The following is a 113,923-nucleotide window of genomic DNA, read 5'->3' on the forward strand; positions in this document are numbered from 1 at the left end:
GAACTCGTAGAACAGGGAGTCTTGAACGACTTGCCGATCGCCCATCATCGACTTCACTCCTGCCGCCGTGACACGAGTGAATCAGTGATCGACGCTCGGCGCAACGCCTGAGTTTTTCAACAGAATCGGCGCAATGCGGTCGTTGAAGAGTTCCCACATGCGACGTACTTCGGCGACATGAGGGCGAGCACCGCTCGCACATTTCAAATACTCGAACCGGATCCCCGTCCTCGAAATCCCCCGGTCCCGCCCCTCACACCACCAGCGCCGCGATCACCACCAACACCGCCGCCTGCACCATCAGCGCCGTGCGATAGAGGCGGAGCGCGCGGCGGATGTCGCCGGGGCCGAGGTCGCGGCGGCCGTCGCCCATGTAGGCGCCGTCGTAGATCTCGCCGTGGTAGACGCGCGGCCCCGCCAGCGCGAGGCCGAGCGCGCCGGCCATCGCCGCTTCCGGCCAGCCGGCGTTGGGGGAGCGATGCGCCTTCGCGTCACGGCGGATCGCGGCGATCGCCGCGCGCGGCGAGGCGCCCGGCGTCAGCGCGGCGGCGGCGATCAGCCACAGCGCCGAGAGGCGCGAGGCCGGCAGATTGACGAGATCGTCGAACCGCGCCGCCGCCCAGCCGAAGGCCTCGTGGCGCGGAGTGCGATGGCCGATCATGCTGTCGGCGGTGTTGGCGGCCTTGTAGAGCGCCCCGCCCGGAAGCCCGCCGACGGCGGTCCAGAAGAGCGGCGCCACGATCCCGTCGGAGAAATTCTCGGCGAGGCTCTCGATCGCCGCGCGCGCGACGCCGCCCTCGTCGAGCACGCTCGGGTCGCGCCCGACGATCATCGACACCGCCCGTCGCCCCTCCTCGAGGCTCGCCGCGAGCCCGTCGGCGACGGCGCCGACATGGGTGTCGAGGCTGCGCTGCGCCGGCAGGCTCGCCGCCAGCGCTCCGACGGCCAGGACACCGAAGAGGCTCGGCAGCAGCGAGAGAAGCAGCGCCTGCACCCCCCAGGCGAGCCCGCCGACGACCCCGAGCAGGATCGCCAGCGCTCCGACGCCGGCGGCCTTCCGCCGCGCGAAGGGCTCGTCCTCGCGATTGAGGCGACGATCGAGCGCGCCGATCAGTCGACCGATCCAGGTGACGGGATGGCCGATGGCGGCGTAGAGAGGGGCGGGCCAACCGACCGCCGCCTCGATCGCCAGCGCGATCAGCGCCACCGCGAGCGACGAGCCGGGCGAGGGAACAAGCGACATGAGTGATCCGCAAGTGAGCGAAATGGGGACGGGGCCGAGGGGCGAGACGCCGGCCGGCGCGGCGAGCCCGGTCTATCACGGCGGCAACCTCGCGCAAGCGCGCGCCGCCCATCCCGGCGCCCCGACGCCTTGGATCGATCTCTCCACCGGCATCGACCCCGTCGCCTGGCCGGTGCCCGCGCTCCCCCCCGAGGCCTGGACGCGCCTGCCCGAACCGGCCGACGTCGCCGCGCTGGAGGCCGTCGCGGCGACGGCCTTCGGCCTGCACGATCCCGCCGATCTCGCCGCCGTGCCCGGGACCCAAGCCGCGATCCAGATGCTGCCGCGTCTCCTCTCGGGCGCCACCGTCGGCATCCTCGGCTTCACCTATCAGGAACACGCCCACGTCTGGCGCGCCGCCGGCCGGACCGTGACCGTGGTCGAACGGCTGGAGGATCTCGCCCGCTTCGACGTCGGCCTCCTGGTCAATCCCAACAATCCCGACGGCCGCCTCGTGCCGCCCGAACGGCTCGCCGCGCTGGCCCTCGACATGGGCGCGACCGGCCGCCGTCTCGTCGTCGACGAGGCCTTCGTCGACATCCTACCCGATGGCGCGAGCCTCGCGCCGCGCCTGCCGCTCGCCGGGGCGGTCGTGCTGCGCTCCTTCGGCAAGACCTGGGGCCTCGCCGGGCTCCGCCTCGGTTTCGTCGCCGCCGATGCCGCCTTCGCGGCGGCGATGCGGAACGCCTTCGGCCCCTGGGCTCTCTCGGGCCCGGCGCTGGCGATCGGCCGCGCCGCGCTCGCCGATCGCCTCTGGCTCGAGGCCGCCCGCGCCCGTACGGCCGTCGACGCCGCCCGCCTCGATGCCCTGCTCATGCGCGCCGGCCTGACCGTGATCGGCGGAACCCCGCTCTTTCGTCTCGCCCGTTCGGAAGATGCGGCGCGTCTCGCCGAAGGCTTGGCGCGGGCCGGTATTCACCTCCGCCGTTTCCCCCACGACCCGCGTCTCCTGCGCTTCGGCCTCCCCGGCGACGTGGCCGAATGGCGCCGTCTCGCCGAAGCCCTCGAAGATCTCGCGCGCCGAGACGCCGGGATCGCGGGATGAACCGCGCTCGCGCCGAAGTCGATATGTGACGTAGGGTAAATTCCAGTCGATCAATCTCTGATCGAAGCCGAGGTTACTCGAAGTCCGGAAGGTTGATGAAGTACAATATTCATCGATGATCGGGTTGTCGGCTCACGCTGCCTCTGATCGATGAAGACGCTGCCAGAAACATTTCAAAGCATGAAGTCGTGAATCATAAGGGAGGATGATGGACGCGACTGGGTGGCCACGGATACGCTCGAAGTTGCATCGCATACGGTTCAATACGAATATGACGTAGCGGAATCCGTTATCATTTTATTCATCGGCGATGGGCAGTCTCCGCGCAGTGAGAATGCGGCGGAGGGCCCCATGCAGTTTCCCTTCCTCGGTCCGAAGCGGGCGGTGTCCGGCGGTCCGGCCCGGCAGAAATTCGCCTCGACCGTTCATCCGTCCGGGGTCGAGCGCACCTTCTCCCCCGACGACGTGATCGTCTCGAAGACCGACGCCAAAGGCATCATCACCTACGCCAACGAAGTGTTCCTCGACCTCGCCGGCATGACCGAGCGACAGGCGATCGGTGCGCCCCATTCGGTGATCCGTCATCCCGACATGCCCCGCGCGGTCTTCAAGCTCCTGTGGGAGACGATCGCGGCGGGCGAGGAGATCTTCGCCTATGTCCTCAACATGTCCTCCAACGGCGATCACTATTGGGTCTTCGCCCATGTCACGCCGACCTTCACCCGCGACGGCGGCATCGCCGGATACCACTCCAACCGCCGTGTGCCCGAGGCCCGGGCGCTTCGCGTGATCCAGCCGCTCTATGCCGAGCTGAAGGCGATCGAGAGCCGCGCCGGCGATCGCGCCGCCGGTCTCTCCCGCAGTTTCGACCACTTGACCGATCACTTGCGTGCCGAGGGCGTGAGCTATGATGAATTCGTCTTCTCTCTCACGCGCTGAGTGGGCGCTGGGCGCGATCAGCGTCCTGCTGATGATCGGCACCGTCCTGCACACCGCCGTCGAGCTGCGTCCGCGCGACGCCGCCGCGATGGTGTTCCTGTGCACGCTCGCGGTGCTCGCCTTCGTCTTCGTGCGCCACGCTCGCCGCTCGATCGATCAGGTCTCCGGGGTGATGCGGGCGGCGGCCGCCGGCGATCTCGAGAGCCGCGTCGTCCTGCTCGCCGAGGGCGGCGAATTGGCGGTCCTCGCCCGCGACGCCAATCGCCTCCTCGACGTCTCCGACGCCTTCGTGCGCGAGGCGCGGGCGACGCTCGCCTGCGTCCGCGACGGCCGGCACCATCGCCGCATCGTCGAGCGCGGCATGGTCGGCACCTTCGGCCGCGCCTCGCAGGTGATGAACGAGGCGGTCACGACCATCGCCTCGCGTCTCGACGGCTTCTCCCGGGTGATGGGCGAGTTCGAGACGACCGTCGGTGGCGTCACCCTGTCGCTCGGCGAGGCGGTGGAGAGCCTCGCGCGCTCCGCCGGCACCATGCGCGACACCGCGACCGATACCGAGCACCGCTCCACCACCATCGGCGCCTCCGCCGAGGAGACCTCGGTGACCGTCGCCACCGTCGCCGCCGCGACCGAGGAACTGACCGCCTCGGTCGAGGACATCGCCCGCCAGTCGGAACTGGCGCTCACCATCTCGCGGCACGCCGGCCACCGGGTCGAGGAGAGCCGCGAGGCGATCGGCGACCTCTCCGGCGCCGTCGCCGACATCGTCGGCGTGGTCGATCTGATCCGCTCGGTCGCCGAACAGACCAAGCTCCTCGCCCTCAACGCCACCATCGAGGCGGCGCGCGCGGGCGAGGCCGGTCGCGGTTTCGGCGTCGTCGCGACCGAGGTCAAGGCGCTCGCCGGCCAGACCGCCTCGGCCACCGAGCAGATCGCCGAACGCATCCAGGCGGTCGAGGATCGCGCCCGCCGCTGCATGGCCTCGATCGACGGCATCACCGAGATCGTCGCCGAGATCGCCACCGCGGCGAACGCGATTTCCGCCGCCGTTCAGGAACAGACCACCGCCACCCAGGAGATCGCCCGCTCGATGCAGATGGCCTCCACCGCGACCGACGACGTCTCCGCCAACGTCGGCAACGTCGCCGCCGCTGCCGGCGCCACCGGCCGCGCCGCCGGGGAGGTGGCCCATGCCTCCGGCGATCTCGCCGACCAGACCGAACGGCTGCGCCATTCCGTCCGCGCCTTCCTCGATCGCGCCCGCGACGTCGCCGGCGGTCGGCGCGTCGCCGCCTGAGAGCGTCCGTTTCGGTCGAACGCCGCCTTCGGGCGGCGTTCGTGTTTCGCCCGGGCGGCGTTTACTTCGCCCCGACCCGTCGCTATGGTCCGCCCCCGACCCGCGAGGCGCGACCGTGCCTCGCCCCGAGATTCGTCGAGGACAATCCGATGAAGGCAGAGATCCAGTCCGTCGTGGACGAGATCGAGCAGGCGCTCAGCCTGCTGAGGAGGCATCTTTGACTGGGATGTCGCGCTCAAACGACTGGACGAGCTGAACGCGCTCTCCGAAAGCCCCGATCTGTGGAACGACCCGACCAACGCTCAGAAGCTGATGCGTGAACGCGATCAGCTGTCGAAGTCGGTCGACATCGTCCAGAGCATCCGCCGCGACCTCGACGACAACGTCGGTCTGCTCGAACTCGGCGAGATGGAGGACGACGAAACCGTCGTCGCCGAGGCCGAGGAGGCTCTGAAGCAGCTCGGCCACGACGTCGCCAAGCGGCAGGTCGAGGCTCTGCTCTCCGGCGAGGCCGACGGCAACGACACCTATCTGGAAATCCACGCCGGCGCCGGCGGCACCGAGTCCCAGGACTGGGCGCAGATGCTGGCGCGCATGTACGTGCGTTGGGCGGAGCGTCGCGGCTACAAGGTCGAGGCGGTGGAAGCCTCCGAGGGTGAAGAGGCGGGCCTCAAGTCCGTCACCTACATCATCAAGGGCCTCAACGCCTACGGCTGGCTCAAGACCGAATCCGGCGTGCATCGCCTCGTGCGCATCTCGCCCTTCGATTCGGCGGCGCGCCGCCACACGTCCTTCGCCTCGGCCTGGGTCTATCCGGTGGTCGACGACTCGATCAACATCGTCATCCCGGAATCGGACGTGCGCGTCGACACCTACCGCTCGTCGGGCGCCGGTGGTCAGCACGTCAACACGACCGACTCGGCCGTGCGCCTGACCCACATTCCGACCGGCATCGCGGTCGCCTGTCAGGCCGAGCGCTCGCAGCACAAGAACCGCGCCAAGGCGTGGGACATGCTGAAGTCGCGCCTCTACGAGGCCGAGCTGCAGAAGCGCGAGGAGAAGGCCAGCGCCGAGGCCGCCGCCAAGACGGAGATCGGCTGGGGCCACCAGATCCGCTCCTACGTCCTCCAGCCCTACCAGATGGTCAAGGATCTGCGCACCGGCGTGCAGACCACCGATCCGGCCAAGGTGCTGGACGGCGATCTCGACGCCTTCATGGAGGCCTCGCTCGCCGCCCGCGTCAAAGGCGCGGCGACCGCCGTCGTCGAGGACATCGACTGACGAGGAGAGGGGCGCCGCGAGCGCCCCTCTCGCGTCTGCCATCTTCTCATGCCGATGTCGCAGCGCAACGGGGCCGCCGTCAGGATGATGCGGCGAAGCCTCGCGAACCGCATCGCCCCGCCCGTCCGCACGTCGAGGACCCCGTCCGATGGATCTGATCTACCTCCTCAAGGCCGCTGTCCTCGGCGTCGTCGAAGGCCTGACCGAGTTTCTGCCGGTCTCCTCGACCGGCCATCTCATCCTCACCGACGATCTGCTGAACTTCGATTCGGGATCCGGCAAGGTGTTCGAGGTGGTGATCCAGCTCGGCGCGATCCTCGCGGTGTGCTGGCTCTATCGCGAGAAGATCCTGACGCTCATCGGTGGCGTTCTGCGGCGCGAGCGAGCGGCGCTGATGTTCGCCGGCGCGGTGATCGTGGCGTTCCTGCCCTCCGCCGTGATCGGCTTCGTGGCGCTCAAACTGATCAAGGCCTATCTCTTCAAGCCGGTGATCGTCGCGATCACGCTGATGGTCGGCGGCCTGATCATCCTCTGGGTCGAGGAACGCGAGCACACCGTCACCACCGAGGTCGCCGATCGCATCACCTGGAGACAGGCGCTCGCCGTCGGCGTCGCTCAGGTGGTTTCGATGATCCCGGGCATCTCGCGCTCCGGCGCCACCATCATCGGCGGCATGCTCGGCGGCATGTCGCGCTCGGCGGCGACCGAATTCTCGTTCTTCCTGGCGATCCCGACCATGCTCGGCGCCACGGTGCTCGATCTCGCCAAGAACGGCGCCCATCTCGACGCCCGGGAGATCGCGGCGATCGGCGTCGGCTTCGTCGTCGCCTTCGTCTCGGCGCTGATCGTGGTCAAGTTCCTGATCCGCTACGTGGCGCATCACACCTTGAGCGTCTTCGCCTGGTACCGGATCGGCTTCGGCGCGCTGCTCTTCGCCTGGTACGGCATCTGGCCGCTCGTCGCCTGACGCTTCAGAACCCGAGAGTCTTGCCGGCGTCGAGCCAGTCGTGCGGATCGACCGGCTCGCCCGCCACCCGCGTCTCGTAGTGGAGATGCGGCCCGGTCGAACGTCCGGTGGAGCCGGCGAGCCCGACCGTGTCGCCGGTCTTCAGCTTCTCGCCGACCGAGACCGAGAGGCTCGACATGTGGCCGTAGCGGGTGACGACCCCGTTGCCGTGATCGACGTCGACGCAGAGCCCGTAGCCGCCCTGGCGACCCGAGGCGATCACCGTGCCGGGGCCGGTCACGCGGACGGGATCGCCGGTCTCGGCGCGAAAGTCGAGCCCCGTATGCATGGCGCCGATGCCGAGGAACGGATCGGAGCGCACGCCGAATTCGGAGGTGATCACCCGCTCGCCGTCGAGCGGACGCGCCAGCGGCAGCCGGCGGGCGACCGCCCGGATCCCCGCGAGCCGCGCCAGCGCCGCGTCGGCGCGCGAGAGCGCGTCCAACGGCGCCGGCACGAAGGGGCCGCCGACCGCCTCGCCGCTCGGGCGAGGGGAGGGCAGGGGATGAGGATCGTTCACGCGGAAGCCGACCTTGGCGAGCGCCCGGGTCCACGACTTGCCGCGGCTCTCGGCGAGATCGGCGAGCCCGGCCAGCGCCGCCGCCTGCCGGTGCTCGAACTGATCGATCGAATGCTCCGCCGCCGCGATTCGTACCGCCGGATCGCCGTCGGTCTCCGCCGCCTGGGCGCGGCCGGTGAAGGGGATCAGCCAGGAACTGCGCAGCGGCGTCGCGAAACGGTCGGTGTCGAGCGGCGCCGGAGCGATCGGCGCCACGGCGGGCGCCATCGGCGTGCCGATCGGCGTGATCGCCGGTCCCTTGGTCGAGGGCAGCGGCAACCCCAGTTCGCCGACCTTGGCGACGAGACCGGAGAATTTGGCCTGGGCGGCGACCAGCTTCGCCTGCCGGTCCATCAGCGTGTCGACCTTGGCCTCGAAGGCGTCCTGATCGATCAGGCGGCGGCCGTTGATCCGGTCGATCTCGGCCCTGAGCGCCGCCACGCGGTCCTCGTAGACCCGCTCCATCCGGACCTGCCGGGTCAGAGAATCCGCCAGAATGTCGTCGCGGAAGAACAGGTAGCCGGTTGCCCCGAGATAGGCGAGGGCGAAGACCCCGACCACCGCGCCGACCGCGGCCAAGCGGCCGGTGTCGACGTGAAAGGCGCGCACCCGATCGCCGTGGACGATGGTGATGCGGTGGAGGTCGGAGCGGCGGCCGAAGCTGCGCGATCTGTCTTCCGAAGGGGTCATCTCGAACGGGCCTCGGCGGCTCTTGTGTCGAGACGATTACACTTCGTTAGGGTTAAGAATTGCTTCCCGAAGAGGCGTTCATCCCACGATCACATGGGGAAGAAAGCGCGATCGATCGGTGGTGATCGGCCCGGCGTCCTCGCGCAGGCCGATCCCGCAGGCGGCGTCGCCGACGATCCAGCTGCCGATCACCATGTGGTTGCCGTCGACGTTCGCGAGCGGCGCCAATTGCTGCACGACGCTGCCTTCCGCCCCGTAGCTGCCCTCGGAACGGGCGAGGAGGCGGCCCCGATCGACCAGCATCACGTTGCCGCCCTCGCGCGAGAACAGCGGCTTGATCGCATGGGAGGAGAGGCCGTCGCGGCGGGGATCGTCGTCGAAGAAGGTCGGCAACAGGTTGGGATGGCCGGGGGCGAGATCCCACAACATCGCCATCGCGCCCTTGTTCGCCAGGATCGCCTTCCACGCCGGCTCGACGAATCGCGTCCGCGCCATCGCCGGTGAGCGGCCGAAATCCTCCGCGAACAGCCATTCCCAGGGGTAGAGCTTGAACAGGGTTTCGATCGGCCGCTCGTCGAGGTCGACGAAGCGATCGTCGAGAAGCCCGATGTCGGCGACGTCGAGGATCTCCGCCTCGAGCCCGGCCGCCACGGCGCAGTCGGCGAGATAGGCGACCGTGCCGGTGTCCTCCGGCGAGACCGTCATCGCGGTCAGGTGGAGCCGCGAGCCCGCCGCGACCTCGGGGAGGCGGGCGATCAGCCGCTCGTGGATCGAGTTGAACTGGTCGGCGCCGGCCGGCAGCGTGCCGCGCGCGAGCCCGTCCTCGAGCCAGGTCCATTGCACGACCGCGCTCTCGAAGAGGCTCGTCGGCGTGTCGGCGTTGAATTCGAGCAGCTTCGCCGGCCCGTGCCCGTCCCAGGAGAGGTCGAACCGACCGTAGAGTGAGGGTTCGCCCGCCCGCCGGCTCGCGGCGATCCGGTCCCAGGCGTGCTCGGGGATCCTCAGCCGGGCGAGCCGCTTCTCGTCGGCGATCACCCGGTCGACCAGATCGAGGCAGAGCGCCCAGAGATCGGTGGTCGGATCCTCGATCCCGCCCTCGATCTCCCGAAGCGTGAACTCCCAATGGGCGGTCTCGTCCCAATAGGGCTCGCCGCCGATCTCGGCGAAACCGAAGCCGATCGCCGCATGGCGCTCGGCGGCGTCCGCCCGTGGGATGTCGCGGCGCCGGCGCATCACGAGCCTCCGAAGAGGTGGAACGACCCGATCGAGCCGAACCCGCCGCGCGTCGCCGTGCTCTTCACCGGGCCGGAGGCGACCGGCCCCGCCGTCGGCGCGGCGCGAAACGACGAGCCGCTCCAGCTCGACCCGCCGCCGCGCCAGAACCAATGCCCGAGCCACGGGTGGCCGCCGGAATGACGGCGCGTCGTCGCGCAGTCGCCGATCTTCGATTCGTCGACCGTCGGCGTCGTCGGATCGTCGACGCAAGTCCGCTTGCCGCTCTCTGCGAACCACAGGCCGGCGGCGGTCAGCGCCCCGGCGGTGGCGAGCGAGAGGCCGAGCGTGCGCTTGCGCGCCCGCGCCACCATGGCGGCGCCGTCGGGCAGGAGCGAGGAGGGCGGCTTCGGCCCCACGGCGCGCGGCTCTGGCGCCGCGCCGGGATCGGGCACCGTCCCACGTCGACCGAAGGGGCGTCGCTCGACCATCGCCTCACCCCGTCATGGCGGCGGCGGAGAGGAGGCCGGCGGTCAGCGACACCGCGCCGAGCCAGATCGCCGCCGAGAGCGCGTTCGCCTCGATCGCCTCGGAGAGGCCGGGGTGGGCGAAGCGGGCGAGCCCATAGGCGGCGAACTGCACGACGAAGGCGACGACGGCCCACACCACGAATTCGACGATCGAGACCGATTGCGCCATCGCCCGCGCCAGCGGCACGGCGAAGCCGAGGAGGCTCCCCCCGAGCGCCACCGCGGCGGCGGCGTTGCGCTCGCGCACGATCAGATCGAATTCGCGATGCGGCGTCAGCCGCGTGTAGACCGCCAGGAACAGCGCGGTGAACCCGGCCGCCGTCATCAGCCAACCGAGAAAGGCGAGAACGGCGGAAGCAAAGGGCGGCATCGGTCACTCCGCGTGGGGGACGAATCCCCGGATCTCCTCAGATTACGCGAAATCGCGTCCGCCGGCGCCGCCGATCAGGCGGGAAGCGCGTCGACGGCGGCGAGCACCGCCTCGGCATGACCGGCGACCTTCACCTTGCGCCAGATCGCGGCGATCTTGCCGTTCGCGTCGACGAGATGGGTGGCTCGTTCCACGCCCATGTACTTGCGGCCGTACATCGACTTCTCGACCCACACGCCATAGGCCTCGAGCACTGCCTTTTCCGGATCGGAGCCGAGTTCGACGCCGAGTTCGTGCTTGGCGCGGAACTTCGCGTGCGCGGTGACGCCGTCGGGCGAGATGCCGATCACCACGGCGTTGCGCTTCTCGAATTCGGGCAGCAGCTCGGTGAAGGCGATCGCCTCCCTGGTGCAGCCCGAGGTGTCGTCCTTCGGGTAGAAATAGACGACGACGGGCCGCCCGCGCAGCGCCGACAGGCGGATTTCGCCGCGATCGCCGGCCAGCGTGAAGTCGGGGGCGAGATCGCCGATGGAGAGGGCCATGTCTGCCTTCCTTTCGTCTCGAAGAGATGGTCTCGGAGGGGCGCGCGAGCGCGGGGTCGGGTTCGGGAGAGCGAGCCTAGACGCGACGCCCGCGCCCGCCAAGCGGTTCGCGTCGCCTCGGCGGCCGCCCGCGTTCGACCGGGAGCGCGAAAGCGTGTACCCCGGCGCGAACCGTGGCGTGTGATCCGGATCGATTCGTCGTGAAGGCGATCCGAATGATGAGAGACGTCGGCCTCGGGCCGACCGGAAGGGAAAGAACGGGACAGGTGCAGGATCGGGCCGACGACAATGCCGTGGCGTGCGCTCTCCCGCGTCGATCGGGTCGTCGCTTCCTGACCAGATGCGGCCTCTTCGCCGCCTGGAGCTGCGGCATCGGCACGCTCCTCGTCGTCCTCACCACGCTCGCCGCCCTCCTCGTTCTGGCGCGCGGCCCCTTCGAGACCGAGGCCGCCGCCCGCGCCGCCGAGCGCGCGCTGGCCGAACTCGGCGGCCCCGGCTCGACCGCCCGCGTCGCCGGCGCCGGGCTCGACTGGTCGTGGTCGGCCGGTCTCTCGGTGGCGCTCAGCGACATCGCCGTCGAGCGCGACACCGCGCTCCGGCTCGATCTGCCCCGCCTCGTGGTGCGCCTGCGCCTGTTGCCGTTGCTGATCGGCCGGGTCCAGCCCCGCGCCGTCGAGATCCAAGAGCCGCGCCTCTCCGTCGACACCGCCGAGTTGCGCGAGCGCGGCGAGGGCGGCGTGCCGACGCCGGCCGAACGCGTCGAGCCCGGCACGGCGCCCGCCACGGGCGCGCCGCCGGCCCCGGTGTCGACCCGTCTGGCGGAATCGGTCGACGCGGTGATCGAACGCGCCGTGGCGCTCGCCCACGATCAGGGTTTCGAGACCTTCCAGCTGCGCGGCGGGCGCATCGACGTGCATCACGTCGGCGCCACCGGCATCGAGCGGCAGGTCCATTTCGTCGAGATCGACGCCGACGGCGTCGTCGACGGCCCGGCCGGCGAATTCGATGCCGGCATCTCCGCGCGCGGCGACGTCGGGCGCTGGTCGATGCGGCTGACCCGCACCATCCGCGAGGACGGCGGCCGCCGTCTGCGCTTTTCCGCCGAGGACGTGACGCTCCCCGATCTGATCGGCCCCGGCGGTCCCGCCTTCGCGCTCGGGGTGCCGTTCTACCCACGCCTCGTGCTCGGCTTCGCGCCGGGCGGCCATTTCGACGGCGCCGACCTCGATCTGCGCCTCGGCGCCGGTCTCTTCCGCTTCGGTCAGATGCCGGAAGACCAGATCCTGCTCGACGAACTGACCGCGCGCGCCGCCTGGAACCCGAAGGAGCGGGTCTTCGCGCTGGAACAGCTCGCCGTCTCGGTCGGCGAGACCCACGGCGCGCTCCATGGGCGCATCATGCCGCCGCCGGTCGCGACCGGCCCCTGGGGCTTCGCCCTCGCCATCGACGAGGGCGCCCTGAAGCCGCGCGACGTCGCCGGGCCGGCGGTGCCGATCAAGGGCGGCGGCCTGACCGGCTCCTTCGATCCGACCACCTCCTTCCTCGACGTGACCCTCGGCGAGATCCGCTTCGGTGCCGCCGAACTGCGCTCGGCCGGCCGCCTCGATCTCTCCGGCGAGGAACCGAAGCTCACCTGGGATCTCCAGTTCTCGCCGATGACGACCGCCGAGGTGGCGCATGCCTGGCCGCATTGGGTCGCGCCCGACGCCCGCGCCTGGTTCGTGAAGAACGTCTCCGCCGGCAGACTGACCGAGACGCGGATCCAACTGGCGATGCCCCGCTTCGATCGGCCGGAGACCTGGCCGGGCGAGGCCATGCGCATCGGCGCGCGCTTCGACGGCCTGCGCTTCACGCCCCTCGGCAATCTGCCCGCCGTCACCGCCGCCGAGGGCCATCTCTCGGTGACCGATCGCCGTTTCGAGGCGGCGGTGGAGAAGGGGCGCGTCGCCACCAAGGGCCGCGAGCCCACCCTCGAGAGCCTCAAGTTCTCCGTCGCGGACATCTTCTTCAAGCCGCCGCGCGGCTCGATCCGCTTCCGTGTCGCGGGCGACGCCGCCGCGCTCGCCGAGATCGCCGACGCCGAGCCGCTCGCGGTGCTCTCCCAGGCCGGGATCGCCGCCACCGGCTTCTCCGGCACCGGCTCGGTCGGCGCCCAGATCGACGTCGTCTTCGACAAGGTGATCGACGCCAAGTCGATCGACTACAAGGTCGACGCCCAGCTCGACGGTTTCTCCGCCACTCAGCCGATCCAGGGGCGCCGCTTCCAGGACGGCAAGTTCAAGATCACCGCCGATCCGCGCGGCCTCGACGTCTCCGGCCGCGCCGTCGTCGACGGCGTGCCGACCGACGTCCACGTCTTCGATCCGCGCGGCGGCTCCAAGACGGCCGAGAAGCGCGACTTCAAGATGGAGGTCGACGATGCCGCGCGCCAGCGCCTCGGCATCGATCTCGGCGGCATCGTCGAGGGCGCGATCGGTCTCTCGGTGTCGCAGCCGGACCCCAATCAGACCCGCAGCCACGTCGAGGCCGATCTCGCCCCGAGCCGGCTCAATCTCGCCGTCCTCGGCTGGACCAAGGGCCCCGGCGTGCCGGCCAAGGCGTCCTTCGATCTCTGGGACGACGATCGCGGGCTCCATCTCGACAACGTCGTGCTGGAGAGCGAGGGCCTGACCATTCGCGGCAGTCTGCTGCTCGACAAGGACCGCAACCTCGTCGCTGCCGACTTCCCGAAATTCGCCCTGCGCAAGGGCGACGACGCCAAGATCAAGGTGACGCGCGGCGCCGACAAGGCGCTCACCATCGCCTTCGAGGGCGGCAAGTTCGACGTCCGCGGCCTGTTGCGCTTCAACCGCCGGCCGAACTCCGCCGGCGGCGACACGACGACGCCCGATCTCGTCCTGAAGCTGCGCGCCGGGGCGCTGCTCGGCTTCAACGACACCACGCTCTCCGACGTCTCGATCGACGGCCGCTGGCACGCCGGCGCCTTCCAGGCCCTGGAGCTGAAGGCCCGCACCCAGGCGCGCCGCCCGCTCTCGGTGTCGATCCGTCCGGAGGCGGGCCGGCGCCGGCTCACCGTCGCCTCCGAGGATGCCGGGGCGGCGCTGAGCTTCCTCGACCTGTTCGATCGCATCCAGGGCGGCACCCTGACGGTCTCCGCCCGTCTCGACGGACCCGGCACCTCGATCGGCACGCTGCGCCTTCTCGCCTTCCACCTCCTCGAGGAGCCCAAGGCCGGCCGCATCACCGCCTCCAAGGAGGGCGCCGACGGCATTCGACAAGTGCCGATCCGCCGCGCCGAGATCGATCGCTCGACCAATTTCGACCGCGCCTCGGTCCATTTCGCCATGCACGACGGCATCATCGACGTCACCGAGGGCGTCGCCAAGGGCGCGTCGGTGGGCGCCACCGCCACCGGCCAGATCGACGTCGCGGCTCAACGCCTGTCGCTCTCCGGCACCTATATTCCGGCCTACGGCCTCAACAATCTCGCCGGCCGCATTCCGATCCTCGGCGCGATCGCCGGTGCCGGCTCCAACGAGGGTCTCGTCGGCGTCACCTTCCGGGTCGTCGGCGCGATCGACGATCCGATCCTCCAGATCAATCCGCTCTCGGCGGTCGCCCCGGGTATCTTCCGCCGCATCTTCGAGTTCCAGAACGAGGAGATGCCGCAGGGCGGCGGCGACCCCAACGCCCCGACCCGGCTGATGCCCGGCGACGGCCCGACCAAGATCACCCCGTGAGCGGCGCTCCGGCCCCGCGCCTCATCCTTCCGCGGGCGCCGGGCAGGGGGGATGCTCCGCCTCGCCCTCGAGACAGGCCTCGCTCATCGGCGCGGCCGGCGTCGCGAGCCCGATCCAGGCGGCGACGAGATCCGTGTCGAAGCCGACCTCGCGCCGCCCGTCGGCTTCCATCAGCGGTCGGCGGATGAGGAGCGGATCGGCCAGCATCGCCGCCAGCGCCGCCGCCTCGTCCATCGCCTCCGGCACCACCTCGCCCGCCTTGACGCGCGGACTGGCGCGGTTGAACCACGCCGCCACCGGCCGATCGCCGAAGAACGAGCGCAGCCGCGCCGCCTCCCATGTCTCGGTGAGGAGGCTCCGCGCCTCCACCTCGTGTCCGGACGCCACCAGCAGGGCCTTCTGCCGGGAGTTGTTGCCGCACCCCGGCTTTTCCCAGAACGTCACCACCGTCATTGTCGGCTTTCCTTCACTGCGCACCATCGCGCCGGGGCCGAGCAAGACCGATGCCGCGCCGAGGGAACGTTCGGCACTTTCGTTCAAACGATCGATTGATTTACCGGCGGAACCGGGTATGCTGCCGCCATGACCGACGACATCCAGCCCTCCGCCGCCCCCTCCCTCGACCCGCCCCGCGCGCCGGAAGGCTCGGCCGCGGCCGGGGAGAAGACCCGCGCCTCGCTGATCCGGGTCGCTCTCGACCTGTTCGGCCGCAAGGGCTACGACGCCACCTCGACCCGCGACATCGCCGGCGCCGCCGGGGTCAACATCGCCGGCATCGCCTATCACTTCGGCGGCAAGGCCGGGCTGCACAAGGCCTGTGGCGAGCTGGTCGCCGGTTTCCTCGGCGAACGATTGGGGATCCTCACCCCCGGCGACCCCGCCACCGACGACGCCTTGTCGGCCGACGAGGCCGCCGCTCTGTTCGAAGCGTCGATCTCCGACTTCGCCCGGTTCATCCTGTCGCGTCCGGAGGCCGAGGCGATCGCCCGCTTCATGGTGCGCGAACAGATGGACCCGACCGCGACCTTCGAGATCCTCTACCACGGCCTGATCCGGCCCCGTCACGAGCGGCTCTGCCGCCTGTGGGGCCGCGCCACCGGCGAGGATCCGGCGAGCGAGGGGGTGATCATCACCGTCTCCGCGCTGTTCGGGCAGGTCCTGTTCTTCCGCGTCGGTCGCGCCACCGCGCTGCGTCGCCTCGGCTGGGCCGACATCGACGCGACCAACGTCGAGAAGATCGTCGAAACGGTCCGCGAGAGCACCCGCGCCATGCTGGCGTCGCGGCGCGCGGGGAGGGATCCGTCGTGATCGGTTGGCTCTGTTCCCTCGCGATCGTCGGCGGGCTTCTGCCCGGATGCGACCCCACGATCCGCGTCTACGGCTACGTCGAGGGCGAATACGTCGCCATGGCGCCGCTCGAGGCGGCCCGCATCGCCTCCGTCGAGGTGCGTCGCGGCGACCGGGTCGAACCCGGCGCCGTCGTCGCCCGCATGGAGACCGACGACGTCACGATCGCCGTGCGCGACGCGACCGCCCGCCTCGCCCAGGCCGAGAGCGACCTCGCCGATCTGAAACGCGGCCGCCGGCCCGAGGAGATCGACGTCATCGCCGCGACTCTCGCCTCGGCGCGCGCCCAAGAGATCGACGCCCTGCGCGCTCTCGATCGCCGCCGCGATCTCTTCCAGCGCAAGGTCGCCTCCCAGGCGGAACTCGATCAGGCCCAGACCACCCGCGACGTCGCCGCCGCGCGCGTCCGCGAACTCGAGGCCAATCTCGAGGTGGCCAAGCTCCCCGCCCGCGACGACGTCGCCCGATCCGCCGAGGCCCGTGTCGATCAGGCCCGCGCCGCGCTCGCCAACGCCAAATGGCGCCTCGAACAGCGCACCCTGACGGCGCGCGCGCCCGGCCGCATCGCCGATCTCGTCCGCCGCCCGGGCGAGGTCGCCGGCCCCCAGGCGCCGGTCGTCAGCTTCCTGCCCGACGGCGCGGTGAAACTGAAACTGTGGGTTCCGGAACCCGCCTTCTCGAAGATCGCGCTCGGCGGCGAATTGCCCGTCGCCTGCGACGGCTGCGGCCCGGGGTTGGTCGCGCGCGTCACCTATGTCTCGCCGGAGCCGGAATTCACGCCCCCTGTGATCTATTCGGTCGAGACCCGCGCCAAGCTCGTCCACCTCGTCGAGGCGCGTCCCGAGGCCGGTTCGCTCGGCCGGCTGCGGCCCGGCCAACTCGTCGACGTGACCCTCCCCGGATCGGCGCCATGAGCATCGTCTCGGTCCAGGGCCTCACCAAGCGCTTCGGCGACCACACCGTGGTCGATCACGTCTCGATGGAGATCGAGAAGGGCGAGATCGTCGGCTTTCTCGGCCCCAACGGCTCCGGCAAGACGACGACCATCCGCATGATCTGCGGCCTGCTCACCCCCGACGGCGGCTCCGGCACGGTGCTCGGCCACGACGTCCTGACCGAGAGCCGGTCGATCAAGCGCCGGGTCGGCTACATGACGCAGAGGTTCTCCTTCTACGAGGACCTGACGATCGCCGAGAACCTCGACTTCGTCGCCCGCCTCTACGAACTCTCCCCGCGCCGCGACACCGTCGACCGCACCCTCGAGAACCTCGGCCTGACCTCGCGCCGCGATCAGCTCGCCGGCACCCTCTCCGGCGGCTGGAAACAGCGCCTGGCGCTCGCCGCCTGCATCATGCACGAACCCGACCTGCTCCTGCTCGACGAGCCGACCGCCGGCGTCGACCCCAAGGCGCGGCGCGAGTTCTGGGACGAAATCCATCTCCTCGCCGCCGACGGTCTCACGGTCCTGGTCTCGACCCACTACATGGACGAGGCCGAGCGCTGCCACCGCATCAACTACATCTCCTACGGCAAGCTGCTCGCGCGCGGCACGGTCGAGGACGTGGTGGCGGGGGCCGGCCTCACCACCTTCGTCGCCCGCGACGCCCCGGCCGATCTCGCCCGCCGCCTGCACGGGCTCCCCGCCGTCGAACAGGTCGCCCCCTTCGGCGCGACGCTCCACGTCGTCGGCGCCGACGGCGAGCGCCTCGCCGCGACGCTCGCGGGGGTGACCGCCGAGACCGGGATCCGCTTCGAGCGCGGCGAAACGAGCCTCGAGGACGTCTTCATCCAATTCATGGCCCGCGCCGAGGACAACATGGCCGGAGCGGGGAAGGGGGCGTCGTCGTGATCGATCTCTCGGTCTCCCGGTCGCGCCTGTGGGCGGTGCTGGTCAAGGAGTTCATCCAGATGCGGCGCGACCGCATCACCTTCGCGATGATGCTCGGCGTGCCGATCATGCAGCTCCTGCTGTTCGGCTTCGCCATCAATTCCGATCCCAAGGGCCTTCCCACCGCGATCGTCGACATGGACGGCGGCCACTACGCCCGCGCCGTCACCACGGCGATGGAGACCTCCGGCTATTTCCGCTTCACCGATCGTCCGGCGACGCTGGCCGAGGGCGAGCACCTGATCGCCTCGGGCGAGGTGCTGTTTCTGGTGACCATTCCAGCCGATCTCGGCGCCCGCGTCGATCGCGGCGACGAGCCCCAGATCCTGGTCGATGCCGACGCCACCGATCCCGCCGCCGCCTCCGGGGCGCTCGGCGCGCTCGGCACCGTCGCGCAGCGCGCGCTGACCCGCGAGAAGGGCGAGGCGGCGGAGGTGGAGGCGCTGCAGAAGAAGCAGCTCTCGATCGTCGTCCACCGCCGCTACAATCCCGAGGGCGTGTCGCAATACAACATCGTCCCGGGTCTCCTCGGCGTCATCCTGCAGATGACCATGGTGATGATGACCGCCATGGGCCTGACGCGCGAGACCGAGCGCGGCACCATGGAGAACCTCCTCGCCATGCCCGCGACCCCGGTCGAGATCATGCTGGGCAAGATCCTGCCCTTCCTCGGCGTCGGCGCGGTCCAGGTGGTGGTGGTGCTGGTGGCGGCGAAGGTGCTCTTCGCCGTGCCCTTCGTCGGCTCGTTGACCCTGCTGATGGCCTCGGTGCTGACCTTCGTCCTGTCGCTGGTGCTGATGGGCTATTTCATCTCCACCTTCGCCCGCACTCAGATGCAGGCGATGCAGCTGACCTTCTTCTTCTTCCTGCCGTCGCTGATGCTGTCGGGCTTCATGTTCCCCTTCGACGGCATGCCCGGATGGGCACGGACGATCGGCGAGTGCTTCCCCCTCACGCATTTCCTGCGCATCGTCCGTGCGGTGATGCTGAAGGGCGCGGACCTTCAGGCGATCGCCTGGGAATGGTCGATGCTCGCCGTCTTCATCGGTCTCTATGCGGCGATCGCGTTGACACGCTTCCGTCAGACCCTCGATTGACCCGCCCGTTCACGCCCTTGCGGCGCGGCCGGCGGCGCGGGTGCGCGAGACCGAGCCCGACCAGCCCCGCGAGCGTCGTGTCCGCGGCCGCGCTCGCGTCGGGCGGCACCGGCAGCGTCACCGCGGACGCCTGGCGTCCGGTCCGCGCCAGCCAGGAATAGCGCACGATCATGCGATCCGGATCCCGCGCCGTCGTCACCCCGTCGAGACGGGTCAGCGGCAGCGCCCAGACGTGCAGCACGCCGTTGAAGAGGAGACCGCGTTCGCCGACGATCACCCGGCCGTCACGCATCCGCCAATGGTCCTGACGGACCCGTCCGCCGAGAAGATGGGCGAGCCCGGTCAGCGCGGCCACGACGACCGCGATCGCGATCATCGCCGGCGCCGCCTCCGGATCGTAGAGGGCGAAGCCGCCGAAGATCACCGCCAGGAAACCCCAGATCAGCAGCAGCGCCTGACGCTTGTCCGCGTTCTCCTCCGCGAGCGCGCCCGGGGCCGCCGCCGCGAGGGTGGCCGCGTCGACGCTCCAGGCGCCCAGCACCCGTCGCCCCTCGAGCAGTTCCCTGCGCACGGTCGCCATGCGCGCGAAGAACCCGGCGACGATCAGCGCGGCGATCACCAGGAAGATCGACAGGAAGGTGATCGCGTGCATGTCGAAACCGAACCGGGCGAACAGCGCGTCCGGATCGATCGCCAAGGCGAGGAACCAGAGACAACCGGCCAGCGCGACCGGCAATGCGGCGTAGACGACTTTCTTCGGATCGGTGAGCATGGCTTCTGCCTCCGCTCGGAGCGGGAGACCGACGTTCTTCGCGTAAGATGAATTGGTCCGTCCTCATCCCTCCCTCGAGTTGTGCCACGATCAGGCCGCCGCGACCTTGACCGAAGTCGGGTCGCCGGTGGCGCGAGGCTCGAGACGGAAGAAAAGGAGAGAGGGGAGGTCGAGAGAACCGGCCTCACCCGGCGATCCGCACCAGCGACACCAGCACCGCCGCGAAGATCGCCGAGGTGATGACGCCGGAGATGTTGGCCCCGAGCGCATGCGGCATGATGATCGAGTTGGGATTGCTCTTCGTCACCAGCTTCTGCGCCACCTTGGCGGTGGTCGGCACGCAGGAGACGGCCGCGATGCCGATCACCGGATTGTATTTGCCGCCCGACAGGAAATAGAGCACGTAGCCGCCGGCGAGCCCGCCGATCGCCGAGAAGGTCAGCGCCAGGATGCCGAGGATGAGCAGGATCAGGACCTTCGGGTCGAGGATGGTGCTGGCTTCGCAGAGCACGCCGAGCACCAGCCCGAGGAAGAAGGTCGCGCCGTAGAGCATCTGGTTGGAGAACAGCTCGTAGAAGTACTTCAAGCCGGATTCCCGCACCACCACGCCGAGGAACAGCGACAGGAACAGCGGCGCCGCGACCGGGAACAACAGCGACAGCACCACGCAGGTGATCACCGCGAACACCATCTTCTCGCCCGAGGAGATCTTGCGCACCGTCTCCGCCGGCATCTCGATGGCGCGGATCCGCTCCGGCACCAGCGCCTTCACGATGTAGGGATAGCCGCCGTAGGTGAGCCCCAGATAGAGGTAGCCGACCACCGTGATCGGCACGAAGATCTCCGGCGCCAGCACCAGCGAGGCGAACAGAACCATCGGTCCGTCGGCGCCGCCGATGGTCGCGGTCGCGGCGGCCTGATTGAGCGGCAGGCCCATCCACCAACCGAGCGGGAAGGTGATCAACGTGCCGATTTCGGCGCAGATCGCCAGGAACATCGAGCGGAACGGCCGCGCCATCACGAAGCCGACGTCGAGCAGCGTGCCGATGCCGAGAAACACCAGACAGGCGATCAGACCGTTGGAGAAGGTCAGTGAATAGATCGGCTGCAACCAGTCGATCTGCATCTGCGTCATCACCTGATCGTTGGTGGTGGCGAGCGGATCGAGGAACAGCGTGCCGACCTTGCCGCCGTTGAGGTGGAGCACGCCGGCGTTGACCGTCGCCATGCCGAGCCCCATCGGGATCATCAGGAGCGCCTCGAGGATCCCCTTGTAGCCGAGATAGATCAGCAGGAAGCCGAGCAACATCAGCCCGATCCGCCCGATCATGATGTGGGTGGGGGCGGCGGCCAGGGTCGCGATGCCCTGGAACATGTCGAGGAAGGAGAGGTCCGGCACGGGTGATCCTCCGCGAGATCCGAGGCGCCTCGACCATGGCCGGGAGGCGCGTTCGGCCCGTCGTGTCCGCGTTATTGATGGGGGTGATGCGATCCGTGATGGCGCTGGCGCACCTCTCCGGTCCAACCGCCCATCGGCTGCGTCTCGCCGATGTAGACGATGCGCCCGGCGCCGGAAACGGCCTGCACCGCCGCCGCGATCGCGGCGACGACGGCCGGGTCGAGACCTCGGGCCGCCTCGGGCGCGACCGTCGGCGGCCGCGCCGCCACCGGCGCGGGAACCGCCGCGGCGCCGACGCGACGACCCATCGCCGCCAATCCGGCGACGAGGGCGGCGACGAAGCCGGCGGTGGCCATCGCGATCACGGCCATCAGGCCGTAGGCGAAGAAAGACGTGGCGATCACGTCGCCGAGTCCTTGTGTGGGCATGATGCGGAACGCCCCCTCGCGTTCGTTTCATGGGGCGGTGGCGCGCCTCATGGTCCCCTGCGACTCGCTCGGGATCGTGAGGCGCCACCGTCACGATTTCGCCCCGAGCCTAACCGAGAGGACGCCGGTCACAAGTGGGAACTCTCCCGATGCCGCGCCGCACACCGCCGGCCCGCCGCTCCACGCCGTCGCCGCCGTGCGCGGAACGGCTGTAATTTCAATTGGAAAGCCGAGCGGCGCCGGACGCGTCCACCCGCCTCGGGGCTGTCACGATTGGCGCTACTACGAGGGCGAGCATCGCCGATCGCGGCCTTTTCGGCCGGAGCCCCCGTGGAGAACCCCCATCAGGGCTGACCCCAAGAGAAGCGCATCGGCGACGCGATTATTATTTCACCTCGAACGAACCGCGTCGCGCGGGGCTCGATCCCTCGAGGGAGCCTGCCCCGCGATCGCTTTCCGGGACAGGGGACCACGCCTCGAACGGGGGTTGAGGTCGGCCGGCGCGCGGGGGATGATCGCCGACGAGGAGGCGCGTGATCGATGACACTACCCGTTGAATTTCTGGACGACTTGAAACGGCGCCGCGATGCGGTATTCGCCGGGGGCGGCGCCGACAAGATCGAACAACGACACGCCAAGGGCATGCTGACGGCGCGCGAGCGCCTCGACACGCTGTTCCAGGAGGGGACCTTCCAGGAGATCGGCACCCACGCGCGTCACTCCGCCCGATTCTTCGGGATGGAGGGCAAGGATCTGCCGGCCGACGGCGTCGTCGTCGGCACCGGCTACGTCGGCGGCCGACTGGTGGCCTCCTTCAGCCAGGACTTCACCGTCGCCGCCGGCACGCTCGGCAAGATGCACGCCAAGAAGATCGTCGCCGTGATGGAAGCGGCGGTCAAACTCGGCGCGCCGATCGTCGCCTTCAAGGATTCCGGCGGCGCCCGCATCCAGGAGGGCGTCGACGCGCTCTCCGGCTACGGCAACGTCTTCTATCAGAACGTCCTTCTGTCCGGCGTGGTGCCACAGATCGCGGTGATCTGCGGGCCCTGCGCCGGTGGCGCGGCCTATTCGCCGGCGCTGATGGACTTCGTGATCATGACCCGGAAGAACGCCTACATGTTCATCACCGGGCCCGAGGTCATCAAGGCGGTGACCGGCAAGGCGGTCACGATGGAGGAGGTCGGCGGCGCCGACATGCACGCGGCCGTCTCCGGCAACGTCCATTTCCTCGCCGAGGACGACGCCGACGCCATCCGCATCGTCCAGCGGCTGCTCTCCTTCCTGCCCTCCAACAACACCGAGGATCCGCCGCACCATCCCGGCCCCGCCATCTCGCTCGCCGAGGACGAGGAGATGCGCCACCTGATCCCCGACGACGGCTCCAAGCCGATGGACGTGCGCGCCGTGATCGAACGTCTGGTCGACCCGGGCGAGTTCCTCGAGGTCCATCGCTCCTTCGCGGAGAACCTGATCGTCGGCCTCGGCCGGATCGAGGGCATGGTGGTCGGCATCGTCGCCAATCAGCCGGCGGTGCGCTCGGGCGCGCTCGACATGGACGCCTCCGACAAGGGCGCCCGCTTCATCCGGTTCTGCAACACCTTCAACATCCCGTTGGTGACGCTCGTCGACGTCCCCGGCTTCCTGCCGGGCATCGAGCAGGAACGCGGCGGCATCATCCGTCACGGCGCCAAGCTCCTCTTCGCCTATGCCTCGTCGACCGTGCCGAAGATCACCATGATCCTGCGCAAGGCCTATGGCGGCTCCTATCTCGCCATGTGCAGCCAGGAGATGGGCGCCGACTTCGTCTTCGCCTGGCCGACCGCCGAAATCGCCGTGATGGGCGCCGAGGGCGCGATCAAGATCCTCTACAATCGCGAACTGAAGGCGGCCGAGGATCCCAAGGCCATGGCCGCGGAACTGGCACGCAACTACCGCGCCGAATTCGCCTCGCCCTATCTCTCCGCCGGCGCCGGCTACATCACCGACGTCATCGATCCCGCGATCACCCGCTCGACCATCGCGTTGTCGCTGCGCAAGGCGGTGTCGAAGCGCGAATTCCGTCCGCCGAAGAAGCACGGCAACATTCCGCTGTGAGATCATTCGACCATCTGGAGCCGGGACGATCGCGCCTCGAGTGCGGGTCGTCCCGGTCGACCGACGAGGACCCTCCATGCACAAGCATTTCAAGATCAGCGTCGACGGACGCGCCTATGACGTGATCGTCGAGGAAATCGCCTCCGACGGCACCGCTCCCATGCCGGCCGCTCCGGTGGCCGCCGCCTCGGCGGTGGCCCGGGCCGAGGCCTTCGCCGCGCCCTCCGCGCCGACGCCCCCGATCGCCGCCGGCGCCGGCTCCCAGGTCGCGCCGCTCGGCGGCGTGATCGATTCGATCGCCGTCACGGTCGGCACCGTCGTCGCGGTCGGCGACCTCCTCGCCGTCATCGAGGCGATGAAGATGAAGACCGAGATCCTGGCGCGCGTCTCCGGCACGGTCGCCGCCATCCCCGTCCAGGTCGGTCAGGCGGTCGACGCCGGCGCCGTCCTGGTCGAGATCGCCTGAGGATCCCCCTCGGCATCGACGCCGGCGCGGCGGAAGGCATCCCGCCGGGGTGTCGTCCGGCTTCGGCGCGCCCGCCGGTCGCTCAATAGCCGCGGTCGCGCGGCACCGCTCCGAGCAGGGGCAGCCCCGCGACCAGACGGCGGGCATCCTCGGCGATCGAGCCGACGATGGTCTCGAACCCGGCCTCGGCGGCGTCGTGCGACGTCACCAACACTTTCGGGTGGGTCCAGAACGGATGATCGCTCGGCAGCGGCTCGACCGCGAAGACGTCGAGCGACGCCCCGCCGATCGGTCCGGTCTCCAGCGCCGCGAGCAGCGCCGCCTCGTCGAGATGGGCGCCGCGTCCAACCTGGATCAGCACCGCGCCTTGCGGCATCCGCGCGAACAGGTCGGCGGAGAGAAGCCCGCGCGTCTGCGCCGTCAGCGGCAGCAGATTGACCAGGAAATCGGCCTCGCCGACCACCCGTTCGAGACCCTCCGCGCCGGTCTCGAGCCGAACCCCGTCGATCGCGCCGGAGGTCGTGCGCGCCCAGCCGATCACCCGGAAGCCGAGCGCCAGCAGCGCCTCGGCGCTCGCCCGCCCCATCAGGCCGAAGCCGAGGATGCCGACCGTCACCGTCGAGGGCGCGTGATGGGAGAGCCGCTCCCAACGCCGCGCCGCCTGATGGGCGAGCCGCTCGCGGAACCGGCGATGCCACCACAACACGTTCCACACCACGTGCCCGGCCATGATCTTGGCCTGTTCGGGATCGCGCACCCGCGTCACCGGCACGTCCGGAAGGCTCGAGGCGGCGACGATCCCGTCGATGCCGGCGGCGATCGAGGCGACCATGCCGAGCGCGGGGTAGGGGAGGAAGGCGTCGTCGGCCGGCTCCCAGCAGACGGCGAACCGCACCGCGCCGGGATCCTCGATCCGATCGGGCGCGCGCAGGTCGAGATCGGGCGCGAGCCGGGCGAAGGTCTCGCCGAAGATCGCCTCGAGATCGATCGAACGCGACAGGTAGACGCCGGGAATGCGGGTCATGGAAATCCTCTCGTGACGGGATGACGCCAGTCTGGCGGAAGCGGGACTGGTCGGCAAATGCACGCGGCGCAACGCTCCCTTCTCCCGCGAGGGGAGAAGGGAGCGTTGCGGGAAAGCCGCTGCGCCGTCCTCAGCCGCGCGCCAGCGTGGCGTCGAAATCGAGCACGGCGTTCAGGAGCACCTGGGCTCCGGCGGCGCAGTCGGCCGGGGTCGCGTCCTCGAACTCGTTGTGGCTGACGCCGCCGGCGCAGGGCACGAAGATCATCGTCGTCGGCACCACCTTCGACAGATAGACCGCGTCGTGACCGGCGCCCGAGACCATGCGCCGCTTGGAATAGCCGGCCTTGTCGGCGGCCCGGTCGACACAGTCGACGAGACGCGGATCGAAACGCACGGCGGGCGAGTTCCAGAAGACGCTCTCGGTCCACTCGAGCCCGCGCGGCTCCAGGACCGAGGCGAGCAGGGCGCGGAATTCCGCCTCCATCTGGTCGATCACCGCCTCGTCCGGGTGACGCAGGTCGACGGTGAAGGTCACCTCGCCCGGCACCACGTTGCGCGACTGCGGCTTGACCTCGACCGTGCCGACGCTGGCGACGGCATCGGGCGCATGGGCGGCGGCGATCGCCTCGATCCCGGCGATCACCAGCGAGGCGCCGACCAGCGCGTCCTTGCGGAGCCGCATCGGCGTGGCGCCGGTGTGGGCGTCCTGGCCGGTCACCGTGACGTCGTACCAGCGCATGCCCTGGACCCCGGTCAGGACACCGATCGTCTCGCCCTCGGCCTCGAGGATCGGGCCCTGCTCGATGTGCAGCTCGAAATAGGCGGTGAGCGGATGGGCGCCCGGCGTCTCCTCGCCGAGATAGCCGATGCCGGCCAGCGCGTCCTTGTAGGCGATGCCGTCGCGATCCTTGGTCTCCCAGGCGGTCTCGCGCGTGAAGATCCCGGCGAAGACGCCCGAGGCCAGCATCGCCGGCGAGAAGCGCGCCCCCTCCTCGTTGGCCCAGTCGACCACCTCGATCGGCGCGTTGGTCTCGTAGCCGGCCTGATGGAGCGTGCGCAGTACCTCGAGCGCGCCGAGCACGCCGAGAATACCGTCGAACTTGCCCCCGGTCGGCTGGGTGTCGAGGTGCGAGCCGAGCGCGATCGGGGCGAGCGTCGGGTCGCGGCCCTCGCGCCGGGCGAAGAGATTGCCGACCGCGTCGACGGTGACGGTGCAGCCCATCGCCGTCGCCTGTTCCACGAACCAGTCGCGAACCTGCTTGTCCTCGGCCGAGAGCGTCAGCCGCTTGAGCCCGCCCTTCGGCGTCGCGCCGAACTTCGCGGTGTCCATCAGCGTGCCCCACAGGCGTTCGCCGTCGATCATCAGGTTGGGAATCATGCGTGGCGAGCCTCGTCGAAAGCGCCCAGGAAGGCGACGGCGTTGTCGGAGAGCGAGGGGCCGAGATAGCCCCCCTCCTGAACCAGTACGGTCGGAAGACCGAGGCGGGCGATCCGCCGCGCCCCTTCCGCGAACCCTTCGCCGGTCATGCCGACCAGCGACAGCGGATCGTCCTTCGACATGTCGAGCCCGAGCGAGATCACCAGCGCCTCGGCGCCGAAGCCCCGGATCAGATCGAGCGCCTCGTCGTAGCGGGCGAGGATGTCGTCGACGCTCGCCCCGACCGGCAGCACCAGATTGCGGGTCGCGCCGACTCCGTCGCCGGCCCCGGTCTCGTCGGCATAGCCGGTGAAGAACGGCGTATAGGCGCTCGGATCGGTGTGGATCGAGACGAAGAACACGTCGCCGCGCCGATAGAAGACATCCTCGGTGCCGTTGCCGCCGTGGGTGTCGACGTCGAGGATCGCCACCTTCGAGAAGGTCCCGCGCAGACGCTGCGCGGCGATCGCGGCGTTGTTGAAGAAGCAGAAGCCCATGGTCTGGTCGTGGGTGGCGTGATGTCCGGGCGGCCGACACAGCGCATAGGCATGGCTCTCCGCGCCGGAGGCGACACGGTCGGCGGTGTCGATCGCGGTCTGCGCCGACCAGTAGATCGCCTGCGCCGTGCCGGGCACGATCGGACAGGACGTGTCGGTCGAATACCACCCGAGCCGGCCGAGCACGCTGGCGGGAAGCCGGGTGTCGCGCCGCTGCGGATGGAAGGTCGGCACGATCGGATCCGGACCGAGTTCCGCCCCGAGCGCCTCCCAGGCGCCCATCAGGCAGGCGACGAAATCGGGATCGTGCACCGCACGGATCGGGTCGAGCCCGTGATCGGCGGGATGCGCCCGCTCATGGCCGGCGGCGAGAAGCGCGTCGCGCAGCAGGATCGCCCGTTGCGGCTGCTCGGGATGGCCGATCAGCGCGCCGCGACGGAAATAGAGCTCGGGATCGTGCGCCAGCTGGCGCTCGTCGAAGACGATCTTCATGGGAACCCTCGTGTCGTCAGGGGATCACGCGCCGGCGGCGCGCACCCGTCCGAGCGGTCCGCTCTCGGAGCGCCCGGGAATGGCGGCGATCAGCCGTCGGGTATAGTCGTGCTGCGGATCGCCGAAGACCTGGCCGACCGGCCCCATCTCGACGATCTCGCCGCGCTGCATCACCGCGACCTTGTCGCAGATCGTCGCCGCGACCCGGAGGTCGTGGGTGATGAAGATCAACGCCAGATCGAGCCGGGCCTTGAGGTCGGCGAGAAGCCGCAGCACCTGCGCCTGGATCGACACGTCGAGCGCGGAGACCGCCTCGTCGGCGATGATGATGCGCGGGTCGAGCGCCAACGCCCGGGCGATGCCGATGCGTTGCCTCTGACCGCCGGAGAACTCGTGCGGGAAGCGGTCGACCGCCGAGGCGTCGAGCCCGACCATCGCCAGGAGATCGGCGGCCTTGGCGATCGCCGTCTTGACCGGCACGCCGGCCGCGATCGGCCCCTCCGCGACGATCCGCCCGACCCGCGAACGCGGGTTGAGCGAGCCGTAGGGATCTTGGAACACCATCTGCATCCGCCGCCGCCACTGTCGCATCTGGCCGATCGACTGACCCATGGTTTCGGCGCCCTCGATCTTGATCGAGCCCGCCTCCGGCTCGATCAGCCGGACGAGACAGCGCCCGAGCGAGGACTTGCCCGAGCCGCTTTCGCCGACCACGCCCAGCGTCTCGCCGCGCGCCAGATCGAAGGAGACGGACTTGACTGCATGGACCACGCGCGCCGGCCGCATGAACCCGCCCGAGGTGGTGTAGGTCTTGGTCAGCCCCGCGACCTCGAGCACGATCTCGCGCGCGCGCGGCGTCGCCGGCGGGGCGACCTCGGGATGGCCGGTCGGGATCGCCGCGATCAACGCCTTGGTATAGTCGTGCTGCGGGTCGCCGAGCACGGCCGCCGCCGTCCCTGTCTCCACCACCTTGCCCTGACGCATCACCACGACGCGGTCGGCGATGTCGGCGACGACGCCGAAGTCATGGGTGATGAACATCACGGCGGTGCCGTGTTTCCTCTGCAGCTCCTTGATGAGCTTGAGGATCTGCGCCTGGGTGGTGACGTCGAGCGCGGTCGTCGGTTCGTCGGCGATGAGCAGCACCGGATCGAGCGCCAGCGCCATGGCGATCATCACGCGCTGACGCTGACCGCCGGAGAGCTGGAACGGATAGGCGTGGATGGCGCGTTCCGGTTCGGGAATGCCGACCTCGGTCAGGAGCGCCAGCGCCCGCGCCCGGCGCTCGGCCGGCGTCAGGAGCCCGTGCGCCTCGAACACCTCGGCGATCTGCTCGCCGACCCGCATCAGGGGGTCGAGCGCGGTCATCGGCTCCTGGAAGATCATGCCGATGCGCCGGCCCCGGATCGCCCGCATCCCCGCCTCGTCGAGGTGGAAGAGATCGACCCCGTCGAGTTTGGCGATGCCCTGGGCGACGCGGGTGCCGGGCGGCAAGAGGCCCATCACCGCGTTGGCCGACATCGACTTGCCCGAGCCGCTCTCACCGACGATCGCCAGCGTCTCGCCGGGACGGATCTCGAAGGAGACGCCCTCGACCGCGAACAGGCGGTCGGCGCCGGCCGGAAGCTCCACGGCGAGATTTTCGACGCTCAAGATCGCTTCTTCGCTCATCGTCCGCCTCCTCAGTGGTGATCGCGCGAGGAGCGCGGATCGAGAGCCTCGGCGAGACCTTCGCCGACCAGATTGATCGCGAGCACGGTGATCAGGATCGCCACGCCCGGGAAGAACGACAGCCACCACGCCTGCCGCACCACCGTGCGCGCCGCGCCGATCATGTAGCCCCACGACATCACGGAAGGATCGCCGAGCCCGAGGAAGGAGAGCGAGCTCTCGAGCAGGATGGCCGTCGCCACCATCAGCGAGGCCAGCACCACGATCGGCGAGACCACGTTGGGCAGGATCTGACGGGTGATGATGGTGAAGTTCGACTGTCCCGCCAGAATCGCCGCCTCGACATATTCGCGGCGCCGTTGGGCCAGCACCTCACCGCGCACCAGCCGCGCCACCGGCGGCCAGCCGACGACCCCGATCGCCGCGATCACCGAGGTGAGGCTCGGCTGGAAGATCGCCACCAGCACGATGGCGAGAGCGAAGCTCGGCACCGTCTGGAAGAACTCGGTGAAGCGCATCAGGACGTCGTCGACGATGCCCCCGAAATAGCCGGCGATCGCGCCGATCGGCACGCCGACGGCGAGCGCGACCAGGGTCGAGACGATGCCGATCAGGAGCGACACCTGCGCCCCGTGGGCGAGACCGCTCGCCACGTTGCGGCCGAGCGTGTCGGTGCCGAGCGGCACCAGGGCGTTGGCGAAGGGCGGCAGGAACGGCCGCTGCACCATCTTCCACGGCGACTGCGGGTAGAGATAGGGGGCGGCGATGGCGACCGCCACCACCAGGGCCACCACGATCAGACCGATCATGGCGATCCGTCGACGTCTAAAGCGGGACCAGAAGCCGGTCATCGGGCCACCTCGATGCGCGGATCGACCAGACGGTAGACCCAGTCGGTCAGGATGTTGAAGACGACCACCATGGCGGCGGAGACGAGGAAGACGCCGAGCAGCAGATTGTAGTCGCGCTGCAGGAGCGCCTCGTACATCAGCCGCCCGATGCCGGGCCAGGCGAACACGGTCTCGGTCATCACCGCGCCGCCGACCATCTGCCCGGCCTGGAGACCGGCCAGCGTGACGACCGGAAGCACGGCGTTGCGCAACACGTGGCGGCGCAGGATCACGCCCTCGGTGAGCCCCTTGGCGCGCGCCGTCTTGACGAAGTCCATCCGCGCCGTCTCGATCATCGAGGAGCGCGTCATGCGGACGTAGACGGCGGTGAAGAAGAGGCCGAGCGTCACGGCGGGCAGCACCAGATGGCGCGACACGTCGAGAACCCGCTCGAAGACGTTGTCGGTGTTGCCGACCTCCTCGAAGCCGAAGCCCGGCAACCAGTCGAGCCATACCGAGAACACCAACACCGACATCAACGCCATCCAGAACAAGGGCGTGGCGTAGAAGATCAGCGAGATCGTGGTGATCGCCCGGTCGAGCGGCCGGTCCTTGTTGGCGGCGGCCCAGGCACCGGCGGCGACGCCGATCACCAGCGAGAAGACGAAGGCCGCGCCGGTCAGGATCAGGGTCGCCGGCAGGCGGTCCATCACCAGATCGAGAACCGGCATCTGCTGGCGATAGGAATAGCCGAGGTCGAGCCGGACGACGCCCCAGAGATAGAGCCCGAGCTGGGTCATGAGCGGCTGATCGAGGCCGAACTTGACCCGGAGCTGCTGCAGGAAGATCTCGTCGGTGGCGCCGCTCTCGCCCGCCATCACGGCCGCCGGATCGCCCGGGGCGAAATGGATCAGGAAGAAGTCGAGCACCACGATCGCCAGCACCACCAGGATGCCTTTGACGAGGCGCGAGGAGAGAAACCAGAGCGTCTGCATCGATCGTCCTCGTTCGTGTGCGGCGCCGTGGCGGGAAGAGGGCGCGGGCCCCCTCATCCGCCCTTCGGGCACCTTCTCCCACGAGGGGAGAAGGAAGAGCCTCGCTTCGCTCGGGCGCGAGAGCGCAAATCGATCCGAGCACCGGCCGGAGGCCGGTCTTTCCACCTCCCCTCGCGGGAGAAGGCGCGCCCCTGAGGGGTGGACGAGGGGGCGCCACGCCGTGGCTCCGGCGCCCCGCTCTCTTTCATCAGCCGATCGCGGCGATCACTCGATCCACGCTTCCTTGAACCCGTCGTTCACGCCGATGCCGGTGGTGATCAGGTTCTTGACGTTGCAGTGGGTGATGGTCGGGAACTTCAGGTCGATCAGCCAGGCGTAGACCGCGTCCTCGGAGAGCTTCTTCTGGACGGCGGAATAGGCCTTCTGACGCGCGCTGTCGGGGAAGGCGGTCGCGCCTTCCGCGAAGAGCTTGTCGACTTCCGGGTTCGCGTAGCCGCCGACGTTGTTGAACGGCGAGCCCTTGGCGATGTTGGTCGAGACATAGGCGCGCGACACGCCCAGCGCCGGATCGCCGTACTGGTAGAGATAGGTGGTCGAGATGTCGAAGTCCCAATCGCCCATCTTCTTGTTCCAGCCGGCGACGTCGGTGGCGATCAGTTCGACCTTGATGCCGACGTCCTCGAGGTTCTGCTTGATCGCCTCGGCCCAGCGCTGCCAGGTCTCGCCATAGGGCATGTAGGGGAAGCGGATGACCTCGCCCTTGTAGCCCATCTCCTTGAGCAGAGCCTTGGCCTTGGCCGGATCGTAGTCGTACTTCACGAGAGCGGATTCGTCGCGGAAGGCGGTCGAGTCCGCGAAGGGTCCGGTCGAGACCTTGCCCATGCCGTTCCACAGCGCCTCGTGGGCGAACTTGCGATCGATCGCGTAGGAGACCGCCTTGCGGAAGCGTGCGTCGGCGGTGACGCCCTGACGGTGATTGAACCACAGCCACGCCTGCGGCGCGAAGAACTCCCAACCCTTGTCGGTGATGCAGGCGTTCTTGGTCTTGGCGAGGCGGGCGACGTCGAAGTTCTCGACCGAGCCGCCGGGCAGGATGTCGATCTTGCCGGTCTCGAAGGCGACCGAGCGGGCGGCCGCGTCGGGGATCACGTGCCAATAGATCTCGTCGAGATGGGGCAGGCCCTTCTCGTAATAGTCGGGGTTCTTGACCAGCCGGATGTGCGAGCCCTTGACCCATTCGGCGAACTTGAACGGGCCGGTGCCGATCGGGGTGTTGTTGGCGGGGTTGGTCTTGAAGTCGGTGCCTTCATAGATGTGCTTCGGCACCATCGGCAGCGTGCCGGCCTCGAACATGCGGATGAAGGGACCGAATGTCTCCTTGAGCTTGAACACCACGGTCAGATCGTCCGGGGCGGTAATGGTCTCGACATGAGCGAGCGAGGCGCGGGTGCGCGGGTTGGTCTCGCGCAGGAACTTGTCGGCGGAGAAGACGACGTCGGCCGAGGTGAAGGGCTTGCCGTCGTGCCACTTGACGCCCGGGTGGAGCTTGAACGTGTAGGTCAGGCCGTCCGGCGAGATCTCCCAGGAGGTGGCGAGCTGGGGATGGGGCTTCAGCTCGGTGTCGAAGCGCAGCAGGCTCTCGAAGATGTTGCCGCCGACCATCTGCGCGGGAGCGTTCTGGACGATGCCGGTCATGATCCCCGGCGGTTCCGGCTGGATCACGACGTTGGCGCGCCCGCCTTCCTTGGGGCCGGCGAGAGCCGGGACCGCGACGGACGCGGCCAGGACGAGGGAGGTGGCGAGGGTTCCCAGGAGTTTCGCTTTCATGACGGCCGGTTCCTCCGGATGGGGGTGGTCGAGGAGATGCGAGGGGTCGTTCGTGGTCCCGAGGCGCGGACGCCTCAGTGTTCGAAGTCGGGCGCCACCGCGCGGCCGAGCCGCAGGAAGGCGTCCCACTCGGGGTCGTCGAGACCGCTGTCGGCATGCAGCGCGTCCCAGGTCTCGTATTGGCGAGCCGTGATCTCGGCGATCTCGGCCGAGGGCAGGCGCAGCGCCCGCCCGGTCGAGAGCGCCGCGATCTGCGCCTGACAGGCCCGCTCGAGATTGTGCATCAGCACGAAGGCCTCGCCGACGGTGCGGCCGCAGGTCATCAGGCCGTGATTGCGCAGGATCATCGCCTTGGCGGTGCCGAGATCGGCGACGAGACGCTCGCGCTCGGCGAGATCGAGCGCCATGCCCTCGTAGGCGTGGTAGGCGATGCGCCCGTGGAACTGCAGCGACCACTGGTTCAGCGGCAGGAGCCCCTCCTCGAGACAGGAGACGGCGACGCCGGCGACCGTGTGGGTGTGCAGCACGCAGCCGACGTCGGGGCGCGCGCCGTGCACGGCGGAATGGATGGTGAAGCCGGCGGCGTTGATGCCGTGGCCGAGTGGATCGTCGACCACGGTCCCGTCGAGATCGACGGTCACCAGCTCGGACGCCTTCACCTCAGAGAAGCGCTGGCCGTAGGAATTGAGCAGGAACAGCTCACCCCCCGGCGCCTTGGCCGAGATGTGGGTGTAGATGCTGTCGTCCATCCCGAAATGCGCGATCAGGCGATAGGCCGCCGCCAGATCGGTGCGTTCCTTGGGAAGATTGCCGCCCATCGCGGTGGTGGTGATCGCGTTCATGCCGCTCGCCGTTCCTGGTTGGTCGTGCCCGGCGCCGTGCCGCCTCGGCCGGTCGGGCCGCGCCCCGATCCGAAGGACCGGAATGGGACGCAAGTCTCGTTTGACCGGCTAAGGGTAAACACATAGAATTCGAATTGTCGACAGTCGACACCGTCGAATTTTTGAGCAGTTCGATTTCCGAGCGAGGAGAGGGGCCCATGACCGACGCGAGCGCGGAAACCGCCGAGAAACGCCTCCCGTCCGTCGCCGTCGACGACCTCGTCAACCGCATCGCCGCGCGTCTGACCGAGGCGATCGTCGGCGGGCGTTTCGAGCCGGGCGCCCGTCTCAACGAGGTGCATCTGGCCAGCGAGCTCGGCGTGTCCAGGGCGCCGCTGCGCGAGGCGGCGCGTCTGCTCGAGAATCGCGGGCTGGTGGTTGCCCATCCCCGTCGCGGCTTCTTCGTGCGCGACCTCGACGCCAAGGGCCTCGACGAGATCTACGACCTGCGCATCTGCCTCGAGCGCCACGCCGGCCTCCGGGTGTGCGAGCGTCTGACCCCGGAGATGGCGGCGGCGCTGACGGCGCAGGCCGCCCGCATCGCCGCCTTCGTCCACGATCCCGGCCGTCAGGTGGAGGAGGATTTCGCCTTCCACCGGATGATTCAGGTCTTCGCCGACAATCAGCGGGCCTTGCGCGTCTACGACGAGCTGACCCACGAGATGCGCTTCGGCATCGCCGTGATCGGCCATCTCTATGCCGATCCGGCGGTGATCGCCCGCACCCACGATCCCGTGTTGGAGGCGCTGCTCGCGCGCGACGGCGCGCGCTGGCTGGCGGCGATCGACGTCCACGTCGGCGTGGCGCGCGACAACGTCGTCAGGCTCCTGGCCGCGCGCGAGGCGGGCGGCGAGGGCTGAGACGAGGCGCGTCGCCGGCCGGTTCATCGCGCCCGCCCTTTCCCCGTCGCCTCGAACGCGCAGGCCGCGGCGAGAACCCGGGCATCGGCGCCGCGCGCGCCGATGATCTGGAGCGAGGTCGGCAGCCCCGCGGCGGTCGGATCGGACGGGACCACCGCCGCCGGCTGCTGACCGAGGTTGATCGGGAAGGAGAAGCCGGCCCACAGGTGCCAGCGCGCCAGCCCGCTGCCCTCCGGCACCTCGAGCCCGGCGCCGAACGGCAGCACCGCCGCGCCGGGGGAGACGACGAAGTCGTAACGGTCGAGAAGGCGGTCCATGTCGGCGCCGAACCCGGCCCGCGCCACCTGCGCCGAGACCAGATCGACCGCGCTCATCGCCGCGCCCGCCGCCGCCACCTCGAGGAGACCGGGATCGATCTCGCCGCGCAGCGCCTCGGGAACCTGCGTCAGCCGATTGGCCGCGCCGGCGAACCAGTGCTTCTCGAAGATGTCGACGATCCGGTCCGCCATCGGCAGCTCGATCGGCTCGAGGATCGCGCCGAGCGCCTCGAGCCGCGCCAGCGCCGCCTGGAAGGCGATCGCCACCTCCGGATCGACCGTGCCGCAGGGCGGGGTCGCCCACACGCCGACCCGCGCGCCGGAGAAGATCGTCTCGGTGGCGACGTCGTCGAGCCCGTCGAGCGCGCCCACGCCCTGAGACCAGTCGGCGAGGTCGCGACCCGACATCGCCCGGAGCATCGGCGCGAGATCGGCCGCGTGGCGCGCCATCGGCCCGAGATGGGCGACGGTGCCGAAGGAGGAGGCGGGATAGGCAGGCACCCGGCCGAAGGTCGACTTCAGCCCGGCGATGCCGCAGAAGGCCGCCGGCACGCGGATCGATCCACCGCCGTCGGTGCCGAGATGCAGCACGCCGGCGCCGGTCGCCGCCGCCACCGCCGCGCCGCCGGAGGAGCCGCCCGAGGTGAGGGCCGGGTTCCAGGGATTGCGGGTGATGCCGTGGGCGCGGCTGTCGGTCACCGCCTTCCAGCCGAATTCCGGCGAGGTGGTGAGGCCGATGAAGACGGCGCCGGCGGCCCGCATCCGGGCGACGGCGGGCGCGTCCTCGCCGTAGGGCGTGGCCGAGGTGGTGCGGCTGCCGTAGCGCACCGACCAGCCCTTCACCCAGACGATGTCCTTGAGCGTCGTGGGGATGCCGTCGATCGGCGACAGCGGCCGTCCGGCCCGCCAGCGCGCCTCCGAGGCGGCGGCGGCGGCGAGCGCGCCGTCGCGGTCGATCGAGACGAAGGCGTCGAGCGCCGGGTCGATCGCCTCGGCCCGATCGAGCGCCGCGCGGGTCACTTCGACCGGCGATCGCTCGCCCGTGGCGAAGGCGCGGCCCAGCGCCGCCACCTGCGGGCCTTCATCGGGAGGAACGAACGATTGCGTCGACGTCATGCCAAGCCCCCTGCTCGAAAAAGCGGCGACCTATGTCGCTGCCCTATCCGGAGGCAATCATGAGGGGCTCGCGGGAAATCACAAAATGTATTATTTTGACGGCATTCAGCTATTTGATGGATGAATCAATGTCGCTCACGGTCCGCCAGGTCCGCTACGTCGTCGAGGTCGCCCGCCTCGGTTCGGTCCAGGCCGCGAGCCGGGATCTCGGGATCTCCCAGTCGTCGATCCTGGCGGCGATCGACATCGCCGAGGCCGACATCGGCGCGGAAATGTTCATCCGCCGCCCCTCCAAGGGGATGCAGACGACGCCGGCCGGCGAGCGCTTCGTCGCGGCCGCGCGCGCGCTGGTCGCCGCCGAGACCGAGTTCGTGCGGGAGATCGGCGCGCTCGCCGACGGCCCGCCGCGCACCATCCGCATCGGCTGTTTCGAGCCCTTCGGCCCGCTCTTCCTGCCCGAGGTCCTGAAGCGGCTGACCGCCCGCACGGGACCGATCGACATCAATCTGCTCGAGGCGGATCAACATCAGTTGCGCGAGTGGCTCGACACCGGCCATGTCGACGCCGTCGTCACCTACGAGATGGGCCCGCCCTTTTCCGGCGAGGTGACCCGGATCTGCCGGATGCCGGCCCATGTGCTGCTCAGGGTCGACGATCCCCTGGCCGCCCTCGACGCGGTGCCTCTGGCGGCGATCGCCGATCGGCCGATGATTCTCCTCGATCTCCCGCAGACCGGCGCCTATCTCTCCACCATCTTCGACATGTCCGGCCTCGGCCGGCGCATCGGTTTCCGCACCCGGTCCTACGAGACGGTGCGCGCGGCGGTCGCCGCCGGTTTCGGCATCGCGGTTCTCAACATGCGGCCGATCTCGCCGGTGATGGGCGACGCGCCCCATCTGGTGCGCCGCCCCATCGCCGACCCGCTGCCGCCGCCGGCCCTGATCGTCGTCGACCCCTACGGCGCCCGCAAACCGCGCTTCCTCTCCGATTTCATCGGGGAGATGAAGGGCTTCTTCCGCGACCTCGGCCCCTCCCGCTTCGCCGTCGCGACGCCCGAGACCGAGGCGAAGCTGTTCGACATCTGAACGGGAGGAGGGCCGGGCGGACCGGCCTCAGCGCTCGCCCTCCCACAGCTTCTGCGTCTCGAGGAACGCCTCGTCGAGCCGGCGGCCCGGCCGATAGGCGTCGAGGCTCGCCGCGCGCGGCGTGTCGGTGGCGCCGCGCGGGCAGGGTTCGGCGGCGCCGATCACCTGCGCGACCGGGATCACCGCGGCCCAGACCGGATGCCCGAGATCCTCCTCGTCGTCGGCGACGCCCTTGGCGCGGGTCTTCATCGCCGCCTCCTCGATGGTCATGGCGATCACCGAGGTCGCCTTCATTTCCTGCGCCGAGATCGGCCGCAGCATCGCCGCGCGGTCGGGATAGTAGCGGTCGATCAGCGCCTCGAGCGCCGCCGCCTTCTCCGCCGGATCCTCGACCAGCGCGGCCGTGCCGAAACACATCGCCGAGCGGTAATTGGCCGAGTGGTTGAAGCCCGTGCGCGCCAGCACCAGCCCGTCGAGATGCGACACGGTCAGGCACACCGGAACCCCGTGCGCCAGCGCCCGCAGCATCCGGCTCGCCGAGGAGCCGTGCCAATAGAGCCGGTCGCCGTCGCGCCAGTGGATCGTCGGGGTGCAATAGGGCTGGCCGTCGATGACATAGGCGACATGGCACAGCATCGCCGAATCGAGCACCGACCAGACCGAGGCGCGGTCGTATTTCGCGCGCTCGTGCAGACGCTTGACGCGGTTTCTCGAGCCGATGGGATAGGACGTTTCGGCGGCGGGGGCGGAGATCGGATCGGTCATGGCTTGCCTTTCGGGTGGCGATGGCCCACCGATAGCGCGACAGCATTGGCTCGAAGAAGATCCAATTCCATGACCAATGAACGAACCAATCTGCCCGACTGGTCCACCCTGATGCCGCTCCTGCCCGACCAGGGGCCGCGCCGCTGCGCGCTCTACGAGGCGCTGCGCCGGCTGATCGAGACGCGCACGCTGGCGCCGGGGGCCAAACTCCCGACCACCCGCGAATTGAGCACCCGCTTCGGCCTGTCGCGCGGCGCGGCGGTGGCGGCCTACGAGATGCTGATCGCCGACGGCTTCGCCGAGGCGCGGATCGGCGCCGGCACCTTCGTGGCGAGCGCCGTCCCCCATCTCGCCGAAATCGCGCCGCCGCGCGCGCGTCGGCCCGAGCCGGCGCCGGTGCTGCCCGGCGCCCTCGGCGTGGCGAGCCCCGACGCGCGCACCACCGTGATCTTTCGCCGGCTCATGTCGACCCGGCTCGCCCGCCCGACGCCGCGTGCCTACCATTACGGCGATCCGCGCGGCGCCCGCGTCCTGCGCGAGGAGATCGCCGCCTATTTGCGCGCCGCGCGCGGCGTGCGCTGCGATGCCGAGACCGTGGTCGTCACCACCGGCACCCAACAGGGGCTCGACCTCGTCGTCCGCGCCGCCTTGTCGCCGGGCGATCCCGTCTGGATCGAGGATCCCTGCTATCCGATGGCGCTCGCCGCCCTGCGCGGCGCGGGCCTGCGCGTCACCGGCGTCCCGGTCGATGCCGAGGGGCTCGATCCGGCCCTCGGCGAGACGCTCGCGCCCGGCGCCCGCGCGGTCTACGTCACGCCCTCGCATCAGTTTCCGATGGGCGTCGCCATGACCATGCGCCGCCGTCTGGCGCTGATCGAGTGGGCGCGACGGACCGGCGCCTGGATCGTCGAGGACGATTACGACAGCGAATTCCGCTATGCCGGCGCGCCGCTCACCGCCCTCCAGGGCATCGACGACGCCGAGCGCGTCGTCTATCTCGGCACCTTCTCCAAGGCGCTCCATCCGGGCCTCAGGATCGCCTATGCGGTGCTGCCGGAGGCCCTGCTCGGCCCGGTCCTCGCCTTGCGCGAGCGCACCGATCGCTTTCCCTCGACGCTCGCCGACGAGGCGCTCGCCGATCTTCTGCGCGAGGGCCATTTCGCCGCCCATGTCCGCCGTGCCCGCCGCCGTGCCGAGGTCGCCCGCGACGCCCTGGTCGAGGGGCTCGCCGCCGGCGGGTTGGCGGTGGCGGCCCCCGAACAGGGCCTGCATCTGATCGCGAACCTGCCCGAGGGCGTCGAGGACGCCGTCTGCCTGCCGCGTCTCCACGCCGCCGGGCTCGGGGCGCGGGCGCTCTCGTCGATGGCGGTCGGCGCGACGCGTCGCAACGGTCTGGTGATCGGCTTTTCCGGCTTTCCGCCCGATGTGCTGCGCGCGGCGGTGGCGCGCGCCGGCCCGCTGGTCGGCGCCGCGTCGCCGGGCTGAACCGCCTCACCCGAGCGCGGGGATCCGTCCGGCGAGATCCTCGGCGAAGCGCGCGACCGCCGTCTCCGGCATCAGGGCGCCGGGATGGCGCACCACCTCGGCCGCGACCCCATGGGCGAAGCGGCAGGCCTCGAGCGCCGGGAGGCCGCAGAGCCGCGCCGCGAGATACGCCCCGCCGAAGGCATCGCCGGCGCCGGTGGTGTCGCGCGCGTCGGCGACCGGCACCGACGCCACCTCGACCGCCGCGCCGTCCGACCACAGCATCGCCGCCGCCGCGCCGTTCTTGACGACGATCTCGCCGACGCCGAGCGCGGCGATCCGCGCCACCGTCTCGGCCGGCGTCGCGTCGCCCCAGAGCGCGGTCTCGTCGTCGAAACTCGGCAGCGCCACGTCGGCGAGGCGGAACGCCGCCGCCATCGCCGCCCGCAACGGCTCGACGTCGCGCCACAGCCGCCGGCGCACGTTCGGATCGAAGGAGACGATCGCCCCTCGTGCCCGCGCCTCTTCCAGCGCGGCGAAGAGACGGCGCCGCCCCGGCTCCTCGATCACCGCGAGTGTGATGCCGGAGACGTGGATCAGCGCCGCCCCGTCGAGCGCGGCGGCGAGGCGGACGGGATCGTCGGCGAGCCGTTTGGCGGCGGAATGGTCGCGCCAATAGCTGAACCGCCGCTCGGCGCCGTCGAGGTCGATCACGTAGAGCCCGACGGTGCGCTCGGGGTCGCGAAAGATCCGGGTGGTCGCGATGCCGGCGTCCTCGAGGAAGTCGACCATCGCCTGCGAGGCCGGATCGGTGCCGACGCCGGTCAGATAGCCGACCGTGTGCCGGGCGCCGAGCAGGCGGCGCAGATACCAGACCGTGTTGAACGTGTCGCCGGCGATGCCGCGCCGATAGAGCCCGCCCTCGACCGGGGCGAATTCCACCATCGCCTCGCCGACGCCGATCAGATCTCCGTCACGTCGCGCCAGGGTCACAGCACCGCTCCCACGTGCCAGGGGACGAATTCGTCGTCACCATAGCCGAAAGCCTCGCTCATGGTCTGCCGGCCCGAGGCGACCTCGAGGATCAGCTCGAAGATCTCCTCGCCGACCGCGTCGACCGAGACCCCGGCCGAGACGATCCGTCCGGCGTCGACGTCGATGTCCTCGGCCATCCGCGCCGCGAGATCGGAATTCGAGGCGACCTTGATCGAGGGCGTCGGCCGGCAGCCGAAACACGAGCCGCGTCCGGTGGTGAAGACCACCAGATTGGCCCCGCCCGCCACCTGTCCGGTCGCCGAGACCGGGTCGTAGCCGGGCGTGTCCATGAATACGAGGCCGTGCGCGGCGACCGGCGCGGCATAGTCGACCACGTCGACGAGCCGGCTCCGGCCGCCCTTGGCGACCGCCCCGAGCGACTTCTCGAGGATGGTGGTGAGCCCGCCGCGCTTGTTGCCGGGGGAGGGGTTGTTGTCGAGCGAGGCGCCGGTCGCTGCGACGTAACGCTCCCACCACGCGAGCCGCGCCGCGAGCTTGGCCGCGACCTCCGGCGTCGCGCGGGCGGTCAGGAGATGTTCCGCCCCCCAGATCTCCGGCGTCTCCGAGAGGATCGCCGTGCCCCCGGCCGCGACCAGCCGGTCCATGGCGGCGCCCAGCGCCGGATTGGCGGTCAGGCCGGAAAACCCGTCGGACCCGCCGCATTGCAGCCCGACCTTGAGCTCGGAGGCGTCGATCGGCACGCGCGTCGCCTTCGAGGCCTCCGCCGCGATGCCCTCGAGCAGCTCCAGCGCCCGCGTCACCGCCGCGCGCGAACCGCCGACGTCCTGGATGTTGAACGCGGTCACCGGCGCCTCGCGCCCCGCCGCCGCGTAGAGGACGATCTGGTTGACCTCGCAACCGAGCCCGATCAACAGGCTGCCGCCGAAATTCGGATGGCGCAGATAGCCGGCCAGCGTCCGCCGCAGGATCGCCGGACCGTCGCCCGCCGCCGTCGAGCCGCAGCCCTGGCCATGGACGATCGGCACGAACCCGTCGATGCCGGGAAAGCGCGGCAGGAGATCACGATTGGCGATCTCCGCGATCTTGCGGCAGACGGTGGTCGAGCAGTTCACGCTGGCGACCACGCCGACGTAGTTGCGGGTGCCGGCGCGACCGTCGGCGCGGGCGTAGCCCTGGAACGTGGCGCGGCGCGGCGCGACGGCGGGCGCGGGGGAGGGCGTCGCCGCCCGTCGTTCGTCCCCCGCGCCGAAGCCGAGCTCCTCCACGTGGACGTGCTCGCCCGGCGCGACGTCGCGCAGCGCCTCGCCGATCACCTGTCCGTATTTCACGACGGCCTGCCCGCGCGCGATCGGCCGGATCGCAACCTTGTGGCCGGCCGGGATCGCGGCGGCGGCGACGACGCCCTCGGCGATCGCCTCGCCGGGCACGAGCGCGCGCGTCGCCACCGCCACGTCGTCGTCGGGAGAGAGGATCACCACGGCGGCCGTCGTCATCGGCGTGCCTCCGCCACCATCGCCTCGACCGTCGCCTTGGCGCCGCGCCGCAAGAGCCGGTCGAGCGCCGATTCCACCGCCCCGGTGAAGCGCGGATCGCCCGGCAGATCGGCGCCGAAGACCTCGCCGACCGTCAGCAGCGCCGGCGCCAGCCGCTCCGCCACCGGCCCGGCCGCATCCGCCAGCGCCCGGAGCCGCGCCGCCATCGGATCGCGCACGTCGATCGGACGGCCCTGCTCGTCGATGCCGGTGACCCAGCGCATCCAGGCGGCGACACCGAGCGCCAGCCGGTCGATCGGCGCTCCCGCCGCGAGCCGGTCGCGGATCGTGCCGAGCAGGCGCTGCGGCAGCTTCTGCGATCCGTCCATGGCGATCTGCCACGTCCGGTGCCGGAGCGCCGGGTTGCGGAACCGGGCGATCAGCGAGGCGCAATAGGCGGGAACGTCGAAACCGGCGAGATCCGGCAGCGTCGGCGCGCTCTCGTGCGTCATCAGATCGGCGACGAGCCGGGCGAGCGCCGGTTCGGCCATGGCCTCGGCCACCGTCTCGTGACCCATGAAATGGCCGAGATAGGAGAGCGTCGAATGCGAGCCGTTGAGGAGGCGGAGCTTCATCAGCTCATAGGGCGCGACGTCGGCGACGAACTGCGCCCCGACCGTGTCCCAGGCCGGGCGCCCGAGCGAGAAGTCGTCCTCGATCACCCATTGCATGAAGGGCTCGGTGGCGATCGGCCAGGCGTCCTCGAGCCCGATCGCCGCCGAGATCGCGGCGCGATCGGCGTCGGTCGTCGCCGGCACGATCCGGTCGACCATGGTGGAGGGAAACCGCACCTCGCCCGCCACCCAGGCGCCGAAATCCGGATCGATCAACTCCGCGAACCGGGTGACGAGCCCCCGCAGGGTGCGGCCGTTGGCGGGGAGATTGTCGCAGGCGAGCACGGTGAAGGGGGCGAGGCGAGCGTCGCGGCGCCGCTTCAGCCCGGCGGCGATGGTGCCGATGGTCGAGCGCGGCCGTTCGAGATGGACGAGGTCGTGGCGGATGTCGGGATCGTCCTCGTTGAGCCGGCCCGTCGCCGGATCGTGGCTGTAGCCCTTCTCGGTGACGGTGGTCGAGACGATCCGGACCTCCGGCTGGGCGAGGCGGATCGAGAGCCCGGTCGGATCCTCGTGCGCCACCATCATCCCGGTCGAGGCGCCGACCACCCGGTGACGGGCGCCGTCCGCGTCGACGGTCGCGACGGTCCAGAGCCCGTCCTGGGGGGAGAGCGCGTCGCGGGTCTCGCCGGAGCGCAAGGACACCCCGAGGATGCCCCAACGCGGGTCCTCGCCGAGGATCCGGTCGGTGTAGACCGCCTGATGCGCCCGGTGAAAGGCGCCGATGCCGAGATGGACGATCCCGGTCGTCACCGCCTCGCGGTCGTAGGTCGGGCGCTCGACCTCGGCCGGCAGGCGATCGAGAGTGGCTTCGCAGAGGCGGTCCATGGCGGGTCTCGATGATGTCCGATGGGGAGCGCCGCCCGCCGTCGCGCGGGCGGCGACGGGGTCAGTGATCGCCGCGTTTGGCGCGCGCCACGATCTGGGTCGGGTTGACGAACCTCAGCGCGATGATCAGCCAGACGAGAGTCGTCACCATGTAGACGACCGCCATCGCGTCGATCGACTGCACCGCGCGCACGCCCGAGGCGAAGACCGCGTAGTAGAGCGCCACCACCAGCGTTTGCGATCCCGGTCCGGCGACCAGGAAGGTCAGTTCGAACATGGCGATGGTCCGCACCAGGACGAGCAACAGCGCCGCCAGCACCCCGGGCATCAGGATCGGCACCAGAACATAGACGAAGACCTGGAGGGTGCCGGCGCCGAAGACGCGGGCGGCGGCCTCGATGCGCGGATCGATCTGCTCGATGAAGGGGATCATCACCAGCACCACGAAGGGAACCGTCGGCACCAGATTGGCGAGGATCACGCCGGCGAGCGAGCCGCCGAGGCCGAACTTGTAGAGCACGGTGGCGAGCGGAATGCCGTAGGTGACAGACGGCACCAGGAGCGGCAGGAGGAGGAGCAGCATCACCGCGCGCTTGCCCCGGAACTCGCGCCGCGCCATCGCATAGGCGGCGGGAACGCCGAGGAGGCCGGAGAGCACCACCACCGCGCCGACCACCTCGAAGGTGATCCACAGGACGTCGCCGAGCTGGAACTCCTCCCAGGCGGCGAAATACCATTTGGTGGTGAAGCCGTGCGGGAACCACGTCCCGAGCCAGCGCGTGGCGAAGGACGAGGTGAGGACCGAGCCGATCAGGCCGATCAGATTGAGCACGAAGAAGCCGACGACGGTCCAAACGCCGGCGGCCCACAGCCGCGTCGAGAGCGTCGTCTTGCTGGCGGAAGTGTCGGCGGACATGGGCCTCTCCTCACCCTTTCGCCGCGGCGACGGGGCCGCGATAGAACAGGCCGCGCGCGCCGAGCACCACGGCGACGACGCCGAGCTGGACAGCGCCCATGATCATCGCGATCGCCGAGGCGAGCGAGTAGTCGTAGGCCTCGAAGGCCGCCTGATAGGCCGCGATCGAGATCACGCGGGTGGTGTTGGAGGGATCGCCCACCAGGATCGCCGACGGCAGCACCGAATAGGCCTGGACGAAGCTGAGGCAGAAGGTGATCGCCAATCCCGGCAGCAACAGCGGCAGGAACACCTCGCGGAACCGCGCCGCCGGGCTCGCCCCGAGCGTCGCCGCCGCCTGTTCGAGCGACGGATCGATGCCGGTCACGTAGGAGAGGATCAGGAGGAAGGTGAAGGGAAAGCCCGTGATCACCAGCGACAGGAACACGCCCCAATAACCGTGGGTGATCGAGAGCGGATGATCGAGCACGCCGAGCGCCATCAGCGATCGGGTGAACCAGCCCTGCGGTCCGAAGTAGAACAGCATGCCCTCCGCGACCAGCACCGTGCCGAGTGTGATCGGCAGCACCAGGATGGTCGTGAGCAACCGCTGGCGCCGCATCAGCCGCACCCGGAAGGCGATCGGCAGCGCCGCCAGAAGGTTGACCACCGTGACCGGGATCGCCAGCCGCAGCGTCGTCCAGATCGTGTCGTAGAGGAACGCGTCCGTGAAGAAATTGCGGTAATTGCCGAGAAACGTTCCATCTTTCGGTTCGAACGACAGGAACAGCCCATAGAAGAACGGGTAGACGAAGAGCGCCACCACCGCCGCCACGCAGGGCAGAACCAGGAGCGTCACCCCGTCGAGCCCGTTGGCGCGGAGCCGTTGGATCAGGGTCGGGCCGTCGTCGGTCATGCCGGTTCTCCCGGATAGACGAGGACCTTCTCCGGCGCCGCGCCGAGGCGGATGGTCTCGCCGAGCCCGACCGGCTTCAGCGAGCCGAAGTGCAGTTCCTGACCGTTCGGCGTCCGCGCCAGACCATGGTATTCGCGCCCTCGGAACTCGATCGCCTCGACCACGGCGGGGATGCCGTCGGCCGCCTCGGTCGGCTCGAGGTCGTCCGGCCGCGCCGCCGCCACTGCCCGGCCGCCCGCGACCCCGTCGCGGGCGAGGCCGATGATGTGGGCGCCGTCGCCGACGTCGAGGGTGACGCACTCGCCGTCGCGGGCGATCACGGTGCCGTCGATGCGGTTGCGGAAGCCCATGAAGTCGGCGACGTCGAGATGGGCCGGTGCCGAATAGAGTTCGGCCGGCGTGCCGACTTGACGGATCGCCCCGTCGCGGATGACGACGATGCGGTCGGCGAGCGACAGCGCCTCTTCCTGGTCGTGGGTGACGTAGATCGTCGTCGAGCCGAGCGAGCGGTGGATGCGGCGGATCTCGGCGCGCATCTCGAGCCGGAGCTTGGCGTCGAGGTTGGAGAGCGGCTCGTCCATCAGGACCAGCGGCGGCTCGATGACGATGGCGCGGGCGATGGCGACGCGCTGTTGCTGGCCGCCGGAGAGCTGGCCCGGCAGCTTGTCGGCCTGTGCCTCGAGCCGCACGGTGGCGAGCGCGGCGTCGACCCGCCGGTTCAGCTCGTCCTTCGGCACCCCGCGCATCTTCAGCCCGAAGCCGACGTTGCGGCGCACGCTCATGTGCGGGAACAACGCATAGTTCTGGAACACCATGCCGAAGCCGCGTTCCTCCGGCCGGAGCCGATCGACGCGGCGATCGTCGAGCATGATGCGCCCGCCGCTGACGTCGAGGAGACCCGCGATACAGTTGAGCGCGGTGGTCTTGCCGCAGCCCGAGGGGCCGAGCAGGGCGATGAATTCGCCGCGTTCGATGACGAGATCGAGGCCTCGAAGGGCGTTGAAGGCGCCGAAGGTGCGCTTCACCCCCTCCAGGCGCAATTGTTTGAACGTCGCGGGTCCGGCGGTCATGAAACGGCTCTCGCTCGAGGCACGAAGATACCGCCCCTCGCCGGCATCGCGGACGGGGAGCAGGGAGAGGGACGCCGGCGGCGTCCCGGGCGGAGCGGGGGACCGGCGGCGGCCGAGGTCGCCGCCGGCCCGGTCGCTCACTTACCGCGTGAGCCGATCTCCTCGTCCCAACGCCGGAAGGCGGCGACGAGCTTGTCGGCGGCGAGCGGCAGTTCGATCGGCGCGGAGGCGATCAGCTTCTCGTAGGAGGGACGGCCGAACTCGGCGATCGCGTCCTGGCTCTCCTTCGGCGCCATGGCGAGCGTCACGCCCTTCACCGCCGGGCCCGGATAGAAATAGCCCTCGTCAAAGGCATAGGCCTGTTGGGCGGGGGTGAGGAGATGGTTCATGAGGTCGAGCAGGACCGCCACCTTCTCCGCGCTCACCCCCTTGGGGATGCACATGTAATGTGCGTCGCAGACCCACTTGAAGCCTTCGAGCGCGAACACTTCCGCCGACTTCGGCACGACGCCGAGCACGCGCGGGTTGATGTCCCAGCCGGTGGTGGTGGCGATCATGTCGACCGAGCCCTCGCCCAGCGCCTTCATCGTCGGCGTGGTGCCGGACGGGTAGTTGTCGATGGTGGTGCCGAGTTCCTTGAGGAAAGCCCAGGTCTTGTCCCAGCCCTTGATCGGATCGGTCGGATCCTTGTCGCCGAGGAGATAGGGCATGCCCATCAGGAAGGTGCGGCCGGGACCGGAGTTGGCCGGACGGGCATACATGAAGCGCTTCGGATTGGCCTTGGCCCAGGCGAGCAGCTCGGCCGCCGTCTTCGGCACCGTCTTGACCCGCTCGGGCGCGTATTCGAAGAGCGGCCCGGAGGGATAATAGGTGACGACCACGCCCTGGCCCTGCGCCAGCGCCTGCATCCGCCACGCCGGCTCGAGGAAGATGTCCTGGAGCTTCGGCAGGTCGGCGGCATGGGCCGGAATCAGATCCTGCCAGAGCTTCTGTTCGACGCCGGCCGACAGCACGTCGGTGCCGGTCAGCACCATGTCGATGTCGACGCGGTTGGCGTCCTGCTGCGCCTTGAGCTTGCCGGGAAGCTCCGGCGCCGGCGCCTTGGAGAAGATGATGCGCGAGACCCAGTCGGGCTTGGCCTTGCGATAGTTCTCGATCGCCTTCTGCGTCAGCGCCAGATTGCCGGCGACGTCGACGATGTTGAGGGTGACGGGCGACGCCGGCTTGGCGAGCGCCGCGAACACCGGGGTTCCGCCGACCGCCAGACCGGCGATGCCGCCGGTGGCCTGCAGGAACATGCGGCGGGACATCGAACGAACGAACATGACTCTCTCCCTTCGGTCACTGTTTTCACACGCCGGTTTCTCCGCCCGGCGCGGTGAAGTGCGGCGCCCGGTGGACCGTCGAGGCCCGGGCGCCTTGCGTCACAGTCGATAGGCCGCCTTGGCGAGGCGGTAGGCGAGGTCGTGGGCGACCTCGCCGGCTTCGTCTTCGTCCAACCGATGGGTGACGACCAGATCGGCGAGGAAGGCACAGTCGATCCGCCGCGACACGTCGTGACGCGCCGGGATCGAGGGGAAGGCGCGGGTATCGTCGTTGAAGCCGACGGTGTTGTAGAAGCCGGCGGTCTCCGTCACCTGTTCGCGGTAGCGCCGCATGCCCTCGGGGCTGTCGTGGAACCACCACGCCGGCCCGAGCTTCAGCACCGGATAGTGCCCGGCGAGCGGCGCCAGTTCCCGCGCGTAGGTGGTCTCGTCGAGGGTGAAGAGGACGATGGTGAGGTCGCGCGAATTGCCGAAGCGATCGAGCAGCGGCTTCAAGGCCCGCACGTAGTCGGTGCGGGTCGGGATGTCCGCACCCTTGTCGGCGCCGAACCGCTCGAACACCTCCGCGTTGTGGTTGCGGAAGGCGCCGGGATGGATCTGCATCACGAGCCCGTCGTCGAGGCTCATCCGCGCCATCTCGGTCAGCATCTGCGCCCGGAAGGTCTCGGCCTGGGCGGGCGTCGCCGTGCCGCGCCGCACCTCGGCATAGAGCGCCTCGGCCTCGGCGGTGGAGAGATCGGCGGTGGCGGCGGTCGGATGACCATGGTCGGTCGAGGTCGCGCCCATCGACTTGAAGAACGCCCGTCGGCGACGATGCGCCTCGAGATAGCCCGCGAAGGTGCCGACGTCGACGTCGGCGATCTCGGCGAATTTCGCGAGATTGGCGAGGAAGCCGCGATGCTCGGGGTCGACCACCGGATCGGGCCGATAGGCGGTGATCACGCGGCCGGCCCAGCCGGAGGCGCGGATCGCGGCGTGGTGGCGGAGATCGTCGAGCGGGCTCTCGGTGGTGGCGAGCACCTCGATGTTCATCCGCTCATAGAGCGCGCGCGGGCGGTATTCGGGCCGCGCCAGCGCCTCGGCGATGGTGTCGTAGAGCCGGTCGGCATTGGCCGCGCTCGGCGCCTCGTCGATGCCGAACAGACCCTCGAAGGCATGCGACAGCCACATCCGCGACGGCGTGCCCCGGAAGAGGTGCCAATTGGCGCAGAAGAGCCGCCAGATCTTACGCCCGTCGGTTTCCACCGCGCCGCCGTCGCGCCGCGGCACGCCGAGATCCTCGAGCCGGAGGCCCTGGCTCATCAGCATGCGGAAGACATAGTGGTCGGGCACCACGAACAGCGAGGCGGGGTCGGCGAAGGGCTCGTTCTCGGCGAACCAGCGCGGATCCGTATGGCCGTGCGGCGACAGGATCGGCAGATCGCGAACCCGTCCGTAGAGGCGGCGCGCGACGTCGCGCGTGGCGGGGTCGGCCGGGAACAGCCGGTCGGGATGCAACATGGCGAAACGCCTCTCCTCCCAGGGGTCACGGCCTTCGAGGCACGCGGGGGACGGCCGCTTGGTCGAGCCGTCTCGTTGATTGAGAGGAAGGCTAGTATGGAAGTTAACGCTTCGCAAGTGGAAACTCGTATGGTAGTCTTCACCTCATGAATTCGATCGTCCCCCCCGAAATGGCCACCTCCGCCGAACCGATCGCTCGACGTCTCGTCGAATGGCTGCGCCATGCCATCGTCACCATGCGGATCAAGCCGGGGGAGAAGCTCTCCGAGCAGGACCTGGCGCGCCGATTCGGCGTGTCGCGCCAGCCGGTGCGCGAGGCCTTCATCAAACTCGCGGAAGCCGGCCTGGTGCGGGTGCTGCCCCAGCGCGGCACGATGGTGGTCAAGATCTCGTTCGAGGCGGTGGCCGACGCGCGTTTCGTCCGCGAGGCGATCGAATGCGCGGTCGCGCGCGAAGCGGCGCGGCGCGCCGATCGCCGGGCGCTCGCCGAAGTGCGCGCCTGTCTCGACGAGACCGCGCGGGCGATCGTCGCCGGCGACGGCGAGCGTCTCTTCGCCCTCGACGAGACCTTCCATCACCTCCTCGCCACCGCCGCCGGCCGGCCCAACGCCTGGCACGTGGTGGAGGAGCAGAAGGCGCAGATGGACCGTGTCCGTTATCTCGACATGTCCGACGCCATTCCGATGAAGACGGTGCTCGCCCAGCACCTCGACATCCTCGCGGCGGTCGAGGCCGGCGATCCCGCCGCCGCCGAGGCCGCCATGCGTACCCATCTCACCGAAATCCTGGTGTCGCTGCCCAAGCTCGCCGCTCGCTGGCCCGATCTCTTCGAGGCCCCCGACCGCGAGCCCGGGGAGGCCGCCACCGGACCGCTCGCGGACTGAGCCGAACACCAACGAGAAAGCCGCCCCAGGGAGAGACGACCATGAAGATCACCGCAGCCCGGGTCATCGTGACCTGCCCGGGACGGAATTTCGTGACCCTGAAGATCGAGACCGACGAGGGCCTGACCGGCCTCGGCGACGCCACCCTCAACGGGCGCGAACTCGCCGTCGCCTCCTATCTCACCGACCATGTGATCCCCTGCCTGATCGGCCGCGATCCCCATCAGGTCGAGGACATCTGGCAATATCTCTATCGCGGCGCCTATTGGCGGCGCGGCCCCGTCACCATGAGCGCCATCGCCGCCGTCGACACCGCGCTCTGGGACATCAAGGCCAAGGCGGCCGGCCTGCCGCTCTATCAGCTGCTCGGCGGCCGCTCGCGCGAGGGCGTGATGGTCTATGGCCATGCCAACGGCCGCGACCTCGCCGAGACCACCGATCAGGTCGGGAAATATCTGGAGATGGGCTACAAGGCCGTGCGCGCCCAGACCGGCATTCCCGGCATGAAGACCGCCTACGGCATCGGTCGCGGCACGCTCTTCTACGAGCCGGCCACCAAGGGCCTGCCCGAGGAGCAGATCTGGTCGACCGAGAAATATCTCGACTTCGTGCCGAAACTCTTCGAGGAACTTCGCAAGGTCTACGGCTTCGGCCCCCATCTCCTCCACGATGCCCACCACCGCCTGACCCCGATCGAGGCCGGTCGGCTCGGCAAGGCGCTGGAGCCCTACCGCCTGTTCTGGCTAGAGGACTGCACGCCTGCCGAAAACCAGGAAGCCTTCAAGCTGGTGCGCCAGCACACCGTCACGCCGCTGGCGGTGGGCGAGATCTTCAACTCGATCCACGACTGCCGCGAGCTGATCCAGAATCAGCTGATCGACTACATCCGCACCACCGTGGTCCATGCCGGCGGCATCACCCAGTTGCGCCGCATCGCCGATCTCGCCGCCCTCTACCAGATCAAGACCGGCTCGCACGGCGCCACCGACAATTCGCCGGTGTGCATGGGCGCGGCGCTCCATTTCGACATCTGGGTGCCGAACTTCGGCATCCAGGAATACATGCGCCACACCCCCGAGACCGACGCGGTCTTCCCCCACGCCTATACGTTCTCCGACGGCTACCTCCATCCCGGCGAGGCGCCCGGCCACGGTGTCGAGATCGACGAGGCGCTGGCGGCGAAATATCCCTACGACCCCGCCTATCTGCCGGTCTGCCGGCTGGAGGACGGGACCATGTGGAACTGGTGAGGCGTCCGGCGGTCCGCCCGGGTCACGCCCCGGCGGACCGCGTCGCCCGCCCGATGAAGGCGTCGACGTCGTCGAGCACCTCGGCGCGCCAGCGCAAGGGGCGGGCGAGCGCCGAGACGAGGCCGACATGGCCGATGCCGGCATATTCGATCGCCCGCGCCTCGCCGCCGGCCGCCACCAGCGCGGCGGTGAAGTCGCGCGTGTTCTGGAGCATGACGGTGCGATCGAGCCGGCCGTGCAGGAGCAGCGCCGGGATCGGCCGCCGCGCCCCGACGAAGGCGATCGGCCGCCCCCGGTCCGGCGCCTCGGCGGCCGGCGCGAAGATCGCGGCGGTCGACTTCCAGGTGGTCGGATCGAAGGCCGGATCGAAGGCATAGGGTCCGGCGAGGCCGATCAGCCCGGCCGGCCGCGCCGCGCCGGGGGCCCCGGCCGCGAGCCGGCGGTCGTCGACGGCCAGAAGCGCCGCGATGTGCGCCCCCGCCGAATGGCCCATCAGGAACACCGGCCGCGCGCTGGCGTCGCCCCGGGCGAGATGCCGATCGACCCAGCCGTAGGCGAGGGCGGCATCCTCGACGAAGGCGGGGTAGAGCACCTCCGGATGGAGACGATAATCGGCGATCACCGTGGTGATCCCGCGCGAGGCGAGGGCGGTTCCGACGAATTCGTAGGTGCCGCGATCGCCGCTCGTCCAGGCGCCGCCGTAGAGGAACAGCACGATCGGCCCGTCGGCGCGGGCGAGCGGGGTGAAGACGTCGAGCCGATGGCGCGAGAGCGGCCCATAGGCGATCGCGCCCTCGAAACGCACACCGTCCTCGCGAATCAGAAAGTCGAGCGCCGAGCGTCCCGAGGTCGAGGCGACCGATGCCGGGGCCGGCGCGGCGATCCCTGCGAGGCGGGAGAGGAGTTTCTTCATCGCCGTCCTCGATCGGGATCGTCGGTGGGTGCGGTCGCGGCCTCCGGCGCCGGAGGCCGCGACCGAGGAGAAGACCAGACCGTGCGCCCGGAGAAAACCGCGCCGCCGCATGCCTCCCATCGGCGACGGCGCGGGATCGGCGGCCGGCCGCGTCAGACCTTGGCGACGGCCTCGCGCGGCAGGCGTTTGCGCACCTCGCTCGAGGCGGTGACGACCGACCGTTCGACGAATTCCTCGTGATTGCGTTCGATGTCCTCGAGCACGTAGAGGTAGTTCACCATCAGCCCGTGCGATTGGGCGAGGCCCTGCGGTGAGCGATCGCCGAGGAAGTCGAGCCGTTCCAGCCGCGCGCCGTTGCCGAGATGGAAGCGGCCGACCGGATCGGGCAGGCGCCCGTCGACCCGCGCCACCAGGAAGTAGCGCGCGGCGGCGGCGAGCAGCGCCGGACGGATCGCCTCGCAGGCGGCCGGATCGCGATGCCACTCCGGATCGTCGAGCCGGTCGAGCGCCGTGCGTTCGCTCGCCCCGAGATGCGTCGAGGCCGCGTCGGCGCGCTCCTTGGCGAGCCATTTGGCGAAGCCCGGCACCGGCGACAGCGTCACGAAGGTGGTCAGGTTGGGCAGCGCGTGGCGCAGATCCTCCACCACCTGCTTGATCAGGAAGTTGCCGAAGGAGACACCGGCCAGGCCCTTCTGGGTGTTGGAGATCGAATAGAACACCGCCGTGGTCGCCTCTTCCGCCGCGATCGGATCGCGCGCGAGCACGAGCAGGGGGGCGATCGCGTCGGGGATCGCGCGGGTCAGTGCCACCTCGACGAAGATCAGCGGCTCGTCCGGCAGGCCCGGATGGAAGAAGGCGAAACAGCGCCGGTCGGGCGGGGCGAGCCGGCTGCGCAGGTCGTCCCAGCCCTCGATGACGTGGACCGCCTCGTAGCGGATGATCTTCTCGAGCACCGCCGCCGGCGTGTGCCAGTCGATCGGGCGCAGGGTGAGGAATCCGCGATTGAACCAGGACGCGAAGACCTGGGCGAAATCGTCGTCGAGCGGCTTGAGGCCGGGCTCCTCGCGCAGGCGCGCCAACACGTCCTCGCGCATCCGCACCAGCGCCGGCGTCCCCTCGGGCGCCAGATTGAGGCGCCGCAGCACCTCGCGCCGGCGCGGTTCGCTGGCGGCGTTGAGCCGCGCGGCCGCCTGCGGCGACGGGGCCACGTGGAAGGCCTCGATCGCGGCGGCGAGCGCCGTCTCGTCGGCGCCGAAGCTCTCGCACAGTGTGCGCAGGAACAGGGTCTTCTCCTCGGCGGAGGCGTCCTCATAGGCGTCGAGCACGAGCCGCGCCAGCATCACCCCGGAGGCCTCGCCGCGCCGCGACAGCAGCGCCTCGACGGTCTCCAGGAGCGCGTCGGCACCGACCGGCCCGCGCCCCTTGCCGGTCGACCACAACGAGATCGTCTCGAGCAGATCCCCGACCAGGGTGGCGACCTTCCGGCCGGAGAGATTGGTCAGCAACGTCTTCATGTCCGCTCCTCGTTCGAGGGGGTTTCGACGCGGCATCGCGGAACCACGACACCGGGCTCGAAACCGATGGGACCCGCTCGACGTGGCGGAAGCAAGACGCATCGCTCGAAGACGGACGAAAGGGGGAGGCTCAGCCGTCGACCACCCGCCCGTCGCGCAGGGTGAAGATATGATCGAAGCGATCGTAGATCTTCTCGTCGTGCGTGACCACGACCACGGTCGCATGCCGGTCGACCGCCACTTTCCGTAGGAGATCCATGACGATGCCGGCGCGCTGACCGTCGAGCGCCGCCGTCGGCTCGTCGGCGAGGATGATGCGCGGCCGATTGGCGAGCGCCCGGGCGATCGCCACGCGCTGCGCCTCGCCGCCCGAGAGGCTCGACGGCCGCGCCGTCTTGCGATGGCCGACCTCGAGATAGTCGAGCAACTCGTGCGCCCGCTCGATCGCGGGGCGGCGCGGAATGCCCGCCATGTCGAGCACCAGCGCCACGTTGTCGGTGACGTCGAGAAACGGCAGCAGATTGTGGAACTGGAAGATGAAGCCGATCTTCTCGAGCCGCAGCCGGCGCAGATCCGGCCGCAGCCAACGCCCGTCCCAGATCCGTTCGCCGTCGAGGAGGAGCGTCCCCCCACTCGGCTCGGCGATGCAGCCGATCAGGTTGAGGAGCGTCGTCTTGCCCGAGCCGGAGGGGCCGAGCAGGCCGACCACCTCGCCGGGCATCAGATCGAGATCGACGCCCTTCAGCGCGTCGACGCGGGCCGAGCCCTCGCCGTAGTGCTTGGCGAGGCCGCGCATCGAGACGAGCGGGGCGGGGGAGGTCTCGGTCATCGCGTCAGCTCCCGAGCGCCGTGGCCGGATCGACCTTCAAGGCGAGCCGCACGCCGAGCCCGCTCGCCAGCACGCAGACCACCACGACGATCACCCCGAGCGCCATCGCGTCCTCCGGCAGCATCACCACCCGGCGCGGGAAGTGATCCTTGACCAGGGTGATGAGGGTCGCGCCGGCCGAAAAGCCGATCAGCCCGAGCGCCAGCGCCTGTTGCAGGATCAGTCCGACGATGCGCCCGTCCGGCGCGCCGATCAGCTTCAGGGTGGCGATCTCCTTCAGCTTGTCCATGGTCATCGTGTAGATGATGAGGGCGATGATGACCGTCGAGACGGTCAGGAGCACGGTGGTGAAGAGGCCGATCTGCTGGCGCGCCTTCTCCACCACGGAGCGGGTCAGGATGGTCTCCTGCTCGTCCTGGGTCATGGCGGCGAGATGTTTCCAGCGCCGCGCCGCCTCGGTGACGCTCTCCACCGGCACGTTCGCGGCGACCCGGGCGACGACCGCGTTGACCGTGTCGGGCGCGCCGGTCGCGACCGGACCGCGCGCCGCCTCGCGCCGCGCCGGGGCCGGCGACAGGCGGAATTGCAGGACTTGGCTGTCGCGCAGCGACATCCACACCACCGGGTCGCCGCTCGAGGAGACCGCGCCCCGGGTCAGCCCGACGACGGTGAAGACGTCGCCGCCGAGCGCGATCCGCTCGCCGAGGACGAGCCCGGTCTTGACGTCGGCGATCAGCTCGAACCGGCCGCGCGCGAGGCCGCGCCCCTCGGTGATCACGGCCGGGCCGCCGAGCCGATCGGGCTCGTGGCCGACCACCTGGAGCCGCAGCTTGCGGCCGCGATGGAGCGCCTCGAGGCTCTGGAAGGTCATCGATCCGGCTTCCGTGACGCCGGCGAGCCGCGCCACCGCCTCGCGGGTGTCGCCGGGAATGCGCGACCCCTCCGCGAAGGGGCCGCGCGTACCCGTCTCCACCACCCAGAGATCGGCGCCGGGCCCGCGCACCAGGGAGAGGGCATCGGCGACGAGGCCGCGATAGATGCCGATCATCGACAGAACCACCCCGAGCAGCAGCCCGAGGCCGATCGAGGTCAGCAGGAACCGCCCGAGATTGTGGCGGATGTCGCGGATCGCCAGGTTCATCGCGCCGCCTCCGCCGCCGGTTCGACGATCCGCGCCGCCCGTCCCGCCATGAGCCCGCTCGCCGGCAGCGCCGCGACCACGCGCGCGCCCTCCGGCAGACCGCCGACGATGGCGACCCGGCCGTCGAGGAGACGCGCGCCGAGGCGCACGGTCCGCTCCTCGAGCCGGCCCCCTTCGACCGTCCACACCACGCCCTCGGCCGGCGCCGTCATCTGCACCGCCTTTTCCGCGACGACCAGCGCCTCGGCAAGCCGGCGGGTGGTGACGATCACCTCGGCCTGTTCGCCGAGATGGAAGTCGGCCGGGCAGTCGCGGCAATCGACATAGAGGCGGCGTTCCTCGCCGACACGGTCGTTCTCGAGGCCGACGCGCGCGACGGCCCCGGCGAAGACCTCGCCGGGACGCGAGCGCAGCCTGACCTCGGCCGGCTGGCCGACGGCGAGATCGCCGGCCCGCGCCTCGTCGACGAAGGCCTGGATCCACACCGTCGCCGGATCGACCAGCGTGAACAGCGCCTCGCCCGGGTTCATCACCGCGCCGAGTTCGCGGGTGCGGGCGATCACCACGCCGTCGAAGGGCGCGACCAGCCGGTGGCGCTCGAGCAGCACCTCGTCGAGCACCAACTGGGCGCGGGCGGTGTCGAGCCCGACGCGGGCGACCTCGACGTCGCGGGCGGCGATCGCCTGATCGGCGGTGGCGACGCGGGCGTCCATCTCGGCCTGTTCGGCCGCCTCCACCGACACGGTGCGCCGCTCGACCAGCGACTGGCGGCGCTCGTTGATCTGGGCCTTCTGGCGGGCGATCACCGTCGCCCGCTCGGCCAGCGCCTCGGCCTTGGCGAGGGCGGTCTCGGCGGCGCTCACCCCGGCGGCGGACTTGGCGACGCGGGCGCGCTGCTCGCCGTCCTGGAGCCGGGCGAGGAGCGTGCCCTTGGCGACCCGGTCGCCGTGGTCGGCGTTGAGCTCGACCAGCGCGGCGGCGGTCTCGAACCCGAGCCGCGAGGCGATGCGCGCCTCCTGGGTGCCGAGGCCGAACACCTGGACGGCGACGTCGGCGATCGGCGCGGCGACGGTGACGCTCACCGGCCGCGAGGCGGAAAAGCGAAAGGCCCCGAACCCGAGAGCGGCCACGGTCGCGGCGAGAAGGGCGAGTTTGACGGCGCGGTTCACGGGCGATCTCCGGTCTGGGACGAGGCCGGGCACAGGAGGCCGGCGAGCTGAAGGTCGAGGAGGCGCGTGCCCTCCGCGACGAGGTCGAAACCGCGTCCGGCGAGCGACCAGCGCAGCGCGAGGCCCTGGAGGAGGCCGAGGACGAGCAGCGCCGCATCTTGCGGCGAGGGCGTGAGCGCCGGCCCGAGGCGGGTGAAGAGGCGGACGAACTGCGCCGTGAGATCGGCCATCAGACCGCGAAACACCGCCGCCAGCGCCGCGTCGGCGACGCGCAGCTCGTGCGAGAACACGATCGCCAGGATCGACGGCTCGGCCGCGATCACCCCCATCTGCGCCAGCGCCAGCCGGCGCACATCGGCGAGCGGGGAGGGGCCCTCGACGGCGCTCGCCTCGGCCCAACGCGCCCGCATCCGCGCCGAGATCTCCTCGGCGACCCCGAGCCAGAGCGCCGTTCGGGTCGGAAAATGGCGGAAGATCGCCGGCTGGGTGAGCCCGACCGCATCGGCGACGGCCTGCGTCGTCAGCCGGTCCGGCCCGACCTCGACCGCCAGCCGCAACATCGCCTCGATGATCTCCTGCCGTCGTTCGCTCGCCCGTTTGCGCATGGGACTTCTTTAGTTAGTTATGACAAACTAACTTTGCCTGATCGGTCGCGGTTCCGCAAGGGGCGTCGCGGTCCTCGGTGGGACTCTCAGGGGTGGGGATGGCCGCCTCGGGCGATCGTCAGGTGGTGCTCCTGATGATGCATGCCGCGCGTCATCGCGCCGATGAAGCCGAGGCCCCGGAGTTTGGCGAGGTCCTGCGGCGGCACCCGGACGGTGAGCACCGCCCCGGCCTCCGTCCGCGCCGCCTCGAAGGTCCAGCCGCCGACCCCGTTCATGGTCGCGGCATGGGCGACGACCATCCGGCGGATCGAATCGGCGACCGGCCCGACGCCCGTCACCACGAATCGCATCCCGCCGTCGATCGCCTCGTTCTTCACCTCGGCCTCGAGAGTGACCCGGTTCATGTCGATCAGATGCCGCCGCAACGCCTCGAGGTCGACCTTCGACCAGTCGGTGGAAGGATCCGCCTCGAGGATCTCCTCGATCTCCTGGATCGCTGCGAAGGCCCCCTGACCCGGCTCTCTCGGCGCCGCGGCCGCGGCGGGCATCCCGTGCATCGCATGGCCGCTCATCGAATGCACGTGCCCCATCGGCGCCGGTTCCTCGGCGGAGGCGGCGAGCGGCAGGACGAGAGCCGGGAGAAGGACGACGAGGAATGGCCGCATGGGAATCCCGATCAGGAAGGCGGTGCGCATGACGCGCCCGGATGAGGCTACCATGGCGCGGGCCGATCGGCTCTGACGAGCACGTGAACGGGGAGGGCCTTCGCGCCGCGCGCCGTCGTGCTAACCTGAGGCGTTCTCGAGGATCGCCATGAGACGCGGGTTGCGCATCGTCTTTGCCGTCTGGGTCGCGCTGGCCCTGATCCTCGCGCCGTTCACGGCCGCGCGCGCGGCGCCCTGCGCGTCGGCGGCGACGCCGGTCGCGAGCGCCGAGGCCGGGCATCGGCACGCCGGCATGGATCACGCGACGCCCATCAAGGCCGATCCCCGCTCGACCCATTGCGGCGCGGCGCATGCCTGTTGCGTCTCCACCTGCGCGGCGCCGCTGATCGCGGCCGCCGGCTCCGACCCGGTGATCGCCGGGCGCTCGACCGTGCCGCGCCTCGCCGAGCAACGCCTGCCCGAGGGCATCCCCTCGCGTCCGCCCTTCGATCCGCCGAGGGCGACGATCTGACCGGAACGGCGCCCCTCGCGGCGTCGATCGTCGAGGCTCGGCCTCGCCCGATTCCCTTCCCGACCCCTGAGGGGTCGACCAGATCGTGAGACGGATCCATGAATCGTCGTGACTTCCTGCGCGCGAGCGTCGCCGTCGGCGCCGCTCCGCTCGCCTCGCTCCCCTTCGTTCGCTCGGGGCTCGCCCAGACGCCGGCCCCCCTCGCCGCGACCACCCGCACCCTCGACGTCGACGGCCGCGCCGCCACCGTCCTCGGCCTCGTCCGCCCCGACGGCGGTCAGGGCCTCGTCCTCGATGCCGGCAGCCGCTTCGCGGTGGCACTCTCGAACCGCCTCGCCGAGCCGACGCTGATCCATTGGCACGGCCTCACCCCGCCCTGGGATCAGGACGGCGTGCCCGATGCCCCGAAGCCGCTGATGGCCGCCGGCGAGAGCCGGACCTACGACTTCGCGGTCGGTGACGGCGGCACCCATTGGATGCACGCTCATACGCTCCAGGAACAACGCCTGCTCGCCGCGCCCCTGATCGTCCGCACCGCCGCCGATCGCGCCGCCGACGAGCAGGAGGTGGTGATGCTGCTGCACGACTTCGCCTTCCGCTCGCCGGAGGAGATCCTGGCGGATCTGCGCAAGCCCTCGGCCGGACACGGCATGGACCACGGCGCCATGCCCGGCATGGCGATGAATCACGGATCCATGCCCGGGATGGGCATGAACCACGGGTCGATGCCCGGGATGGGATCGATGCCGGGGATGGCCATGAACCACGGCGCCATGCCGGGCGGCATGGGGATGAATCATGGTGCCATGCCCGGGGGCATGGGCATGGATCACGGCGCCATGCCCGGGGGCATGGCGGGGATGGCGATGGACCTGAACGACGTCGACTACGACGCCTATCTCGCCAACGACCGCACCCTGAGCGATCCGGAGGTGACGAAAGTCGCGGCCGGCGGCCGGGTCCGCCTGCGCATCATCAACGCCGCCACCTCGACCGCCTTCGTCCTCGACACCGGCGCGCTCGAGGCGACGGTGGTCGCCGTCGACGGCCAGCCGGTCGCCCCCGTCGCCGGCCGGGCCTTCCCGCTGTCGATGGGCCAGCGCATCGACCTGCGCGTGACCGTTCCGAAGGAGGGCGGCGCCTTCCCCGTCCTGGCGCGACGCGAAGGCGCGGTCGAGCGCACCGGCATCGTCCTGGCGACCGCCGGCGCCCCGGTGAAGCGCATCGAGGCGGTCGCCTCGACCAAGGCCGGGGTGCTCGATCTCGAGTTCGAGGCGCGGCTGCGGGCGGCGGCGCCACTTGCGCCGCGCGCGCCCGATCGCCGTTACGACGTGACCCTGACGGGCACCATGGCCGGCTACCAATGGGCGATGGCGGGCGGCGACGTCGCGGTGAAGCGCGGCGAGCGGATCGAGATCACCATGCGCAACATGTCGATGATGGCCCACCCGATGCATCTGCACGGCCATCATTTCCAGGTCGTGGCGATCGACGGGACGCCCTTCGCGGGCGCGGTGCGCGACACCGTCCTGGTGCCGCCGATGCGCGCGGTCACCGTCGCGGTCGACGCCGGGAACCCCGGCAAGTGGGCCTTCCACTGCCACCATCTCTACCACATGGCGACCGGCATGATGGGCTCCTTCGCCTACGAGGGCGTCGGCTGAAGGCGCGCGGGCCGGGAGAGGGGAGGCGCCGCCGCCCTCTCTCCCGGCGCCGCCCGGGCGGGCGCATGCCCTTGTCGGACTTGGGCTCTCGAGGGAAGACCCGCGTCGTGGATTGTTGTATGTATCCCTCCGCGGAGCGAACCGTCGGCCACAACGAGGGGCGTCTTCCGCAGGGAAGAAGGGACCCCACGATGCTATCTCACGCTTTCGATCGCCGACGGCTCCTGGTCGGCGCCGGTGCCCTCGGCCTCGCCGGGCTCGTTCCGACGCCCTCGCGCGCGGCGACCAAGCTGAACCTCGGCGTGTTGCGTCTCGGTAGCCATGCGCCGAGCTTCATCGCCCATGAGCGCGGCTATTTCCGCGACGAGGGCTTCGACGTCGAGCTGAAGTTCTTCGAGGCGGCCCAGCCGCTCGCCGTGGCGATCGCCTCGGGCGACGCCGACTACGGCGTCACCGCCATGAGCGGCGGTCTCGTCTCGCTCGCCGAGAAGGATGCGGTCCGCGTCATCGGCGGCGCCCTGCGCGAGGAGAAGGGCCACGTCGGCTCGGTCGTGCTCGCCTCCAACAAGGCCTGGGAAGCCGGGCTGAAGAGCCCGAAGGATCTCGCCGGCCACAGTTTCGGCATCACCACGGCCGGGTCCTCGTTCCATTTCATGATCCACAAGGTGGCGCAGGCGGTCGGCGTGCCGATGTCCGAGATCTCGCTGCGGCCGCTGCAGAAGCTCGGCGCGATCGTCGCCGCGCTCTCGAGCGGTCAGATCGACAGCTGGGCGATCCAGCCGAGCATCGCCAAGAAGATGATCGACGCCGGCACCGCGAAGCAGATCGGCGTGATCTCCGATTACGCGCCCGACTATCAGGTGACGACGGTCTTCACTTCCAAGGCCAACGCCTCCGACGACCGTGCCAAGACCAAGGCCTTCCTCAAGGCCTATGCCCGCGCGGTCGACGATTTCGACGACGCCTTCGTCGACCGCACCGCTCCGGCGAGCGAGGTCGACGCCATCGCCGAGATCGTTCATCGCTACGTCAACACCACGACCCCGGCCGATGTCGCCCGCGCGACGCTCGTCTCCGACGCGACCCGCATCAACCGCGGCCTCGCGCTGTCGATGAAGTCGCTGCGCGAGCAGCTCGATTGGTTCAAGGCGGAAAAGATGGTCAAGGACACCGTCACGCCCGAGATGGTCTTCGACACCTCTTATGTCGAGACCATCTGACCGACGCGCCGAGGCGTCGCGCAGGACGCGCGCCGTCTCGGCCCCGGCCCCCCTCCGGCGGAGACGGACATGGATCTGTTGATCGAGAACGTCGGCCATTCCTATGGATCGGTCGAGGTTCTGCGAGAGGTTTCGCTCGATATCCCGCATGGGCAGATCGTCTGCCTCGTCGGCCCCTCCGGCTGCGGCAAGTCGACCCTGCTGCGCTTCCTCGGCGGGCTCGAGGAGCCGCGCGCCGGCCGGGTGCTGACCGTCGGCGAACCGCCGTCCGATTCGCTCAATCCGCTGACCTACGTCTTCCAGCATTTCGCGCTGCTGCCCTGGCGGACCGTCGAGGGCAACGTCCGGCTGGTGCTCGAGGATCATCGCCTCGGCCGCGCCGAGATCGACGCGATCGTCGCCGACGTCCTGGCCCGCACTCGCCTCTCCGAATTCGCCGGCGCTCTGCCGAAGCAGCTTTCGGGCGGCATGAAGCAGCGCGTCGCCATCGCCCGCGCCCTCGCGGTGCGCCCGGCGGTGATGCTCCTCGACGAGCCGCTCTCCGCGCTCGACAGCCAGACCAGCGAGCTGTTGTTGGACGACCTCGTCGCCCTGTGGACGCGCCAGCCCTTCACCGCGGTCTACGTCACCCACAATCTCTCCGAGGCGGTGCGCCTCGGCCATCGGATCGTCGTGTTGTCGCGCCGGCCGGGACGGATCCGCGAGATCCTCACGGTCGACATGCCGCTGAGCGATCGCCACCTCGGCGATCCCGTCCTCGAGGCGCATCAGCGGCAATTGTGGGAATTGATGCGCGACGAGGCGGTCGCGGCGGATCGGGAGTTGCTCGGTGAGTGAACGACGAGACGAGGGCAGCGACGATCGCCGGGGCAATCCGGTCGCCTTTCGCGGGCGGGGCTTCGCGCCCCGGCCGGTGCCCGGCGTCGGGCTCGCGGTGTTCGTGATCCTGATCGCCGCCGCCGAACTCGGCACCCGCACCGGCTGGATCTCGGCCTTGACGCTGCCGCGTCCCTCGGCGGTCTTCGCCACCTTCGTCGACCTGTGGCGGAGCGGGCAGCTCTGGATTCACCTCGTGCCGTCGCTGCGCCGCATCCTGGTCGGCGGTTCGATCGGCATCGGCGTCGGCGTCTCGCTCGGCGTGATGATCGGCCTTTTCGGTCTGGTCCGGGCCGGGCTGGTGCCGCTGGTCGCGGCGCTGTTCCCGATCCCCAAGATCGCGCTGCTGCCGCTGTTCGTGGTCTGGTTCGGCATCGACGAGGCCTCGAAATACGCGCTGATCGCCTTCGGCACCTTCACGCCGACGGTGGTGGCGACCTTCGGCGCCGTCGACAACGTCGATCGCGGCCTGATCCGCATGGGGCAGAGCTTCGGCCTCTCTTGGTGGTCGATCGTCTCCAAGATCGTGCTGCCCGGCGCCTTCCCCGGCATCCTCTCGGGGCTCCGGGTCTCGATCTCGATCGGCATCATCCTGCTCGTCGCCTCCGAGATGATCGGCGCCGAGCACGGCGTCGGCGCCTACATCCTGGAGGCGGGCGCGCTCTACGATCTCGAGCGCCTCTTCACCGGCGTCGCGCTCCTGTCGATCCTCGGGCTGCTCGTCAGCTGGATCATCGACCTCGTCGAACGCCGCTTCCTCGGCTGGCGCGGCTGATCCCGCGCCGGCCGACGGCCGCCCGCCGTCACACGCTCTCGAACCCCATGAGGACGTTGACCGCGTTGAGGCCGATCTCGGCGACGGCGTAGCCGCCCTCCATCAGGAACACGGTCGGCAATCCGGCCCGGCCGATCGCCTCGCCCATGCGCAGGAAGTCGTCCGAGGTCAGCTTGAAGAAGCTGATCGGATCGCCCTCGAAGGTGTCGACCCCGAGCGAGATCACCAGCACCTCGGCGCCGAGCCGCCGCGCCCGGCCGATCGCCTCGGCGAGCGCCGCCGACCAGCGCGGCCAGAGCGTGCCGCGCGGCAGCGGGAAATTGGCGTTGAACCCCTCGCCCGCGCCGACGCCGATCTCGTCGGCATGGCCGAGGAAATAGGGGAAGGCGTCCATCGGATCGCCGTGGAGGGAGAGATAGACCACGTCGTCGCGGTCGTAGAAGATGTCCTGCGTGCCGTTGCCGTGATGGAAGTCGACGTCGAGGATCGCCACCCGCGAGAGCCCGCGATCGCGCAGGCGCTGCGCCGCGATCGCGGCGTTGTTGAGGAAGCAGTAGCCGCCGAACATGTCGCGTGCGGCGTGATGGCCGGGCGGCCGACAAAGTCCGAAGACGGCGCGTTCCCCGCCGAGGACCCGATCCGCCGCGCCGACCGCGACGTCGGCGGCGGCGCGCGCCGCCGCCCAGGTGCCCTGCGAGATCGAGGTCTCGGCGGCGAGCGCGTAATGGCCGAGCCGCCCGGTGATCGATCGCGGGATCCGATCCTGCGACATGCGCCGCGCCGGCCAGATGATCGGGATCGCCTCGCCGGCCGCCCCGCTCGCCACCCATTCGTCCCAGGCGGTCTCGAGAAAGCGCACGAAGCCGGCGTCGTGGACCCGGAGCACCGGATCGAGCCCCTGCGCCTCCGGCGTCACCACCGCGCCGAGGCCGACGGCGGCGATGCGGTCGAGGACGAAGGCGACCCGCTCCGGGCATTCGAACGGCGGCACCAATCGGCCCCCGGCGAGTTCGGTGCGGGCGGCGCGCAGGACGTGGTCGGGGGAGTGAACGGTGATCATGCGGACACCTCCGGACCCGACGGCCAGGGGACGCCGGTCACCCTCCCATAGCAGTCCGGCGAGAGGCCGAGGAGTCGAGGTTTCGCGAGACCGCCATGAGGAAAGGTGCCCGCCGCCTCGCGCGCGACGCCCGTCGTCCGCCCCGGCGGTGCGGGCGGCGCCGGCTCAATAGCTGATCCAGGTGGTCTTCAGCCCGGTGAACTTGTCGAAGGCGTGCAGCGACAGATCGCGGCCGAAGCCGGATTGCTTGAAGCCGCCGAAGGGGGTCGCCGTCGAGCCGGCGTCGACGCAGTTGACCGAGACCGTCCCGGCCTTCAGCCGTTCGCCGACCCGGTGGGCGCGGCCGAGATCGGCGGTCCACACCGAGGCGGCGAGACCGTAGATCGTATCGTTGGCGATGGCGATCGCCTCCTCCTCGGTGTCGAACGGCAGGATCGCCAGCACCGGGCCGAAGATCTCCTCGCGGGCGATGACGTGGTCGTTGTCGACCCCGGTGAAGATCGTCGGCTCGACGAAGGCGCGGCTGTCGCCGACGACGACGCGGTTGCCGCCGAGGGCGAGGTGGGCCTGTCGCCGGCCGGCCTCGATATGGGCGAGCACGCGGTCGGTGTGGCGCTCGTCGATCATCGCGCCCATGGTGGTGGCGGGATCGAGCGGGTCGCCCAGGCGGACGGCGCGAGCGCGCTCCGCCACCTTGGCGGTGAAGACCTCGGCGATCGAACGCTCGACCAGCAGCCGGGAGGCGGCCGAGCAGACCTCGCCCTGATTGAAGAAGATCCCATGAGCGGCGGCATCGGCGGCGGCGTCGAGATCGCGGCAGTCGGCGAAGACCAGATTGGGGCTCTTGCCGCCGCATTCCAGCCAGACCTGCTTGAGGTTCGACTGTCCGGCGTAGATCAGGAACAGCTTGCCGACCTCGGTCGACCCGGTGAAGGCGAGGCAATCGACGTCCATGTGCAGGCCGAGCGCCTTGCCGGCGGTCGGCCCGAACCCGGGCAGGACCGCGAGCACGCCCGGCGGGAGCCCCGCCTCGTGCGCCAGCTCGGCGAAGCGGAGTGCCGTCAGCGGCGACTGTTCGGCCGGCTTCAGCACCACCGAATTGCCCGCCGCGAGCGCCGGCGCGCATTTCCATACCGCCATCTCGAGCGGGAAGTTCCACGGCACCACCGCTCCGACCACGCCGAGCGGCTCGCGCCGGACCAGAGCGAGATGACCCGGCGGGGCGGGGGCGATCTCGTCGTAGAGCTTGTCGATCGCCTCGGCATACCACTGCACCGTGGCGGCCGCGCCGGGAATGTCCCCGTGGAGCGTGTCGGCGATCGGCTTGCCGGTGTCGAGGGTCTCGAGCAGGGCCAACTCGTCGCGATGCGCCCGGATCAGCTCGGCGAGCCTGAGCAGCACCGCCTTGCGCTCGCCCGGCGCGCGGCGCGACCACACCCCGCTCTCGAAACTCCGCCGCGCCGCGGCGACCGCGAGATCGACGTCGGCGGCGTCGCAGGCCGCGACCGTCGTCAGCACGCGGCCGGTCGCCGGATCGACGCAGTCGAAGGTCGCGCCCGAGACGGCGTCGACGAAGCGCCCGTCGACGAGGGCGCGCCGGGGGAAGGCGAGGGCGCGCGCCTCGGCGGCCCAATGGTCACGGTTGCGCTCGGTCATCGTCGGGGGCTCCTCTCGGGCGGCGCGTCGGCGGGGTCGCCGTCACGACGCAAGGGACGCGCGGCATCTCGTCGATGCCACACGTCCCACGGCGCGGCCGTCCGGGCAATCGGGTCGTGCGTCTCGATCGTGCGCGCGCCCCGAGGGGGGGATCGCCGGGCGGAGCGGCCCGGCGATCCCGAGACGCCTCAGTCGAAGGCGTCGATGCGGATCCGGCCGTCTGCGACGCGCCGGTCGATTTCGGCCTCCGCCGCCGCGCGGTCGGTCCCGGCGGCACCGGCGAGAGCCGTGGCCAGCGCCTCGAGCACGCCGTCGACCAGGGCGCGACGACCGCAGACGTAGACGAGCGCGTCGGAGTCCGTCAGCCAGCGGCGGACGGTCTCGGCGAGGCCGGCGAGCCGCGCCGGCACGCGCATTCCGTTCGCGTCCCGCGAGAAGGCGGTGTCGAGCCGGGTGAGCGTGCCCTGGGCGAGGGCCGTCTCGAAGGTCTCGCGGTAGAGGTAGTCTCCGTTCGCGTGACGGTTGCCGAAGACGAGCCAGGCCGGTCCGGCCCGCCCCGTGGCCTTCCGCTCGGCGAGGAAGCCGGGGAAGGGGGCGATGCCCGTGCCCGAGGCGATCAGGAGGATCGGCCGGCGCGGATCGTCGGGCGGGTTGAAGCCGGGGTGGGCGGTGAGCCGCGCCGCGATCTCCTGGCCGATCGGCCACGACCGGGTCAGATGCTCCGACACGAGGCCGGTGCCCTGCCGCCCGTCGGCGTCGCTCCACAGGTGCAGCTTCACCGTGAGGTCGATCCGATGCGGGTCGGTGCGCGACGAACTGCCGATCGAGTAGCTGCGCTCGCGCGCGCCCGGTTCCGGGGCGATCCGCAGGAGGTCGCCGGGGCGGAAGTCGAGCGGCGTCGCGCTGGTCAGGCCGATCGCCCAGGTCTCCTGGGTGTCGCCGCCGCTCGGGTCGTCGAGACGGCGCCGTTCGGCGAGACGCAGGGCGAGCACCGGCCCCTCGACCGGCACGGTGGTGCCGCCGACCTTCACGCCGAGGCGCAGGTCGAGATCGCGCATCCATGCCGTCCAGGTCGGGCCGGGGTCGCGATCGGCGCGGGCCGGCGGCAGGCATTCCTCGGCGCCGGCCGCCTTCAGCGCGACGCGCAGACGTTCGGCGCCGCCGCAGAATTGCGCGTAGCTGCGATCGCCGAGACCGAGCACGGCATAGCGCACGCCGGCGAGCGCGTCGGGCGCGAGCGCCGTCACGAAGCGGCGCGCGCCGTCGGGGATCTCGCCCTCGCCGGTGGTCGAGGCGACGACGAGAACGAGACGGGCGCGACCCAGGTCGGACGCCTCGAGCGTGCCGAGCGGCGCGACCGCGACGGTCTCGCCCCCGGCGCGCAGCGCCTCGGCGGTCGCTTCGGCATAGCGCGTCGCGGTGCCGGTCTGGCTGGCGTGGGCGACGAGCACGTCGAGCGTGTCGGCGAGTTTCGCCGGACGTTCGCGCCGCCGCCGCGCATACCACGACCAGACGCCGGTGACGGTGAGGGCGAGGAGCGCCATCGACGCGACGAAGTTCACGAGGCCGGACCAGACGCCGCCCCACAGACCCTCATGGATCTGCTTGACCCACGACGGACCACTGGTCAGGCGATTGGCGCGGGTGTCGGTCACGACGAAGGTCGCCGGCTCGCCGGCGCGGGTGCGCATCATCACCGTGCCGCCACGGAAACCGCGCGCCTCGACCAGAGCGGAGAGGTCGACGTCGGGAGCGGCGATCGTCAGCGCCTGAGCGACGGTGACGGGACGGGCCGCGCGCGGCAGCGGCGTGCCGCCCTCGCCGACGTGCAGGCTCATCAGAACGCCGGTCAGGGGTGCCATCAGGGCGAGCGGGAACAGGAGCCAGCCGACCCCCATGTGCCAGCCGATCAGCGTGTTGCGGAAGCGCAGCCACGTCAGGAACGGCCCGGTGACGACGATCGCCACCATCGCCCAGGAGGCGATTTCGACGAGGAGGCCGAGGCCGACCAGCAACTGCTTGTGCAGACGTTCGGCGAGGCCGAAGACGTCGACGCCGCCGGGCACGTCGCCGACGCGCGCGCCGGAGGCGATGTCCCAGCGTCCGGCGACCGTCGGGTCGGCGGCGGTCACGTCGACCGCCCGGCCCTGATCGGCGATGGCGATGGCGGTGACCTTCGAGCGGGCATCGAGCGCGGTGACGAGCGGGGTCAGCGCCGGAGCGGAGACCGCCGCGCCGGGGGCGTCGGTGGCGAGCCCGGCCACGATCGGCCGGAAGGACAGGACCGCGCCCGACAGGATCACCAGGAGAAAGACGGGGGCGAGAACCAACCCCACCCAGCGATGGGCGCTGACGAGGGTCGGTCTGATCGTTGAGAGGGACATGACGAACTCCGATTCCCGGGCCCGCCGAGGGCAGGCCACGACATCGGTCTGGCACCGCCATGTCCCGCGAATGTCCCGCGTCGAGGCTTTTTCGTCATCGAATGTGGCGATCCCCGCCGCCGTGACATCTCGTTACAAATTTCCCGAGACCCGCCGCGCGCTTCGGCTATGGTGCGCGCGTCGAGATCTCCACCCCGCGCCGGAACTCACCGCCATGGAGCGCACCCCTCACATCCTCGTGGTCGACGACCACCGCGAGATCCGCGAACTGCTCGGCAAATACTTCGAGAAGAACGGCATGCGCGTCACCGTCGCCGACGGCGGCGTCGCCATGCGCAACGCCATGCGCACCGGCGCCTTCGATCTGGTGGTGCTCGACATCATGATGCCGGGCGAGGACGGATTGACGCTGTGCCGCTCGATCCGCCAGACCAGCGACGTGCCGATCGTCCTCCTCACCGCCGTCTCCGAGGAGACCGACCGGATCGTCGGCCTCGAGCTCGGCGCCGACGACTACGTCACCAAGCCGTTCAATCCGCGCGAGCTGCTCGCCCGCGTCCGCGCCATCCTGCGCCGTGCCGCCGTCGCGCCGCGCCCGAGCGAACCCACCTCCGGCCGGATTCTGCTGCGCTTCGACCGCTGGACGCTCGATCCCGCCTCGCACACGCTCCTCGACGAAACCGGAGCGGCGGTGCCGCTCGGCACGGCGGAATTCCGCCTGCTCCACACCTTCGTGACGCGTCCCGGCATCGTCCTGACCCGCGATCAGTTGCTCGACCTCACGGTCGGCCGCAGCGCCCAGGTGTTCGACCGCTCGATCGACAATCTCGTCAGCCGTCTGCGCCGCCGCATCGAGCCCGATCCGGCCCAGCCGAGTCTGATCAAGACGGTCTGGGGCGACGGCTACATGTTCGCCGGCCGGGTGGAGACGATCGAATGAGCCGCATCTGGCCGAAGAGCCTCGCCGGCCGCCTGATCGCGCTTCTGGTCGCCGCCCTGGCGATCGCGCAGGGCGTCGTCGTCTTCGTCATCCACGACGAGCAGCGCGGCATCGTCGAGGCGATGGCCCATGGTCAGGCCCTCAACCAGACCGTGACCCTCGCCCGCCTGCTGGCGCATTATCCCCCCTCGGAGGCCGGGCGCCTGGTCGCCGCCTTCGGCTCTCGCAGTTCCTGCGCGCGCCTGATCGAGGCCGCCCCGGCGGCGTCCGACCCCGAACTCGACGGGGCCGAACGGCACCTGACCGAGATCCTGGGCCGCATGCTCCACGGCGACTTCACCGGCCCCCCCCGGGTGACCGTCCAGCGCTCCGATCTCGCCGACTTCACCTGCGACGACGGGATGAACACGACCTCGCCCTATGCCGATCGCAAGGCAGAGGATCGCGCGCCGATCCACCTCGGCTCCTATTCGGCCGAGGCGGTGGTGCCGTTGAAGGACGGTCGCACGCTGATGTTCCGCACCTTGATCGAGGCGCCGCCGCTGCCGGCCTGGGTCGCGTTCCTCTCCTTCCTGCTCTCCTCCTCGGCGATCGCCGCGGTGGTGGTGATCGCGGTGCGCCGGCAGACCCGCGCCCTCGGCGATCTCGCCTCCGCCGCCGAGCGTTTCGGACGCGGCGACGAGGTGCCGGCCCTGCCGGAGGTCGGCTCGGCCGAGATCGTCGCGGCGACCCACGCCTTCAACACCATGCAGGAGCGCCTCCGCCGCTTCGTGTCGGAACGGCTGCGGCTCCTCGCCGCCGTCAGCCACGACCTGCGCACGCCGCTGACGACCCTGCGTCTCAAGGCCGAGTTCATCGACGACGAGGCCGCCCGCGACGACATGGTCGCGACGATCGAGGAATTGACCGCCATCACCGAGGCGACGCTCGCCTTCACCCGCGCCGAGGCCTCACACGAGGAGACCAAGACCGTGGATCTGGCGCGTCTGGTCGAGGACGTCGTCGACGAGTTCCGGCTCGGCGCCGCCGCCGTCGAGGTCGAGACCCCCGGCCCGGTGCGCTACGACTGCCGCCCGGTCGCCCTCAAACGCGCGGTGCGCAATCTCGTGGAGAACGCCGTAAGATATGGTGGCGCGGCGCGAGTCGCGCTGCGCGCGGGCGGGGAGGGACCGTCGATCGTCGTCGAGGACGATGGACCCGGCCTGCCGGCCGACCGGATCGAGGATGCGTTCCGCCCCTTCGTCCGGCTGGAACCGTCGCGCAACGCCGAGACCGGGGGCCTGGGCCTGGGCTTGGCGATCGCGCGGGGAATCGTCCAGGCACATGGCGGTCAGGTCGTCCTGACCAATCGCCCCGAGCGGGGCCTCAGGGCGGAACTGCGCCTTCCCGCCCGGGACGGTCGTTGAGACCTCGCCTTTCGTCGGGGGTGATTTGTATCGAAATGCTTCTGATCGGCCTTGAGCAATCTTTCGTTACAAATTCGACGGCCGACGACGAACTTTCGGAACTTCGAAGGTGCATCACTCGGCCCGTCCCCTCGAGGGGGACGGAATCATCGGAGTCGACCGTGTCCCTCATCTCGCCGCACATCCTGTCCGCCGTTTCGCGCGCGGCGCTCCTCGTCGCGGTGATCGCCGCCGCTCCGGCCGCGGCGCAGGCCCCCGGGGGCCCCGGCGCGGCGCGTCCCGAGGTCGGCGTGACGACGGTCCATCCGCAGAACGTCGCGGTCATGGTGGAACTGCCGGGGCGCACCAATGCCTCGCTGACCGCCGAGGTGCGCCCCCAGGTCGGCGGCATCCTCCAGAAGCAGCTCTATACGGAGGGCAGCGAGGTCGCCGCCGGCGATCCGCTCTACCAGATCGATCCCGCTCCCTACGCCGCCGCCCACGCCAGCGCCGAGGCGACCCTCGCCAAGGCACGCGCCTCGGTGCCCAACGCCCGTTCCAAGGTCGATCGCTATCAGGCGCTCGCCAAGCAGAACGCCGTCGCCCGCCAGGACCTCGACGACGCCGTCGCCACGCTCGCCCAGGCCGAGGCCGACGTCGCCGTCGCCGAGGCGGCGCTCGAGACCGCCCGCATCAATCTCGACTACACCACGATCCGCGCGCCGATCGCCGGCCGCATCGACAAGGCGAGCCTCACCCCGGGCGCCCTCGTCACCGCCGGCCAGTCGACCGTGCTCACCACCATCCGCACCATCGACCCGATCAACGTCGACATCACCCAGTCGAGCCGACGCCTGCTCGATCTGCGCGCCGCGATCGACGCCGGCACCATCCGCCTCGCCGGGGCGAACGTCCGCGTCACCCTGAAGCTCGAGAACGGCACGACCTACGCGCATGCCGGCACGCTCGCCTTCTCCGAGGCGAACGTCAGCCAGACCACCGGCACCTACACGCTGCGCGCCTCTTTCCCCAATCCCGAGCGCCTGCTCCTGCCCGGCATGTACGTCCGCGCGGTGGTCGAGGAGGGCGTCGCCGAGAACACGTTCCTGGTGCCGCAACGCGCCGTCGGTCACGACCCCAAGGGGCAGGCGACGGTGCTCGTCGTCGGCGCCGACGAGAAGGTGGTGACCCGCATCCTCGAACTCGGCGACCCCGTCGGCAATCGCTGGCGCGTCGAGAAGGGGCTTTCCGACGGCGACCGCGTCGTGGTCGAGGGCTCGCAGCGCGTGCGGCCCGGCGCCGCCGTCCAGGCGGTGGAGGTTCGCGTCGACGACGAGACCGGCGAGGTGATCCGCCGGGATCAGGGTTCGCTGCCGGCCGGCACCGTGGCGGATTGAGGATCGAGGATGTCGCGTTTCTTCATCGACCGTCCGGTCTTCGCCTGGGTTCTCGCCATCGCGGTGATGCTCGCCGGTCTCCTGGCGATCCAGACCCTCTCGATCTCGCAATATCCGCAGATCGCGCCGACCTCGGTGCGGATCTCGGCGAGCTATCCCGGCGCGGACGCGGCGACCGTCGAGAACTCGGTGACCAAGATCATCGAGCAGGGCATGACCGGCCTCGACAATCTCGACTACATGACCTCGACCTCGACCTCCACGGGTCAGGCGTCGATCTCCATCACCTTCACCTCCGCCGCCAATCCCGACGTGGCGCAGATGCAGGTGCAGAACAAGCTGCAACTGGTCACCTCGCAGCTGCCGCAGGTGGTCCAGTCGACCGGCATCTCGGTCAACAAGGTCTCCTCGGGCTTCCTGATGGTGGTGAGCTTCGTCTCCACCGACGGCGCGCTCACGACGACCGATCTCGCCGATTACGTCGAAGCCTCGCTGAACGACACGCTGAAGCGGGTCGAGGGCGTCGGCGACACCCAGATCTTCGGCGCCGGCTATGCCATGCGCATCTGGCTCGACCCGGACAAACTGGCGAAATACGCCCTGATGCCGGGTGACGTCGCCACCGCGATCAAGGCGCAGAACACCCAGATCTCGGCCGGCCAGCTCGGCAGCCTGCCGACCGTGAAGGGCCAGCAGCTCAACGTCACCGTGACCGCGCGCTCGCGCCTGCAGACGCCGGCGCAGTTCAGGGCGATCATCCTGAAGAGCCAGACCGACGGCTCGCTGGTGCGCCTCGAGGACGTCGCCACCGTCGAACTCGGCGCCGAGAGCTACACCCACACCTCGAGCTACAACGGCCAGCCCGCCACCGGCGTCGCCGTCAGCCTCGCCACCGGCGCCAACGCCATCGCCACCTCGACGCGGGTCCAGGAGGCGATCGAGCGGCTGAAACCGACCTTCCCGCGCAACGTCGAGGTGGTCTACCCCTACGACACCACGCCCTTCGTGCGCCTGTCGATCCAGGAGGTGGTGAAGACGCTGGTCGAGGCGGTGGCGCTGGTCTTCTTGGTGATGCTGGTGTTCCTGCAGAACCTCCGCGCGACCCTCATCCCCACCATCGCCGTTCCGGTGGTGCTGCTCGGCACCTTCGCGGTGCTGTCGGCGGCGGGCTATTCGATCAACACCCTCACCATGTTCGCGATGGTGCTGGCGATCGGCCTCCTGGTCGACGACGCCATCGTCGTCGTCGAGAATGTCGAACGGGTGATGGCGGAAAAGGGGATCGGCCCGCGCGAGGCGACCCTCGCCTCGATGTCGGAGATCACCGGCGCCCTGATCGGCATCGCCACGGTCCTGTCGGCGGTGTTCGTGCCGATGGCCTTCTTCGGCGGTTCGGTCGGCGTCATCTATCGCCAGTTCTCGGTGACGATCGTCGCGGCGATGGTGTTGTCGGTCCTGGTCGCGCTGATCCTGACGCCGGCGCTCTGCGCCACGATCCTGACGCCGGTCGCCGCCCATCACGAGCGTCGCGGCCTGTTCGGCCTCTTCAATCGCGGCTTCGCCCGCACCACCGACGCCTATCACGCCGCCGCCGGCGTGGTGACGAGGCGTCGGATCGCCTTTCTCGGCGTCTATCTCCTGATCGTCGTCGGCGCCGGACTGCTCTTCACCCGGCTTCCCGGCTCGTTCCTGCCGGAGGAGGACCAGGGGATCCTGCTCACCGCCGTGCAACTTCCCGCCGGCGCCACCCAGGACCGCACCATCCGCGCCGTGGAACGCGTCTCCACCTGGTATCGCACCAACGAGAAGGACGCGGTCGACGGGGTGATGGCCGTTGTCGGCTTCGGCTTCGGCGGTCAGGGCCAGAACGTCGGCATCGTCTTCATCCGCCTGAAGCCCTTCGACGAGCGCCGCGTCAAGACGCTTTCGGCCGCCGCGGTGGCGGAGCGCGCGCGCCGCGCCTTCGCCGCCGACCGCGACGCCATGATCTTCCCGATGGCTCCTCCGGCGATCCAGGGCATGGGCAATTCCAACGGTTTCGACGTCTATCTGAAGGACGTCGAGGGCGCCGGCCACGAGCGCCTGACCGAGGTCCGCAACCTGCTTCTCGCCGCCGCGGCGCGCGATCCGTCCCTGATCGCGGTGCGCCCCAACGGCCAGGAGGATACGCCCCAATACGCGATCGACGTCGATCAGGAGAAGGCGTCGGCCTTCGGCCTGTCGCTCGGAGACGTCAACACGACGCTCTCCACCGCCTGGGGCTCCGACTACGTCAACGACTTCATCGATCGCGGCCGCGTCAAGCCGGTCTATCTTCAGGCCGACGCGCCGTTCCGCAGCCAGCCGAGCGATCTCGGCCGCTGGCACGTCCGCAACACCACCGGCGAGATGGTGCCCTTCTCCGCCTTCGCGACCGGGCGCTGGACCTACGGATCGCCGCGCCTCGAGCGCTACAACGGTTCGCCCGCCGTCGAGATCGTCGGCGCCGCTGCGCCCGGCGTCTCCACCGGCACGGCGATGGACGCGGTCGATCGGCTGGCGAGCGTGCTGCCGGCGGGCTTCTCGCACGAATGGACCGGGCTTTCGGCCCAGGAGAAGCTCTCCGGCAATCAGGCCGGCGCGCTCTACGCGATCTCCGCGCTCGTCGTCTTCCTCGCCCTGGCGGCGCTCTACGAGAGCTGGTCGGTGCCCTTCGCGGTGATGCTGTCGGTGCCGATCGGCATCTTCGGCGCGCTCGGCGCGGCGCTCCTGTTCGGTCAGACCAACGACGTCTATTTCAAGGTCGGCCTCCTCACCACCATCGGTCTGTCGGCCAAGAACGCGATCCTGATCGTCGAATTCGCGATCGATCGCGAGGCGGCCGGGGAGGGGCTCGTCGAGGCGACGCTCTCCGCCGCCCGTCAGCGCCTGCGCCCGATCATCATGACCTCGCTCGCCTTCATCCTCGGCGTCACGCCGCTGGCGATCGCCTCGGGGGCGGGCTCGGGCGCGCAGAACTCGGTCGGCATCGGCGTTCTCGGCGGTATGATGGCCGCCACCGTCATCGGTGTCTTCTTCGTGCCGCTCCTCTATGTTGCGGTTCGCCGTCTCTTCCCGGGCCGGTCACGCCCCAACGCCGGAACTCTCGCCCATGAACCGTGATTCCCTGCGTCGTGACGAGCGTGCCCCGAGCCGTACCCCGGCCGCCCTGCGGGGAGCGGGCTTCGCCTCGCTCCTCGGTCTCGCGCTGCTCGGCGGCTGCGCCGTCGGTCCCGACGTCACGCCGACCGACGTGACGCTCCCGGCGCGTTGGCACGGCGCCGGTCACGCCCGGCCGACCACCGCCGCCGTCCTCGGCGAATGGTGGCGCGATCTCCGCGATCCGCTCCTCGACGACCTCGTCGCCGCCGCCGTCGACGGCAATCTCGACGTGAAGACGGCGGCCGCCAAGATCCGCGAAGCTCGCGCCGGGCGCCGGCAGGCGGTCGCCGGGCTCCTGCCGACCCTCGACGGCTCGGCCTCGGGAATGCGCCGCCAGACCGTCGCCTCCGGTTCGCCGGTCGTCGGCAGTCTCTTCCAGGCCGGGCTCGATGCCGGCTGGGAGGTCGATCTCTTCGGCGCCAATGCCCGCGCCGCCGAGGCGGCCGATCGCGGCGTGGAGGCCGGCGCGGCCGATCTCGACGCGGTGCTCTTGACGCTGGTCGGCGACGTCGCCGCCAACTACGCCGAATTGCGCGGCTATCAGGCCCGCATCGATCTCGCCCGCCGCACCGCGCGCTCCCAGCGCGAGACCGCCGCCTTGACCCGCACCCGCTTCGAGGCGGGCTCGGCCTCCGCCGTCGACACCGCCAAGGCCGAGGCCGCCGCCGCGACCACCGAGGCCGGCATCCCGACTCTGGTGATCGCCGAGGCCGAGACCGTGCATCGGCTCTCGGTCCTGACCGGCCGCGAGCCCGGCGCCCTCGCCGAGACCCTGCGCAAGGGCGGCCGGATCCCGATGCCGCGCCGAGCGCTGCCGGCGGGCGTGCCGGCCGACGTGCTGCGCAATCGGCCGGACGTGCGCGCCGCCGAGCGCCGGGTCGCGCAATATACAGCCAAGCTCGCCGCCTCCGAGGCGGCGCTCTATCCCTCGATCTCGCTCACCGGATCGATCTCCACCTCCGCCGTTCGTCCCGGCGATCTCGCCAAGGCCTCGACCATCGCCTGGTCGTGGGGGCCGACCGTCACCGTGCCGATCTTCGAGGGCGGCCGGCTGATCGCCGCGCGCGACGGGGCCGCCGCCGTGCGCGACGAATATCTCCTCGCCTGGCGCTCCACCGTCCTGTCGGCGCTCGAGGACGTCGAGAACGCGCTCGTCGCCTCGGCCGAGGACAAGAAGCGCTCCGGCCGGCTCGCCTCGGCGGCGGCCTCCTACCGGCGCGCCGCCGAGCTCTCGCGCTCGCTCTACAAATCCGGCTCGGCGAGCTTCCTCGACGTGCTCGACGCCGAACGCTCGCTCTATTCGGCAGAGGACAGCGCGATCCAGAGCCGCGTCGCGGTCGTCACCGACCACATCGCCCTCGCCAAGGCCCTCGGCGGCGGCTGGGTGCGCCCGGTCGCGACCGATCGGCCCGAGGTGATCGACGCGGAGACCGGCCCGCGCCTGCGCCTCGCGCCGGCGATCGCATCGGCGCGCTGAGCGCGTCGGCCGTGGCTCAGGGGGTCGCGGCGCCTTCGTGCAGGTCGCTGAACGACCGCCCGGAGGAGGTGAGATGCGCCCGCATTTCGCGCGCCGCCGCCTCGCTGTCGCCGCGCAGGATCGCCTGGACGACGCGGCCGTGTTCGGCGTGGCTGACGACGAGCCGCCCGAGCCCCTGGAACTGCGCGCGCCGGAAGGCGAGGACGCGGCGGCGCACGCCGAGCGCCGTCTCCTCGAGAAAGGCGTTGTGGCTCGCCGCGTAGACGAATTCGTGGAAGCGGTCGTTGACCTCCCGATAGCCGGAGACGTCGCCGACGCGCACCAACTCGCCGGCCGCCTCGTGCATCGCCTCGAGCTCGGTGCGCTCGGCCGCCGTCATCGACCGTGTCGCCCAGGCGGCGCAGAGCGCCTCGAGCTCGGCCATCACCACGAACATCTCCTCGAGGCGCGCGGCGTCGAGCGAGGCGACCACGGCGCCGCGATGCGGGCGATGTTCGACCAGTCCGGAGGCGGCGAGTTCGCGCAGGGCCTCGCGCACCGGCGTGCGCGAGACGCCGAACCGCTCCGCGAGCGTCGTCTCGTCGAGTGCCTCGCCCGGCCGCAACCGGCCATAGGCGATGTCCTCGGCCAGTTCCTGGCGCAGTCGCTCGGTGTGGGTCGCGCCTCCCGTCCTGCGGCGGCGTCTCGACGAGACCGCCGGACGGCCGTCTTGCGTCGGCTCCATGGGTCCTCCGTTCGTGGTCAGATGCGCTTTGGCACGAATCCGCGACGGCGTCCATGCTCGCGCGCATGGGACCGGCGGCGTCTCACGCGTTATGCTCGCGTCGGTCCATCGATGCGGAGGTCATCGCGCATGAACGCCACGATTCCCATCATCGACGTCACCGGCCTCGCGGCCGGCGATCCGGCGGCGCTCGCCCGGATCGCCGGCGACGTCGGCGCCGCCGCCCGTGAGGTGGGCTTCTTCGGCATCACCGGCCACGGCGTCGATCACGCTCTGCGCGAGGCCGTCTTCGCCGCCGCCGAGGCCTTCTTCGCGCTCCCGCAGGAGAAGAAGGCGCCGCTCGCCATCGATCGGATCGGCGGCAATCGCGGCTGGATCGCGCCGGGCACCGAGGCGCTCGACCCGACGACGCGCCCGGACGGCAAGGAGGCCTTCAACATCGGCTTCGACCCGCCGGCCGGGCCGACCCGCAACGGCTGGCCCGACCTTCCGGGCTTTCGCGAGACGATGGAGGCGTGGTTCGCCGCCGTCTTCCGCCTCGGCCTCGATCTCCATCGCGCCGTCGCGATCGATCTCGGCGCCCCGGAGGACACCTTCGCCCATGCCTTCGACGCGCCGATGGCGACGCTGCGGCTGCTGTGCTATCCCCCCGTCGACGACGCCTGGAGCGCCGATCTCGGCGCCGGCGTCCACACCGACTACGGCAATCTGACGCTCCTCGCCACCGATACGGTCGGCGGCCTCGAGGTGCGCCGCCGCGACGGGGTGTGGATCGCCGCGCCGATCCTCGAGGACGGTTTCGTCGTCAACATCGGCGATTGCCTGATGCGCTGGTCGAACGACGTCTACGTCTCGACGCCGCACCGCGTGGTGGCGCCGCGCCGGCAGGTGCGCCGCTCGGTCGCCTTGTTCCTCGACCCCTCGCCCGACGTGGTGGTCGCGGCGCTGCCGAGTTGCGTCGCGCCGGGCACGCGCCCGAAGCACCCGCCGATCACCGCCGGCGACCATCTCGCCGCCCGTCTCGCCGCCACCCATCGCACGGCCTCCGGCGCGCGCGTCGCGCCGACCCCCGCACCCGACCTCGCGCCGCGCGGGCGCTGAGGCGCATCTGCGCAAATTGTATGTAATGATTAAAAAGTAGTCATATTCGATCCACATTCGGCGCGATCGAGGGCAGGAGGCGGTCGAAGAACGCGATGGAAGCCCGGTTCCGCCGGTCGTGTGAAACATCGAGAATGCCGTCCATTCGATTGAAATAAAAAGAATAATGCCGTGGCGAGATCGCCCTTCTCGGCGCTTGGCACGTCGATTGCCAATACCTTCGACAGTCAGGGCGTCGTTGCATACAACGCGCCGCCGATCCATCGAGGGGGGTCTCGCATGTCAAAGTTTCTGCTGTCCCGTCGTACGCTCCTGAAGTCCGCGGCGGCGAGCCTCGTCGGCGCGCCCTTCGTCGGTGGCGTCGAAACCGCCACCGCCGCCGGTCTGACCATCGGCATCGTCTACGTCGGGCCGCGCGACGATTTCGGCTGGAACCAGGCGCATGCGGTCGCGGCGGTGGAGCTGAAGAAGGTCCCGGGCGTCACCGTGGTCGAGGAGGAGAACGTCCCCGAGACCATCGCCGTGCAGAAGACCATGGAATCGATGATCCAGCTCGACGGCGCCAAGCTGATCTTCGCCACCTCCTTCGGCTATTTCGACCCGCACATGATCGAGATGGCGAAGAAGTACCCCGACGTCGAGTTCCGCCACGCCATCGGCCTGTGGCAGAAGGACAAGCATCCCTCGAACGCCGGCTCCTACTACGCCTATCTGCATCAGGCCCATTACGTCGACGGCATCGCCGCCGGTCTTTCGACCAAGACGAACAAGCTCGGCTTCATCGCCGCCAAGCCGATCTCCTCGGTGCTCCAGAACATCAACGCCTTCACCATGGGCGTGCGGAAGGTGAACCCGGCCGCGACCGTCCAGGTGATCTTCACCGGCGACTGGTCGTTGCCCGTGCGCGAGGCCGAGGCCACCAACGCCCTCGCCGACGCCGGTTGCGACGTGATCACCTGCCACGTCGACAGCCCCAAGGTGGTGGTGGAGACCGCCGAGAAGCGCGGCGTCATGTGCTGCGGCCACAACGCCTCACAGGCCTCGCTGGCGCCGAAGGGCTTCATCACCGGCGCCGAATACAAGTGGGCGACGATCTACAAGAACTTTGCCGAACTTCTCTCGAAGGGCGAAAAACTGCCGAATTTCGAGCGCGGCGGTTACGACAGGGACTATGTCCGGAACACCGCCTTCGGCCCGGCCGCCTCCGAGGCCGCGCGCAAGGCCGCGACCGCCGCGATCGCCGATCTGAAGGCGAACGAGCCCTATGTCGCCGGCGAGTTGAAGGACAACAAGGGCAACGTGGTCGTCCCCGCCGGCAAGGTCGTCGACAATTACGACGTCTTCCTGGAGACGACCAATTATCTCGTCGAGGGCGTGATCGGCTCGGCCGGATGATGTCGCAACCGGGGTAGGGCGCCAGCGCCGTTCCCCCGTTCCGCGCGCCTCGCCGCTTCGGCGGCGGGGCACCGCCCCTCCGTCCGGTTCGTCCGGGCGCGTCCTCGGGAGGTCGCCCTTTGAGCGCCGTCACCGCCGATCCCGTGTCTCCTGAACCGTCGCGCCTCGCCGCGCTCGGCCCGGCCGTCGAGGCGGTGATCGTGCCGATCGGCGCGGTCGCCGCCGCCGCCGCGCTGTTCTCGCTGTTCCTCCTCGTCCTCGGCAAATCGCCGTTGACCTTCTTCGAGCTCCTGTGGCGCGGCGGCTTCGGCACCGCGTTCTCCTGGCAGAACACGCTGATCCGCACCGCGCCGCTGATCTTCACCGCGCTCTGCGTGGCGCTGCCGGCCCGGCTCGGGCTCATGATCATCGGCGGCGAGGGCGCCCTGGTGATCGGCGGGTTCGCGGCCGCCGTGGTCGCCCTGCCGATGATCGGCGTGATGCCCGGCTGGGTCGCGATGCCCGTGATGTTCGCGGCCGCCGCTCTCGCCGGCGCCCTCTGGATCGGCTTCGTCGGGTACCTACGCCACGTCCGCGCCGTCAACGAGACCATCGCCTCGCTCTTGATGTTCTACATCGCCGTGGCGGTTCTCAATTTCTTCGTCGAGGGGCCGCTGCGCTCGCCGACGGATCCCAACAAGCCTTCGACCGCGCCGATCGGCGCCGATTTCAAGGTCGGCTCGATCCCCGGCCTCGACGTCCATTGGGGCCTCGTCGTCGGCGTCGTCCTGGCGATCGCCGCCCATGTCCTGATGACCCGCACCACCTTCGGCTTCGCCGCCCGCGTCACCGGCGGCAACGTCCGGGCGGCGCGCGCGCAGGGGCTGCCGGTGGGCAAGCTGATGATCGCCACCTGCGCGCTGGCCGGGGCTTGCGCCGGGATCGCCGGCTATTTCGAGGTGGCGGCGGTGTCCGGCAAGGCCAATGCCTCGCTGATCGCCGGCTACGGCTTCACCGGCATCCTCGTCTCCTTCCTCGCCCGCCACAATCCGATCGCCATTCCGCCGGTGGCCGTGCTGTTCGGCGGTCTCGCGGCGGCGGGCGGCCTGATCCAACGTCGCATGGGCCTGCCGGACGCCTCCGTGCAGGTGCTCCAGGGCCTGATCTTCCTCTTCATCCTGGTGTCCGAGACCGTCTACGGGCGCCTCTCCCTCTTCAGCCCGGAGACGCGCCGATGACCGACGTGGTGACCACCGTGGCCGTGGCCATGTTCGCCGGCGCCGTGCGCGTCTCGACGCCCTTCCTCTTCGTCAGCCTCGGCGAGTGCCTGACCGAGAAGTCCGGCCGCATCAATCTCGGCCTCGAGGGAACGCTGGTGTTCGGTGCCATGAGCGCCTACGCGGTCTCCTATCTCTCCGGCAGCCCCTGGGTCGGGGTGCTCGCCGCCGGCCTCGCCGGCTCGCTCTTCGGCGCGCTGCACGGGGCGATCTGCCGCCTGCCCAAGGTCTCCGACATCGCCATCGGCATTGCGCTGATGCTGTTCGGCACCGGCTTCGCCTTCTTCCTCGGCAAGGGCTTCATCCAGCCGACGGCGCCGCGGCTCCAGGCGATCGACCTCGGCTTTCTCGTCTCCGACCCGCAGTTGAAGGTCGCGTTGCAGATCAATCCGCTGTTCTTCATCGGACTGATCCTTGCGGTCGTGCTGTGGTGGGGCTTCGCCAACACGCGGATCGGCCTCGTCGTGCGGATGACCGGCGACAGCGCCGCGACGGCGCGCGCCATGGGCGTCTCGGTCGACGGAGTGCGGTTCTGGGCGACGACGGTCGGCGGCTTCCTCGCCGGCGTCGGCGGCGCCTTCCTGTCGCTGTTCTATCCCGGCTCGTGGAACGAAGGGCTCTCGTCGGGCCAGGGCCTGATGGCGGTGGCGCTGGTCATCTTCTCGCGCTGGAACCCGCTCGCCTGCGTCGCCGCCGCTTTGCTCTTCGGCGCCGCCGGTGCCCTCGGGCCGGCGCTCCAGTCGGTCGGCATCTCCCAGGGCTACCACTTCTTCAACGCCGCCCCGCACATCCTGACCCTCGCCATCATGATCGCCACGAGTTCCTCGAAGCGGTCGCTGAAGGGCGCGCCGGGCGAACTCTCCATCACCAAGTGAGGCCGAACCCATGACCACGCTGCCCGCCGATCCCTACGCCTGGCCCTTCGACGGCGACCTCCGGCCCGAGAACACCGCGCTGATCATCATCGACATGCAGACCGACTTCTGTGGGCCCGGCGGCTACGTCGACACGATGGGCTACGACCTGTCGCTGACTCGCGCGCCGATCGAGCCGATCAAATCGGTGCTGGCCGCCTTCCGCGCCAAAGAGTTCACGGTGATCCACACCCGCGAGGGCCATCGCCCCGACCTCGCCGATCTCCCCGCCAACAAGCGCTGGCGCTCGCAACGCATCGGCGCCGGCATCGGTGACGCCGGCCCCTGCGGCCGCATCCTCGTGCGCGGCGAGCCGGGCTGGGACATCATCGAGGACGTCTATCCGCTGCCGGGCGAGCCGATCATCGACAAGCCCGGCAAGGGCTCGTTCTGCGCCACCGATCTCGAGCTGATCCTGAACCTCAAGGGGATCCGCAACATCGTCTTGACCGGCATCACCACCGACGTCTGCGTCCACACCACCATGCGCGAGGCCAACGATCGCGGCTTCGAATGCCTGCTGCTCGAGGACTGCTGCGGCGCCACCAAATACGAGAACCATCTCGCCGCGATCGACATGATCAAGATGCAGGGTGGCGTCTTCGGCGCCGTCGCCACCTCCACCATGCTGCTGGAGGCGATCGGATGAGCGAGGAGGGGGGACGCGCCATCGGCGTCGAGACCATCGGCATGACCAAGATCTTCGGATCGCTAGTCGCGCTCGAGGACGTGTCGATCCGGGTCCGCCCGGGAACGCTCCACGCGCTCCTCGGCGAGAACGGCGCCGGCAAGTCGACGCTGGTCAAATGCATGATGGGCTTCTACCAGCCGACCCGTGGCCAGATGTCGATCGAGGGCCACGAAGTGGCGATCCGCAATCCGCGCGACGCCTCCGAGGCCCGTCTCGGCATGGTCTACCAGCACTTCACCCTGGTGCCCTCGCTCACCGCTGCCGAGAATCTGATCGTCTCTCGCCCCGATTGCCCCGAGATCATCGACTGGAAGCGCGAGATCGCCGCCCTCGACGCCTTCATGGCGACCATGCCGTTCCGGGTCCGGCTCGATACGCCGGTCTCCAACCTGTCGGCGGGCGAGAAGCAGAAGCTCGAGATCCTCAAGCAACTGTACCTCGATCGCCGTTTCGTCGTCCTCGACGAGCCGACCTCGGTGCTGACCCCCGACGAGGCCGACGAAATGCTCGGCCTCCTCAAGGGCATGACCACGCGCGGCGAACTGACCATCCTGATGATCACCCACAAGTTCCGTGAGGTGACGGCCTATGCCGACGAAGTCTCGATCCTCAGGCGCGGGCGCTGCGTCGGCGGCGGGCTGGTCGGCGAGATCGGCACGCAAGAGATGGCCCGCCTGATGATCGGCGACGCCGAGATCCGCGAGCGCGCCGCCCGCGTCGAGCGAACCGCGACGCCGGTCGTGCTCGACCTCGCCGCGCTCCACGCCAGCGACGACGACGGCCTGCCTGCGATCACCTCGATCGACCTCAAGGTCCACGAAGGCGAGATCGTCGGCATCGCCGGGGTCTCCGGCAACGGCCAGTCGGAACTGGTCGAGGTGCTCTCCGGCCAACGCGACCTCGACGACGGCCGCATCCTCGTCCACGGCCACGGCTTCGAGCCGGTGCGCGACCAGATGGCCCGCCTCAAGGTGTTCTCACTCCAAGAGGAACCCTTGAGGAACTCCGCCGTGCCGCGCATGACGGTGGCCGAGAACATCGCGCTCAGGACCTTCGACGAGGCGCCGATCGCCTCGCTCGGCTGGTGGCTGAAGCCGGGCACGATGAAGGCGCGGGCGCGCGACCTGATCGCCCGCTACCGGGTCAAGACGCCCTCCACCGACACCCCGATCGAAAACCTCTCCGGCGGCAACGTCCAGCGCGCCGTGTTGGCGCGCGAGCTCTCCGGCGACGTCGACGTGCTGATCGTCGCCAACCCCTGTTTCGGGCTCGACTTCGCCTCCGTCGCCGAGATCCGCACCCAGATCCTCGAGCAGCGCAATCGCGGCGCGGCGGTGCTGCTCGTCTCCGAGGACCTCGACGAGATCCTCGAGCTTTCCGACCGCGTCGCCGTCATGTCGGGCGGGCGCATCACCCTCGACGCGCCGATCGGGGCGACCGACCGCTCGGCGATCGGCCATGCCATGGCGGGAGGCCATTGAATGATCACCGTGGACGCCCGACCCTTCGCCTATGCCTTCCCACCGGAGAAGACCGCGCTGGTCGTCATCGACATGCAGCGCGATTTCGTCGAGCCCGGCGGCTTCGGCGAGACGCTCGGCAACGACGTCTCGCGGCTCACCGCCATCGTACCGACGGTCGCGCGTCTGATCGGCCTCGCCCGCGCCGAGGGCTGGACCGTGGTCCACACCCGCGAGAGCCACGACGCCACCCTCTGCGACTGCCCGCCCGCCAAACGCGAGCGCGGCGCGCCGACCTTGCGCATCGGCGACGCCGGCCCGATGGGCCGCATCCTGGTGCGTGGCGAACCGGGCAACGCCATCGTCGACGCGCTCGCCCCGATCGACGGCGAGATCGTCATCGACAAGCCGGGGAAGGGCGCCTTCTACGCCACCGCCCTCGGCGACGTGCTGCGCCTCAAGGGCATCACGCACCTGATCTTCGCCGGTGTCACGACCGAGGTCTGCGTCCAGACCACGATGCGCGAGGCGAACGATCGCGGCTACGACTGTCTGCTGATCGAGGATGCGACCGAGAGCTATTTCCCCGCCTTCAAGGCGGCGACGCTCGACATGATCACCGCGCAAGGCGGCATCGTCGGCTGGGCCGCGCCGCTCGCCGCGCTCGAGGCGGCGGTCGCTCGCGAGGACGGGGGCGTGACATGGAAGTGAACATCCCCGAGGTGCTCGCCGAGGTGACGGCGATCTTCGAGGCCTACGAGGCCGCCTTCGTCGCCGACGACACCGACGAACTCGCCCGCCTCTTCTGGTCGGACGCCCGCGTCCTGCGCTACGGCATCGCCGACATGCAGCACGGGCCGGAGGAGCTCGCCGCCTTCCGCGTCGCCTTCTCCGCCGCTTTTCCCGCCTTCGACCTCGCCCGCGATCTCGACCGGACCGTGATCACCACCTTCGGCCGCGACTTCGCCACCGCCTCGACCCTCTTCCGTCGCGCCTCGGCGCCGGGGCAGGTCGGGCGGCAGATGCAGACCTGGGCGCGCTTCGCCGACGGCTGGAAGGTGGTCGCCGCCCACGTCAGCCTCGTCGCCGACGAACCGGCGGAGGGGTGACGCCATGACCGAGCCGATCGAACGCTGGAAGGGCCGCAACGAGACCAAGGACGCGCTGCGCCGCTGCGTCTGGGCCGATCTCGAGACCTCCGGCGCCGCCGTCGACAGCCCTTGGAGCCGCATTCCGAACTATGTCGGCGCCGAAGAGGCGGCGGCGCGGCTGACCACGCTCCCCGCCTGGGAGGCGGCGCGGATCGTCAAGTCGAACCCCGACCCGGCCCAGATCCCGCTGCGCCGCCGCGCGCTCGAGGCCGGCAAGATCCTCTATGCCCCGGTGCCGGAACTGGTGAAGCCCTTTCCCTTCGTCGAGCTCGATCCGGAGGACCTCGCCCGGCGCGGCATCGCCTTCGCGGACGCCGCTCGCTCCGAGGTCTTCGTCGAGATCGGCCGCCCGCTCGACTTCCGCGCGATGAAGCCGATGGACTTCGTCGTCGTCGGCTGCGTGGCGGTGACCCGCGCCGGCGGGCGCACCGGCAAGGGCGGCGGCTTCGCCGATCTCGAACTCGGCATCTTCCGCGAATTGGGGCTGGTGCCCGATCACGCGCCGATCGTCACCACGGTGCACGACGTCCAGGTGGTCGACGACGAGCGCATCGTCATGCTGGCCCACGATCAACCGCTCGACTGGATCGCCACGCCGAGCGCCCTGATCGAGACGAAGACGCCCTATCCCGACCCGACCGGCGTCGCCTGGGATCTGGTCCAGCCCGATCAATATGCCGGCATTCCCTTCCTCGCCGACCTGCGGCGCGACCTCGAGGCCGCCGCCGCGCGGCGCCGTCCTCTTTCCCCTCCGTCCCATGAGTCCCGGCGATGACCCTTCCGACCTTTCTCGATCTCGCCACCCTCGCCGACGGCTATCGCGCCGGCGCCTTCACCCCGCTCGACGTGGTCGAGGCGGTGATCGCCCGGATCGAGGCCTCCGCCGACCCGGCGATCTGGATCGCGCGCGTCCCCGCCGACGCCTTGCGCGTAGCGGCGCGGGCGCTCGGCCCCGTTCCAGATCCGGAAAAGCCGCTGTGGGGCGTGCCCTTCGCGGTCAAGGACAACATCGACGTCGCCGGGCTTCCCACGACCGCCGCCTGTCCCGCCTTCGCCTATGAGGCGGGCGCCGACGCGGAGGTCGTCGCCCGGCTGAAGGCGGCGGGCGCCCTCGTCGTCGGCAAGACCAACCTCGATCAGTTCGCCACCGGCCTCAACGGCACCCGCTCGCCCTATGGCGCGCCGCGCTCGGTCTTCTCCGCCGCCCATGTCTCCGGCGGCTCCTCGTCGGGCTCGGCGGTGGCGACCGCCGCCGGCCTCGTCGCCTTTGCCCTCGGCACCGACACCGCCGGATCGGGCCGGGTGCCCGCCGCCTTCAACAATCTCGTCGGGGTCAAGCCGACGGTCGGTCTCGTCCCCTCGACCGGGCTCGTCCCGGCCTGTCGCAGCCTCGACTGCATCTCGATCTTCGCCGGCACGGTCTCCGACGCGACGACGATCCGCCGGGTGATCCAAGGGTTCGACGCGCGCGATCCCTTTTCGCGGCCCCATCGGCCGGCGCCGCTCGTCACCGAGGGCTTCCGCTTCGGCGTGCTCGCCGGCGCGGAGCGGGAATTCTTCGGCGACGCCGAGACCGAGGCGCTCTACGACGCGGCGATCACGCGGCTCGAGGGCCTCGGCGGCACGGCGGTCGAGATCGACTACGCGCCGTTCCGCGACTGCGCCGAACTGCTCTACGGTGGCCCCTGGGTCGCCGAGCGGCTGGCGGCGATCGAGGCCTTTCATGCCGATCACGCCGACGCGATGGATCCGACGGTCGCGGCGATCGTCGGCGGGGCGAAGCGCTTCTCCGCCGTCGACGCCTTTCGTGGCCTCTATGCGCGTGAGGCGTTGCGGCAGAAGACCGACGCGGAATGGGCCAAGGTCGACGTGCTGCTGCTGCCGACCGCCCCGACCATCTACACCGTCCAGGCGATGCGCGCCGATCCGATCCGGCTCAATTCGAACCTCGGCCGATACACCAATTTCGTCAATCTGCTCGATTGCGCCGCGGTCGCGATCCCGGCCGGGTTCCGCGCCGACGGTCTGCCGGCGGGCGTCACCCTGATCGGCCCGGCCTTCACCGACGACGGCCTCGCCGTCCTCGCCGATCGCCTCCACCGCGCCGGCCCTTGCGGCATGGGGATCGACACCGCCGCCCCGCTCGGTGGCGCCCCGCTCGCGCCCTCGACCGAAGGGCTGATCGCGATCGGCGTGGTCGGCGCCCATCTCTCCGGCGAGCCGCTCAACCACCAGTTGACCGCTGTCGGCGGCGTCCTGCTCCGGGCGACGCGGACCGCGCCCGATTATCGCCTGTTCGAAGTGCCCGGCGCGACGCCGGCCAAGCCCGGCCTGGTGCGCGCCCCCGGCTTCGCCGGTCCGGGGCTCGAGATCGAGGTCTGGGGGCTTCCCGCCGCCGCCGCCGGACGGTTCGTCGCCGCGATCCCGGCCCCGCTCGGCATCGGCAAGGTGCGCCTCGCCGACGGCACCGAGGTCTCCGGCTTCCTCTGCGAGGCCCATGCGGTCGAGGGCGCGCGCGACATCACCAAGACCGGCGGCTGGCGCGCCCATCGCGCCGGGGCCGCCTGAGCGATCGGAGAGGCAGGCTCTCAGGCGGAGATCGCCGCCGTGTCCGCTTCCGGCCGCCGTTGCAGCGGCGGAAACTGGTCGGCGGTCAGCGTCTCCTCGGCGATCAGCCGCGCCGCGCCGGCGTCGAGATCGGCGCGGCGGCGGGCGAGGAGATCGCGCGCGCGTTGCTCGGCCGTCTCGACCAGATCACGCACCGCGACGTCGATCTCACGCCGGGTGGTCTCCGACGCCCCGCCGACGTCGTCGCGCGGCAGGCCGAGGAACGGCTGGGCGGGCTGGGCATAGGTGCGCTCGCCGATCGCCTCGGCCATGCCGTAGCGGGTGACCATCTCGGTCGCGACCTCGGTGGCGCGCTGGAGATCGTCGGCCGCGCCGGTCGAGACGTCTCCGTCATAGATCATCGCCTCGGCCGCGCGACCGCCCATCAGCACCGCGAGACGGTTCTCGAGATCGCTGCGGGCGAGCAGGAAGCGGTCCTCGGTCGGCCGTTGCAGCGTGTAGCCGAGCGCCCCGACGCCGCGTGGCACGATCGAGACCTTCTGGACCGGATCGACCCCGGGTAGGCTCGCCGCGACCAGGGCGTGGCCCATCTCGTGGACCGCGACCCGGCGCCGTTCGGCCGGGTTCAACACGCGGCTCTTCTTCTCGATGCCGGCGACGATGCGCTCGATCGCCACGACGAAATCCTCGGTGCCGACCGCGTCGGCGTCGCGGCGGGTGGCGGCGATCGCCGCCTCGTTGACCAGATTGGCGAGATCGGCGCCGGTGAAGCCGGTCGAAAGGCCGGCGATCGCGTCGAGATCGACGTCGGCGGCGAGACGGATCTTGCGGACGTGCACCTTCAGGATGGCGAGGCGACCGCCCCGGTCGGGCCGATCGACCAGCACCTGACGGTCGAAGCGGCCGGCCCGGAGCAGCGCCGGGTCGAGAATCTCCGGCCGATTGGTGGCGGCGAGGAGGATCACGCCGATGCTCGGATCGAACCCGTCGAGTTCGGCGAGGAGCTGGTTGAGCGTCTGTTCCTTCTCGTCGAACCCACCCATGGCGCCGGCTGCGCGCGAGCGGCCGAGCGAGTCGAGTTCGTCGATGAAGATGATGCAGGGCGCGGCGGAGCGGGCCTGCTCGAAGAGATCGCGCACCCGCGCCGCGCCGACGCCGACGAACATCTCGACGAATTCCGAGCCGGAGATCGAGAAGAACGGCACGCCCGCCTCGCCGGCGACCGCGCGCGCAAGCAGCGTCTTGCCGGTACCGGGCGGGCCGACCAGCAGAATGCCCTTGGGCACGCGCGCCCCGAGCCGGCCGTAGCTCTTGGGATCCTTCAGGAAGTCGACGACCTCCCGCAACTCGAACTTGGCCTCGTCGACCCCGGCGACGTCGGCGAAGGTGGTCTTGGTGTCGGTCTCCACGAAGACCTTGGCATGCGATCGGCCGATCGACATCATCCCGCCGAGGCCCTGCCTGTCGGCGAGGCGACGGATCAGCACGACCCAGACGAAATAGAAGACGAGCGCCGGCGCCACCCAGGAGAACACGGTCTGGAAGACGCCGTCGGAGGGCACGCCGGTGACGGTGACGCCCTTGGCCGCGAGTTTCTCCGCGAGCGCCGGGTCGACGCGGACGGTGGCGAAATCGGTGCCGCCGCCGGGCAGGCGATCCTTCACCCGCCCACGCACAACCGAGGACCCCACCTCGACCTCGCCGACCGAACCGGCCGCCACCAGTTCCTCGAACCGGCTCCACGGGATCGTCTCGATCCGCCCGGTGGCGGTGAGGACCCATTGCAGCAACATGACGCCGACGACGGCGACGAAGACGTACCAGAGGGTGACGTCGTGCTTTCGAGACGAGGGATCGGACGCCATGGCATGCTCCGTTCGGGTCCGCCGCGGAGGCGGTGGACCCGTCGGGCGGATCATACCCCCGGTGTGCTCGCACGACCACACCGGGGGCGAGGGGCAGATCAGCCGACCGGCTCGAACACCAGCACCGGCAGATCGGGCATCTCCATGACGGCGGCCTTCACCGGGATCGGTCCCTTGTCGTAGACCGCCTCGAGCGCCTCCGGCGTCGCCTCGATGCCGCGCACGATCGCTTGGACGATCACCCCTTCGTCGAGCCGGATATGGCCGTAGACATAGGGCGCGATCGGTTCGAATCGCGGATGGCAGGCGGGTGTGATGTTGTGGGTGGCGAAGAGCAGGGTGCCCTTGCCCGACAACGTCGTCCATTCGACGTCGAAACTGCCGCAGTGTTCACAGCAGTTGGTGGGCGGGAAGGTGATCTTCCCGCATTTGCGGCAACGCCGCCCCTCGAGTCTGCCCTCGCCCAGCGCCTCGTAGAAGGTGCGGATGGCGGAGTCTTGGAGGACCGCAGTATCCATGGTCGTCTCCTTTCTCGGTCACGCCGCGGCGAGGACGATGGTCGTGCCGATCATCGCATAGCCGTGGGTATGGATCATCGCCGCCACCGGCGGCTTGGCGATCTGGCGGGCTCCGGCGGTCCCGCGCATCTGCTGCACGGCCTCGTAGGTGTCCGAACCGGCACTCGCCGCCCAGGCATGACCGAAGGCGTGACGACCGCCGTGGGTCGACATCGGCCGATCCCCGTCGAAGCGCAGACGGCCCTCGCGGGCATAGTCCAGCGCCTTGCCGGGCTCGATGTAGCCGATCATCTCGGCGGTGCAGAGGCTCGAGATGTGCGAGCAGTCGTGGGTGTGGAGATAGCCGATGTCGGCGACGTCGACCCCCGACATTTCCACCGCGGCCGCCACCGAGCGACGGTCGAACTCCCAATCGGTCGGGTCTTCGTCGTACCACGGCAGATCCCGATAGGAGATGCCGAAGCCCTTGAACTCGACCGGCTTGGTGCCCTGCCGGACCAGATCGGGCCGGGTCAGGACCATCGCCGAGGCGCCGTCCGCGGTCGTCACCAGGCTCATCAGCCGCGACGGCCACGCGACGAACGGATTGTGCTGCGATTTCCAGAAGGCGTAAGGATCGGTGAAGCCGTGCCGGGCGGCCTTCGCCTCGAGCGTCTCCTGGCTGTTGGCCTTCGGCGTCAGCGAACCGTGCAGGCAGCGGGTGCGGCACAGTTCGAACATGCCCCGATCGAAGTCCTCGATCGAGACGCCGTATTTCCGGCAGTAGCCGAGCGCGACGAGGCCGTTGTAGGTCGAGAAGATGTCGTAGCCCTGCGGCACCTGATAGGCTTGGTTGACCGCCATGTCGGTCCACATCCAGGTCGTCTGATGCGAGATCGACTCCCGCTCCCACGGGCTCATCCCCTTGACCTTGGTGCGCGTGGTCTCGACCCCGACCACCAGGACGGTGTCGTAGGCGCCCGAGGCGATCGCCATCGCGGCCATCGCCGCGCCGACGTTCGTGGTCGAGCATTGCGCCTCGAAGTGAACCCCGGCCTTGAATTGGCCTCCCAACCATTTCGAGAGCTGCGAATAGGTCGCGGGCAATTGCGAGGAATGAACCATCGCATTGCCGACGAACACCGCGTCGACGTCGGCCGAGGTGAGGCCGGCGTCTTCCAGCGCTTCGCGCGCCGCGTTCGCCGCGAGTTCCTGCAGGCTCAGCCCACGGAGCTCGGGAGTCTCGAGAAGATCGCCGAAACGGGTGCAGCCCACCCCGGCGATGACGACACGTTCTTTCAACTTGTTGGCCATGATCGAAATCTCCCTGAGGAGAACCGGGCGCGAACGGTCGAGTAGGACGAGAGATCGCCGATGATCGTGGGACCGCCGCATCTTCCGAGATCGTAATCGATCCGACGGTATTCAAGTGATCGCGGACGGAATTCGATGCGTCATTTTGACACTCGACGACATCGAGGCGGCAGATACGACCTGTCGATGCGATCGATTACTCGGGAATGAAAGTAAATAGAGGAGGGTTCGAGTTTATTTCTTCGAATGTGGGAGGTGACCGACGGCCGGGTCGCGATCTTCGATCCCGGGGGGCGGGGCGCCGGCGAGGTTCCCCGCGAAGTCGTCCGGCGAACCACGGGGCAACCCATGGTCTTCGCTCCGGGATCGACGCGTCATGAGCCCGCTACGACCTCCACACGCCGTCCGCGTGCCGCGTGTTCGGTGTGGCCGTGGCGCGTGGACCTGCGCCTTCGTCTTCCCGCGCGTGGAAATCGTTCAGCGCGCCGCGTCGAGCGAGGAGAGCACCGCCTCGCTCGGCCAGCAGTCGAGAGGGAGGCCGGCGGCCTTCTGATAGGCGCCGACGGCCGAGCGCGTCAGCATGCCCGCCTTGCCGTCGATCTTGTCGTGATAGTAGCCGAGGCGCGCGAGGTGTTTCTGCATCGCCTCCACCGAGGTCGTGTGCAACTGGCGCGATGCCGACCACGGCGTCGTGAAGCCCCGCGAGGTCACGATCCGGTCGGCGAGATGGCCGACGAAGAGCACGTAGAGATCGGAGAAATTGTACTCCTTGATCACGAAATAGTTCTTCGTGACCATGAACGACGGCCCGTGGAGCCCCTCCGGCTGAAGGAGCGACGCCGGTTCTCCCCGTTCCGCCGGGGAGGGCGCGCGGCCGCCGAGCGGCACGACGCCGGCCGCGAGCCACGCGCCGATCGGCCGCCGCACCTCCGGCACCGCCAGGGTGCAGTCGAACGCGGCGGGCGGGCGCACCTCGAAGGCCCAGGTGACGCCCGCCTGCCAGCCCTTGTCGGCGAGCTGCTTGGCGGCCGAGGCGAGCGCGTCCGGCACCGAGTGCCAGATGTCGACGCGCCCGTCGCCGTCGAAATCGATGCCATGGCCGAAATATTCGGACGGCAGGAACTGGGTGAGGCCGGTCGCGCCCGCCCAGGAGGCGCGGAAGTCCTTTCGCGTCACCGCGCCCTCGTCGAGGATCTTCAGCGCGAGCAGGAACTCGGTACGGTACTGGTCCTTGCGACGGCCGGCATAGGCCTGCGTCGCCACGACCCTCAGCGCGTCGTACTTCTCCGGCGAGCGGCCGAAATCGGTCTCGCGGCCCCAGATCGCCAGCACCATCGTCGCCGGCACGCCGAAGCGCGCCTCGATCCGATCGAGCACGTCGCGATGGCGCTGCGAGAGCCGGCGCCCCTCGTTCGCCAGCCGCGCGATGGTCGTCTCCTTGACGTAGTCGGCCGGCGTCCGCACGAATTCCGGTTGTGCCGGAGCCCCGGTCGCGGGCCGCCCGGGGAGCGCGAGATCGGGCAGGCGGTAGTCGGGCTCGAGACCGCGCGTCTCGCGGTCGAAGGTCGCGCGCGAGACGCCGGCCTCGCGGGCCTCCGGCCACAGCGACGCCACGAAGGCCTCGAAGCCCGCGTCGGCCGCGCGCGCCGGGGCGGGGAGGGGCAGCGAAGCGCCGAGCACGGCGAGGGCGAAGAAACGGCGAAGGGATCGCAAGGGAACCACCCGGCGAGTCGGAGGGCGAGGACGTCACCGACGGTAGCATGCGGCCGGGCGGGCGAAAACGCGCGTCCGGCGGCGACACCGGCCGGATCTCCGGCGAACGGCGGGGCGCGGCGACGATGGTCTCGGCCGGACCGAGACGGCTCCTCAGGTCTCGAGCGCGTAGTCGATCGCCAGCGGCCCCTCCGCGTCGGAGATCTCCCGCACCGCCTCGAGGAAGCGGTCCCAGGTCTTTCGGTCGAGTTCGGCCGGCCGATCCGCATGCTTGGTGGCGATGCCCTGGAAATCGACGACGCTGCGATCGGCGCGGATGACGCGCCGTCCCGTCTTCTCCTCGAGCCGGGCGAGCAGCGAGGGAAACGGCATGTTCCAATGTTTGGCCGCGTCGTTGGCGAAGGAGGCGACCACCGGCACCATCGCCACCAGATCGGGGCTCGTCATCAGTTCGAGCCCACGCTCGCGCGGCGTCGCGTTGTGGCTGCAATGGTGGCCGACCTTGTAGAGCACGGTGCGGGCGAGGAGGTCCTCGATCCCGATGCGGCGATCGGTCCCGTCCTCGCCCTTTTCGGTCCACGCGAGCTCCCCCCACGACAGCCAGTTGCCGACCTGCGCGTCTCCGGGGAAGAGCATCACCCGCGCGTCCTTGCCGCGTCCGATCTCGAAGGCGATGGCGAGACTGGTGTTGTTGGTGTCGTTGTCGAGCTTGAGCGCCAGTTGTTCGCCGGCGAGCAGCCAATCCTGGTCGACCCGCCGCCACTCGTCCTCGGCCCGGTCGTAGACCGCGGCGAAGCGGCGGCGCGCCTCCCGTTCCTCGTGGTCGACGCCGGTCGCGGGCGCGTCGAAGGCGAGGAGCCGGCGCCGGCCGAAGGGAAGCACCAGGTCGGGCTCCTGCTCCGTCGCGTCGTCGAGTCCGGCCGCCCCGAGCGCGGCGAGATAGAAGAGGTCGTCGTCGCCACCGGCGGCCAGCTGATAGACCTCGCCCGTCCCCTTGCGCGGGGTGCTGCGCTTCAGCCACGCCTCGTCGCGCGGCGGGCCGAGGACGAAGGCGCGCAGATCGTCGAGCCCGGCGACCGGCACCGGATCGACGCCGGGCCGGAAGTAGCGCACGCTCTTCGCATGGGCGCGCAACGCCTCGAGGATCGAGCCGGTGGTGGCGCGCTTCTTCTTCCCCGTGGCGGCGAGCGCGGTCGGGTTCCTCTCCTCCTTCTCTTCCTCCTCCGGCGAGAGGCCGTAGAAGGCGAGAAGTTCGGAAAAGCCGAATTTGCGCGGCTTCACGTCCATCGTCTCGGCTTCCGGATCGGCCTCGGGCGACGCGTGGTCCGCCATCGCCATCGCCGCCGCGTGGCTGAGCTCGACCACGGCGAGCGCCCGGCGGCGGCCCTCGGCGAGGGTCTGCGCGAGTTCGTCGCGCCGATCCTCGGTCCAGGCGAGCCAGAGCTCGCCGACCTCGATCCGCGCGAAGACGTCCTCGGCCTGGGCGAAGCCGGACAGGTGGTCCCAATGCTCGTGGGTGACGATCAGCACGTCGAGCCGCCCGCCAGTCTCCGCCTCGATGTTCTTCATGATGCGCACGGCGCGGTCGGCGGCGCCGGGCATGCCCTGGAGAATGCCGCAGTCGATCAGGATGTTGGCCGTGCCGTCGCCCTTCGGCGCACGGATCAGGAAACAGTCGCCGAGAATGTCGCGATACATCCGCACCGTGAGCCGGCGGGGTTTCGAGGCGGTCTGCCGTTTCGCCATGGGTCCACCCCCGTCAGAGCATGCGATGAAGGAAGGCGAAGGGTTCGCGTTGCCGCTCGGCGCCGAAATAGGTCGCCCCCAGCGCCTCCGCCGCGCCGCCGAAGCGGAACTGGCGCTCCGCCTCGAGGCGGGCGGCGCTGTCGATCGACTTGACGATCGCGTAGCGGATCCGGCGCGTGCGGATGTCGACGATCAGCGTCGCCCCGCCCCGGAAGACGAAGTCGGGACGCACCCCGGGCTTGCGGCCGACCGCGTCCATCTCCGCCTGGAGCTCGGCGCTGCGATAGGCCCGGCGCTCCTGGGCGATCTCGATCACGACCTGCGGCTCGCGCTGCCCGTCCGGCCCGACCCGGTCGGCGAGCCGCACCGAATGGACCTCGACCTGCGGACGGCCGTCGTCGCGCCGCCGCCGGATCGTCTTCGGCGCGGCGTCGTCGAGGCGCAGGCCGATGGCGCGGGCGGCGTCGTCGCCGATCTTCTCCCGATTGTCGAGGATGTGGCGCTGGAGCCGGAAGGCGCGCGCCCGCGCGTCCTCGAACAGTCGCTCGCGCGCCTCCTCGTGGCCGAACGGTCGCTTCAGGAGATCGCCGAGATCGATCTGCGTCTCCAACGGCTCCCACAGGAGGTTCTCGATCGAGAGCGACCGGCACCCCTTGGGGAAGATCCCCCGCCGCCGGAACGCCTCGATGAAGGCGATGCGGTAGCCGCGATCGTCGTCGGCGACGAGGTCGTGGTCGGCGGTGATCAGCGCCCTCAGATAGTCGCCGAAGGTGACGTCGACGGGCGGCAGATAGTCGAGCGCGCGGATCGTGATCCGCAGCACGTGCCCCGCCGTCTTGACCGCCTCCGCCGTGAGACGGGCGACGAGATCGGGGTGGAGATCGCGATCGGGAAAGCGCCCGCCGTCGCCGGTGACGAGCCTGAGGAGGTCGGCGACGCGCGAGCGATAGATCGTCACGAAGGCGTCGAACACCGCCGCCACCAGAATGGCGCCACGGTCGTGCGGCTCCGAGGTCGCCGCGAGCCGGGTCGGATCGGGCAGGCCGGTCGCCGGGTCGAGGTCGTCGATCGCCTCGCGGAGCGCCCCGTAGTGACCGATCGCCTCGCCGAACTGCCGGGCGAGCCCGCTCAGCACCGACCGCCGGCCGAGATCGCCGCGGGTCTGCTCGATCTGCTGGCGCAGCGCGTCGGCGAGGGTGAAGTGCTGGAACAACGCGACGATGTCGGCGAACCCCTCGTGGAAGGCCGGCATGTCGACGTTGCTCGCATCGATGTAGCGTCGATGCATGCCGTCGAGGATGGCATGCGTCGTCTCGTGGGCGATGACGTCGTGCGAGAGGCAGGTGAAGACGAGGCCGCCGGGCAGATTGTGCCCCGGCCGGGTCCGCGAGGCGCGGAAATAGCCGAAGAGCAGCGCCTTCCGGTCGGGGCTGTAATAGGCATTGGCCTCACGCAGCGCATGAGGATAGATCCGCAACCGACCGACGTAGCGTTGCTTTTCGTCGCGGTCGATACGGGGTGCCCACAGCACCTTGCGGCCGAGAGCCCGTTCGAAGTTGCGGATGGTCGTCATCGCCACCGCATAGACCATCTGCTGGTGGAACTTCGGATTGCCTTCCGACGGCGCGGCGCCGTTCTGGACGAGGAGCACGGGATCGTCGAGGTCGACCGGGGCATAGAAACCGCCGGAGGCCGGATCGACGTCGACCACCTCGAGATATTCGCCGATCGGCCCCGGTTCGAGCGCCTCGCCGCCGATCTGGACGGTCGCCTCGTTGACGACCGCCAATTGCAGGTCGAGCGAGGCCGACGGGTCGAAGGCGTAGATCCTGAGGCGCCGAAACGGCAAGACCGACGGGGTCGGCGGGCGCGAACCGGGTGCCGGCATGGGATCGTCCTCCCCTCGCGACCCTGCCCGGTCTCAGTATTCGCCGGGGCAGGGAAAGCCTTTCGGATCGGTGATGGTCACGCCGTGGCGCGCCTGGAGCGCGGGACCGAAATGGGCGCGCAGCGCCGCGTCGGTGACCGCGTAACCCCAATTGATCAGGGCGTTCTGCTCGGCGTCCGGCATCGCCGCCAGCCGCGTCGGGATCGCCGCGAGCCGGGTCGGATCGCGTCCGGCGCAGCCGAGCGGGTCGGTGGCGAGCGGATAATCGGCATATCGGGTCCGGATGCCCCAATAGGCGCCGGTCACCTCGCCGCTCCGATAGGCCTCGATCAGATGGCGCTTGCGCAGGCTGCGGACCTGATCGTCGGAGATGGTCATGATGCGCACGGAATGGCGGACCCAATCGTCCTTCGGATCCGCCTCCGGCTCGATCTTCTGCCCGGCATCGGAGACGAGCACCGTCTCGCACGACTTGAACACGGTCTCGAGACCGAGATTGTCGTAGACGCCGCCGTCGCTGAGCACCACCCGGCGGCGGAACTCCGGCCCGGTCAGATCCGCCGGGACGTTCGGGTCGTAGGCCTGAGCCACGGTCATTTCGAGCGGCGACAGCACCGGCGGGAAGGCCGAGGAGGCCGCGACCGCGAGCGCGAGCCGCGTCGTCGGCCGGGGCACCAGGCCGACCCGATAATCCCCCATGTAGCGGCGGGTGAAGCGCCACAACGCCGCCGTCTGCACGTTGCTCGCGTTGAGCACGAAGAAGGGCGCCTTGCCGTCGCTGTCGTCGGGCAGGTCCTGCAGGGTCGCGTCGCCGTAGAGCGTGTCGGCATAGGCGTCCGCGACCCGGTCGGAGATCGAACCGGGCAACAGAATGCCGCCGATGATGGCGCCGGCGTCGATGTTGGTCGACGCCATCCGCCGGACGTCGGCGACGACGGCGCCGAGCCCGGTCGCCCGGCCGCTCGCGTCGAAGTTCAGCCGCTTCCACCTCAGACCGAGATGGGCTGCGGTGATCGACCCGCCGGAGACGCTGGAGATGCGCGCGAGCTTGCCGAGAAGCCCGGCCTCGTCGATGCGGATGAGCGTGCCCAGATGGAAGACCATGGCGCGATAGCCGCCGCCCGAAAGGCAGAGGCCGATGCCGGCGCGGGGTCGATCGGTATCGTCGAGCTGCGATGAGACGGCCATGACACCCTCCCGCTCGTTCCTCCCGCCGGAGAGGCTCGTCCCCGGTCGTTCGCCGCCGCGTGGATCTCCTCCGGCCGAGCCGGGTGGGACAAACCGAGGCGTGTGGGGAGTATGCTACACAATCGATTAGATCGCGCAAGCGCCATTCTCGCTCCCGGCGAAACGGGGCCGTGCGCCCGAGCCCCGTCGCCTCACCCCTCCGCGGCGCCCATCTCGCGGAGACGCGGCGGCTCCGGGGCGGGGTCGTGCGGTCCACCGCCACGGCCGTGCGGATGGATCTCCTCGCGGGCGAGGACCGCGAGCCCGTCCGGGAAGACTCCCGATCGGATCGAGTCCCGCCCATCGGCGAGACGCGTGACCGCGCCGTCGGGCCGAAATCCGTCCCAGTCGCCCGAGCCCGCCCCACCCGCGCGCGCGAACACCTCGAGGGCGGTCGCCTCGTGAAGCGCGAAACGCCAGCGCTCCACGTCTGCCATGTTCTCCGCCCTCATCGACGCATCGGTGTCGCTCTCGGCCCGCGGAACGATCCAACGCTCGCCGCGCCATTCGACCACGTCGTAAGGGAGGTCGACCGGCTCGCCCCGCCGCAAGGGTTCGCCCTGTCCCGGTCCGAACACGAGATCGAGAACGGTCGCGTAGTTTCCCACGACGACGGAGCCGGCGGTGACGATCTGCGGCGGGGGCATGTCGGACGTGCCTCCGAAGAAGGACCGCTTCGGCCGCGTGTGATGCACGACCATCTCCGCCTCCGCCGGCGGCGCCGAGGATCCGGGGATCATGCGCGATCCGACCGCGAACCCGTGGCTGGCGATGCCGCTCCCCACGCGATGACCGAGATGCGGTTCGACCTGTCGCGTGTACCCCTTGGCCACGGTGCGGTCGAAGGCGGCGGCGCCGAGGCTGGTCGTGCCCTTGGACTCGACCAACGCAACCTCGCGCGTACCGAGGCTCGCGAAGACGAAGTCCGGGCCGGGCCGGGTCTTCGGATCGCCCTTGGGCGTCTGGTTCTCGAAATGGTCGGCCCAGACGTGGCCCTCGGCGATCATGAAGAGATAGGCGAGACCGGCGGCGACCGCGCCACCGAAATGGCTCCGATCGGAGTCCTTGTAGGCGCGGACGCCGTCGAGGAGGAAGAACTCGGACGAGGTGTCGTCGACGTGATGCGCGATGCGCGCCTCCGCCGCGCGCCGTTCGAGGGCCGCCAGCTCCGGCGGGATGGACCGGCGAAGCGAACAGCGCGCCACCGCGCCGAACAAGGCCGCCGGACCGAAGGTCAGAAACCGCGTCTCCGGCGCCCGGCCGAGCACCGGGTTCGGCCGCTCCTGCGGACCGGAATGGCCGGTGACGGGCCGCGCGACGGCGACGGTCTTCGACTTCCTGGCCCAGCTCATCCCCGTCCCTCGTCGCTCGCACGCGTCGTCGCGATTGAGCACGAAATCGGGTGTGGCGTCCATGGGGTACCACTCCGGATGGGTGGTCGACCCGGGAGACGGGGCGTCAGCCGAGCGCGTCGGTGATCGCCTTGCCGCAGCCGACCGTGTCGGCGCGGCCGCCGACGTCGGCGGTGCGGGCGTTCGGCTCGACCAACACCCGCTCGATCGCCCTGAGGATCGAGGCGGCGGCCTTCGCCTCGCCGAGATGCTCGAGCATCATCGCCGCCGACCAGATCTGCCCGATCGGATTGGCGATGCCGCGCCCGGCGATGTCCGGCGCCGATCCGTGCACGGGCTCGAACAGCGAGGGATGGGTGCGGTCGGGGTTGATGTTGCCGGAAGGGGCGATGCCGATCGTGCCGGTGCACGCCGGGCCGAGGTCGGAGAGGATGTCGCCGAAGAGATTGGAGGCGACCACCACGTCGAAACGATCGGGATGGAGCACGAACTGCGCCGTCAGAATGTCGATGTGGTACTTGTCGGTGCGGATGTCGGGATAGGCGGCGCGCATCGCCTCCACCCGCTCGTCCCAATAGGGCATCGAGATCGCCACCCCGTTCGACTTGGTCGCCGAGGTGAGGTGCTTCTTCGGCCGCGACCGCGCCAGCTCGAAGGCGTATTTCAGGACCCGGTCGATGCCGTGGCGCGACATGACCGTCTCCTGGATCACGATCTCGCGCGGCGTGCCGGGATACATCCGCCCGCCGATCGAGGTGTATTCGCCCTCGGTGTTCTCGCGCACGACCCAGAAGTCGATGTCGCCGGGCTTGCGGCCGGCGAGCGGCGAGGGCACGCCCGGCATCAGCCGCACCGGGCGCAGATTGACGTATTGGTCGTATTCGCGCCGGAACTGGAGGAGCGAGCCCCACAGCGAGACGTGATCGGGCACCGTCTCGGGCCAGCCGACGGCGCCGAAGAAGATCGCGTCGACCGCGCCGATCCGCTCCTTCCAATCCTCCGGCATCATCGCGCCGTGGCGCGCGTACCAGTCGCAGGAGGCGAAGTCGTGCCAGGTCTGCTCGATCTCGAAACCGTGGAGCGCCGCGGCCTTCTCGAGCACGCGGATGCCCTCCGGCATCACTTCCTTGCCGATGCCGTCGCCGGGGATGACGGCGATGCGGTGACGTCGTGCGGTCATGGGGTCGTCTCCTGTGGCGCCGGCGCTCAGCGCCCGACTGGGGCGAGCTTCAGCCCGCCCATGTGAAAGGCCTTGGGCTCGAGATATTCGGCGATGCCGAGCGAGCCCCCCTCGCGGCCGAGGCCCGACTGTTTGAGGCCGCCGAAGGGGGCGACCTCCATCGAGACCGAGCCGGTGTTGAGCCCGACCATGCCGAATTCGAGCGCCTCGCCGACCCGCCAGGCGCGGTGGAGATCCTCGGTGTAGAAATAGGCGGCGAGGCCGAAGGGCGTGCCGTTGGCGATCGCGATCGCCTCCGCCTCGGTCTCGAAGCGGAAGATCGGCGCGACCGGGCCGAAGGTCTCCTCGTTGGCGATCATCATGTCGGTGGTCGCGCCGGTGAGGACCATCGGCGCGGCGAAACGGACGGGATCGCCCTCGTCCGCGACCCGGGCGGCGACGGCCGCCCCCTTGGCGAGCGCGTCCTCGACATGGGCGCGCACCTTGGCGGTGGCGGCGGCGTTGATCAGCGGACCGATGGTGACGCCGGCGCGCGTGCCCGGCCCCATCGTCTGCGCCGCGACCTTTTCGGCGAGCCGGGCGACGAAGGCGTCGTGGATGCCGGACTGGACCAGGATGCGGTTGGCGCAGACGCAGGTCTGGCCGGCGTTGCGGAACTTCGAGGCCATGGCGCCCTCGACCGCGATGTCGAGATCGGCGTCGTCGAAGACGATGAAGGGCGCGTTGCCGCCGAGTTCCAGGCTGAGCTTCTTCAGCGTTCCGGCCGAGGCGCGCATCAGATGGGCGCCGACCCGGGTCGAGCCGGTGAAGGAGATCTTGCGCACGATCGGGTTGGCGGTCAGCTCGTCGCCGATCGCCACCGGAAGCCCCGTCACCACCGAGATCACCCCGGCCGGGATCCCGGCCCGTTCGGCGAGCCGCGCGATCGCCAGCGCCGAGAAGGGCGTCAGCTCCGACGGCTTGATCACCATGGTGCAGCCGGCGGCCAGCGCCGGCCCCGCCTTGCGGGTGATCATGGCGATCGGGAAGTTCCACGGCGTGATCGCCGCGGTGACGCCGATCGGCTCCTCGAGCACCAGGATGCGCCGGTCGGCGGTGGGCGCGGGGACGGTGTGACCGTAGACGCGCCGCGCCTCCTCGGCGAACCACTTCACGAAGGAGGCGCCGTAGCGCACCTCGCCCTCGGCCTCGCCGAGCGGCTTGCCCTGTTCGGCGGTCATGATCCGGGCGAGGTCGGGGGCGACCGCGAGGATGAGATCGTTCCAGCGTTCGAGGAGGCGCGCCCGCTCGCCCGCCGGGGTGCGCCGCCACGCCGGAAACGCCGCCGCCGCCGCCTCGATCGCCCGCCGCGTCTCGGCCGCGCCGCAGGCCGGGACCGTGCCGACGACCGCGCCGGTGGCGGGGTCCTCGACGTCGAGCGTCGCGCCGTCGTCGGCATCGGACCAGACGCCGCCGATCAGGGCGGACCGGCGCAGCAGGTCCGGGTCGTCGAGGCGGAGCGGCGAGAGCGAGCGGGTCATGATCCTGTCCTTCAATAGCCGCGGTCGCGCGAGACGAGGCCGATCGGCGTCTCGCCGGCACGGTGGCGGCGGATGGCGTCGAGAACCGCGTCGACGGCGGTCTCCGGGCGGGTGTGGCTGGCGATGTGCGGGGTGAGGAGGATGCGGGGATGCGTCCAGAACGGATGATCCGGCGGCGGCGGCTCGGCATCGGCGACGTCGAGGATCGCCGCCGAGAGCCGGCCCTCATCGAGCGCGGCGACGAGATCGGCGGTGACGAGATGGCCGCCGCGCCCGACGTTGACGATGCTCGCCCCCTCCGGCAGCCGGGAGAAGGTCGCGGCGCCGAGAATGCCGCGCGTCTCCTCGGTCAGCGGCAGGAGGCAGACCAGAATGTCGGTGCGCGCCAGGAACGCGTCGAGCCCGTCGGCGCCGACGAAGACCTCGGCGCCCGCCATCTCGCGCGGCGTCCGGGCCCACACCGCCAGCGGAAAGCCGAACGGCGCCAGCGCCGCGAGAACCGCGCTTCCGAGACGCCCGGCCCCGAGAATGCCGATCCGCCGCTCCGCCGCCGGCCGATTGAGGATCTGGTGCCACCGGCCCTCGGCGCGCGCGTCGATGTAGGTCGGCAGGTCGCGATGGAGCGCCAGGACCGCCATGGCGACATAGGAGACCATTCCCTCGACGATGTTCGGATCGAGCATGCGCACGACCGGGACTTCGGGCGGGATGCGGGAGAAGTCGAACTGATCCACCCCGGCGCTGACGGAGAGGATCATCTCGAGATTGGGAAAGGCCGCGATCGGATCCTCCGGCGGCTCCCAGGCGAGCAGCAGGCGGATGTCGCGGGGATCCCCGACTTCCGGCCACAGGCGCACCTCGAGATCGGGCGCGCGGTCCGCGAGGACGCGCTTCCAGATTTCGCCACGGGTCGGATCGGCTTTGTAGAGCAGTGCCATGAAACCTCTCGGGTGATGAGCGCGCGGGACGGCGCGACGATCGTCAGGAGACGATCACCCACAGCTTACGCACCGTCTCGACCGTCTCCCAAGTGCCGACGAAGCCGGGCTGCAATACGAAGGTGTCACCGGCGGTGAAACGGCGCGGTTCTCCGCCGTCCTCGGTGATCACCACGACGCCGGAGAGCAGCGTGCACCACTCCCAGCTGATGCCCTTGATCGAGCGGGTTCGCCCCGGGGTCGCCTCCCAGAGGCCGGCGCGGATGCGGCCGTCGTCGACCGAATCGAGTTCCCAGGTGCGATAGGTCGGGTCGCCCTCGAGCAGCCGCTCGGGCAGCGCCTTGCTGACGGTGGGTGTGCCCGGGTCGTTCGGATCGAAGGCGACGAGACGGCTCATGGGAGACTCCGGAAGAGGTGGGGGGAGAGGGTGGCTCAGCGGCCTTCGTCGAGGAAGGCGGCGATGCGCTCGGCGATCATGATCGTCGGCATGTTGGTGTTGGCGCGCGGGATCGAGGGCATCAGCGAGGCGTCGGCGACGCGCAGGCCCTCGATGCCGTGGACCCGGCCGGTCGGCGAGGTGACGGCGGCGGGGTCGTCGGCGCGGCCCATGCGGGCGGTGCCGGAGGGATGCCAGGTGCAGCCGACGTTGGCGCGCACGAAGTCGGTCAGCCGCTCGTCGTCGGCGAGGAGCCCGGCGAGCGTGGTGCCGAGCGTCACGACGCCGTGCACCAGCGCCGGCCGCAGCGGCCCGGCGACGTCGAGAAGGCCGGAGAGGAGCCCGCGCTGGACCGCGTTCCAGACGCCGGGCGCCGCGATCTTCGCCACGCGCGGCGTGTAGCTCGCCGGAAAGACCGCGTCGCGGAACCCGTCCATGTGCGGATCGAGCAGCGCCTCGGCCCCCATCCGCAGCGCCTGTTTCAGCCGCAGGAGGTCGCGCTCGTCGCTCAACATGCGGAAGTCGACCTCCGGCTCGTGCCTCGGATCGGCCGAGACGAGCCGGAGAGACCCGCGCGAATGGGACTTGTTGACCCAGAAGAACAGGCTGCCGGTGCGCCGCCCGACCGAATGCCAACCCGCCCGCGACAGGATCGCGCCGTGCATGTCGCCGACCGGCATGTCGGGGAGGCCGGAGGAGAAGCGCCAGATCGCCTGTTCGTGGTGTTCGTCCGGGTCGCGCGCGCGGGCGGCCGGCGGCAGCCAGCAGGCGACCGCGATCGAGGGATGTTCCATCAGATTGCGCCCGACGCCGGGAAGGTCGTGGACGACCGCGAGCCCCGTCGCCGCCACCTCCGCCGCCGGCCCGATCCCCGAGCGCAGCAACAGCGTCGGCGTGTGGATCGCGCCGGCCGTGAGCACGACCTCCTTCGCGGAGACGTCGAAGGCGCGCCCGTCCGGCCCGATCAGACGGGCGCCGACCACGCGGCGGCCGTCGAAGAGCAGACGCTCGGCGACGTGCTCGGTCGCGATGCGCAGATTGGGCCGGCGCCGCACCGCCTCGGTCAGGTAGACGAAGGAGGTCGGTTGTCGCTCGCCGGCATCCGAGATCGCCACGACGCCGCGAAAGGTGCCGTCCTCCCACGGACCGTTCTGATCGGCGCGGATCGGATGACCCCGCCGGTCGAGGGTCTTCATCATCCGGTCGACGAAGGGCGAGAGCGCGGCGTCGGAGGTCCGCCGCACCACGATCGGCCCGTCGCGCCCGTGCGAGGGCCCGTCGAGATCGCGGTCCGCCTCGATCGCCCGGAACACCGGCAGGCACGCCTCCCAGGTCCAGCCCTCGGCGCCGAGCGCCTCCCATTCGTCGTAGTCGGAGGGCGCGCCGCGATTGGCCATCAGCGCGTTGATCGCCGAGCCGCCGCCGAGGAGCCGGGCCTGTTCGTAGCGCCGCGCCGCCGGGCGTCCCGCGCGGGTGCGCCCCATCGCCGCCGTGAGCGTGTTCCAGATGTTGCGCGTGTCGAGATAGGCGCGGCCGGGATAGCGGGCGCGCACCGCGTCGGGCGCGGTCGCGGGCGAGATGTCGCGGCCCGCCTCGACCAGCATCACCTCGCGGGAGGCGCGTTCGGAGAGCCGCGCGGCGAGCACGCAGCCGGCGGACCCGCCGCCGAGCACGAGGACGTCGGTCTTCATGCCTCGGCACTCTTCTTGGTCTCGGCGCGGGCCGAGAGCGAGACCAGGATCACCATCAGGAACGAGACGGCGGTGAGGAGGGTGCTGATCGCGGCGATGGTCGGGTCGATCTCGTCGCGCAGCGCCGTGAACATCCGCTTGGTGAGGGTCTGGTACTGGCCGCCGGAGATGAAGAGCGCCACCACCGTCTCGTCGAGCGCCGAGATGAAGGCGAAGAGGAGGCCCGAGATCACGCTCGCCCGGATCTGCGGCAGCACCACCACGAAGAAGGTGCGGAGCCGGTTCATGCCGAGACTGCGCGACACCATCTCCTGGACGGGATCGAACTTGCGCAGGCCCACCAGCACCGACGTCACCACATAGGGCAGCCCCAGCATGACGTTGGCGAGGATCAGCCCGGTCATCGTCGCGAGCAGGCCGACGTTGGCATAGACCAGGAACACCCCGACGGCGGTGATGACGATCGGCACCACCAGCGGCAACATCAGGATCACCTGGAGGTTGCGCACCCATTTCGACGTGCTCATGTTGAGCGCGTAGGCGGCGGCCGTGCCCATCACCGTGGCGATGGCGGCGCTCGACACGGCGAGCGTCAGGCTGACGCGGGTCGCCTGCATCCAGCCGGGATTGGCGAGATAGGCCTCGTACCAGCGCGTCGACCACGACGGCGGCGGGAAGGCGAGGAAGCGCGCGCCCGAGAAGGACATCGGCACGATGATCACCACCGGGATCATCAGCCACGCCAGGATCAGCACCACCAGGGTGACGAGAAGGATCTTGCCCGACTTCATGATCAACGCGCCCCCATGATGCGTTCGAACGGGATGAGGAGGCTCGCGAGGCGGAAGATCGCGAAGACGCAGAGCAGCAGGACGATGCTGATCGAGGAGGCCGCGCCCCATTCGTTGTAGAGTTCGATGTTGCGCGACACCAACATCGAAACCATGTAGGTCCGCCCGCCGCCGAGCAGTTCCGGCGTGATGTAGAAGCCGAGCGTCAACACGAAGACCAGCACCATGCCGGCGACGACGCCCGGCAGGGACAAGGGCAGGAACACCCTGAGGAACACGTGCAGCGGCGTGCCGCCGAGGCTGGCGCCGGCCATGGTGAGTTCCCGAGGGATCTTCTGCATGGTCGCGTAGAGCGGCAGAACCATGAACGGCAGCAGGATGTGGATCGTCGCGATCACCGTGCCGAACTCGTTGTTGACGAGGATCAGCGGGTGATCGATCACGCCGAGATCGCTCAGCGCCCCGTTCACCAGCCCGCGCCGCTGCAGGAGGATCAGCCAAGCGTAGGCGCGCACCAGCACGCTGGTCCAGAACGGCAGCACCACCATGGCGAGGATCAGGAGGCTCGTCCGCCGCGACGACCCCGCCGCCAGATAGGCGACGGGATAGCCGAGCAGAACCGTCGCCGCCGTCACCACGAAGGCGATGCGGAAGGTCTGAAGGAAGGCCATCCAATAGACGTCGTCGTGCAGGAACCGGGCGTAGTGCGCCAGGGTGAAGCCGCCGTCCTGCCGGACGGACTGCCACACCAGCCAACACAGCGGCACCACCAGCAGGGCCACCACCACGCTCAGGGCCGGGGCCAGGAGCATGAGGGTGAGGCGTCGCTCGCGGCTTTCGTGGGCGCGCGACGGATCGATGGACGTCGACGACATGGACTGCCTCCCTTCCGATCCTCGGATCACTTCTGGATGAAGGCCGCCCAGCGCTTCTGCGCCTCTTCACCCGCCGGCGAGCTCCACCATTCGGTCGAGACCAGCACCTGCTTGGCCGCGTTCTCCGGCGAGCTCGGCATCTGCGCCGCGCGTTCCTTGGAGATCTTGCCGGTGGCATAGGCGGCCGGGTTGCCGGGGCCGTAGTCGATGTAGGCGGGGAAGTTCGCCTGGATCTCCGGCGTCATGGCGGCATTGACGAACTTGACCGCGGTGGCGAGGTTCGGCGCGCCCTTCACGATGCAGAGCGAGGTGAACTGCAGGAAGCCCTGATTGTAGGTGAAGCCGACCGGCGCCCCCTCCTTGGCGACGGCGGAGACGCGACCGTTCCACGCCATCTCCATGTCGACCTCGCCGTCGGCGAGGAGCTGGGCCGACTGCGCGCCCGAGGTCCACCACACCGTGACGTGCGGCTTGATCTCCTCGAGCTTCTTGAAGGCGCGATCGACGTCGAGCGGATAGAGCTTGTCGGCGGGAACCCCGTCGGCGAGCAGCGCCGCCTCCATGGTCGCCAGCGGATGGTTGCGCAGCGCGCGCGTGCCCGGGAACGTCTTCACGTCCCAGAAGTCGGCCCAGGTCTGCGGACCCTTGTCGCCGAACTTCTTCTTGTTGAAGGCGAGAACCGACGAATAGAACTCGTAGGCGACCGAATAGGGGGTCTTGTAGGCGGCCGGCATCGAGGCGGCGTTGGGGATCTGGGAGAAGTCGAGCTTCTCGATCATGCCCTGCTCGCCGCCGCGCACGCAGTCCTTGGTCGGCGTGTCGATCACGTCCCAGATCGGCTTGCCGGTGGCGGTCTGGGTCTTGACGACCGGCCAGGCGTCGGGGGCGCTGTCCTGGTCGACGGTGATGCCGAGCAACTTGGCGACCGGATCGAGGATCGCCTTGGTCTGAGCCTCCTGATAGGCACCGCCCTGTGAGACGAAGGTGATCTGCTCGGCCGAGGCCGTGCCTGCGGAGAAAGCGACGAGAGACGTGGTGATCATCGCGAGGGAGAGGGTCACGCGCATTTCTGTTCTCCTCGGCCCGAGGGCCATTCGTTCGGTGGGTGGGGCTTGTCTTTCCTGCCTCGTGGGTCGGGACGGTGCCGTTCAGCGCCCGATCGCGTCCAGAAACTGGTACCAGCCGGCGACGAGCCGGACGGCGGGTTCGCGCAGCCCGTAGAAGGGGATGCGTTGCAGAGAGGTGGCGGTGAGAAGGCCGAGGTCCGGGCTCTCCCCGGCGACGATCGCCGCGACGTGGCGGCCGATGCCCGACGACAGGGCGACGCCGGTGCCGTTGTAGCCGACCGAATAGACCACCCGGTCGTCGAGCCGGCCGACGTGCGGCAGGCTGTCGAGGGTCATGGCGACGAGCCCCGACCAGCGGTGGGTCACCGCGACGCCCTCGAGCTCGGGAAACTGGCGCACCATGGCGGTCTCGAGCGCCCAGAAGGCCGCTGCCGAATCGTCCTTGCCGAAGGCGCCGCGACCGCCGTAGAGCAGCCGATCGCCGGACTTGCGGAACCAGCGCATCATGCGCCGGGTCTCGGTGTAGCTGCGGCCGGTCGAAAGAAGCCCGGCCGCCGCCGTCCCCGCGAGCGGGGCGGTGGCGATCATCGCCGATCGGAACGGGATGATCGAGGAGCGCACGGGGGCGGTCGCCGCCGTGATCTCCGAATAGGAATTGGTGGCGATCACCACCTGGCGCGCGGTGATCACACCGTGCGGGGTCTCCACCAGCACGCCGTCGCCCTCGCGGCGGAAACGCGTCACCGGGGTCTCGTCGTAGACCGGGATGCCGGCGGCGCGGATGCCGTTCGCGAAGCCGAAGACGAAGTTCAGCGGATGGATCACGCCGCCGTGGCGGTTGAGCATGCCGCCGACGAAGTCGCGCGCGCCGGTCTCCCCCGCCACCGCCTCGGCGGAGAGGATCGAGACCGCGTCGTCGCCGAGCGCCTCGCGCAGCCACGCCGCCTCCTCCTTCAACGCCTCGAAGGTGAAGGCGTTGTAGGCGCAGCGCAGCGAGCCGGTGGCGCGGTGGTCGGCGGCGTCGATGCCGTAGTCCTCGACCAGCCGGCCGACGTGCTCGATCGCCTCGATGCCGAGATCGTGCATCCGCCGCGCCGTCTCGAGCCCGTGACGGGCGGCGATGTCGCGGAAGCCGACGCGGAACTTGCCGGAGACGACGCCCCCGGTGCGCCCGCTCGCGCCCCAGCCGATACGGTTGGCTTCGACCACGATCGGCGCGAGGCCGCGTTCGGCGAGATATTTCGCGGTCGAGAGGCCGGTGTAGCCGCCGCCGATCACGACGACGTCGCAGGTCGCGTCGCCCGCGAGGCGGATCACGGGCGGGCGGGGCACGGCCGTCGCCTGCCAGAGCGAGGCGACGTCGGGACGTGGATCGGCGGAGGCCATGGCGTGGGGTCCTTCCCGGCGGGTCAGGCGGCGGAGCGCTCGGCGGCGAGTTCGGCGTCGACGGCGTCGGCGAGCTGCTTCAGGCTGGAGAAGTGGTAGTCGGGCGTGGTCACGACCTTCGGCGCCGGCGTGCCGCCGAAGCCCTGCTGACCCTGGCGCCGCTCGATCCAGCAGGTGGTGTAGCCCTCCGCCTTGGCGACGCCGATGTCGTGGTGCTGGCTCTGGGCCACGTGCAGGATCTCCGACTGCTTGAAGCCGAGCCCCGACTGGCGCCCCTTGTTGAAGGCGAAGAAGCGCGGGTCGGGCTTGGCGCAGCCGGCCTCGTCGCAGGTGACGCTGTCGTGGAACGGATTGCCGAGCGTCGCCGAATAGGCGGAGAAGGCGGTGCGGTCGGCGTTGGTCATGGCGACGAGACGGAAGGTCTTGCGCAGCCGGGCGAGCGCCTCGACGCTGTCGGCGAAGGCCGGCCAGCGCAACACCGCGAGCTGGAACGCGTCGGCGGTGGCGTCGTCGGCGACGAAGCCGGTCTCGGCTGCGAGCGACAGATAGACGTCCTTCATGGCGAAGGAGGAGCGCCCGTAGAACTTGTCGCGGCCGCGCTTGTAGGGCTCGAAGATCTCGTCGTCGGAGGCCGCCTTCGCCTTGTCGCCGCCCAGCGCGCGGATCGAGGTGAGGATGCCGGTCTCGAAGTCGATCAGGGTGCCGACGACGTCGAAGGTCATGACCTTGAAGTTGGTGAGCTTCATCTGCTTGGGGTCCTCTGAGGATGGGCCTCGGGGGGAGGGTGGGTCACGGCGCCTCGGGCACGACGACGGTGTCGTCGGGGTGGAGGCGAACGACGATCCGCTCGCCCGGCTGTTTGAGCAGGGTGCGGCCGTGATGGTTGCTCGGCAGACGCAGGCTGACGCGCCCGCCGCCGGAGAGGGTGACGAAGAGGCGGAGGCTCTCGCCCTGATAGAGGACCTCGTCGACCACGCCGGAGAGGAGGTTGGCGCCCTCGGCGCCCTCGTCCGGCTCGACGGTGAGCTTCTCCGAATGAACGACCAGGAACAGCGACAGGTTGTGCGGAACCGCCCGCGTCGAGACGAGGCGCCGATCGCCGAGCATCACCGTGCGCTCGTCGACGCGGGTCACCGGCAACAGCGTCGCCTCGCCGATGAATCCGGCGACGAAGGAATCGGCGGGGTTGTCGTGCAGCCGCTCGGGCGTGTCGATCTGGACGATCCGCCCCTTGTTCATGATGGCGATCCGGTCGCTCATCGTCAGCGCCTCGCGCTGATCGTGGGTGACGTAGATGATCGTCGCGGCGAGCTTGCGATGGAGATGCTTCAGCTCGATCTGCATGGTCTCGCGCAGCTGCTTGTCGAGGGCCGACAAGGGCTCGTCCATCAGGATCAGGCCGGGCTCGAAGATCATCGCGCGGGCGAGGGCGACCCGTTGGCGCTGACCGCCGGAGAGCTCGTCGATGCGCCGGGCGCCGTAGCCGCCGAGTTCCACCATGTCGAGCGCCGCCGCGAGCTTCGCCGGCCATTCCGACTTCGGCAGGCGCCGCGCCCTGAGGGGGAAGACGACGTTTTCCGCCACGCTCATGTGCGGAAACAGCGCGTAGTTCTGGAAGACGATGCCGATGTTGCGCTTGTGCGGCGGCTCGAAGGTGATGTCGCGCTCGCCGAGCAGGATCCGCCCCGAGCTCGGCTGGACGAACCCGCCGAGAATGCCGAGAAACGTGGTCTTGCCCGAGCCCGAGGGGCCGAGGATCGACACGAATTCGCCGGGTCGCACCTCCAGACTGACGTCGTCGAGCGCCCGAAAGTCTCCATAGGTCTTCGTCGCCGAACGAATCGAAACTCCGAAGTTTTCTTGCTGCGTCGATTTGACCATCGGGCTTTCCATTCGAGAAAACGAACGCCGGTCGACTGAATCGACGGGGCCTGTCGTCGGAGCTGCTCACACGTCGTCGAGGAACTGTCCACTCTATGCAACCGCATCGAGAGACTGCCGGCGAACGTATTGTCAATTCGGATCGAAGTACTGTCTCTCTTCGATGTTCAGATGACCAGCTATTCCGCTTTCACGCAATTGAAAAAAACTTGAGAGCCGGTTACATCATGTAAATGCGTAGGCTCCGTTCCGCCCTTCCGTCGATGAACGGCTTCTTCACCTTCGAGGCTGCCGCCCGCTGCGGGACCTTCGCGCGCGCCGCGGCCGAATTGAACGTCACGCCGGCCGCCGTCAGCCGCATGATCGGGCGCCTCGAGGACCATCTCGGCACGTCCCTGTTCGAGCGTCTGCCGGGCGGTGTAACGTTGACCGAAGCCGGAAGGCTTCTCTTCGAGGCGATCTCGCGCGGGTTTTCGGGCATCGAACATGCGCTGCGCGAGATCGAGGACCGCAAGACCGGCCTCGAGACGGTCACGCTCTCCGTCTCCACCGCCTTCACCACCCATTGGATGATGCCGCGCATGGCGGAGCTGAAGCGGGAGTATCCGACCGTCGAGCTGCGCTTCCAATTGATCACCTCGGCCCTGTCGGGCCCGGTCGACGACGTCGACCTCGGCATGCGCTTCGTCGACGGCCCCGACGACCATCACGTCGCGACCTTCGTCATGCCGGAAATCCTGGTGCCGATCTGCAGCCCCGGCTATCGCGACGGCCAGCGCCGTTCGCTCACCGGCGCGCGCGAGGAGGTCGAGACGCTGATCAACCTCAGCGAGGCGCAGCCGGATTGGTCGCATCTCTTCTTTCCCGGCGATGCCGGGGCCGGCACCGGATCGATGATCTTTTCCGATTACGCGATCGTGGTTCAGGCGGCGCTTCTCGGTCAGGGCGTGGCGCTCGGCTGGCTCAACGTGGTGGCCCACTGGCTGCGCACCGGCGCGCTGGTCCCGGCCGGCTCGCAACTGATGACCACCGGCCGCCTCTGCCATCTCGTCCGCAGCCGCGACAAACCCCGTCGCGCCGTCGTCGACGGGGTGCGCGACTGGATGATCGAACGCATGCGCGAGGACGTCGCCGAGGTCGCCGCGCGTTATCCCGATCTCGGTCTCGACCGGGCGGCGGCGGCCCCGAACGCATGACGCGCCCCGAGGCGGTCGCCCGAGGCGCGTCATGATGGACGGCGGTCGATGGGAGGATCGGGCGGTCGGCGCTCAGCCGACCTTGGCCACGACCTCGATCTCGACGAGAACGTCGCGCGGCAGGCGGGCGACCTCGACGCAGGAGCGCGCCGGCGCATGGCTGCCGAAGGCTTCCGCGTAGACCGCGTTGAGACGGCCGAAGTCGGCGAGATCCTTCATGAACACGGTCGCCTTGACGACCTTGTCCATCGACGAGCCGGCGCCGGCGAGAACCGCGCGCAGATTGGTGAAGACCTGCGCCGCCTGGCTCTCGATGTCGGTGCCGACGATCTCGCCGGAAAGGTTCAGCGGGATCTGTCCGGAGGAGAAGAACAGCTCGCCGACGACGATGCCCTGGCTGTAGGGGCCGATGGCGGCGGGAGCGGCGGCGGTGGCGACGATCTTCATGGCTTTTCTCTCGGTTTTCGAAGCGATTGCGATGGGTATCTAACATGGTGGTCGAGGAAGGTCGAGGTGATCGCCCCCTCGGGCGCGGGGCGCGTCGGCCGGCTCGTCGCATCGCGCCGGCCGAAGGCGATCCCGCTCAGGCGGCGTAACGTTCGATGCCGAGCCCTTCGGTGGAGATCTCCGGCGCCTTCTGCGACACGATGTCGGCGAGGAGCTTGGCCGAACCGCAGGCCATGGTCCAGCCGAGCGTGCCGTGGCCGGTGTTGAGGAAGAGGCCGGGACGGCCGGTGGCGCCGATCACCGGCGTTCCGTCCGGCGTCATCGGCCGCAGCCCGCACCAGAATTCGGCCTTGGAGAGATCGCCGCCGGCGGGGAAGAGGTCGGAGACCACATGGGCGATGGTGGCGCGGCGGGCATCGCGCAGCTCGAGATCGAAGCCGCAGATCTCCGCCATGCCGGCGACGCGGATGCGATCGCCGAGCCGGGTGATCGCCACCTTGTGCGCCTCGTCCATGACGGTGGAGACCGGGGCGGCCTCGGCGTCGACGATCGGCAGCGTCAGCGAATAACCCTTGACCGGATAGACCGGCAGGGAGAGGCCGAGCGGCTTGAGGAGATGCGGCGAATAGCTGCCGAGCGCCACCACCACGGCGTCCGCCTGGAAGGTGCCGGCGGAAGTGGCGACGCCGGTCACCCGGTCGCCCGTGGTGACGAGCGAGCGGATGTCGACGCCGAAGCGGAAGGCGACGCCGGCACTCTCGGAGAGCGCGGCGAGGCGCTGGGTGAAGAGGAAACAGTCGCCGGTCTCGTCGCCGGGCAGTCGCAGGCCGCCCAGGATCTTCTCGCCGACCCGCGCCAGCGCCGGCTCGGCGGCGATGCAGCCGGCCCGGTCGAGCACCTCGTAGGGCACGCCGAAGGATTCGAGCACCTTGAGGTCGGCGGCGATGCCGTCGATCTGCTTCTGGGTGCGGAACACCTCGAGCGTGCCGCGCGAACGGTCGTCATAGGCGATGCCGGTCTCCGCGCGCAGGTCCTTGAGGACGTCGCGGCTGTATTCGGCGATGCGCACCATGCGCGCCTTGTTGGTGGCATAGGCCGAGGCGGTGCAGTTGCCGAGCATCTGCGCCATCCATTTCCACATGGCGGCGTCGAGCTTCGGCCGGATCACCAGCGGCGCATGCGGCGCGAACATCCACTTGACCGCCTTCCACGGAATGCCCGGCGCCGCCCAGGGCGAGGAATAGCCGGGCGAGACTT

General features: G+C 70.0%; 98 protein-coding genes (1 of these 98 cut by a window edge). 38 read left to right on the plus strand and 60 right to left on the minus strand.

Annotation, left to right across the window (positions count from 1 at the left end):
- Nucleotides 1-253 precede the first annotated feature (253 nt).
- Nucleotides 254-1,243, minus strand: coding sequence for an adenosylcobinamide-phosphate synthase CbiB (gene cbiB / locus J3S89_RS11975; RefSeq protein WP_217927788.1), 990 nt, complete (start codon nt 1,241-1,243; stop codon nt 254-256).
- On the opposite strand from cbiB, the gene cobD reads away from it, so the two are divergent.
- The 5 genes from cobD to J3S89_RS12000 all read left to right on the plus strand — a co-directional run bounded on the left by cobD (nt 1,242) and on the right by J3S89_RS12000 (nt 6,811).
- Complete coding sequence (cobD, locus tag J3S89_RS11980) at nt 1,242-2,327, plus strand: threonine-phosphate decarboxylase CobD (RefSeq protein ID WP_230488947.1); 1,086 nt, start codon at nt 1,242-1,244, stop codon at nt 2,325-2,327. The two genes, cbiB and cobD, sit on opposite strands and share 2 nt — an antisense overlap.
- A 351-nt stretch (nt 2,328-2,678) precedes the next feature.
- A complete protein-coding gene (locus tag J3S89_RS11985; RefSeq protein WP_217927789.1) occupies nt 2,679-3,266 on the plus strand; it encodes a PAS domain-containing protein in 588 nt (195 codons plus the stop codon).
- A 31-nt stretch (nt 3,267-3,297) separates the two neighbouring features.
- On the plus strand, nt 3,298-4,563 hold the full coding sequence (locus J3S89_RS23390; RefSeq protein WP_274383937.1) for a methyl-accepting chemotaxis protein: 1,266 nt from the start codon (nt 3,298-3,300) through the stop codon (nt 4,561-4,563).
- Nucleotides 4,564-4,712: 149 nt separating this feature from the next.
- Nucleotides 4,713-5,844, plus strand: a protein-coding gene (gene prfB, locus J3S89_RS11995) for a peptide chain release factor 2 (protein WP_217927790.1) whose coding sequence is annotated in 2 segments (ribosomal slippage) — nt 4,713-4,781 and nt 4,783-5,844 — 1,131 coding nt in all. Because the reading frame shifts where the segments join, the coding sequence is not laid out codon by codon here.
- A 148-nt stretch (nt 5,845-5,992) separates the two neighbouring features.
- Nucleotides 5,993-6,811: an undecaprenyl-diphosphate phosphatase gene (locus J3S89_RS12000; RefSeq protein ID WP_217927791.1), complete on the plus strand. Its 819-nt coding sequence runs from the start codon at nt 5,993-5,995 to the stop codon at nt 6,809-6,811.
- 4 nt (nt 6,812-6,815) lie between these two features.
- Here the strand turns inward: J3S89_RS12000 and J3S89_RS12005 are convergent, their stop codons facing one another.
- The 5 genes from J3S89_RS12005 to J3S89_RS12025 all read right to left on the minus strand — a co-directional run bounded on the left by J3S89_RS12005 (nt 6,816) and on the right by J3S89_RS12025 (nt 10,753).
- Nucleotides 6,816-8,099: a M23 family metallopeptidase gene (locus tag J3S89_RS12005; protein WP_217927792.1), complete on the minus strand. Its 1,284-nt coding sequence runs from the start codon at nt 8,097-8,099 to the stop codon at nt 6,816-6,818.
- Between the two features lie 78 nt (nt 8,100-8,177).
- Nucleotides 8,178-9,332: a glutathionylspermidine synthase family protein gene (locus J3S89_RS12010; RefSeq protein ID WP_217927793.1), complete on the minus strand. Its 1,155-nt coding sequence runs from the start codon at nt 9,330-9,332 to the stop codon at nt 8,178-8,180.
- Nucleotides 9,332-9,766, minus strand: a complete 435-nt coding sequence (locus J3S89_RS12015; RefSeq protein ID WP_217927794.1) for a hypothetical protein — start codon at nt 9,764-9,766, stop codon at nt 9,332-9,334. The genes J3S89_RS12010 and J3S89_RS12015 overlap by 1 nt, the downstream gene beginning before the upstream one ends.
- Nucleotides 9,767-9,806: 40 nt before the next feature.
- Nucleotides 9,807-10,211 (minus strand): DUF350 domain-containing protein, encoded by a 405-nt coding sequence (locus J3S89_RS12020; RefSeq protein WP_217927795.1) that lies wholly within the window; start codon nt 10,209-10,211, stop codon nt 9,807-9,809.
- A 74-nt stretch (nt 10,212-10,285) separates the two neighbouring features.
- Nucleotides 10,286-10,753, minus strand: coding sequence for a peroxiredoxin (locus J3S89_RS12025; RefSeq protein WP_217927796.1), 468 nt, complete (start codon nt 10,751-10,753; stop codon nt 10,286-10,288).
- Nucleotides 10,754-11,046: 293 nt separating this feature from the next.
- Here J3S89_RS12025 and J3S89_RS23510 point away from each other — a divergent pair, with 293 nt between their 5' ends.
- The gene (locus J3S89_RS23510; RefSeq protein ID WP_217927797.1) at nt 11,047-14,493 is read left to right on the plus strand and encodes an AsmA-like C-terminal region-containing protein; all 3,447 of its coding nucleotides are present in this window, start codon (nt 11,047-11,049) and stop codon (nt 14,491-14,493) included.
- Nucleotides 14,494-14,514: 21 nt separating this feature from the next.
- Here the strand turns inward: J3S89_RS23510 and J3S89_RS12035 are convergent, their stop codons facing one another.
- Nucleotides 14,515-14,946 (minus strand): ArsC/Spx/MgsR family protein, encoded by a 432-nt coding sequence (locus J3S89_RS12035; RefSeq protein WP_217927798.1) that lies wholly within the window; start codon nt 14,944-14,946, stop codon nt 14,515-14,517.
- A 129-nt stretch (nt 14,947-15,075) separates the two neighbouring features.
- On the opposite strand from J3S89_RS12035, the gene J3S89_RS12040 reads away from it, so the two are divergent.
- Genes J3S89_RS12040 through J3S89_RS12055 form a run of 4 tightly spaced genes read left to right on the plus strand, consistent with a single transcriptional unit; the run spans nt 15,076 to nt 18,825 of the window.
- Nucleotides 15,076-15,801, plus strand: a complete 726-nt coding sequence (locus J3S89_RS12040; RefSeq protein ID WP_217927799.1) for a CerR family C-terminal domain-containing protein — start codon at nt 15,076-15,078, stop codon at nt 15,799-15,801.
- Nucleotides 15,798-16,754 (plus strand): HlyD family secretion protein, encoded by a 957-nt coding sequence (locus J3S89_RS12045; RefSeq protein ID WP_230488949.1) that lies wholly within the window; start codon nt 15,798-15,800, stop codon nt 16,752-16,754. Before J3S89_RS12040 ends, J3S89_RS12045 begins: the two co-directional genes overlap by 4 nt.
- Nucleotides 16,751-17,689, plus strand: a complete 939-nt coding sequence (locus tag J3S89_RS12050) for an ABC transporter ATP-binding protein (RefSeq protein WP_217927800.1) — start codon at nt 16,751-16,753, stop codon at nt 17,687-17,689. The genes J3S89_RS12045 and J3S89_RS12050 overlap by 4 nt, the downstream gene beginning before the upstream one ends.
- The gene (locus J3S89_RS12055) at nt 17,689-18,825 is read left to right on the plus strand and encodes an ABC transporter permease (protein WP_476643702.1); all 1,137 of its coding nucleotides are present in this window, start codon (nt 17,689-17,691) and stop codon (nt 18,823-18,825) included. Before J3S89_RS12050 ends, J3S89_RS12055 begins: the two co-directional genes overlap by 1 nt.
- Here the strand turns inward: J3S89_RS12055 and J3S89_RS12060 are convergent.
- From J3S89_RS12060 to J3S89_RS12070, 3 genes are all read right to left on the minus strand, one after another.
- On the minus strand, nt 18,770-19,597 hold the full coding sequence (locus tag J3S89_RS12060) for a hypothetical protein (RefSeq protein WP_217927801.1): 828 nt from the start codon (nt 19,595-19,597) through the stop codon (nt 18,770-18,772). The two genes, J3S89_RS12055 and J3S89_RS12060, sit on opposite strands and share 56 nt — an antisense overlap.
- Before the next feature lie 184 nt (nt 19,598-19,781).
- Nucleotides 19,782-20,996: a sodium ion-translocating decarboxylase subunit beta gene (locus tag J3S89_RS12065; protein WP_217927802.1), complete on the minus strand. Its 1,215-nt coding sequence runs from the start codon at nt 20,994-20,996 to the stop codon at nt 19,782-19,784.
- 71 nt (nt 20,997-21,067) lie between these two features.
- Nucleotides 21,068-21,424 carry a hypothetical protein gene (locus tag J3S89_RS12070; protein ID WP_217927803.1) on the minus strand — a complete coding sequence of 119 codons (357 nt, stop codon included), beginning with the start codon at nt 21,422-21,424 and terminating at the stop codon, nt 21,068-21,070.
- Between the two features lie 540 nt (nt 21,425-21,964).
- Here J3S89_RS12070 and J3S89_RS12075 point away from each other — a divergent pair.
- Together J3S89_RS12075 and J3S89_RS12080 are read left to right on the plus strand one after the other, a co-directional pair.
- Nucleotides 21,965-23,518 (plus strand): acyl-CoA carboxylase subunit beta, encoded by a 1,554-nt coding sequence (locus J3S89_RS12075; RefSeq protein WP_217927804.1) that lies wholly within the window; start codon nt 21,965-21,967, stop codon nt 23,516-23,518.
- Nucleotides 23,519-23,594: 76 nt separating this feature from the next.
- The gene (locus J3S89_RS12080; RefSeq protein WP_217927805.1) at nt 23,595-23,984 is read left to right on the plus strand and encodes a biotin/lipoyl-containing protein; all 390 of its coding nucleotides are present in this window, start codon (nt 23,595-23,597) and stop codon (nt 23,982-23,984) included.
- Nucleotides 23,985-24,066: 82 nt separating this feature from the next.
- On the opposite strand, the gene J3S89_RS12085 is transcribed toward J3S89_RS12080, so the two are convergent.
- The 8 genes from J3S89_RS12085 to J3S89_RS12120 form a co-directional block, all read right to left on the minus strand.
- Nucleotides 24,067-25,008: a 2-hydroxyacid dehydrogenase gene (locus J3S89_RS12085; RefSeq protein ID WP_217927806.1), complete on the minus strand. Its 942-nt coding sequence runs from the start codon at nt 25,006-25,008 to the stop codon at nt 24,067-24,069.
- 130 nt (nt 25,009-25,138) lie between these two features.
- Nucleotides 25,139-26,386 carry a Zn-dependent hydrolase gene (locus J3S89_RS12090; RefSeq protein ID WP_217927807.1) on the minus strand — a complete coding sequence of 416 codons (1,248 nt, stop codon included), beginning with the start codon at nt 26,384-26,386 and terminating at the stop codon, nt 25,139-25,141.
- Entirely contained in the window at nt 26,383-27,414 is a 1,032-nt protein-coding gene (locus J3S89_RS12095) for a histone deacetylase family protein (protein WP_217927808.1), read from the minus strand. Before J3S89_RS12095 ends, J3S89_RS12090 begins: the two co-directional genes overlap by 4 nt.
- Nucleotides 27,415-27,438: 24 nt before the next feature.
- Entirely contained in the window at nt 27,439-29,085 is a 1,647-nt protein-coding gene (locus J3S89_RS12100) for an ABC transporter ATP-binding protein (RefSeq protein WP_217927809.1), read from the minus strand.
- 11 nt (nt 29,086-29,096) lie between these two features.
- Nucleotides 29,097-29,936: an ABC transporter permease gene (locus J3S89_RS12105; RefSeq protein ID WP_217927810.1), complete on the minus strand. Its 840-nt coding sequence runs from the start codon at nt 29,934-29,936 to the stop codon at nt 29,097-29,099.
- On the minus strand, nt 29,933-30,910 hold the full coding sequence (locus J3S89_RS12110; RefSeq protein ID WP_217927811.1) for an ABC transporter permease: 978 nt from the start codon (nt 30,908-30,910) through the stop codon (nt 29,933-29,935). The genes J3S89_RS12105 and J3S89_RS12110 overlap by 4 nt, the downstream gene beginning before the upstream one ends.
- Before the next feature lie 264 nt (nt 30,911-31,174).
- Nucleotides 31,175-32,737 carry an ABC transporter substrate-binding protein gene (locus J3S89_RS12115; RefSeq protein WP_217927812.1) on the minus strand — a complete coding sequence of 521 codons (1,563 nt, stop codon included), beginning with the start codon at nt 32,735-32,737 and terminating at the stop codon, nt 31,175-31,177.
- Nucleotides 32,738-32,811: 74 nt separating this feature from the next.
- On the minus strand, nt 32,812-33,579 hold the full coding sequence (locus J3S89_RS12120) for a class II aldolase/adducin family protein (RefSeq protein ID WP_230488950.1): 768 nt from the start codon (nt 33,577-33,579) through the stop codon (nt 32,812-32,814).
- A 197-nt stretch (nt 33,580-33,776) separates the two neighbouring features.
- Between J3S89_RS12120 and J3S89_RS12125 the strand changes: the two genes are divergently transcribed.
- On the plus strand, nt 33,777-34,478 hold the full coding sequence (locus J3S89_RS12125; RefSeq protein WP_217927813.1) for a GntR family transcriptional regulator: 702 nt from the start codon (nt 33,777-33,779) through the stop codon (nt 34,476-34,478).
- A 23-nt stretch (nt 34,479-34,501) separates the two neighbouring features.
- Here the strand turns inward: J3S89_RS12125 and J3S89_RS12130 are convergent, their stop codons facing one another.
- Nucleotides 34,502-35,911 (minus strand): amidase, encoded by a 1,410-nt coding sequence (locus tag J3S89_RS12130; RefSeq protein WP_217927814.1) that lies wholly within the window; start codon nt 35,909-35,911, stop codon nt 34,502-34,504.
- Between the two features lie 128 nt (nt 35,912-36,039).
- Here J3S89_RS12130 and J3S89_RS12135 point away from each other — a divergent pair, with 128 nt between their 5' ends.
- Nucleotides 36,040-36,996, plus strand: a complete 957-nt coding sequence (locus tag J3S89_RS12135) for a LysR family transcriptional regulator (RefSeq protein ID WP_217927815.1) — start codon at nt 36,040-36,042, stop codon at nt 36,994-36,996.
- A gap of 27 nt (nt 36,997-37,023) precedes the next feature.
- Here the strand turns inward: J3S89_RS12135 and J3S89_RS12140 are convergent, their stop codons facing one another.
- A complete protein-coding gene (locus J3S89_RS12140) occupies nt 37,024-37,761 on the minus strand; it encodes a pyridoxamine 5'-phosphate oxidase family protein (protein WP_217927816.1) in 738 nt (245 codons plus the stop codon).
- Between the two features lie 69 nt (nt 37,762-37,830).
- Between J3S89_RS12140 and pdxR the strand changes: the two genes are divergently transcribed.
- Nucleotides 37,831-39,246: a MocR-like pyridoxine biosynthesis transcription factor PdxR gene (gene pdxR / locus J3S89_RS12145; RefSeq protein ID WP_217927817.1), complete on the plus strand. Its 1,416-nt coding sequence runs from the start codon at nt 37,831-37,833 to the stop codon at nt 39,244-39,246.
- Between the two features lie 6 nt (nt 39,247-39,252).
- Here the strand turns inward: pdxR and J3S89_RS12150 are convergent, their stop codons facing one another.
- The 8 genes from J3S89_RS12150 to uxaC all read right to left on the minus strand — a co-directional run bounded on the left by J3S89_RS12150 (nt 39,253) and on the right by uxaC (nt 48,901).
- Nucleotides 39,253-40,218: a sugar kinase gene (locus tag J3S89_RS12150; RefSeq protein WP_230488951.1), complete on the minus strand. Its 966-nt coding sequence runs from the start codon at nt 40,216-40,218 to the stop codon at nt 39,253-39,255.
- On the minus strand, nt 40,215-41,714 hold the full coding sequence (locus tag J3S89_RS12155; RefSeq protein WP_217927818.1) for a UxaA family hydrolase: 1,500 nt from the start codon (nt 41,712-41,714) through the stop codon (nt 40,215-40,217). Before J3S89_RS12155 ends, J3S89_RS12150 begins: the two co-directional genes overlap by 4 nt.
- Nucleotides 41,711-43,195 carry a mannitol dehydrogenase family protein gene (locus J3S89_RS12160; RefSeq protein WP_217927819.1) on the minus strand — a complete coding sequence of 495 codons (1,485 nt, stop codon included), beginning with the start codon at nt 43,193-43,195 and terminating at the stop codon, nt 41,711-41,713. Before J3S89_RS12160 ends, J3S89_RS12155 begins: the two co-directional genes overlap by 4 nt.
- Nucleotides 43,196-43,256: 61 nt before the next feature.
- Entirely contained in the window at nt 43,257-44,111 is an 855-nt protein-coding gene (locus J3S89_RS12165) for an ABC transporter permease (RefSeq protein ID WP_217927820.1), read from the minus strand.
- Nucleotides 44,112-44,121: 10 nt separating this feature from the next.
- A complete protein-coding gene (locus tag J3S89_RS12170) occupies nt 44,122-45,006 on the minus strand; it encodes an ABC transporter permease (RefSeq protein WP_217927821.1) in 885 nt (294 codons plus the stop codon).
- Nucleotides 45,003-46,076 carry an ABC transporter ATP-binding protein gene (locus tag J3S89_RS12175; RefSeq protein ID WP_217927822.1) on the minus strand — a complete coding sequence of 358 codons (1,074 nt, stop codon included), beginning with the start codon at nt 46,074-46,076 and terminating at the stop codon, nt 45,003-45,005. Before J3S89_RS12175 ends, J3S89_RS12170 begins: the two co-directional genes overlap by 4 nt.
- 137 nt (nt 46,077-46,213) lie before the next feature.
- Nucleotides 46,214-47,401, minus strand: coding sequence for an extracellular solute-binding protein (locus J3S89_RS12180; RefSeq protein WP_420801295.1), 1,188 nt, complete (start codon nt 47,399-47,401; stop codon nt 46,214-46,216).
- A 99-nt stretch (nt 47,402-47,500) separates the two neighbouring features.
- Entirely contained in the window at nt 47,501-48,901 is a 1,401-nt protein-coding gene (gene uxaC / locus J3S89_RS12185) for a glucuronate isomerase (RefSeq protein WP_217927823.1), read from the minus strand.
- 146 nt (nt 48,902-49,047) lie between these two features.
- Here uxaC and J3S89_RS12190 point away from each other — a divergent pair, with 146 nt between their 5' ends.
- Together J3S89_RS12190 and manD are read left to right on the plus strand one after the other, a co-directional pair.
- Nucleotides 49,048-49,785, plus strand: a complete 738-nt coding sequence (locus tag J3S89_RS12190; protein ID WP_217927824.1) for a GntR family transcriptional regulator — start codon at nt 49,048-49,050, stop codon at nt 49,783-49,785.
- Nucleotides 49,786-49,826: 41 nt separating this feature from the next.
- Nucleotides 49,827-51,035, plus strand: coding sequence for a D-mannonate dehydratase ManD (gene manD, locus J3S89_RS12195; protein ID WP_217927825.1), 1,209 nt, complete (start codon nt 49,827-49,829; stop codon nt 51,033-51,035).
- A gap of 22 nt (nt 51,036-51,057) precedes the next feature.
- Here manD and J3S89_RS12200 read toward each other — a convergent pair whose 3' ends face one another.
- From J3S89_RS12200 to J3S89_RS12230, 7 genes are all read right to left on the minus strand, one after another.
- Nucleotides 51,058-51,948 carry an alpha/beta hydrolase gene (locus tag J3S89_RS12200; protein ID WP_217927826.1) on the minus strand — a complete coding sequence of 297 codons (891 nt, stop codon included), beginning with the start codon at nt 51,946-51,948 and terminating at the stop codon, nt 51,058-51,060.
- A 152-nt stretch (nt 51,949-52,100) separates the two neighbouring features.
- Nucleotides 52,101-53,462 (minus strand): malonyl-CoA decarboxylase, encoded by a 1,362-nt coding sequence (locus tag J3S89_RS12205; protein ID WP_217927827.1) that lies wholly within the window; start codon nt 53,460-53,462, stop codon nt 52,101-52,103.
- Between the two features lie 130 nt (nt 53,463-53,592).
- Complete coding sequence (locus tag J3S89_RS12210) at nt 53,593-54,291, minus strand: ABC transporter ATP-binding protein (RefSeq protein ID WP_217927828.1); 699 nt, start codon at nt 54,289-54,291, stop codon at nt 53,593-53,595.
- Between the two features lie 4 nt (nt 54,292-54,295).
- A complete protein-coding gene (locus tag J3S89_RS12215; RefSeq protein WP_217927829.1) occupies nt 54,296-55,432 on the minus strand; it encodes an ABC transporter permease in 1,137 nt (378 codons plus the stop codon).
- The gene (locus tag J3S89_RS12220; RefSeq protein WP_217927830.1) at nt 55,429-56,601 is read right to left on the minus strand and encodes an efflux RND transporter periplasmic adaptor subunit; all 1,173 of its coding nucleotides are present in this window, start codon (nt 56,599-56,601) and stop codon (nt 55,429-55,431) included. The genes J3S89_RS12215 and J3S89_RS12220 overlap by 4 nt, the downstream gene beginning before the upstream one ends.
- Entirely contained in the window at nt 56,598-57,206 is a 609-nt protein-coding gene (locus J3S89_RS12225) for a TetR/AcrR family transcriptional regulator (RefSeq protein ID WP_217927831.1), read from the minus strand. Before J3S89_RS12225 ends, J3S89_RS12220 begins: the two co-directional genes overlap by 4 nt.
- A gap of 86 nt (nt 57,207-57,292) precedes the next feature.
- Nucleotides 57,293-57,871 (minus strand): hypothetical protein, encoded by a 579-nt coding sequence (locus tag J3S89_RS12230; RefSeq protein ID WP_217927832.1) that lies wholly within the window; start codon nt 57,869-57,871, stop codon nt 57,293-57,295.
- A 148-nt stretch (nt 57,872-58,019) separates the two neighbouring features.
- On the opposite strand from J3S89_RS12230, the gene J3S89_RS12235 reads away from it, so the two are divergent.
- The 5 genes from J3S89_RS12235 (at nt 58,020) to J3S89_RS12255 (ending at nt 62,917) form a co-directional block, all read left to right on the plus strand.
- A complete protein-coding gene (locus J3S89_RS12235; RefSeq protein WP_217927833.1) occupies nt 58,020-58,382 on the plus strand; it encodes a hypothetical protein in 363 nt (120 codons plus the stop codon).
- 98 nt (nt 58,383-58,480) lie between these two features.
- Nucleotides 58,481-60,046 (plus strand): multicopper oxidase family protein, encoded by a 1,566-nt coding sequence (locus J3S89_RS12240; protein ID WP_217927834.1) that lies wholly within the window; start codon nt 58,481-58,483, stop codon nt 60,044-60,046.
- Between the two features lie 191 nt (nt 60,047-60,237).
- On the plus strand, nt 60,238-61,266 hold the full coding sequence (locus J3S89_RS12245) for an ABC transporter substrate-binding protein (RefSeq protein WP_217927835.1): 1,029 nt from the start codon (nt 60,238-60,240) through the stop codon (nt 61,264-61,266).
- Between the two features lie 69 nt (nt 61,267-61,335).
- The gene (locus J3S89_RS12250; protein WP_217927836.1) at nt 61,336-62,103 is read left to right on the plus strand and encodes an ABC transporter ATP-binding protein; all 768 of its coding nucleotides are present in this window, start codon (nt 61,336-61,338) and stop codon (nt 62,101-62,103) included.
- Complete coding sequence (locus J3S89_RS12255; RefSeq protein ID WP_217927837.1) at nt 62,096-62,917, plus strand: ABC transporter permease; 822 nt, start codon at nt 62,096-62,098, stop codon at nt 62,915-62,917. Before J3S89_RS12250 ends, J3S89_RS12255 begins: the two co-directional genes overlap by 8 nt.
- A 28-nt stretch (nt 62,918-62,945) precedes the next feature.
- Here J3S89_RS12255 and J3S89_RS12260 read toward each other — a convergent pair whose 3' ends face one another.
- The 3 genes from J3S89_RS12260 to J3S89_RS12270 form a co-directional block, all read right to left on the minus strand.
- Nucleotides 62,946-63,977, minus strand: a complete 1,032-nt coding sequence (locus tag J3S89_RS12260; RefSeq protein ID WP_217927838.1) for a histone deacetylase family protein — start codon at nt 63,975-63,977, stop codon at nt 62,946-62,948.
- A gap of 165 nt (nt 63,978-64,142) precedes the next feature.
- On the minus strand, nt 64,143-65,633 hold the full coding sequence (locus J3S89_RS12265) for an aldehyde dehydrogenase (RefSeq protein WP_217927839.1): 1,491 nt from the start codon (nt 65,631-65,633) through the stop codon (nt 64,143-64,145).
- A 188-nt stretch (nt 65,634-65,821) separates the two neighbouring features.
- Nucleotides 65,822-68,017 (minus strand): PepSY domain-containing protein, encoded by a 2,196-nt coding sequence (locus tag J3S89_RS12270; protein ID WP_217927840.1) that lies wholly within the window; start codon nt 68,015-68,017, stop codon nt 65,822-65,824.
- 214 nt (nt 68,018-68,231) lie between these two features.
- Between J3S89_RS12270 and J3S89_RS12275 the strand changes: the two genes are divergently transcribed.
- From J3S89_RS12275 to J3S89_RS12295, 5 genes are all read left to right on the plus strand, one after another.
- Nucleotides 68,232-68,957, plus strand: a complete 726-nt coding sequence (locus J3S89_RS12275) for a response regulator (RefSeq protein ID WP_217927841.1) — start codon at nt 68,232-68,234, stop codon at nt 68,955-68,957.
- A complete protein-coding gene (locus J3S89_RS12280) occupies nt 68,954-70,363 on the plus strand; it encodes an ATP-binding protein (RefSeq protein WP_217927842.1) in 1,410 nt (469 codons plus the stop codon). The genes J3S89_RS12275 and J3S89_RS12280 overlap by 4 nt, the downstream gene beginning before the upstream one ends.
- Nucleotides 70,364-70,524: 161 nt before the next feature.
- On the plus strand, nt 70,525-71,739 hold the full coding sequence (locus J3S89_RS12285; protein WP_420801296.1) for an efflux RND transporter periplasmic adaptor subunit: 1,215 nt from the start codon (nt 70,525-70,527) through the stop codon (nt 71,737-71,739).
- 9 nt (nt 71,740-71,748) lie between these two features.
- Nucleotides 71,749-74,880 (plus strand): efflux RND transporter permease subunit, encoded by a 3,132-nt coding sequence (locus tag J3S89_RS12290; protein WP_217927844.1) that lies wholly within the window; start codon nt 71,749-71,751, stop codon nt 74,878-74,880.
- The gene (locus J3S89_RS12295) at nt 74,870-76,396 is read left to right on the plus strand and encodes an efflux transporter outer membrane subunit (RefSeq protein ID WP_217927845.1); all 1,527 of its coding nucleotides are present in this window, start codon (nt 74,870-74,872) and stop codon (nt 76,394-76,396) included. The genes J3S89_RS12290 and J3S89_RS12295 overlap by 11 nt, the downstream gene beginning before the upstream one ends.
- Before the next feature lie 16 nt (nt 76,397-76,412).
- Here J3S89_RS12295 and J3S89_RS12300 read toward each other — a convergent pair whose 3' ends face one another.
- Entirely contained in the window at nt 76,413-77,120 is a 708-nt protein-coding gene (locus tag J3S89_RS12300; protein WP_217927846.1) for a GntR family transcriptional regulator, read from the minus strand.
- 129 nt (nt 77,121-77,249) lie between these two features.
- Between J3S89_RS12300 and J3S89_RS12305 the strand changes: the two genes are divergently transcribed.
- From J3S89_RS12305 to atzF, 10 genes are all read left to right on the plus strand, one after another.
- On the plus strand, nt 77,250-78,221 hold the full coding sequence (locus J3S89_RS12305) for an isopenicillin N synthase family dioxygenase (RefSeq protein WP_217927847.1): 972 nt from the start codon (nt 77,250-77,252) through the stop codon (nt 78,219-78,221).
- A gap of 279 nt (nt 78,222-78,500) precedes the next feature.
- Nucleotides 78,501-79,616, plus strand: a complete 1,116-nt coding sequence (locus tag J3S89_RS12310; protein WP_217927848.1) for a BMP family ABC transporter substrate-binding protein — start codon at nt 78,501-78,503, stop codon at nt 79,614-79,616.
- Nucleotides 79,617-79,735: 119 nt separating this feature from the next.
- Nucleotides 79,736-80,833 (plus strand): ABC transporter permease, encoded by a 1,098-nt coding sequence (locus J3S89_RS12315; protein WP_217927849.1) that lies wholly within the window; start codon nt 79,736-79,738, stop codon nt 80,831-80,833.
- Nucleotides 80,830-81,747: an ABC transporter permease gene (locus tag J3S89_RS12320; RefSeq protein WP_217927850.1), complete on the plus strand. Its 918-nt coding sequence runs from the start codon at nt 80,830-80,832 to the stop codon at nt 81,745-81,747. The genes J3S89_RS12315 and J3S89_RS12320 overlap by 4 nt, the downstream gene beginning before the upstream one ends.
- A 10-nt stretch (nt 81,748-81,757) precedes the next feature.
- The gene (biuH, locus tag J3S89_RS12325; protein WP_217927851.1) at nt 81,758-82,435 is read left to right on the plus strand and encodes a biuret amidohydrolase; all 678 of its coding nucleotides are present in this window, start codon (nt 81,758-81,760) and stop codon (nt 82,433-82,435) included.
- The gene (locus J3S89_RS12330) at nt 82,432-83,958 is read left to right on the plus strand and encodes an ABC transporter ATP-binding protein (RefSeq protein WP_217927852.1); all 1,527 of its coding nucleotides are present in this window, start codon (nt 82,432-82,434) and stop codon (nt 83,956-83,958) included. Before biuH ends, J3S89_RS12330 begins: the two co-directional genes overlap by 4 nt.
- The gene (locus tag J3S89_RS12335) at nt 83,959-84,648 is read left to right on the plus strand and encodes a cysteine hydrolase family protein (RefSeq protein ID WP_217927853.1); all 690 of its coding nucleotides are present in this window, start codon (nt 83,959-83,961) and stop codon (nt 84,646-84,648) included. It begins immediately after the preceding gene.
- Nucleotides 84,639-85,046: an oxalurate catabolism protein HpxZ gene (gene hpxZ, locus J3S89_RS12340; RefSeq protein ID WP_217927854.1), complete on the plus strand. Its 408-nt coding sequence runs from the start codon at nt 84,639-84,641 to the stop codon at nt 85,044-85,046. Before J3S89_RS12335 ends, hpxZ begins: the two co-directional genes overlap by 10 nt.
- A 4-nt stretch (nt 85,047-85,050) precedes the next feature.
- Nucleotides 85,051-85,863 carry a 5-formyltetrahydrofolate cyclo-ligase gene (locus tag J3S89_RS12345; protein ID WP_217927855.1) on the plus strand — a complete coding sequence of 271 codons (813 nt, stop codon included), beginning with the start codon at nt 85,051-85,053 and terminating at the stop codon, nt 85,861-85,863.
- A complete protein-coding gene (gene atzF, locus J3S89_RS12350) occupies nt 85,860-87,656 on the plus strand; it encodes an allophanate hydrolase (RefSeq protein ID WP_217927856.1) in 1,797 nt (598 codons plus the stop codon). Before J3S89_RS12345 ends, atzF begins: the two co-directional genes overlap by 4 nt.
- 20 nt (nt 87,657-87,676) lie before the next feature.
- On the opposite strand, the gene ftsH is transcribed toward atzF, so the two are convergent.
- The 19 genes from ftsH to J3S89_RS12445 form a co-directional block, all read right to left on the minus strand.
- Nucleotides 87,677-89,521, minus strand: a complete 1,845-nt coding sequence (gene ftsH, locus J3S89_RS12355; protein ID WP_217927857.1) for an ATP-dependent zinc metalloprotease FtsH — start codon at nt 89,519-89,521, stop codon at nt 87,677-87,679.
- 98 nt (nt 89,522-89,619) lie between these two features.
- Nucleotides 89,620-90,039 carry a Zn-ribbon domain-containing OB-fold protein gene (locus tag J3S89_RS12360; protein ID WP_217927858.1) on the minus strand — a complete coding sequence of 140 codons (420 nt, stop codon included), beginning with the start codon at nt 90,037-90,039 and terminating at the stop codon, nt 89,620-89,622.
- 18 nt (nt 90,040-90,057) lie between these two features.
- Nucleotides 90,058-91,332 carry a thiolase family protein gene (locus J3S89_RS12365; protein ID WP_217927859.1) on the minus strand — a complete coding sequence of 425 codons (1,275 nt, stop codon included), beginning with the start codon at nt 91,330-91,332 and terminating at the stop codon, nt 90,058-90,060.
- 477 nt (nt 91,333-91,809) lie between these two features.
- Complete coding sequence (locus J3S89_RS12370; RefSeq protein WP_217927860.1) at nt 91,810-93,045, minus strand: lytic murein transglycosylase; 1,236 nt, start codon at nt 93,043-93,045, stop codon at nt 91,810-91,812.
- A gap of 153 nt (nt 93,046-93,198) precedes the next feature.
- Nucleotides 93,199-94,791 carry an MBL fold metallo-hydrolase gene (locus J3S89_RS12375; protein WP_217927861.1) on the minus strand — a complete coding sequence of 531 codons (1,593 nt, stop codon included), beginning with the start codon at nt 94,789-94,791 and terminating at the stop codon, nt 93,199-93,201.
- A gap of 13 nt (nt 94,792-94,804) precedes the next feature.
- Nucleotides 94,805-96,679, minus strand: a complete 1,875-nt coding sequence (locus J3S89_RS12380) for a gluzincin family metallopeptidase (RefSeq protein WP_217927862.1) — start codon at nt 96,677-96,679, stop codon at nt 94,805-94,807.
- 33 nt (nt 96,680-96,712) lie between these two features.
- Nucleotides 96,713-97,867, minus strand: coding sequence for a patatin-like phospholipase family protein (locus tag J3S89_RS12385; RefSeq protein WP_217927863.1), 1,155 nt, complete (start codon nt 97,865-97,867; stop codon nt 96,713-96,715).
- Between the two features lie 191 nt (nt 97,868-98,058).
- Nucleotides 98,059-99,258, minus strand: coding sequence for a hypothetical protein (locus tag J3S89_RS12390; RefSeq protein ID WP_217927864.1), 1,200 nt, complete (start codon nt 99,256-99,258; stop codon nt 98,059-98,061).
- Nucleotides 99,259-99,364: 106 nt separating this feature from the next.
- The gene (locus tag J3S89_RS12395; RefSeq protein WP_217927865.1) at nt 99,365-100,438 is read right to left on the minus strand and encodes a tartrate dehydrogenase; all 1,074 of its coding nucleotides are present in this window, start codon (nt 100,436-100,438) and stop codon (nt 99,365-99,367) included.
- A 26-nt stretch (nt 100,439-100,464) separates the two neighbouring features.
- Nucleotides 100,465-101,958: an NAD-dependent succinate-semialdehyde dehydrogenase gene (locus tag J3S89_RS12400; protein ID WP_217927866.1), complete on the minus strand. Its 1,494-nt coding sequence runs from the start codon at nt 101,956-101,958 to the stop codon at nt 100,465-100,467.
- Between the two features lie 11 nt (nt 101,959-101,969).
- Nucleotides 101,970-102,896, minus strand: coding sequence for a 2-hydroxyacid dehydrogenase (locus tag J3S89_RS12405; protein WP_217927867.1), 927 nt, complete (start codon nt 102,894-102,896; stop codon nt 101,970-101,972).
- Between the two features lie 43 nt (nt 102,897-102,939).
- Complete coding sequence (locus tag J3S89_RS12410; RefSeq protein WP_217927868.1) at nt 102,940-103,293, minus strand: cupin domain-containing protein; 354 nt, start codon at nt 103,291-103,293, stop codon at nt 102,940-102,942.
- A 35-nt stretch (nt 103,294-103,328) separates the two neighbouring features.
- Nucleotides 103,329-105,023, minus strand: a complete 1,695-nt coding sequence (locus J3S89_RS12415) for a GMC family oxidoreductase (protein ID WP_217927869.1) — start codon at nt 105,021-105,023, stop codon at nt 103,329-103,331.
- A complete protein-coding gene (locus J3S89_RS12420) occupies nt 105,020-105,814 on the minus strand; it encodes an ABC transporter permease (RefSeq protein ID WP_217927870.1) in 795 nt (264 codons plus the stop codon). Before J3S89_RS12420 ends, J3S89_RS12415 begins: the two co-directional genes overlap by 4 nt.
- Nucleotides 105,815-105,816: 2 nt before the next feature.
- The gene (locus J3S89_RS12425; protein WP_217927871.1) at nt 105,817-106,689 is read right to left on the minus strand and encodes an ABC transporter permease; all 873 of its coding nucleotides are present in this window, start codon (nt 106,687-106,689) and stop codon (nt 105,817-105,819) included.
- Nucleotides 106,690-106,715: 26 nt separating this feature from the next.
- Entirely contained in the window at nt 106,716-107,756 is a 1,041-nt protein-coding gene (locus J3S89_RS12430; RefSeq protein WP_217927872.1) for an ABC transporter substrate-binding protein, read from the minus strand.
- A gap of 81 nt (nt 107,757-107,837) precedes the next feature.
- Nucleotides 107,838-109,142: an NAD(P)/FAD-dependent oxidoreductase gene (locus tag J3S89_RS12435; RefSeq protein WP_217927873.1), complete on the minus strand. Its 1,305-nt coding sequence runs from the start codon at nt 109,140-109,142 to the stop codon at nt 107,838-107,840.
- Between the two features lie 23 nt (nt 109,143-109,165).
- Nucleotides 109,166-109,888 carry an HAD-IA family hydrolase gene (locus J3S89_RS12440; RefSeq protein WP_217927874.1) on the minus strand — a complete coding sequence of 241 codons (723 nt, stop codon included), beginning with the start codon at nt 109,886-109,888 and terminating at the stop codon, nt 109,166-109,168.
- Nucleotides 109,889-109,931: 43 nt separating this feature from the next.
- The gene (locus tag J3S89_RS12445; RefSeq protein ID WP_217927875.1) at nt 109,932-111,023 is read right to left on the minus strand and encodes an ABC transporter ATP-binding protein; all 1,092 of its coding nucleotides are present in this window, start codon (nt 111,021-111,023) and stop codon (nt 109,932-109,934) included.
- 233 nt (nt 111,024-111,256) lie between these two features.
- Between J3S89_RS12445 and J3S89_RS12450 the strand changes: the two genes are divergently transcribed.
- Nucleotides 111,257-112,219 (plus strand): LysR family transcriptional regulator, encoded by a 963-nt coding sequence (locus tag J3S89_RS12450; protein ID WP_217927876.1) that lies wholly within the window; start codon nt 111,257-111,259, stop codon nt 112,217-112,219.
- Nucleotides 112,220-112,291: 72 nt separating this feature from the next.
- Here the strand turns inward: J3S89_RS12450 and J3S89_RS12455 are convergent, their stop codons facing one another.
- Complete coding sequence (locus J3S89_RS12455) at nt 112,292-112,666, minus strand: Rid family detoxifying hydrolase (RefSeq protein WP_217927877.1); 375 nt, start codon at nt 112,664-112,666, stop codon at nt 112,292-112,294.
- Between the two features lie 136 nt (nt 112,667-112,802).
- On the minus strand, nt 112,803-113,923 hold the 3' portion of the coding sequence (locus J3S89_RS12460) for a D-amino acid dehydrogenase (protein ID WP_217927878.1). The gene runs 136 nt beyond the window's last position; the window shows 1,121 of its 1,257 coding nt (coding positions 137-1,257); the start codon falls outside the window, past its right edge; the stop codon is at nt 112,803-112,805.

The organism is Pinisolibacter aquiterrae, from assembly GCF_019160155.1.
Lineage (GTDB): Bacteria > Pseudomonadota > Alphaproteobacteria > Rhizobiales > Ancalomicrobiaceae > Pinisolibacter > Pinisolibacter aquiterrae.

What these genes read in the sequence shown, in the direction of transcription:
- J3S89_RS12435 (WP_217927873.1), bottom strand. Translation starts at nt 109,142, where the DNA reads ATGGCCTCCGCCGATCCACGTCCCGACGTCGCCTCGCTCTGGCAGGCG.
- J3S89_RS12410 (WP_217927868.1), bottom strand. Translation starts at nt 103,293, where the DNA reads ATGAGCCGTCTCGTCGCCTTCGATCCGAACGACCCGGGCACACCCACC.
- J3S89_RS12010 (WP_217927793.1), bottom strand. Translation starts at nt 9,332, where the DNA reads ATGCGCCGGCGCCGCGACATCCCACGGGCGGACGCCGCCGAGCGCCAT.
- J3S89_RS12035 (WP_217927798.1), bottom strand. Translation starts at nt 14,946, where the DNA reads ATGACGGTGGTGACGTTCTGGGAAAAGCCGGGGTGCGGCAACAACTCC.
- J3S89_RS12115 (WP_217927812.1), bottom strand. Translation starts at nt 32,737, where the DNA reads ATGAAAGCGAAACTCCTGGGAACCCTCGCCACCTCCCTCGTCCTGGCC.
- J3S89_RS12420 (WP_217927870.1), bottom strand. Translation starts at nt 105,814, where the DNA reads ATGAAGTCGGGCAAGATCCTTCTCGTCACCCTGGTGGTGCTGATCCTG.
- pdxR (WP_217927817.1), top strand. Translation starts at nt 37,831, where the DNA reads ATGACCAATGAACGAACCAATCTGCCCGACTGGTCCACCCTGATGCCG.
- J3S89_RS12280 (WP_217927842.1), top strand. Translation starts at nt 68,954, where the DNA reads ATGAGCCGCATCTGGCCGAAGAGCCTCGCCGGCCGCCTGATCGCGCTT.
- biuH (WP_217927851.1), top strand. Translation starts at nt 81,758, where the DNA reads ATGACCACGCTGCCCGCCGATCCCTACGCCTGGCCCTTCGACGGCGAC.
- J3S89_RS12260 (WP_217927838.1), bottom strand. Translation starts at nt 63,977, where the DNA reads ATGATCACCGTTCACTCCCCCGACCACGTCCTGCGCGCCGCCCGCACC.
- J3S89_RS12125 (WP_217927813.1), top strand. Translation starts at nt 33,777, where the DNA reads ATGACCGACGCGAGCGCGGAAACCGCCGAGAAACGCCTCCCGTCCGTC.
- J3S89_RS12165 (WP_217927820.1), bottom strand. Translation starts at nt 44,111, where the DNA reads ATGTCCGCCGACACTTCCGCCAGCAAGACGACGCTCTCGACGCGGCTG.
- J3S89_RS12425 (WP_217927871.1), bottom strand. Translation starts at nt 106,689, where the DNA reads ATGTCGTCGACGTCCATCGATCCGTCGCGCGCCCACGAAAGCCGCGAG.
- cbiB (WP_217927788.1), bottom strand. Translation starts at nt 1,243, where the DNA reads ATGTCGCTTGTTCCCTCGCCCGGCTCGTCGCTCGCGGTGGCGCTGATC.
- J3S89_RS12345 (WP_217927855.1), top strand. Translation starts at nt 85,051, where the DNA reads ATGACCGAGCCGATCGAACGCTGGAAGGGCCGCAACGAGACCAAGGAC.
- hpxZ (WP_217927854.1), top strand. Translation starts at nt 84,639, where the DNA reads ATGGAAGTGAACATCCCCGAGGTGCTCGCCGAGGTGACGGCGATCTTC.
- J3S89_RS12130 (WP_217927814.1), bottom strand. Translation starts at nt 35,911, where the DNA reads ATGACGTCGACGCAATCGTTCGTTCCTCCCGATGAAGGCCCGCAGGTG.
- J3S89_RS12135 (WP_217927815.1), top strand. Translation starts at nt 36,040, where the DNA reads ATGTCGCTCACGGTCCGCCAGGTCCGCTACGTCGTCGAGGTCGCCCGC.
- J3S89_RS12415 (WP_217927869.1), bottom strand. Translation starts at nt 105,023, where the DNA reads ATGAAGACCGACGTCCTCGTGCTCGGCGGCGGGTCCGCCGGCTGCGTG.
- J3S89_RS12075 (WP_217927804.1), top strand. Translation starts at nt 21,965, where the DNA reads ATGACACTACCCGTTGAATTTCTGGACGACTTGAAACGGCGCCGCGAT.
- ftsH (WP_217927857.1), bottom strand. Translation starts at nt 89,521, where the DNA reads ATGGCGTCCGATCCCTCGTCTCGAAAGCACGACGTCACCCTCTGGTAC.
- J3S89_RS12105 (WP_217927810.1), bottom strand. Translation starts at nt 29,936, where the DNA reads ATGACCGGCTTCTGGTCCCGCTTTAGACGTCGACGGATCGCCATGATC.
- J3S89_RS12245 (WP_217927835.1), top strand. Translation starts at nt 60,238, where the DNA reads ATGCTATCTCACGCTTTCGATCGCCGACGGCTCCTGGTCGGCGCCGGT.
- J3S89_RS11985 (WP_217927789.1), top strand. Translation starts at nt 2,679, where the DNA reads ATGCAGTTTCCCTTCCTCGGTCCGAAGCGGGCGGTGTCCGGCGGTCCG.
- J3S89_RS12040 (WP_217927799.1), top strand. Translation starts at nt 15,076, where the DNA reads ATGACCGACGACATCCAGCCCTCCGCCGCCCCCTCCCTCGACCCGCCC.
- J3S89_RS12175 (WP_217927822.1), bottom strand. Translation starts at nt 46,076, where the DNA reads ATGACCGCCGGACCCGCGACGTTCAAACAATTGCGCCTGGAGGGGGTG.
- J3S89_RS12265 (WP_217927839.1), bottom strand. Translation starts at nt 65,633, where the DNA reads ATGACCGAGCGCAACCGTGACCATTGGGCCGCCGAGGCGCGCGCCCTC.
- J3S89_RS12140 (WP_217927816.1), bottom strand. Translation starts at nt 37,761, where the DNA reads ATGACCGATCCGATCTCCGCCCCCGCCGCCGAAACGTCCTATCCCATC.
- J3S89_RS12440 (WP_217927874.1), bottom strand. Translation starts at nt 109,888, where the DNA reads ATGAAGCTCACCAACTTCAAGGTCATGACCTTCGACGTCGTCGGCACC.
- J3S89_RS12120 (WP_230488950.1), bottom strand. Translation starts at nt 33,579, where the DNA reads ATGAACGCGATCACCACCACCGCGATGGGCGGCAATCTTCCCAAGGAA.
- J3S89_RS12095 (WP_217927808.1), bottom strand. Translation starts at nt 27,414, where the DNA reads ATGAAGATCGTCTTCGACGAGCGCCAGCTGGCGCACGATCCCGAGCTC.
- J3S89_RS12385 (WP_217927863.1), bottom strand. Translation starts at nt 97,867, where the DNA reads ATGGCCGTCTCATCGCAGCTCGACGATACCGATCGACCCCGCGCCGGC.
- J3S89_RS12200 (WP_217927826.1), bottom strand. Translation starts at nt 51,948, where the DNA reads ATGAAGAAACTCCTCTCCCGCCTCGCAGGGATCGCCGCGCCGGCCCCG.
- J3S89_RS12205 (WP_217927827.1), bottom strand. Translation starts at nt 53,462, where the DNA reads ATGAAGACGTTGCTGACCAATCTCTCCGGCCGGAAGGTCGCCACCCTG.
- J3S89_RS12235 (WP_217927833.1), top strand. Translation starts at nt 58,020, where the DNA reads ATGAGACGCGGGTTGCGCATCGTCTTTGCCGTCTGGGTCGCGCTGGCC.
- J3S89_RS12110 (WP_217927811.1), bottom strand. Translation starts at nt 30,910, where the DNA reads ATGCAGACGCTCTGGTTTCTCTCCTCGCGCCTCGTCAAAGGCATCCTG.
- J3S89_RS12250 (WP_217927836.1), top strand. Translation starts at nt 61,336, where the DNA reads ATGGATCTGTTGATCGAGAACGTCGGCCATTCCTATGGATCGGTCGAG.
- J3S89_RS12390 (WP_217927864.1), bottom strand. Translation starts at nt 99,258, where the DNA reads ATGAGCTGGGCCAGGAAGTCGAAGACCGTCGCCGTCGCGCGGCCCGTC.
- J3S89_RS12070 (WP_217927803.1), bottom strand. Translation starts at nt 21,424, where the DNA reads ATGCCCACACAAGGACTCGGCGACGTGATCGCCACGTCTTTCTTCGCC.
- J3S89_RS12170 (WP_217927821.1), bottom strand. Translation starts at nt 45,006, where the DNA reads ATGACCGACGACGGCCCGACCCTGATCCAACGGCTCCGCGCCAACGGG.
- J3S89_RS12155 (WP_217927818.1), bottom strand. Translation starts at nt 41,714, where the DNA reads ATGACGACGGCCGCCGTGGTGATCCTCTCTCCCGACGACGACGTGGCG.
- J3S89_RS12305 (WP_217927847.1), top strand. Translation starts at nt 77,250, where the DNA reads ATGAACGCCACGATTCCCATCATCGACGTCACCGGCCTCGCGGCCGGC.
- atzF (WP_217927856.1), top strand. Translation starts at nt 85,860, where the DNA reads ATGACCCTTCCGACCTTTCTCGATCTCGCCACCCTCGCCGACGGCTAT.
- J3S89_RS12060 (WP_217927801.1), bottom strand. Translation starts at nt 19,597, where the DNA reads ATGCTCACCGATCCGAAGAAAGTCGTCTACGCCGCATTGCCGGTCGCG.
- J3S89_RS12400 (WP_217927866.1), bottom strand. Translation starts at nt 101,958, where the DNA reads ATGACCCGCTCGCTCTCGCCGCTCCGCCTCGACGACCCGGACCTGCTG.
- J3S89_RS12100 (WP_217927809.1), bottom strand. Translation starts at nt 29,085, where the DNA reads ATGAGCGAAGAAGCGATCTTGAGCGTCGAAAATCTCGCCGTGGAGCTT.
- J3S89_RS12230 (WP_217927832.1), bottom strand. Translation starts at nt 57,871, where the DNA reads ATGCGGCCATTCCTCGTCGTCCTTCTCCCGGCTCTCGTCCTGCCGCTC.
- J3S89_RS12180 (WP_420801295.1), bottom strand. Translation starts at nt 47,401, where the DNA reads ATGTTCGTTCGTTCGATGTCCCGCCGCATGTTCCTGCAGGCCACCGGC.
- J3S89_RS12365 (WP_217927859.1), bottom strand. Translation starts at nt 91,332, where the DNA reads ATGGCCAACAAGTTGAAAGAACGTGTCGTCATCGCCGGGGTGGGCTGC.
- J3S89_RS12335 (WP_217927853.1), top strand. Translation starts at nt 83,959, where the DNA reads ATGATCACCGTGGACGCCCGACCCTTCGCCTATGCCTTCCCACCGGAG.
- J3S89_RS12020 (WP_217927795.1), bottom strand. Translation starts at nt 10,211, where the DNA reads ATGCCGCCCTTTGCTTCCGCCGTTCTCGCCTTTCTCGGTTGGCTGATG.
- J3S89_RS12455 (WP_217927877.1), bottom strand. Translation starts at nt 112,666, where the DNA reads ATGAAGATCGTCGCCACCGCCGCCGCTCCCGCCGCCATCGGCCCCTAC.
- J3S89_RS12270 (WP_217927840.1), bottom strand. Translation starts at nt 68,017, where the DNA reads ATGTCCCTCTCAACGATCAGACCGACCCTCGTCAGCGCCCATCGCTGG.
- J3S89_RS12300 (WP_217927846.1), bottom strand. Translation starts at nt 77,120, where the DNA reads ATGGAGCCGACGCAAGACGGCCGTCCGGCGGTCTCGTCGAGACGCCGC.
- J3S89_RS12090 (WP_217927807.1), bottom strand. Translation starts at nt 26,386, where the DNA reads ATGATTCCCAACCTGATGATCGACGGCGAACGCCTGTGGGGCACGCTG.
- J3S89_RS12240 (WP_217927834.1), top strand. Translation starts at nt 58,481, where the DNA reads ATGAATCGTCGTGACTTCCTGCGCGCGAGCGTCGCCGTCGGCGCCGCT.
- J3S89_RS12080 (WP_217927805.1), top strand. Translation starts at nt 23,595, where the DNA reads ATGCACAAGCATTTCAAGATCAGCGTCGACGGACGCGCCTATGACGTG.
- J3S89_RS12450 (WP_217927876.1), top strand. Translation starts at nt 111,257, where the DNA reads ATGCGTAGGCTCCGTTCCGCCCTTCCGTCGATGAACGGCTTCTTCACC.
- J3S89_RS12190 (WP_217927824.1), top strand. Translation starts at nt 49,048, where the DNA reads ATGAATTCGATCGTCCCCCCCGAAATGGCCACCTCCGCCGAACCGATC.
- J3S89_RS12445 (WP_217927875.1), bottom strand. Translation starts at nt 111,023, where the DNA reads ATGGTCAAATCGACGCAGCAAGAAAACTTCGGAGTTTCGATTCGTTCG.
- J3S89_RS12225 (WP_217927831.1), bottom strand. Translation starts at nt 57,206, where the DNA reads ATGCGCAAACGGGCGAGCGAACGACGGCAGGAGATCATCGAGGCGATG.
- J3S89_RS12290 (WP_217927844.1), top strand. Translation starts at nt 71,749, where the DNA reads ATGTCGCGTTTCTTCATCGACCGTCCGGTCTTCGCCTGGGTTCTCGCC.
- J3S89_RS12210 (WP_217927828.1), bottom strand. Translation starts at nt 54,291, where the DNA reads ATGACCGAGACCTCCCCCGCCCCGCTCGTCTCGATGCGCGGCCTCGCC.
- J3S89_RS12380 (WP_217927862.1), bottom strand. Translation starts at nt 96,679, where the DNA reads ATGCCGGCACCCGGTTCGCGCCCGCCGACCCCGTCGGTCTTGCCGTTT.
- J3S89_RS12310 (WP_217927848.1), top strand. Translation starts at nt 78,501, where the DNA reads ATGTCAAAGTTTCTGCTGTCCCGTCGTACGCTCCTGAAGTCCGCGGCG.
- J3S89_RS12375 (WP_217927861.1), bottom strand. Translation starts at nt 94,791, where the DNA reads ATGGCGAAACGGCAGACCGCCTCGAAACCCCGCCGGCTCACGGTGCGG.
- J3S89_RS12395 (WP_217927865.1), bottom strand. Translation starts at nt 100,438, where the DNA reads ATGACCGCACGACGTCACCGCATCGCCGTCATCCCCGGCGACGGCATC.
- J3S89_RS12330 (WP_217927852.1), top strand. Translation starts at nt 82,432, where the DNA reads ATGAGCGAGGAGGGGGGACGCGCCATCGGCGTCGAGACCATCGGCATG.
- J3S89_RS12160 (WP_217927819.1), bottom strand. Translation starts at nt 43,195, where the DNA reads ATGGACCGCCTCTGCGAAGCCACTCTCGATCGCCTGCCGGCCGAGGTC.
- J3S89_RS12050 (WP_217927800.1), top strand. Translation starts at nt 16,751, where the DNA reads ATGAGCATCGTCTCGGTCCAGGGCCTCACCAAGCGCTTCGGCGACCAC.
- J3S89_RS12275 (WP_217927841.1), top strand. Translation starts at nt 68,232, where the DNA reads ATGGAGCGCACCCCTCACATCCTCGTGGTCGACGACCACCGCGAGATC.
- J3S89_RS12405 (WP_217927867.1), bottom strand. Translation starts at nt 102,896, where the DNA reads ATGGCACTGCTCTACAAAGCCGATCCGACCCGTGGCGAAATCTGGAAG.
- J3S89_RS12000 (WP_217927791.1), top strand. Translation starts at nt 5,993, where the DNA reads ATGGATCTGATCTACCTCCTCAAGGCCGCTGTCCTCGGCGTCGTCGAA.
- uxaC (WP_217927823.1), bottom strand. Translation starts at nt 48,901, where the DNA reads ATGTTGCATCCCGACCGGCTGTTCCCGGCCGACCCCGCCACGCGCGAC.
- J3S89_RS12320 (WP_217927850.1), top strand. Translation starts at nt 80,830, where the DNA reads ATGACCGACGTGGTGACCACCGTGGCCGTGGCCATGTTCGCCGGCGCC.
- J3S89_RS12085 (WP_217927806.1), bottom strand. Translation starts at nt 25,008, where the DNA reads ATGACCCGCATTCCCGGCGTCTACCTGTCGCGTTCGATCGATCTCGAG.
- J3S89_RS12005 (WP_217927792.1), bottom strand. Translation starts at nt 8,099, where the DNA reads ATGACCCCTTCGGAAGACAGATCGCGCAGCTTCGGCCGCCGCTCCGAC.
- J3S89_RS12430 (WP_217927872.1), bottom strand. Translation starts at nt 107,756, where the DNA reads ATGCGCGTGACCCTCTCCCTCGCGATGATCACCACGTCTCTCGTCGCT.
- cobD (WP_230488947.1), top strand. Translation starts at nt 1,242, where the DNA reads ATGAGTGATCCGCAAGTGAGCGAAATGGGGACGGGGCCGAGGGGCGAG.
- J3S89_RS23390 (WP_274383937.1), top strand. Translation starts at nt 3,298, where the DNA reads ATGATCGGCACCGTCCTGCACACCGCCGTCGAGCTGCGTCCGCGCGAC.
- J3S89_RS12295 (WP_217927845.1), top strand. Translation starts at nt 74,870, where the DNA reads ATGAACCGTGATTCCCTGCGTCGTGACGAGCGTGCCCCGAGCCGTACC.
- J3S89_RS12025 (WP_217927796.1), bottom strand. Translation starts at nt 10,753, where the DNA reads ATGGCCCTCTCCATCGGCGATCTCGCCCCCGACTTCACGCTGGCCGGC.
- manD (WP_217927825.1), top strand. Translation starts at nt 49,827, where the DNA reads ATGAAGATCACCGCAGCCCGGGTCATCGTGACCTGCCCGGGACGGAAT.
- J3S89_RS12360 (WP_217927858.1), bottom strand. Translation starts at nt 90,039, where the DNA reads ATGGATACTGCGGTCCTCCAAGACTCCGCCATCCGCACCTTCTACGAG.
- J3S89_RS12215 (WP_217927829.1), bottom strand. Translation starts at nt 55,432, where the DNA reads ATGAACCTGGCGATCCGCGACATCCGCCACAATCTCGGGCGGTTCCTG.